This is a genomic window from Streptomyces sp. NPDC026246, assembly GCF_055567995.1.
The window spans coordinates 509734-622206 of the sequence record NZ_JBVHPJ010000002.1; the positions used below are offsets into that span (position 1 = coordinate 509734).

At 72.5% G+C, this 112473-nt stretch carries 104 protein-coding genes, 2 tRNA genes and 1 pseudogene (1 of these 107 only partly in view); 59 read left to right on the forward strand and 48 right to left on the reverse strand.

What is annotated here, in order from left to right; all coding sequences use genetic code 11:
• Window positions 1-309 carry the end of an ABC transporter ATP-binding protein gene (locus tag ACZ4M5_RS06385; RefSeq protein ID WP_467733655.1) on the forward strand. It extends 378 nt beyond the left edge of the window, so 309 of the gene's 687 nt are visible here — the last part of the coding sequence; its start codon lies off the left edge, out of view; its stop codon occupies window positions 307-309.
• Entirely contained in the window at window positions 306-1646 is a 1341-nt protein-coding gene (locus ACZ4M5_RS06390) for an FtsX-like permease family protein (protein WP_467733657.1), read from the forward strand. The genes ACZ4M5_RS06385 and ACZ4M5_RS06390 overlap by 4 nt, the downstream gene beginning before the upstream one ends.
• Before the next feature lie 105 nt (window positions 1647-1751).
• On the opposite strand, the gene ACZ4M5_RS06395 is transcribed toward ACZ4M5_RS06390, so the two are convergent.
• Window positions 1752-2288, reverse strand: a complete 537-nt coding sequence (locus ACZ4M5_RS06395) for an HNH endonuclease (protein WP_369195593.1) — start codon at window positions 2286-2288, stop codon at window positions 1752-1754.
• A gap of 314 nt (window positions 2289-2602) precedes the next feature.
• Here ACZ4M5_RS06395 and ACZ4M5_RS06400 point away from each other — a divergent pair, with 314 nt between their 5' ends.
• The 14 genes from ACZ4M5_RS06400 (at window position 2603) to ACZ4M5_RS06465 (ending at window position 21553) form a co-directional block, all read left to right on the forward strand.
• Window positions 2603-3712: a mechanosensitive ion channel family protein gene (locus tag ACZ4M5_RS06400; protein ID WP_467733660.1), complete on the forward strand. Its 1110-nt coding sequence runs from the start codon at window positions 2603-2605 to the stop codon at window positions 3710-3712.
• 271 nt (window positions 3713-3983) lie between these two features.
• Window positions 3984-5195: an ROK family transcriptional regulator gene (locus ACZ4M5_RS06405; protein WP_467733662.1), complete on the forward strand. Its 1212-nt coding sequence runs from the start codon at window positions 3984-3986 to the stop codon at window positions 5193-5195.
• A gap of 53 nt (window positions 5196-5248) precedes the next feature.
• Window positions 5249-6586, forward strand: a complete 1338-nt coding sequence (locus ACZ4M5_RS06410) for an ABC transporter substrate-binding protein (protein ID WP_467733664.1) — start codon at window positions 5249-5251, stop codon at window positions 6584-6586.
• Between the two features lie 3 nt (window positions 6587-6589).
• Window positions 6590-7534 carry a carbohydrate ABC transporter permease gene (locus tag ACZ4M5_RS06415; protein WP_467733666.1) on the forward strand — a complete coding sequence of 315 codons (945 nt, stop codon included), beginning with the start codon at window positions 6590-6592 and terminating at the stop codon, window positions 7532-7534.
• Entirely contained in the window at window positions 7531-8424 is an 894-nt protein-coding gene (locus ACZ4M5_RS06420) for a carbohydrate ABC transporter permease (RefSeq protein ID WP_467733668.1), read from the forward strand. Before ACZ4M5_RS06415 ends, ACZ4M5_RS06420 begins: the two co-directional genes overlap by 4 nt.
• 2 nt (window positions 8425-8426) lie before the next feature.
• Window positions 8427-9692 (forward strand): 6-phospho-beta-glucosidase, encoded by a 1266-nt coding sequence (locus ACZ4M5_RS06425; RefSeq protein ID WP_467733670.1) that lies wholly within the window; start codon window positions 8427-8429, stop codon window positions 9690-9692.
• On the forward strand, window positions 9683-10654 hold the full coding sequence (locus tag ACZ4M5_RS06430) for an N-acetylglucosamine kinase (protein ID WP_467733672.1): 972 nt from the start codon (window positions 9683-9685) through the stop codon (window positions 10652-10654). Before ACZ4M5_RS06425 ends, ACZ4M5_RS06430 begins: the two co-directional genes overlap by 10 nt.
• Window positions 10655-10834: 180 nt before the next feature.
• Window positions 10835-12307, forward strand: a complete 1473-nt coding sequence (locus ACZ4M5_RS06435; protein ID WP_467733674.1) for a hypothetical protein — start codon at window positions 10835-10837, stop codon at window positions 12305-12307.
• A gap of 83 nt (window positions 12308-12390) precedes the next feature.
• Window positions 12391-13380 carry a glutamate ABC transporter substrate-binding protein gene (locus ACZ4M5_RS06440; protein WP_467734257.1) on the forward strand — a complete coding sequence of 330 codons (990 nt, stop codon included), beginning with the start codon at window positions 12391-12393 and terminating at the stop codon, window positions 13378-13380.
• A gap of 59 nt (window positions 13381-13439) precedes the next feature.
• A complete protein-coding gene (locus tag ACZ4M5_RS06445; protein WP_467733676.1) occupies window positions 13440-14777 on the forward strand; it encodes a coiled-coil domain-containing protein in 1338 nt (445 codons plus the stop codon).
• 17 nt (window positions 14778-14794) lie between these two features.
• Window positions 14795-17350 carry a serine/threonine-protein kinase gene (locus tag ACZ4M5_RS06450; protein ID WP_467734259.1) on the forward strand — a complete coding sequence of 852 codons (2556 nt, stop codon included), beginning with the start codon at window positions 14795-14797 and terminating at the stop codon, window positions 17348-17350.
• A gap of 3 nt (window positions 17351-17353) precedes the next feature.
• Window positions 17354-18670 carry a PP2C family serine/threonine-protein phosphatase gene (locus ACZ4M5_RS06455; RefSeq protein ID WP_467733678.1) on the forward strand — a complete coding sequence of 439 codons (1317 nt, stop codon included), beginning with the start codon at window positions 17354-17356 and terminating at the stop codon, window positions 18668-18670.
• A 100-nt stretch (window positions 18671-18770) separates the two neighbouring features.
• Entirely contained in the window at window positions 18771-20117 is a 1347-nt protein-coding gene (locus ACZ4M5_RS06460) for a vWA domain-containing protein (protein ID WP_467733680.1), read from the forward strand.
• 32 nt (window positions 20118-20149) lie between these two features.
• On the forward strand, window positions 20150-21553 hold the full coding sequence (locus ACZ4M5_RS06465; protein ID WP_467733682.1) for an FHA domain-containing protein: 1404 nt from the start codon (window positions 20150-20152) through the stop codon (window positions 21551-21553).
• Between the two features lie 29 nt (window positions 21554-21582).
• Here the strand turns inward: ACZ4M5_RS06465 and ACZ4M5_RS06470 are convergent, their stop codons facing one another.
• Window positions 21583-22563, reverse strand: coding sequence for a methyltransferase domain-containing protein (locus ACZ4M5_RS06470; protein ID WP_467733684.1), 981 nt, complete (start codon window positions 22561-22563; stop codon window positions 21583-21585).
• A gap of 76 nt (window positions 22564-22639) precedes the next feature.
• On the opposite strand from ACZ4M5_RS06470, the gene ACZ4M5_RS06475 reads away from it, so the two are divergent.
• A complete protein-coding gene (locus tag ACZ4M5_RS06475) occupies window positions 22640-23053 on the forward strand; it encodes a globin (RefSeq protein WP_333933369.1) in 414 nt (137 codons plus the stop codon).
• 20 nt (window positions 23054-23073) lie between these two features.
• On the opposite strand, the gene ACZ4M5_RS06480 is transcribed toward ACZ4M5_RS06475, so the two are convergent.
• The 3 genes from ACZ4M5_RS06480 to ettA are packed head-to-tail and all read right to left on the reverse strand — an operon-like array spanning window position 23074 to window position 25819.
• On the reverse strand, window positions 23074-23742 hold the full coding sequence (locus ACZ4M5_RS06480; protein ID WP_467733686.1) for a DUF8185 domain-containing protein: 669 nt from the start codon (window positions 23740-23742) through the stop codon (window positions 23074-23076).
• Entirely contained in the window at window positions 23739-24152 is a 414-nt protein-coding gene (locus ACZ4M5_RS06485) for an acyl-CoA thioesterase (protein WP_467733688.1), read from the reverse strand. The genes ACZ4M5_RS06480 and ACZ4M5_RS06485 overlap by 4 nt, the downstream gene beginning before the upstream one ends.
• Before the next feature lie 2 nt (window positions 24153-24154).
• On the reverse strand, window positions 24155-25819 hold the full coding sequence (gene ettA / locus ACZ4M5_RS06490; RefSeq protein ID WP_467733690.1) for an energy-dependent translational throttle protein EttA: 1665 nt from the start codon (window positions 25817-25819) through the stop codon (window positions 24155-24157).
• 380 nt (window positions 25820-26199) lie between these two features.
• Between ettA and ACZ4M5_RS06495 the strand changes: the two genes are divergently transcribed.
• Window positions 26200-26610, forward strand: coding sequence for a VOC family protein (locus tag ACZ4M5_RS06495; protein WP_467733692.1), 411 nt, complete (start codon window positions 26200-26202; stop codon window positions 26608-26610).
• Between the two features lie 192 nt (window positions 26611-26802).
• On the opposite strand, the gene rfbC is transcribed toward ACZ4M5_RS06495, so the two are convergent.
• The gene (gene rfbC, locus ACZ4M5_RS06500; protein WP_467733694.1) at window positions 26803-27399 is read right to left on the reverse strand and encodes a dTDP-4-dehydrorhamnose 3,5-epimerase; all 597 of its coding nucleotides are present in this window, start codon (window positions 27397-27399) and stop codon (window positions 26803-26805) included.
• Window positions 27400-27436: 37 nt separating this feature from the next.
• Complete coding sequence (locus ACZ4M5_RS06505) at window positions 27437-29464, reverse strand: glycosyltransferase family 2 protein (RefSeq protein ID WP_467733696.1); 2028 nt, start codon at window positions 29462-29464, stop codon at window positions 27437-27439.
• Window positions 29465-29684: 220 nt separating this feature from the next.
• Between ACZ4M5_RS06505 and ACZ4M5_RS06510 the strand changes: the two genes are divergently transcribed.
• From ACZ4M5_RS06510 to rfbD, 3 genes are read left to right on the forward strand one after another with little or no spacing between them, the layout of a single operon-like run.
• Window positions 29685-30752: a glucose-1-phosphate thymidylyltransferase gene (locus ACZ4M5_RS06510; protein ID WP_467733698.1), complete on the forward strand. Its 1068-nt coding sequence runs from the start codon at window positions 29685-29687 to the stop codon at window positions 30750-30752.
• Window positions 30749-31735 (forward strand): dTDP-glucose 4,6-dehydratase, encoded by a 987-nt coding sequence (gene rfbB / locus ACZ4M5_RS06515; RefSeq protein ID WP_467733700.1) that lies wholly within the window; start codon window positions 30749-30751, stop codon window positions 31733-31735. The genes ACZ4M5_RS06510 and rfbB overlap by 4 nt, the downstream gene beginning before the upstream one ends.
• 32 nt (window positions 31736-31767) lie before the next feature.
• Entirely contained in the window at window positions 31768-32616 is an 849-nt protein-coding gene (rfbD, locus tag ACZ4M5_RS06520; RefSeq protein WP_467734261.1) for a dTDP-4-dehydrorhamnose reductase, read from the forward strand.
• Window positions 32617-32727: 111 nt separating this feature from the next.
• Here rfbD and ACZ4M5_RS06525 read toward each other — a convergent pair whose 3' ends face one another.
• The 9 genes from ACZ4M5_RS06525 to ACZ4M5_RS06565 all read right to left on the reverse strand — a co-directional run bounded on the left by ACZ4M5_RS06525 (window position 32728) and on the right by ACZ4M5_RS06565 (window position 42665).
• Window positions 32728-33081, reverse strand: coding sequence for a MerR family transcriptional regulator (locus ACZ4M5_RS06525; protein ID WP_467733702.1), 354 nt, complete (start codon window positions 33079-33081; stop codon window positions 32728-32730).
• 539 nt (window positions 33082-33620) lie between these two features.
• Window positions 33621-33947 (reverse strand): SCO5918 family protein, encoded by a 327-nt coding sequence (locus ACZ4M5_RS06530; RefSeq protein ID WP_467733704.1) that lies wholly within the window; start codon window positions 33945-33947, stop codon window positions 33621-33623.
• A gap of 55 nt (window positions 33948-34002) precedes the next feature.
• Entirely contained in the window at window positions 34003-34266 is a 264-nt protein-coding gene (locus ACZ4M5_RS06535; RefSeq protein WP_467734264.1) for a CBS domain-containing protein, read from the reverse strand.
• A gap of 148 nt (window positions 34267-34414) precedes the next feature.
• Window positions 34415-35932, reverse strand: coding sequence for a DEAD/DEAH box helicase (locus tag ACZ4M5_RS06540; protein WP_467733706.1), 1518 nt, complete (start codon window positions 35930-35932; stop codon window positions 34415-34417).
• 251 nt (window positions 35933-36183) lie between these two features.
• Window positions 36184-36387, reverse strand: a complete 204-nt coding sequence (locus ACZ4M5_RS06545; RefSeq protein WP_028799214.1) for a cold-shock protein — start codon at window positions 36385-36387, stop codon at window positions 36184-36186.
• A 440-nt stretch (window positions 36388-36827) separates the two neighbouring features.
• Window positions 36828-38234, reverse strand: a complete 1407-nt coding sequence (locus ACZ4M5_RS06550) for a Cys-Gln thioester bond-forming surface protein (RefSeq protein WP_467733708.1) — start codon at window positions 38232-38234, stop codon at window positions 36828-36830.
• Window positions 38235-38507: 273 nt separating this feature from the next.
• The gene (locus ACZ4M5_RS06555) at window positions 38508-38984 is read right to left on the reverse strand and encodes a single-stranded DNA-binding protein (protein WP_467733710.1); all 477 of its coding nucleotides are present in this window, start codon (window positions 38982-38984) and stop codon (window positions 38508-38510) included.
• Between the two features lie 183 nt (window positions 38985-39167).
• Window positions 39168-41054 (reverse strand): YfjP family GTPase, encoded by a 1887-nt coding sequence (locus tag ACZ4M5_RS06560; RefSeq protein WP_467733712.1) that lies wholly within the window; start codon window positions 41052-41054, stop codon window positions 39168-39170.
• 3 nt (window positions 41055-41057) lie between these two features.
• Complete coding sequence (locus ACZ4M5_RS06565) at window positions 41058-42665, reverse strand: dynamin family protein (protein WP_467733714.1); 1608 nt, start codon at window positions 42663-42665, stop codon at window positions 41058-41060.
• Between the two features lie 321 nt (window positions 42666-42986).
• Between ACZ4M5_RS06565 and ACZ4M5_RS06570 the strand changes: the two genes are divergently transcribed.
• Window positions 42987-43059: transfer RNA gene (locus tag ACZ4M5_RS06570), tRNA-Arg, on the forward strand.
• A 180-nt stretch (window positions 43060-43239) separates the two neighbouring features.
• On the opposite strand, the gene ACZ4M5_RS06575 is transcribed toward ACZ4M5_RS06570, so the two are convergent.
• Entirely contained in the window at window positions 43240-43698 is a 459-nt protein-coding gene (locus ACZ4M5_RS06575; protein WP_467733716.1) for a hypothetical protein, read from the reverse strand.
• Between the two features lie 537 nt (window positions 43699-44235).
• Window positions 44236-44739, reverse strand: coding sequence for a GGDEF domain-containing protein (locus tag ACZ4M5_RS06580; RefSeq protein WP_467733718.1), 504 nt, complete (start codon window positions 44737-44739; stop codon window positions 44236-44238).
• A gap of 222 nt (window positions 44740-44961) precedes the next feature.
• Here ACZ4M5_RS06580 and ACZ4M5_RS06585 point away from each other — a divergent pair, with 222 nt between their 5' ends.
• The 3 genes from ACZ4M5_RS06585 (at window position 44962) to ACZ4M5_RS06595 (ending at window position 47356) form a co-directional block, all read left to right on the forward strand.
• Window positions 44962-45663 (forward strand): class I SAM-dependent methyltransferase, encoded by a 702-nt coding sequence (locus ACZ4M5_RS06585; protein WP_467733720.1) that lies wholly within the window; start codon window positions 44962-44964, stop codon window positions 45661-45663.
• A gap of 269 nt (window positions 45664-45932) precedes the next feature.
• Window positions 45933-46259, forward strand: coding sequence for a hypothetical protein (locus ACZ4M5_RS06590; protein ID WP_467733722.1), 327 nt, complete (start codon window positions 45933-45935; stop codon window positions 46257-46259).
• Between the two features lie 719 nt (window positions 46260-46978).
• A complete protein-coding gene (locus tag ACZ4M5_RS06595; RefSeq protein WP_467733724.1) occupies window positions 46979-47356 on the forward strand; it encodes a DUF6083 domain-containing protein in 378 nt (125 codons plus the stop codon).
• Between the two features lie 217 nt (window positions 47357-47573).
• Here the strand turns inward: ACZ4M5_RS06595 and ACZ4M5_RS06600 are convergent, their stop codons facing one another.
• A complete protein-coding gene (locus ACZ4M5_RS06600) occupies window positions 47574-48044 on the reverse strand; it encodes a hypothetical protein (RefSeq protein ID WP_467733726.1) in 471 nt (156 codons plus the stop codon).
• Between the two features lie 386 nt (window positions 48045-48430).
• Between ACZ4M5_RS06600 and ACZ4M5_RS06605 the strand changes: the two genes are divergently transcribed.
• The 7 genes from ACZ4M5_RS06605 to chpF all read left to right on the forward strand — a co-directional run bounded on the left by ACZ4M5_RS06605 (window position 48431) and on the right by chpF (window position 51915).
• Window positions 48431-48856, forward strand: a complete 426-nt coding sequence (locus ACZ4M5_RS06605) for a hypothetical protein (RefSeq protein ID WP_467733728.1) — start codon at window positions 48431-48433, stop codon at window positions 48854-48856.
• 189 nt (window positions 48857-49045) lie between these two features.
• Window positions 49046-49669 (forward strand): hypothetical protein, encoded by a 624-nt coding sequence (locus ACZ4M5_RS06610; protein ID WP_467733730.1) that lies wholly within the window; start codon window positions 49046-49048, stop codon window positions 49667-49669.
• 77 nt (window positions 49670-49746) lie between these two features.
• Window positions 49747-49828 (forward strand) — tRNA-Ala (locus ACZ4M5_RS06615).
• A 52-nt stretch (window positions 49829-49880) separates the two neighbouring features.
• Complete coding sequence (locus ACZ4M5_RS06620) at window positions 49881-50186, forward strand: hypothetical protein (protein ID WP_467733732.1); 306 nt, start codon at window positions 49881-49883, stop codon at window positions 50184-50186.
• A gap of 161 nt (window positions 50187-50347) precedes the next feature.
• The gene (locus ACZ4M5_RS06625) at window positions 50348-50494 is read left to right on the forward strand and encodes a hypothetical protein (RefSeq protein ID WP_467733734.1); all 147 of its coding nucleotides are present in this window, start codon (window positions 50348-50350) and stop codon (window positions 50492-50494) included.
• Between the two features lie 16 nt (window positions 50495-50510).
• Window positions 50511-51470, forward strand: coding sequence for a D-2-hydroxyacid dehydrogenase family protein (locus ACZ4M5_RS06630; RefSeq protein WP_467733736.1), 960 nt, complete (start codon window positions 50511-50513; stop codon window positions 51468-51470).
• Window positions 51471-51633: 163 nt separating this feature from the next.
• Window positions 51634-51915, forward strand: a complete 282-nt coding sequence (gene chpF / locus ACZ4M5_RS06635) for a chaplin ChpF (RefSeq protein WP_467733738.1) — start codon at window positions 51634-51636, stop codon at window positions 51913-51915.
• A gap of 92 nt (window positions 51916-52007) precedes the next feature.
• Here the strand turns inward: chpF and ACZ4M5_RS06640 are convergent, their stop codons facing one another.
• The 6 genes from ACZ4M5_RS06640 to chpG all read right to left on the reverse strand — a co-directional run bounded on the left by ACZ4M5_RS06640 (window position 52008) and on the right by chpG (window position 55729).
• Window positions 52008-52874, reverse strand: coding sequence for a tyrosinase family protein (locus ACZ4M5_RS06640; RefSeq protein ID WP_467733740.1), 867 nt, complete (start codon window positions 52872-52874; stop codon window positions 52008-52010).
• Entirely contained in the window at window positions 52858-53352 is a 495-nt protein-coding gene (locus tag ACZ4M5_RS06645) for a tyrosinase family oxidase copper chaperone (RefSeq protein WP_467733742.1), read from the reverse strand. The genes ACZ4M5_RS06640 and ACZ4M5_RS06645 overlap by 17 nt, the downstream gene beginning before the upstream one ends.
• Window positions 53353-53466: 114 nt before the next feature.
• The gene (locus ACZ4M5_RS06650; protein ID WP_467733744.1) at window positions 53467-53985 is read right to left on the reverse strand and encodes a hypothetical protein; all 519 of its coding nucleotides are present in this window, start codon (window positions 53983-53985) and stop codon (window positions 53467-53469) included.
• Window positions 53986-54158: 173 nt separating this feature from the next.
• On the reverse strand, window positions 54159-54443 hold the full coding sequence (locus ACZ4M5_RS06655; protein WP_467733746.1) for a hypothetical protein: 285 nt from the start codon (window positions 54441-54443) through the stop codon (window positions 54159-54161).
• Between the two features lie 169 nt (window positions 54444-54612).
• Window positions 54613-55242, reverse strand: a complete 630-nt coding sequence (locus ACZ4M5_RS06660) for a hypothetical protein (protein WP_467733748.1) — start codon at window positions 55240-55242, stop codon at window positions 54613-54615.
• A 247-nt stretch (window positions 55243-55489) separates the two neighbouring features.
• On the reverse strand, window positions 55490-55729 hold the full coding sequence (gene chpG, locus ACZ4M5_RS06665) for a chaplin ChpG (RefSeq protein ID WP_030838293.1): 240 nt from the start codon (window positions 55727-55729) through the stop codon (window positions 55490-55492).
• A 473-nt stretch (window positions 55730-56202) separates the two neighbouring features.
• On the opposite strand from chpG, the gene ACZ4M5_RS06670 reads away from it, so the two are divergent.
• From ACZ4M5_RS06670 to ACZ4M5_RS06705, 8 genes are all read left to right on the forward strand, one after another.
• Window positions 56203-57366: a glycosyltransferase family 4 protein gene (locus ACZ4M5_RS06670; RefSeq protein ID WP_467733750.1), complete on the forward strand. Its 1164-nt coding sequence runs from the start codon at window positions 56203-56205 to the stop codon at window positions 57364-57366.
• Window positions 57363-58787 (forward strand): exopolysaccharide biosynthesis polyprenyl glycosylphosphotransferase, encoded by a 1425-nt coding sequence (locus ACZ4M5_RS06675; RefSeq protein WP_467733752.1) that lies wholly within the window; start codon window positions 57363-57365, stop codon window positions 58785-58787. Before ACZ4M5_RS06670 ends, ACZ4M5_RS06675 begins: the two co-directional genes overlap by 4 nt.
• Before the next feature lie 6 nt (window positions 58788-58793).
• A complete protein-coding gene (locus ACZ4M5_RS06680; RefSeq protein WP_467733755.1) occupies window positions 58794-60137 on the forward strand; it encodes an O-antigen ligase family protein in 1344 nt (447 codons plus the stop codon).
• Window positions 60138-60631: 494 nt separating this feature from the next.
• Complete coding sequence (murJ, locus tag ACZ4M5_RS06685; protein WP_467733757.1) at window positions 60632-62320, forward strand: murein biosynthesis integral membrane protein MurJ; 1689 nt, start codon at window positions 60632-60634, stop codon at window positions 62318-62320.
• The gene (locus ACZ4M5_RS06690; RefSeq protein WP_467733759.1) at window positions 62304-63101 is read left to right on the forward strand and encodes a polysaccharide deacetylase family protein; all 798 of its coding nucleotides are present in this window, start codon (window positions 62304-62306) and stop codon (window positions 63099-63101) included. The genes murJ and ACZ4M5_RS06690 overlap by 17 nt, the downstream gene beginning before the upstream one ends.
• Complete coding sequence (locus ACZ4M5_RS06695; RefSeq protein ID WP_467733761.1) at window positions 63098-64249, forward strand: glycosyltransferase; 1152 nt, start codon at window positions 63098-63100, stop codon at window positions 64247-64249. The genes ACZ4M5_RS06690 and ACZ4M5_RS06695 overlap by 4 nt, the downstream gene beginning before the upstream one ends.
• Window positions 64246-64896 carry a YveK family protein gene (locus ACZ4M5_RS06700; RefSeq protein ID WP_467733763.1) on the forward strand — a complete coding sequence of 217 codons (651 nt, stop codon included), beginning with the start codon at window positions 64246-64248 and terminating at the stop codon, window positions 64894-64896. The genes ACZ4M5_RS06695 and ACZ4M5_RS06700 overlap by 4 nt, the downstream gene beginning before the upstream one ends.
• Window positions 64893-65996 carry a GNAT family N-acetyltransferase gene (locus ACZ4M5_RS06705; RefSeq protein ID WP_467733765.1) on the forward strand — a complete coding sequence of 368 codons (1104 nt, stop codon included), beginning with the start codon at window positions 64893-64895 and terminating at the stop codon, window positions 65994-65996. Before ACZ4M5_RS06700 ends, ACZ4M5_RS06705 begins: the two co-directional genes overlap by 4 nt.
• Window positions 65997-66034: 38 nt before the next feature.
• Here the strand turns inward: ACZ4M5_RS06705 and ACZ4M5_RS06710 are convergent, their stop codons facing one another.
• Complete coding sequence (locus ACZ4M5_RS06710; protein WP_467733767.1) at window positions 66035-67330, reverse strand: glycoside hydrolase family 26 protein; 1296 nt, start codon at window positions 67328-67330, stop codon at window positions 66035-66037.
• A gap of 158 nt (window positions 67331-67488) precedes the next feature.
• On the opposite strand from ACZ4M5_RS06710, the gene ACZ4M5_RS06715 reads away from it, so the two are divergent.
• Both ACZ4M5_RS06715 and ACZ4M5_RS06720 read left to right on the forward strand, forming a co-directional pair.
• Complete coding sequence (locus tag ACZ4M5_RS06715) at window positions 67489-68676, forward strand: carboxylate--amine ligase (RefSeq protein ID WP_467733769.1); 1188 nt, start codon at window positions 67489-67491, stop codon at window positions 68674-68676.
• A gap of 29 nt (window positions 68677-68705) precedes the next feature.
• On the forward strand, window positions 68706-68924 hold the full coding sequence (locus tag ACZ4M5_RS06720; protein WP_398110180.1) for a hypothetical protein: 219 nt from the start codon (window positions 68706-68708) through the stop codon (window positions 68922-68924).
• 52 nt (window positions 68925-68976) lie between these two features.
• Here the strand turns inward: ACZ4M5_RS06720 and ACZ4M5_RS06725 are convergent, their stop codons facing one another.
• The 3 genes from ACZ4M5_RS06725 to ACZ4M5_RS06735 form a co-directional block, all read right to left on the reverse strand.
• The gene (locus ACZ4M5_RS06725) at window positions 68977-69714 is read right to left on the reverse strand and encodes a chaplin (RefSeq protein ID WP_467733772.1); all 738 of its coding nucleotides are present in this window, start codon (window positions 69712-69714) and stop codon (window positions 68977-68979) included.
• A 137-nt stretch (window positions 69715-69851) separates the two neighbouring features.
• Complete coding sequence (locus ACZ4M5_RS06730) at window positions 69852-70079, reverse strand: chaplin (protein WP_451878011.1); 228 nt, start codon at window positions 70077-70079, stop codon at window positions 69852-69854.
• A 232-nt stretch (window positions 70080-70311) separates the two neighbouring features.
• Entirely contained in the window at window positions 70312-70707 is a 396-nt protein-coding gene (locus tag ACZ4M5_RS06735; protein ID WP_467733774.1) for a rodlin, read from the reverse strand.
• A 245-nt stretch (window positions 70708-70952) separates the two neighbouring features.
• On the opposite strand from ACZ4M5_RS06735, the gene ACZ4M5_RS06740 reads away from it, so the two are divergent.
• A complete protein-coding gene (locus ACZ4M5_RS06740; RefSeq protein ID WP_266457110.1) occupies window positions 70953-71348 on the forward strand; it encodes a rodlin in 396 nt (131 codons plus the stop codon).
• 77 nt (window positions 71349-71425) lie between these two features.
• Here ACZ4M5_RS06740 and ACZ4M5_RS06745 read toward each other — a convergent pair whose 3' ends face one another.
• The 9 genes and pseudogenes from ACZ4M5_RS06745 to ACZ4M5_RS06785 all read right to left on the reverse strand — a co-directional run bounded on the left by ACZ4M5_RS06745 (window position 71426) and on the right by ACZ4M5_RS06785 (window position 83426).
• Complete coding sequence (locus ACZ4M5_RS06745; protein WP_467733777.1) at window positions 71426-73345, reverse strand: AMP-dependent synthetase/ligase; 1920 nt, start codon at window positions 73343-73345, stop codon at window positions 71426-71428.
• Window positions 73346-73442: 97 nt separating this feature from the next.
• Window positions 73443-74939: a vWA domain-containing protein gene (locus ACZ4M5_RS06750; protein WP_467733779.1), complete on the reverse strand. Its 1497-nt coding sequence runs from the start codon at window positions 74937-74939 to the stop codon at window positions 73443-73445.
• A 147-nt stretch (window positions 74940-75086) separates the two neighbouring features.
• On the reverse strand, window positions 75087-75953 hold the full coding sequence (locus tag ACZ4M5_RS06755; protein ID WP_467733781.1) for an ABC transporter permease: 867 nt from the start codon (window positions 75951-75953) through the stop codon (window positions 75087-75089).
• Window positions 75950-78604: a CocE/NonD family hydrolase gene (locus ACZ4M5_RS06760; RefSeq protein ID WP_467733783.1), complete on the reverse strand. Its 2655-nt coding sequence runs from the start codon at window positions 78602-78604 to the stop codon at window positions 75950-75952. Before ACZ4M5_RS06760 ends, ACZ4M5_RS06755 begins: the two co-directional genes overlap by 4 nt.
• Before the next feature lie 267 nt (window positions 78605-78871).
• Window positions 78872-80260 (reverse strand): APC family permease, encoded by a 1389-nt coding sequence (locus tag ACZ4M5_RS06765; protein WP_467733785.1) that lies wholly within the window; start codon window positions 80258-80260, stop codon window positions 78872-78874.
• A 219-nt stretch (window positions 80261-80479) separates the two neighbouring features.
• Window positions 80480-81982, reverse strand: a complete 1503-nt coding sequence (mmsA, locus tag ACZ4M5_RS06770; protein ID WP_467733787.1) for a CoA-acylating methylmalonate-semialdehyde dehydrogenase — start codon at window positions 81980-81982, stop codon at window positions 80480-80482.
• Window positions 81979-82179, reverse strand: a pseudogene (locus ACZ4M5_RS06775) (hypothetical protein); the annotation flags it as partial. The gene mmsA and the pseudogene ACZ4M5_RS06775, both read right to left, overlap by 4 nt.
• A gap of 339 nt (window positions 82180-82518) precedes the next feature.
• On the reverse strand, window positions 82519-82908 hold the full coding sequence (locus ACZ4M5_RS06780; RefSeq protein WP_467733789.1) for a cupin domain-containing protein: 390 nt from the start codon (window positions 82906-82908) through the stop codon (window positions 82519-82521).
• Between the two features lie 35 nt (window positions 82909-82943).
• Window positions 82944-83426: an alpha/beta hydrolase fold domain-containing protein gene (locus tag ACZ4M5_RS06785; RefSeq protein ID WP_467734266.1), complete on the reverse strand. Its 483-nt coding sequence runs from the start codon at window positions 83424-83426 to the stop codon at window positions 82944-82946.
• Between ACZ4M5_RS06785 and ACZ4M5_RS06790 the strand changes: the two genes are divergently transcribed.
• Window positions 83349-83774, forward strand: a complete 426-nt coding sequence (locus tag ACZ4M5_RS06790; RefSeq protein WP_467733791.1) for a helix-turn-helix domain-containing protein — start codon at window positions 83349-83351, stop codon at window positions 83772-83774. The two genes, ACZ4M5_RS06785 and ACZ4M5_RS06790, sit on opposite strands and share 78 nt — an antisense overlap.
• A gap of 262 nt (window positions 83775-84036) precedes the next feature.
• Entirely contained in the window at window positions 84037-84237 is a 201-nt protein-coding gene (locus ACZ4M5_RS06795; RefSeq protein WP_333933447.1) for a helix-turn-helix transcriptional regulator, read from the forward strand.
• Window positions 84238-84306: 69 nt separating this feature from the next.
• On the opposite strand, the gene ACZ4M5_RS06800 is transcribed toward ACZ4M5_RS06795, so the two are convergent.
• Window positions 84307-85350, reverse strand: a complete 1044-nt coding sequence (locus ACZ4M5_RS06800; RefSeq protein ID WP_467733793.1) for a zinc-dependent alcohol dehydrogenase family protein — start codon at window positions 85348-85350, stop codon at window positions 84307-84309.
• A 211-nt stretch (window positions 85351-85561) separates the two neighbouring features.
• Here ACZ4M5_RS06800 and ACZ4M5_RS06805 point away from each other — a divergent pair, with 211 nt between their 5' ends.
• Together ACZ4M5_RS06805 and ACZ4M5_RS06810 are read left to right on the forward strand one after the other, a co-directional pair.
• Complete coding sequence (locus tag ACZ4M5_RS06805; RefSeq protein ID WP_467733795.1) at window positions 85562-85801, forward strand: heavy-metal-associated domain-containing protein; 240 nt, start codon at window positions 85562-85564, stop codon at window positions 85799-85801.
• A gap of 150 nt (window positions 85802-85951) precedes the next feature.
• Entirely contained in the window at window positions 85952-88192 is a 2241-nt protein-coding gene (locus ACZ4M5_RS06810) for a heavy metal translocating P-type ATPase (RefSeq protein WP_467733797.1), read from the forward strand.
• Window positions 88193-88851: 659 nt separating this feature from the next.
• On the opposite strand, the gene ACZ4M5_RS06815 is transcribed toward ACZ4M5_RS06810, so the two are convergent.
• Window positions 88852-90141 carry a citrate synthase gene (locus tag ACZ4M5_RS06815; protein ID WP_467733799.1) on the reverse strand — a complete coding sequence of 430 codons (1290 nt, stop codon included), beginning with the start codon at window positions 90139-90141 and terminating at the stop codon, window positions 88852-88854.
• Window positions 90142-90319: 178 nt separating this feature from the next.
• Window positions 90320-92599 carry an SF1B family DNA helicase RecD2 gene (gene recD2 / locus ACZ4M5_RS06820; RefSeq protein ID WP_467733801.1) on the reverse strand — a complete coding sequence of 760 codons (2280 nt, stop codon included), beginning with the start codon at window positions 92597-92599 and terminating at the stop codon, window positions 90320-90322.
• A 358-nt stretch (window positions 92600-92957) separates the two neighbouring features.
• Between recD2 and ACZ4M5_RS06825 the strand changes: the two genes are divergently transcribed.
• A complete protein-coding gene (locus tag ACZ4M5_RS06825) occupies window positions 92958-93128 on the forward strand; it encodes a hypothetical protein (RefSeq protein WP_467733803.1) in 171 nt (56 codons plus the stop codon).
• A gap of 80 nt (window positions 93129-93208) precedes the next feature.
• Here the strand turns inward: ACZ4M5_RS06825 and ACZ4M5_RS06830 are convergent, their stop codons facing one another.
• Entirely contained in the window at window positions 93209-94081 is an 873-nt protein-coding gene (locus tag ACZ4M5_RS06830) for an alpha/beta fold hydrolase (RefSeq protein ID WP_467734268.1), read from the reverse strand.
• A gap of 67 nt (window positions 94082-94148) precedes the next feature.
• Between ACZ4M5_RS06830 and ACZ4M5_RS06835 the strand changes: the two genes are divergently transcribed.
• Entirely contained in the window at window positions 94149-94625 is a 477-nt protein-coding gene (locus ACZ4M5_RS06835) for a MarR family winged helix-turn-helix transcriptional regulator (RefSeq protein ID WP_467733805.1), read from the forward strand.
• Between the two features lie 444 nt (window positions 94626-95069).
• Here ACZ4M5_RS06835 and ACZ4M5_RS06840 read toward each other — a convergent pair whose 3' ends face one another.
• The gene (locus ACZ4M5_RS06840) at window positions 95070-95663 is read right to left on the reverse strand and encodes a CGNR zinc finger domain-containing protein (protein WP_467733807.1); all 594 of its coding nucleotides are present in this window, start codon (window positions 95661-95663) and stop codon (window positions 95070-95072) included.
• 86 nt (window positions 95664-95749) lie between these two features.
• On the opposite strand from ACZ4M5_RS06840, the gene ACZ4M5_RS06845 reads away from it, so the two are divergent.
• Entirely contained in the window at window positions 95750-96553 is an 804-nt protein-coding gene (locus ACZ4M5_RS06845; RefSeq protein WP_467733809.1) for an MBL fold metallo-hydrolase, read from the forward strand.
• 29 nt (window positions 96554-96582) lie between these two features.
• On the opposite strand, the gene ACZ4M5_RS06850 is transcribed toward ACZ4M5_RS06845, so the two are convergent.
• Window positions 96583-97230, reverse strand: coding sequence for a dihydrofolate reductase family protein (locus ACZ4M5_RS06850; RefSeq protein WP_467733811.1), 648 nt, complete (start codon window positions 97228-97230; stop codon window positions 96583-96585).
• 310 nt (window positions 97231-97540) lie between these two features.
• Here ACZ4M5_RS06850 and ACZ4M5_RS06855 point away from each other — a divergent pair, with 310 nt between their 5' ends.
• From ACZ4M5_RS06855 to rbsD, 5 genes are all read left to right on the forward strand, one after another.
• Window positions 97541-98560 carry a LacI family DNA-binding transcriptional regulator gene (locus tag ACZ4M5_RS06855; RefSeq protein ID WP_369195525.1) on the forward strand — a complete coding sequence of 340 codons (1020 nt, stop codon included), beginning with the start codon at window positions 97541-97543 and terminating at the stop codon, window positions 98558-98560.
• Complete coding sequence (locus tag ACZ4M5_RS06860) at window positions 98557-100116, forward strand: sugar ABC transporter ATP-binding protein (RefSeq protein ID WP_467733814.1); 1560 nt, start codon at window positions 98557-98559, stop codon at window positions 100114-100116. Before ACZ4M5_RS06855 ends, ACZ4M5_RS06860 begins: the two co-directional genes overlap by 4 nt.
• Complete coding sequence (locus ACZ4M5_RS06865) at window positions 100106-102052, forward strand: ABC transporter permease/substrate-binding protein (protein WP_369195523.1); 1947 nt, start codon at window positions 100106-100108, stop codon at window positions 102050-102052. The genes ACZ4M5_RS06860 and ACZ4M5_RS06865 overlap by 11 nt, the downstream gene beginning before the upstream one ends.
• A 74-nt stretch (window positions 102053-102126) precedes the next feature.
• Complete coding sequence (locus ACZ4M5_RS06870) at window positions 102127-103041, forward strand: ribokinase (RefSeq protein WP_369195522.1); 915 nt, start codon at window positions 102127-102129, stop codon at window positions 103039-103041.
• The gene (gene rbsD / locus ACZ4M5_RS06875) at window positions 103038-103427 is read left to right on the forward strand and encodes a D-ribose pyranase (protein ID WP_369195521.1); all 390 of its coding nucleotides are present in this window, start codon (window positions 103038-103040) and stop codon (window positions 103425-103427) included. Before ACZ4M5_RS06870 ends, rbsD begins: the two co-directional genes overlap by 4 nt.
• 233 nt (window positions 103428-103660) lie before the next feature.
• Here the strand turns inward: rbsD and ACZ4M5_RS06880 are convergent, their stop codons facing one another.
• From ACZ4M5_RS06880 to ACZ4M5_RS06895, 4 genes are all read right to left on the reverse strand, one after another.
• Entirely contained in the window at window positions 103661-104464 is an 804-nt protein-coding gene (locus ACZ4M5_RS06880) for a sugar phosphate isomerase/epimerase family protein (protein ID WP_467733818.1), read from the reverse strand.
• Between the two features lie 146 nt (window positions 104465-104610).
• Window positions 104611-105210, reverse strand: a complete 600-nt coding sequence (locus ACZ4M5_RS06885) for a dihydrofolate reductase family protein (protein ID WP_467734270.1) — start codon at window positions 105208-105210, stop codon at window positions 104611-104613.
• 116 nt (window positions 105211-105326) lie between these two features.
• Window positions 105327-106253: an amidohydrolase family protein gene (locus tag ACZ4M5_RS06890; protein WP_467733820.1), complete on the reverse strand. Its 927-nt coding sequence runs from the start codon at window positions 106251-106253 to the stop codon at window positions 105327-105329.
• A 142-nt stretch (window positions 106254-106395) separates the two neighbouring features.
• Complete coding sequence (locus ACZ4M5_RS06895) at window positions 106396-107445, reverse strand: LacI family DNA-binding transcriptional regulator (RefSeq protein WP_467733822.1); 1050 nt, start codon at window positions 107443-107445, stop codon at window positions 106396-106398.
• A 278-nt stretch (window positions 107446-107723) separates the two neighbouring features.
• Between ACZ4M5_RS06895 and ACZ4M5_RS06900 the strand changes: the two genes are divergently transcribed.
• From ACZ4M5_RS06900 to ACZ4M5_RS06915, 4 genes are all read left to right on the forward strand, one after another.
• Window positions 107724-108875 (forward strand): Gfo/Idh/MocA family protein, encoded by a 1152-nt coding sequence (locus ACZ4M5_RS06900; RefSeq protein ID WP_467733824.1) that lies wholly within the window; start codon window positions 107724-107726, stop codon window positions 108873-108875.
• Complete coding sequence (locus ACZ4M5_RS06905) at window positions 108872-110041, forward strand: dihydrodipicolinate synthase family protein (protein WP_467733826.1); 1170 nt, start codon at window positions 108872-108874, stop codon at window positions 110039-110041. Before ACZ4M5_RS06900 ends, ACZ4M5_RS06905 begins: the two co-directional genes overlap by 4 nt.
• A 32-nt stretch (window positions 110042-110073) precedes the next feature.
• Complete coding sequence (locus ACZ4M5_RS06910) at window positions 110074-110871, forward strand: sugar phosphate isomerase/epimerase family protein (protein WP_467734272.1); 798 nt, start codon at window positions 110074-110076, stop codon at window positions 110869-110871.
• A gap of 329 nt (window positions 110872-111200) precedes the next feature.
• Complete coding sequence (locus ACZ4M5_RS06915; RefSeq protein ID WP_467733828.1) at window positions 111201-112457, forward strand: LPXTG cell wall anchor domain-containing protein; 1257 nt, start codon at window positions 111201-111203, stop codon at window positions 112455-112457.
• Window positions 112458-112473 lie beyond the last annotated feature (16 nt).

Genomic DNA, 112473 nt, shown 5'->3' on the forward strand with positions numbered 1-112473 from the left:
TGGCTGGAGCGCTTCGGCGTGCGCGGGCAGGGCGAGTCCCGCCCGGGCGAGCTGAGCGGCGGTCAGGCACAGCGGGTCGCCCTGGCCCGGGCCCTGGTCACCGGCCCGAGGGTCGTCTTCGCCGACGAGCCGACCGGAGCCCTGGACTCCCTGTCCGCCGAGCAGGTGATGACGGCTCTGGTGCGCACCGCCCGCGCGTCGGGCACGGCGGTGCTGCTGATCACCCACGACGCCCAGGTGGCGGCGTACGCGGACCGTGAGGTCCAGTTGCGCGACGGGGCCGTGGCGGCGCTCGGGGTGACGGCATGAGGTCACTGAACGCGGATCTGCGGCTCGCCTGGCAGCTCACGCGCGGTGCGGACCGCGGGGAGCGGTGGCGGGCCGCCCTCACGGCGGCGGGGGCCGCGCTGGCGACGGCGTTCGCCCTCGCGGCCGCCGCCCTGGCGTCGCTGCGCGGCAGCCGGTCGATCCCGTTCGCCGCGGGGGTCCTGGACCAGCCCGGCACCCGGTCCGGAGTGGTCCTGGGGCTGGTGCTCCTGCTCCTGCCCGTGCTGGGCTTCCTCGGCCAGTGCGCCCGGATCGGGGCCGTGCACCGCGACCGGAGACTCGCCGGCCTGCGGCTCGCCGGGGCCACGCCCTGGCAGGTGCGGCGCATCGCCGCGCTGGAGACCGGGCTCGCCTGCGCGCTCGGCTCGGCGGTGGCCACCGTGCCCTCGGTGCTGCTGCTGCCGCGCCTGTGGGACGCGCCCACCGCGCCGGCCTGGGCCGGCGTCGTCCTGGTCGCGGTCACGGTGCCCGTGCTGGGCGCCACGGCGGGTGCCCTGGCGCTGCGCCGGGTCGTGGCGTCGCCGCTCGGCTCGGTGCGCCGGACCGGGCCGGACGACGGCCGGGGCTCGGGGCTGCTGTTCCTGTGCGGTCTTCTGCTCGCCGCCGTGGCCGCGCTGCTGACCGCCGCCACCGCCTCGGACGCCCCGCACCGGTCGTCCGGGGGGCCGCCGCTGCCGCTGGCGGGGGTGATCCTCGCGGTCGGCGCGGGCGCGGTGTGGCTGTCCGGTGCCACCGCCCGGGTCGTCGGTCGGATCCTGGCCGGCCGGGCCCGCTCCGCGGCCGCCCTGATCGCCGCGGAACGGCTGCGCGAGGACCCCTGGTCGGCCGCCCGCACGCACGCGGCCGTGCTGCTGGTGACGGCCGCCGGGACCGGCTTCCTGGGCATCCGGCAGGTGCTGGCCGACGCCGTGCGCGACCGGCCCGACGCCTCCTACTACCTCGCCGGCCTGAACCTCACCGGCGCCGCCGTCGCGATCGCCCTCGCGATCACCCTGTCCGGCCTCGCCGTCGGCACCGCCGAGTCGCTGGCCACCCGCCGCCGGGGCCTCGCCGCACAGGCCGCCGCGGGCGTGCCGCAGGCGGTGCTCGGCCGCGCCCTGCTGCTGGAGACCGCCCTGCCCCTGACCCCCGCGGTGCTGCTCGCGGGGCTCGGGGGGACCGCCATCGGTGTCCGGTACGCCGCACTCGCCGACGAGGCGGTGCCCTGGGCGTCCGCCCTGTTCCCCGTGGCCGTCCTCGCCGCCTGCCTGCTCGCCGCGGCCACCTCGCTGCCCCTGCTGCGCCGCACGGTGCGCCCCGGGGAGCTGCGGTACGCGTAAGGGCGTGCGAAGGCACCGGGCCCACCCGGAGACGCCGGTCCCGGGGGAACGGGGGTTCCCCGGGACCGGATCCGTGCCGGGGCGCCGACACGAAGACCCGGATCGTCAGGCGGAAATGCCGTCGATCCGGGCCAGGGCGTCGTCCGCTCCGTACGGCTGCAAGTACGGCAGCCAGCGCGGATCCCGATGGCCGGTTCCGATGATGCGCCAGGCCAGGCCCGAGGGCGGGGCGGGTTTGTGGCGCAGCCGCCAGCCGATCTCGACGAGATGGCGGTCGGCCTTGACGTGGTTGCAGCGACGGCAGGACGCGACGACGTTGTCCCAGACGTGCTTGCCCCCGCGGCTGCGCGGGATGACGTGGTCGACGCTGGTTGCGACGCCACCGCAGTACATGCACCGGCCCCCGTCGCGGGCGAACAGCGCCCGGCGGGTCAGAGGAACGGGCCCCCGGTAGGGGACCCGCACGAAACGCTTGAGCCGGACCACGCTGGGTGCGGGGACTGTGACGGTCGCGCTGTGCAGATAGGCGCCGGACTCCTCGAGGCAGACGGCCTTGTTCTCGAGGACGAGGACGAGCGCGCGGCGGAGCGGTACGACGCCGAGCGGCTCGTACGACGCGTTGAGGACCAGGACATGCGGCACGGGTGCCTCCTTGGACGCCGGCGGCGCGTGGCTCGCGCCGGGACGATTCGTAGCCAGTTTCCCCTCATGGCTGGTGGAAGCGCCACCATGTCCCCGTAACGGGCTGGGAGTGTTTTCGACCACATCGGACGCCTGCCCGGGGACGTGGCCTGTTCAAGCCCAGGTGAGCACCGTCTCTCCTTCACACATTCGCCGGGACCACACACAATGCCCCGTTAGTGTGGTGGTTCTGCCCCTTCGGTGACCCAGCCGTGACCTTCGACCCCCCGGAACCGCCGCACCGGGGCAGACCGCTGCACCTGGAGGTACCTGCCGTGTCCTTGTCCGTTGCGGACGCCGTCCTGTGGGCCGCCGGCCCGTCCCCGTCGCCGACCCCCTCGGAGACGGAGTCCCCGAGAGTGCCCTCGCTGGAGGACGCCCAGGAGAGCGCGACGAACGCCGCCGGCTGGGTGGAGCAGAACTGGTCGACGTGGCTCGCGATCGGCCTGCGCGTGCTGCTGATCCTGGTGATAGCGGCGGTGCTGCGGGTAGCGGTGCGCCGGGCGATCACCAAGCTCATCGACCGGATGAGCCGCACCGGGCAGACGGTGGACGGTGCCGGACTGGGCGGCCTGCTGGTCAACGTCGAACGCCGCCGCCAGCGGTCGCAGGCGATCGGCTCGGTGCTGCGCTCGGTGGCCAGCTTCCTGATCATGGGCACCGCGGCCCTGATGATCCTCTCCGCGTTCAACATCAACCTGGCCCCGCTGCTGGCGTCCGCCGGTGTGGCCGGTGTGGCGATCGGTTTCGGCGCCCGCAACCTCGTCACGGACTTCCTGTCCGGCGTCTTCATGATCCTGGAGGACCAGTACGGCGTCGGCGACTCCATCGACGCGGGCGTGGCCTCCGGCGAGGTGATCGAGGTGGGCCTGCGGGTGACCAAGCTGCGCGGCGAGGGCGGCGAGATCTGGTACGTCCGCAACGGCGAGGTCAAGCGCATCGGCAACCTCTCGCAGGGCTGGGCGACGGCCAACGTGGACGTCACCGTGCACGCCGGGGAGGACCTGGACAAGGTCAAGGCCACGCTGGACGAGGTGGCCGAGAAGATGGGCGCCGAGGAACCCTGGAACGAGCTGCTGTGGGGCCCGGTCGAGGTCCTGGGCCTGGACAGCGTGCTGCTGGACTCGATGGTCGTGCGCATCTCCGCCAAGACCATGCCGGGCAAGTCGCTGACCGTGGAGCGCGAGCTGCGCTGGCGCGTCAAGCGGGCCTTCGACGCGGCCGACATCCGGATCGTCGGCGGTGCCACGGCCACGGTCGAGGAGGCCGCGGCCGACCCGACGGCCGCGATGGCGGCCCCCTCGGTCTACGCGAACGCCGCGTCCCCGCAGTCGGCGGCGGCCTCACCGCTCACCCCGCCCGCGCCCACCAGCACCACGAAGTAGCGACCGACCCCTGACGAGGGCGGCACCCGGCGGTCCGGGTGCCGCCCTCCGGCGTGTGGGCGCGCCGGCGCGCCCGCCCTCCATGCCCGCACTCCGGCATGCCCGCACTCCGGCCGACTGACCCTCTTGACGCTCTCCCGGCGACGGGCATACGTTCCTCCCCACCGAATAGGAAACTTTCCTAACAGTGATCAGGGGAGCGGGCCTCCCGATGGACTTCCCCACCGGATCACTGAGAGGCTGAGCAGCCGAAGGGCAGGTGTGGACACGCATGGCAGGAACCGCCGGAACGCCGGGCACCCCGCGCGTCCTGCGCGCCATGAACGACCGGGCCGCCCTGGACCTGCTGCTGGAGCACGGGCCGCTCTCGCGCACCCGGATCGGCAAACTCACCGGCCTGTCGAAGCCGACCGCCTCCCAGCTCCTGGCCCGCCTGGAGGCGGCCGGCCTGGTCCTGGCCACCGGCACCACCGAGGGCCGCCCCGGCCCGAGCGCCCAGCTCTACGAGGTCAACCCCGCGTCCGGCCACGCCGCCGGACTCGACGTCACCCCCCAGCGGATCCTCGCCGCGGTCGCCGACATCACCGGCCGCACGGTCGGCCGCTTCGAACTGCCCACCCCCGGCCGCCGCGCCGCCACCCCGGTCGTCCAGCAGGTCACCGACGCCCTGGACGGCGCGGTGAAGGCGGCGGGCCTGGCCCGGGACGACGTCCACCGCCTGGTCATCGGCACCCCCGGCGCCTTCGACCCCACCACGGGCCGACTGCGCTACGCCTCCCACCTGCCCGGCTGGCACTCCCCCACCCTGCTGGACGAACTCGCCGCCGCCCTGCCGATGCCGTTCGAGTACGAGAACGACGTCAACCTGGTCGCCCTCGCCGAGCAGCGCCTCGGGGCGGCCCGGGGCCACACCGACTTCGTGCTGCTGTGGAACCAGGAGGGCCTGGGCGCCGCCCTGGTGCTCGGCGGCCGGCTGCACCGCGGCTGGACCGGCGGCGCCGGCGAGGTCGGCTTCCTGCCGGTCCCGGGCACGCCCCTGGTCCGCAAGGTCACCAAGGCCAACAGCGGCGGCTACCAGGAGCTGGCCGGCTCCCAGGCCGTCCCCCGCCTGGCCCGGGAGCTCGGCATCGAGGACATCCCGCAGGGCCCCTACGCCGAGGCCGCCGCCCGGCTCGTGACCCGGGCCGCACAGACCGGCGACGGACCGCACCGCGAGCTGCTGCGCGCCTACGCGACCCGGCTGGCCACCGGTCTGGCCTCCCTGGTGTCGGTGCTGGACCCCGAGCTGGTGGTGCTGAGCGGCGCCGCCCTCACCTCGGGCGGCGAGCCGCTGCGCGCCCTGGTCCAGGCCGAACTGGAGGAACTGGCCGCCTCGCGCCCCCGTCTGGTCGTGGGCGACGTCCGTGAACACCCCGTGCTGCGCGGGGCGCTGGAGAGCGCCCTCGCGACCACCCGCGACGAGGTCTTCGACACCTCCCGCTAGCCCCACCCCCCTTCCCGCGTCCCCTCCTCACCCGTGCCCCAGGGAGCTTCGCCATGCCCAGAATGCCCCGGAAAGCGGCCCTCGTGCTCGCCGCGTCCGCCTCCGTCGCCCTCCTCGCCACCGCCTGCACCGGCCAGTCCGACGCCGGCGCGAACGACGACGCGTCCAAGGAGACGACCCTCACCTTCTGGCACGCCTGGAGCGCGCCCTCGGAGGTGAAGGCCGTCGAGAACCTGGTCGCCGGCTTCGAGAAGGCGCACCCGAACATCCACGTCGACGTCGTCGGCAACATGACCGACGACAAGATCAACCAGTCGCTGCGCGCCGGCGGGGCCAAGGCCCCGGACGTGATCTCGTCGTTCACCACGAACAACGTCGGCAAGTTCTGCTCCTCGGGCGCGCTGGTGGACCTCAACCCGTTCTTCGAGAAGTCGGGCGTCGACCCGGAGAAGACCTTCCCGAAGGCCATGAACGAGTACACGCAGTTCGAGGGCAACCGCTGCGCGGTCCCCCTGCTCGGTGACGCCTACGGCCTCTACTACAACAAGACGGCGTTCAAGAAGGCCGGCGTCACCGCCCCGCCGAAGACCTGGTCGGAGTTCGAGCGGGTCGCGAAGAAGCTGACGATCCCCCAGGGCGACTCGTACAAGCAGCTCGGCTTCATGCCGAACTACCACGGCTGGGAGACCACCACCGAGCACTACCTCGGCCAGTTCTCCCCCACGTACTTCGACAAGGACGGCAAGTCGAACGTCGGCAAGGACCCGGCGTTCGCCCGGGCCTTCACCGTCCAGAAGAAGCTCGTCGACACGCTCGGCGGCTACCGCAAGCTGGAGACCTACCGCTCCAAGCTCGGCGACGAATGGGGCCCCAAGCACCCCTTCCACACCGGCCAGGTCGCCATGCAGCTCGACGGCGAGTGGCGCCTGGGCATGGCCCTGGACACCAAGCCCACGTTCGACATCGGCGTGGCCCCGCTGCCCGTCCCCGACGACCAGGCCGACCAGTACGGCAAGGGCTACATCACCGGCACGATCGCCGGCATCGCCGCGACGAGCAAGAAGCAGAACGCGGCCTGGGAGCTGGTGAAGTACATGACCACGGACACGGACGCGGTGGTGGACTTCTCCAACGCCATCCACAACGTGCCCTCGACACTGGCAGCCCTGAAGTCCCCGAAGCTCACGTACGACCCGCGCTTCAAGACGTTCCTGGAGATCGCGGCGAACCCGGACTCCACCACCGCTCCCGCCTCCGTCAACGGCGGCGTCTACCTCACCACCGTCCAGGAGTTCGGCTACGCCTACGAGAGCGGCAAGGCGACCGACCTCAAGGCGGGCCTGAAGAAGGCGGCCGCGCAGATCGACACGGACATCGCGCAGGCGAAGTAGCCCATGAGCACCTCCACACTGCGGGCGAAACACCGCCGCTCGGCCCTGCGCACCCTCGCCTTCCTCTCCCCCTGGCTGATCGGCTTCACGGTCTTCTTCGCCTACCCGCTGATCTCCACCGTCTACTTCTCCTTCATGCGCTACGACGGCTTCAAGCCGCCGGTGTGGGCGGGCACGAAGAACTGGGTCTACGTCTTCGAGCACTACCCCCTGTTCTGGCCCGCCCTGCGCAACACCCTGTGGCTGGTCGTCGTCATGGTCACGCTCCGGGTCGCCTTCGGCCTGGGCGTGGGCCTGCTGATCACCAAGATCAGGACGGCCACGGGTGTCTTCCGCACCCTCTTCTACCTGCCGTACCTGGCCCCGCCCGTGGCGGCCACGATGGCCTTCGCGTTCCTGCTCAACCCCGGCACCGGCCCGGTCAACTCCCTGCTGGAGAGGATCGGGCTGCCCACCCCCGGCTGGTTCAACGACCCCGTCTGGTCCAAGCCGGCCCTCACCCTGCTGGCGCTGTGGGGCATCGGCGACCTGATGGTCATCTTCATGGCCGCCCTGCTCGACGTGCCGAAGGAGCAGTACGAGGCGGCCGAACTGGACGGCGCGGCCCCGTGGCAGCGCTTCCGCTACGTGACGCTGCCGAACATCTCGCCGATCGTCATGTTCGCGGTCGTCACCGGCGTGATCCAGACGATGCAGTACTACACCCAGCCACTGATCGCCGGGAAGGTCGCGTCGGGCGTGATCCAGGGCGCGGGAACGCAGTTCGAGCCCGGCTACCCCGACAAGTCGACCCTCACCCTGCCCCAACTCGTCTACAACCTGGGCTTCCAGCGCTTCGACTACGGCTCGGCCTGTGTGGTCGCCCTGGTCCTCTTCGCCCTCTCCATGGCCTTCACGGCCCTCCTGATGCGCCGCCGGGGCGGCCTGATCCAGGCAGGTGAACGATGACGCAGGTGCTCGACAAGCCCCTGGAGCTGACGACACCCCCGTCGCCGGCCCACCGCACGGCCCACCGCCGGGCCCTGCTGGAGTGGATCGCGATCCACTCCCTCGGCATCGCGGCGGCCCTCTTCTTCACGCTCCCGTTCGTCTTCGTCCTCCTCACCTCCCTCATGAGCGACAGCCAGGCGCTCAGCCGCGACCTGATCCCGCACACCTGGGAGTGGGGCAACTACGCCAAGGTCCTCGACACCCCCGGCTTCCTCACCTGGTGGAAGAACACCCTGATCTACGCGGGCCTGGGCACGGTCCTCACGGTCGTCTCCTCGATCCCCGTGGCCTACGCCCTGGCCAAGTTCCGCTTCCGGGGCCGGAATCTGGCGCTGATGCTGGTCATCTCGATGATGATGCTGCCGCCGCAGGTCGTCGTCATCCCGATGTACCTGTTCTGGGCGAAGCAGCTGGACCTGTCCGGCTCGCTCTGGCCGCTGATCATCCCCATGGCGTTCGGCGACGCGTTCTCGATCTTCCTGCTGCGCCAGTTCCTGACGACGATCCCCGACGAGTACGTGGACGCGGCCAAGGTCGACGGCTGCGGCGATCTGCGCACGCTGCTGAAGGTCGTTCTGCCGATGGCCAAGCCGGGCATTGCCGCGGTGGCCCTCTTCCAGTTCTTCTACGCGTGGAACGACTACTTCGGCCCGCAGATCTACGCCTCGGAGAACCCCGGCGCGTGGACCCTGTCCTACGGCCTGGAGTCGTTCAAGGGCGCCCATCACACCGACTGGAACCTCACCATGGCCGCCACCGTGCTGGTCATGGCCCCCGTGATCCTCGTGTTCTTCTTCGCCCAGAAGGCGTTCGTCGAGGGCGTCACGCTCACCGGAGTAAAGGGTTAGACATGAAACTCACCGTGGTCGGCGGAGGCTCGACCTACACCCCCGAACTCGTGGACGGCTTCGCCCGCCTGAGGGACACCCTGCCCGTCGGGGAGCTGGTCCTGATGGACCCGGACGAGGACCGCCTGGACCTCGTGGGCGGCCTGGCCCGCCGCATCTTCGCCCGCCAGGGCCACCCCGGCCGCATCACCACCACCACCGACCTGGACGCGGCGGTGGACGGCGCGGACACCGTCCTGCTGCAACTGCGCGTGGGCGGCCAGGCCGCCCGCGAACAGGACGAGACCTGGCCCCTGGAGTGCGGGTGCGTGGGCCAGGAGACCACGGGCGCCGGCGGCCTGGCGAAGGCCCTGCGCACGGTCCCGGTGGTGCTGGACATCGCGGACCGCGTCCGCCGCACCAACCCCGGCGCCTGGATCATCGACTTCACCAACCCCGTCGGCATCGTGACCCGCGCCCTGCTCCAGGCCGGTCACCGGGCGATCGGCCTGTGCAACGTGGCGATCGGCCTGCAGCGCAAGTTCGCGGCCCTGCTCTCGCTGGAGCCGTCCGAGCTCCACCTGGACCACGTCGGCCTCAACCACCTGACCTGGGAGACGGCCGTGCGCCGCGGCGGCCCCGAGGGCGAGGACGTCCTGCCGGAGCTGCTGACCCGGCACGGTGACACCGTCGCCGCCGACCTGCGCCTGCCCCGCCCCCTCCTCGACACGCTGGGCGTCGTCCCCTCCTACTACCTGCGCTACTACTACGCACACGACGAGGTCGTGCGGGAACTGGGCGGCAAGCCCTCCCGCGCCGCCGAAGTGGCCGCCATGGAGAAGCAGTTGCTGACGCTGTACGCCGATCCGGCCCTCGACGAGAAGCCGGAGCTGCTGGCGAAGCGGGGCGGTGCCTTCTACTCGGAGGCGGCCGTCGACCTGGCCGCCGCCCTGCTGGGCGGGGCGGGCAGCCCCTACCAGGTGGTGAACACGCACAACAACGGCACGCTGCCCTTCCTGCCGGACGACGCGGTCATCGAGGTGCAGGCCGCGGTGGGCGCCAAGGGCGCCTCCCCGCTGCCGGTCGCGCCGGTGGACCCGCTGTACGCGGGCCTGATGGCGGCCGTCACGGCCTACGAGGACCTGGCCCTGCAGGCGGCCCTGCACGGCGGCCGGGAGCGGGTCTTCCGCGCGCTGCTCGCCCATCCCCTGGTGGGCCAGTACGCGTACGCCGAGCAGCTCACCGACCGGCTGATCGCGCACAACCGGGAGCACCTGGCGTGGGCGTGAGCGCGCACGTCCTCGCCATCGACGCGGGCAACAGCAAGACCGACGTCGCGGTCGTGTCAGCGGACGGGGAGGTGCTGTCCACGGCACGCGGCGGCGGCTTCCGCCCGCCGGCGGTGGGCGTCGGGACGGCCGTGCGCGGGCTCGCCGCGACCGTCGACCGGGCCCTGGCCGAGGCCGGGCTCGCCTCGGTCGGCCACGTCTCGGCCTGCCTGGCCAACGCCGACTTCCCCGTCGAGGAGGAGGAGCTGGCCGAGGCGTTGCGCACGCGCGCGTGGGGCGCGAGCGTGACGGTCCGCAACGACACCTTCGCCATCCTGCGGGCGGGAGTCACCGAACCGCGGGGGGTCGCGGTCGTCTGCGGCGCCGGCATCAACTGCGTCGGCATGCGCCCCGACGGCCGCACGGCCCGCTTCCCCGCGATCGGCAGGATCTCCGGCGACTGGGGCGGCGGCTGGGGGCTGTCCGAGGAGGCCCTGTGGCACGCCGCGCGCGCGGAGGACGGCCGGGGCGGCCCGACCGCCCTGTCCCGCACCCTGCCCGCGCACTTCGGCCTGGCCTCGATGCACGCCCTCATCGAGGCGCTGCACCTGGAGCGCGTGCCCGCCTCCCGGCGCCACGAGCTGGCCCCGGTCCTGTTCGCCACGGCTTCCGAGGGCGATCCCGTGGCCCGGGCGATCGTGGAACGCCAGGCGGAGGAGGTGGTCGCCATGGCGGTGGTGGCCCTGACCCGCCTGGACCTCCTGTCCGAACCCGCCCCGGTCCTGCTGGGCGGCAGCGTCCTGGCGGCCCGGCACCCCCAACTGAACGACCACATCGACCGCTTGCTGGCCGACCGGGCCCCCAAGGCGGTCCCGCAGGTGGTCACCGCCCGCCCGGTCCTCGGCGCGGCCCTGCTGGGCCTGGACCGGCTGGGGGCACCGGAGGGGGCGCAGGAGCGGCTGCGGGCGCACTACGGCGTGTGAGCCGCACGCGCGGGCAGGTGCCGGGCTCGCCGCACGGGAACCGAACCCCTCTTCCGGACGTGTACCTGGGCGAGGGGTGGCGCTCCACGCTGCGATCCGATCAAGATCGGGCAAGGCCGGTGCGGATGTCGGTCCCGGCAGCGATACTTGCCGCGACGGATGACCATGGGGGAGGTCACAGTGACACACACGCCGCGGGGCAGCACACCGCCACCACCGGGTCCGAGCCTGCCCGTCCTGCCGCCCGTTCCGGCGCAGCCGGCCCCGCCGGCCCGGCCCCCCGCCGGTCCCGCCGCGGCCTCCCGTCCGTCCTCCCCGCCCTCCCCGGCCGGCCCTCCCCGCCGCACCGCCTTCGCCGAGGGCGCGGAGCGCCTGCGCGCCGCCGCCACCACGGAACCGGGCCGCCTGCGCATCATCGGGGCGCTCCTCGCCGCCCTCGTCGTCGCCTTCGGCGCCGTCAGCGCCTGGCAGATGACCGGCCGCGCGGCCGCCGCCGACGACGTCCTCACCAGCAGCCAGCCCCTCAGCTCCGACGCGGCCGACATCTACCGGTCCCTCGCGGACGCCAACACCGCCGCCTCCAGCGGCTTCCTGGCCGGCGGGCAGGAGTCGGCGGCCTCCCGCGACCGCTACGAGAAGGACATCCGCACGGCCGCGGAGAAGCTGGTCAACGCGGCCGCCGCGTCGGAGCCGGGCTCACCGTCCGCCCGCACGATCGCCGAACTCAACCGGCTGCTGCCCGAGTACAAGGGCCTGGTCGAACGCGCGCGCACGTACAACCGGCAGGGCTTCCCGGTGGGCGGCGCCTATCTGCGCTACGCCAACGAGAAGATGCAGCAGCGGATGCTCCCGGCCGCGGAGGACCTGTACACGAAGGAGAACCAGCGGCTGCGGGCGGACTACGCGGACGCCACGCCCTACCCCTGGGCGGCGATCGCCCTCGGCGTCCTCGCCCTGGCCGCCCTCGCCTGGGCCCAGCACCGCAGCTACCGGCGCACCAACCGCGTCCTGAACCACGGCCTGGTCGCGGCCACCGCCACCGCGGCGATCGTCCTGCTCTGGCTCGTCGCCGGCCACGGCATCGCCCGCTCCGGCCTGAACGACTCCTACGACCACGGCGTCCGCTCCCTGAACGTCCTGCACGACGCGCGCATCGCCTCCCTGAAGGCCCGGGGCAACGAGAACCTCACCCTGGTGGCCCGCGGCGCGGAGACGAAGAAGGTCGGCGGGAAGACCTACGACGCCTACGACTTCGACTTCGGCGCGGACATCGGAGCGCTGGGCGCCCGTCTGGAGGCGGCGCGGAAGCTCGCCGACGACGTGACGGGCAGGAAGCCCGTCACGACGGCGCTGGGCAACATGGAGGAGTGGAAGAAGCGCCACGCCGCGGCCCGTGAGCAGGACGAGCACGGCAACTACCAGCAGGCGCTGGACCGGGTGATCGGCACCGAGGGCGCGACCGGTGAGTGCTTCGACAGCGTCGACGCGAACCTGCGCACGGCACTCGTGCACGAGGAGAGGGAGTTCGAGCGTGCGGCCGCGGGCGGCCGGGACGCGCTGACCGGGCTGCCGGCCGGGGCCGCCGTCCTCGCCCTCCTCGGCGCCGCGGGAGCGGTCCTGGGCATCGGCCGCAGGCTGTCGGAGTACCGGTGAACGGGCCACGGGCGAAAGGAGGCACGACCGTGCGAGCAGGACGTGTGCGCACCGCTCTCAGAGGCTGGGGCGGAGTGACGGCGATGGCGGTCGTCTGCGCCCTGGTGGCGTTCGTCGCCCTGTGCCTGCCCCGGAAGGCCGTCACGGCGGACGGCACCGGGCCCGCCGGGACCACCGCCACCGCGGACATCGCCCGAGCCGGCGTCGAGGAGGACTGCGAGGCCCCGGAGAAGCAGACGCTCTCCCCCTCCGGCGACGACGGCGACACCATCGCGGCCATCAAGAGCCGTACGGGCGAGAAGCGCAAACTGGTCGTCGGCGTCGACCAGAACAGCTACCGCTGGGGCTACCGCGACCCCAACGGCGGCGAGTCGGGCGAGCTGGAGGGCTTCGACATCGACCTCGTGCACCGCATCGCCGAGGAGATACTCGGCGACCGGGACGCGGTGCAGTTCAAGGCGATCCCCACCGACCAGCGCATCCCGGCGATCCAGGACGGCCGCGTCGACATGGTGGTCCGCACCATGACCATCAACTGCGACCGCATCCGGGACGTCGCCTTCTCCGCGCCGTACTTCAAGACCGGCCAGCAGGTCCTGGCGCCCAAGTCGTCGCCCGTGAAGGGCTACGACGACACGCTCGCGGGCCGCAGGATCTGCACGGCGGCGGGCTCCACGGCGTACGCCAAGCTGGAGGCGGACCGGAAGGACGGCCGGCTCCCCGCCGGCACGGACATCTCCACGACGGTCCCGAACCAGCTCGACTGCCTGGTCAGGTTGCAGCTCGGCGAGGTCGACGCCGTGGTCACCGACGGCGCGCTCGCCGCGAGCCAGGCGGCCCAGGACCCGACGGTCCAGCTCAAGGGTGAGGCCTTCACTGCCGAGTACTACGGCGTGGCCATGAAGAAGGGGGCGGACGACCTGGTACGCCGGGTCAACCGGATCCTGGTGGACTACCGCAAGGACGGCGACGACGGCTGGCAGGCCTCGTACCGCACATGGCTGTCCGCCACACTGGGCAAGGACGCGAAGAAGTCGGAACCCCCGGCACCGGAGTACCTCCGCACGAGCTGACCCGCACCGCGACCTACGACCAGGCCCCCGACCGGCACAACCGCAGCGAGAGGTGATCGATGGGCGTCACGGGACCCGCCGGGCCGGTGATGGACCGGGACGAGGTGGACCGTGCGCTGGCGCGGCTGGGCGCGGAGCACGAGGCGATCGAGACCTCGCTCCTCGCCCTGCAGGACCATGCGGGCCGCAGACTCCTGGAGGGCGCCGGGCTGACCGGTGTCACCCGGGAGCGCTGGGCAGCCACGGATGCGTCGATCACGCTGCTGTGGACCTACTTCGACGCGTACACGGACGCGTTGCGCTCCGCCCGCGACATCCGCGCCCGGCGGCGCTGGTCGAGCCGTGAGGACCTGGTGGAGCTGACCGAGCTGCTGAACGGCGAGTCGGTCACCGTCCCGGGCGGCGCCGCGGCGGCGGCCAACGCGTCGGCCCCGCACGGCGGTTCGACGAAGCTCAGCGAGCGCTACTCGCTCGCCGGGCTGGTGGACCGGATGAACGAGCTGTACGCGACCAGTCTGGACGTGGTCGTCGCCGCGGACGCCGTGTGGTCGGCGCTGCCGGCCCGGATCGACCTGCTGGCCGCCGAACTCCAGCGCACCCGGCGGCTCGCGCACCCGGTCGGCGTGCGGCCCGGCGAGCATCCGGCGGGTGACGACCTGGAGCGCATCACCCGCACCCTGACCAGACTGCGCGAGCAGGTGATCTCCGACCCGCTGGCGTTCTGGGTGCCCGCCGAGGGCAGCTCGGCGCCGGGCGGCGGCCGCCCGGACACCACGGTGTACGACCGCGAGGCGCGGGCCCTGGAGGACGTGCGGCGGGAGATCGACGCGGTTCTGACGGTCCGTCAGGACGCCGAGACCAGAATCGTGAAGCTGCGGGACGTGCTCAGCCGCGCGGACCGCACCCTCGCCGAGGCGCGCACCGCCCGGGGCGAGGTACTGGCGAAGATCGCGGCGACGGAGGTGCCGGTGGTGAGCGGCCCGCCGACCGCACTGCAGGAACAGCTGGCGGCGGCCGCGGAGTACCGCAGGCAGGCCCAGTGGCACCGGCTCTCGCCGCTGCTGGAGGCGCTGGAGGAAAAGGCCGAGGACGAACTGCTGCGCGCCCGCGAGTCGTTGACCGCGGTCACCGCGCCGCTCGCGGTCCGCGCCGAGCTGCGCGGCCGGCTCGACGCGTACCGGGCGAAGGTGGCCCGGCACGGCCTCGCCGAGGACGCGCTGCTGGTGGAGCGGTACGAGAAGGCGCGCCGCATGCTGTGGAGCGCACCCTGCGACCTGCGCGCCGCCGAACAGGCCGTGCTGCGCTACCAGCACGCGGCGGCCGAGCTGCTCGGCGGCCCGCGGGTGCCGGACCACCGGGGCGGGCCCGAGGACGACCGGAGGGGGCCGGACGCATGAGCGACCAGGGGAAGTCGATGAGCCGGGCACCGCACGCGCCGCCCGGCCCGTCCGGGCGCGCCTGCCAGCGCCCCGGCTGCGACGGCGCGTACGAGGACGTGGGCGGCGGCGAACTGTACTGCGACACCTGCGGCCTGGCCCCGGTCGTCGCGGCCGGGGGCTCCTCCGCCGAGGGAGGCATGGTGGGTTCGTCCCCCACCGGTGTCACCGCGGAGGGCAGGAGCGGGTCCGCCGGCAGCCGCAGTGCGCGTACGTCCTCGCAGTCCTCGCGTTCCCGCCGCTCGGTCTCGGGCCGGCTGTCCCGCTCGGTCTCGGGCAGGTCCACGGGCCGCTCGGTGTCCGTGCGCAGCTCCGGGTCGGCCTCCGGCTCCGCCTCCCGGGCCCGGCTGGGCGCCGGGCTGGTGCAGGTGCCGCCGATCCCGCGGCCCGACCCGCGCGCGATGGTGCTGGACGACCCGGAGGTGCCCGAGCGCAAGCGGTTCTGCTCCCGGTCGGACTGCGGGGCCCCGGTGGGCCGTTCGCGCGGCGACCGGCCGGGCCGCACGGAGGGCTTCTGCACCAAGTGCGGACACCCGTACTCGTTCGTGCCGAAGCTGCGCACCGGTGACGTGGTGCACGGCCAGTACGAGGTGGTGGGCTGCCTCGCGCACGGCGGCCTGGGCTGGATCTACCTCGCCGTGGACCGCGCGGTCTCGGACCGCTGGGTGGTCCTCAAGGGCCTGCTGGACACGGGCGACCAGGACGCCATGGCGGCGGCGATCTCCGAGCGGCGCTTCCTCGCGGAGATCGAGCACGCCAACATCGTGCGGATCTACAACTTCGTGGAGCACCTGGACCAGCGCACCGGCTCCCTCGACGGCTACATCGTCATGGAGTACGTGGGCGGCAAGTCGCTCAAGGAGATCGCCAACGCCCGGCGCACCCCGCAGGGCCGCCGTGACCCGCTGCCGGTGGAGCAGGCGTGCGCGTACGGCATCGAGGCGCTGGAGGCGCTGGGGCACCTGCACAGCCGCAACCTGCTCTACTGCGACTTCAAGGTCGACAACGCCATCCAGACCGAGGACGAGCTGAAGCTGATCGACATGGGCGCGGTGCGCAGGATGGACGACGAGGAGTCGGCCATCTACGGCACGGTGGGCTACCAGGCGCCCGAGGTCGCCGAGACCGGTCCGTCCGTGGCGAGCGACCTGTACACGGTCGCCCGTACCCTCGCCGTGCTGACCTTCGACTTCCAGGGCTACACCAACGTCTACGCCGACTCCCTGCCCGACCCGGACCACATCGAGGTCTTCCGGCAGTACGAGTCCTTCTACCGGCTCCTGGTGCGCGCCACCGACCCCGATCCGGCCCGCCGGTTCGCCTCCGCGCAGGAGATGACCGAGCAGCTCACGGGCGTGCTGCGGGAGGTCGTCTCGCTCCAGACGGGCCGGGCCCGGCCCGCTCTGTCCACCCTGTTCGGTCCGGAACTGCGCGTGACGGACCCGGAGTTGTTCCCCCGGCTGGACGGCGAGGTGTCCCGGCTGGGCGCGCGTGCGACGGGGTCGGGACGCGCCCGCGGCGCCGCGCTCCCGGCCCGGCCGGCACCGGCCGTCGCCGCGCCCTCCGGTGGGGCCGGATCCGCCGCCGGGCTCGTCAAGCGGGTCGACACCCGCGCCGCCGCCCTGGCCCTGCCGGTGCCCCGGGTGGACCCGACCGACCCCAACGCCGGTTTCCTGGCGGGCCTGATGACCTCCGCCCCGGCCGAACTGCTCGGTGCCCTGGCGGCCGCGCCGGCCCCGTCGACCGAGACACGGCTGCGGCAGGTGCGGGCGCGGCTGGAGACCGGTGAGCAGGGTGTCGCGCTGGAGTCGCTGGCCGCCCTGGAGGGTGAACGGCCCGACGACTGGCGGGTGGTCTGGTTCCGGGGCCTGACCGCACTGGTCACGGGCGACGACGAGGGCGCCGCGCTGGCCTTCGACGCGATCTACGACGCCTTCCCCGGCGAGATCGCCCCGAAGCTGGCGCTGGGCCTGTGCGCGGAGGTGCTGGGCCAACTGGACAACGCGGCCGAGTACTACCGGCTGGTGTGGTCGACCGACCCGAGCCATGTGAGCGCCGCGTTCGGCCTGGCCCGTGTCCAGCTGGCGACCGGCGACCGGCGCGGTGCCGTGCGGACGCTGGAGTCCGTGCCGGAGTCCTCCATCCACTACACGGCCGCGCGCGTGGCGGCCGTCCGGGCACGGCTGCGCGGGCGCACGGCCACGGCCTCGGACATGCCGTTCCTGGAGGACCTGACGGCCGCCGCGGCCCAGGTGGAGGCGCTCGACGCCTACGGCCTGGATCCGGCGCGACGGGAGCAGTTGTCGGCCGAAGTCCTCGGTTGCGCCCTGGACTGGGTACTCTCCGGGGGCCAGGGTTCCGCCCCTCCCGCCGCCGGGGGACGGACGCTGCTCGGCAGCGGCCTGGACGAGCGGGGTCTGCGTTTCGGACTGGAACGCTCGTACCGCATGCTGGCCCGGCTGGCGCGGGGCGGCGAGGAGAGGATCGACCTGGTGGAACGTGCCAATCGTTACCGCCCCCGGACGTGGGTGTAGTTGATGTCGCAGATGCCCCGGTTGTCCGCCTGCCCGAGCTGCGAGGAACCCCTCGAGTCGGGCGACCGTTTCTGCGGCGCGTGCGGATACGACCTGTCCGCCGTGCCGGCACGGCCCGAGGACAACCCGACCATCGCCCTGAACGGCTCGGTGCCCGCCCAGGGCGCTCCTGCCGCCGCGTACCCCGAGCCCCCGCAGGCCCCGCCCGGCGGCGCGGCCCCGGGCACCGGCGCCCCACCACCCGGGGCGCCCCCGTCCCCGGCGGCGGGGGTGCGGTTCGACCGGCCGCCGCAGCCGGAGGGCTACGCGCCGGAGATCTACCGCACCCAGCCGGACGAGTACCCCCTCCAGGCGCCGGACCCCCGGGTGTCCGCCGAACCGGCGGCCGCGGCCGCCGGTACCGGCGGCAAGGTCTGCGTCGCCTGCCGGGCCGGCCGCGTGGACGACGACGGCTACTGCGAGAACTGCGGCCACGCCCAGCCGCGCGAACGGGACCACATGGAGCAGGAGTCCGGCCCGGTGGCCGCGGTCAGCGACCGCGGCCTGCGCCACCACCGCAACGAGGACGCGTTCGCCCTCGGCACCACCCAGCTGCCCGACGGCTCCCCCGCGCTCGTGGCGATCGTCTGCGACGGCGTCTCCTCCGCGACCCGGCCCGACGACGCCTCGGCGGCCGCGTCGAAGGCCGCGAGCCAGACGCTGCTGGCGGCCCTGCCGCGCGGCACCCACCCGCAGCAGGCCATGCACGAGGCGATCGTCGCCGCCTCCCACGCGGTCAACTCGCTGGGGGAGGAGCCGGCCACGGCCCGCGAGCACGCCCCGCACCAGAACGCCCCGGCGTGCACGATCGTCGGTGCCGTGGTGACCTCGGGACTGCTGATCGTCGGCTGGGTCGGCGACAGCCGCGCCTACTGGGTCCCGGTCGACCGCGGCGCTCCCCCGGCCCGGCTCACCGAGGACGACTCCTGGGCGGCGCAGATGGTCGCCGCGGGCCTGATGAACGAGGCCGAGGCCTACGCCGACGAGCGCGCCCACGCCATCACCGGCTGGCTCGGCGCCGACGCCTACGAACTGGAGCCGCACACCGCCGCGTTCAAGCCGGACCGCCCCGGTGTGGTGGTCGTCTGCACGGACGGCCTGTGGAACTACGCCGAGGCCGCCGAGGAGATGGCCCGCATCCTGCCGCTCGACGCCGCCGGGCAACCGCTGCACGGCGCCCGGGTGCTCGTCGGTCACGCCCTGGACGGCGGGGGCCACGACAACGTAACAGTGGCGCTCGTGCCGTTCCCGGCGGTGTCCCAGGGGGCAGGATCGGCCTGAGGCCACGTTCGGGGGTGGCTCGGCGGACCGGAGGGGACCGGTCCGCCCACCGTCGTGACCCCGTTCTCGGCGGGGGCTCAAAAGGGGGATCTGAACAGGCATGGCCAATTTCTCGAAAGCGAGCGCGCCCCGGTTCTCGGTGGACGTCTATCAGAACGAGTACCTGCCGGAGGGCGCCCGCGAGGTCAACGCCATCGTGACGGTGACGGCGACCGGCGGCGGCACCATCGGCAGCGCGGTAGGCGCACCGCACCTGTACGCACCCGGGCAGGGTCCCTCCGCGGCGGTCGCGATCATGGTCGACTGCTCGGGGTCGATGGACTACCCGCCCGCCAAGATGCGCAACGCCCGCGACGCCACCGCCGCCGCGATCGACACCCTGCGCGACGGCGTCCACTTCGCGGTGATCGGCGGGACGCACGTCGCCAAGGAGGTCTATCCCGGCGGCGGCCGGGTCGCCGTCGCCGACGCCACCACCCGCGCGCAGGCCAAGCAGGCGCTGCGGGCGCTCGGCGCGGGGGGCGGCACGGCCATCGGCACCTGGCTGCGGCTGGCCGACCGCCTGCTGTCCTCCGTGGACGTCGCCATCCGCCACGGCATCCTGCTCACCGACGGCCGCAACGAGCACGAGTCGGCCCGGGATCTGAGGTCCGCGCTCGACGCGTGCGCGGGCCGCTTCACCTGCGACGCACGCGGGGTGGGCACCGACTGGGAAGTGAAAGAAGTCACAGCGATCGCCTCGGCGCTGCTCGGCACCGCCGACATCGTCGCCGATCCGGCCGGCCTGGCCGCCGACTTCACGCGGATGATGGAGACGGCGATGGGCAAGGAGGTCGCGGACGTCTCCCTGCGGCTGTGGACCCCGGTCGACACCACGGTGACGTTCGTCAAACAGGTCGCCCCCGCGGTGGAGGAACTGACCGGCCGGCGCACCGAGGCCGGGCCCCGGGCCGGCGACTACCCCCTGGGTTCCTGGGGCGACGAGTCCCGTGACTACCACCTGTGCGTGCGGGTCCCGGCCGCGCACATCGGGCAGGAGATGCTGGCGGCCCGCATCTCGCTGGTCGTCCCGCAGCCCGACGGCAGCGTCCACAACCTCGGCGCGCAGGGCCTGGTCCGGGCCGTGTGGACGGACGACATGGTCGCCTCCACGTCGATCAACCCCCAGGTCGCCCACTACACCGGGCAGGCCGAACTGGCCCAGGTCATCCAACAGGGGCTCGATCTGCGCAAGTCGGGCGATATCGACGGAGCAACGGCCAAACTGGGCCGGGCCGTTCAGCTCGCGAGTGCCTCGGGGAACGCCGATACTGCGAAACTGCTTGCGAAGGTGGTGGACGTGGTCGACGCCGCGACCGGTACTGTGCGACTGAAGGCGAAGGTCGCGGAGGCGGACGAGATGACGCTCGAAACCCGGTCCACCAAGACTGTTCGCGTCAAGAAGTGACCTGGAAGAGATCGAAGGAGGGACGCGCCGACATGCCGACCTGCCCGAACGGACACCAGTCGGGTTCCGACGACTGGTGCGAGGTCTGCGGTCACCGCATGGCGGGTGCCGTGCCTCCGCCTCCTCCCCCTCCGCCCCCCGGCGGCTACGGTTTCCCGCCCCCGGCCGGCCAGGGCGGCCCCGGCGGCCCCGGTGGGCAGCAGCCCGGCGGACGTCCGCCGCACCTGTCCGCCGAGCCGGAGCTCTGCCCGCAGTGCCGTACGCCGCGCGAGGGCGGCGCCCCGTTCTGCGAGGAGTGCCGGTGGAACTTCCTCACCAACACGGCGACCTCGTACACCCCCGCGGCCCCGCCGCCGCCCGGCCCGGGCGCGCGCTTCCAGCCGCCGCCTGGCCAGGGTGGCCCCGGCGGCCCGGGCGGACCGTCGTACGGCGGCGGTGGTGACGCGTTCGACTACCAGAGCTCCCGCCCGTCGCAGGTGAACCGCCCGGCCGAGCCGATCCCGCCCTTCGGCGGCGATCCGTCCGGCCGTCCCGGCCCCGGTGGTCCGGGTGGTTACGGGGCTCCCGGCGGTCCGGGTGGCCCCGGAGGCCCGGGTGGCCCCGGTGGTCCTTCCGGTCCGCCCGGATTCGGCAACGACCCCTCGCGTCCGGTCCCGCCGCCGCCCGGCCCGGGTGGCCACGGCGGGCAGGGCGGTCCCGGTGGTTACGGGGGCGGCCCCGGCGGGCACGGCGGTGGCCCCGGCGGTCCCGGCGGAGCTCCGCAGGCGTTCCACCAGTCCGGCCCGCCGGCCCCGCCCGCCTTCCCGCAGGAGACGCAGCGGCCCCCGCAGCAGGGCGGTCCGGCCTTCGGCGGCGGTGACGACGACTGGGTGATCTCCCCGCCGTCGCACACCGGCCCCGGCGGACACGGCGGCCCGGGCGGTCCCGGCGGTCCCGGCCAGGGCGGCTACGGCTACCCGCAGCCCGGTGCCACCCAGGCCCCGCCCGGCCCGGGAGGCTTCCCGCAGCAGCACCAGCCGCAGCAGGGACCCGCGACCTGGACCGCGACGATCGGCCCGGACCGCGAGTACTTCATGGCGATGATGCAGCGCTCCGGCCCCGAGGCCGCCGGGCTGAACCTGCCCGCGTACTCCCCCGAGCAGCAGCGCACGCTCACCGGGAACCAGATCACCATCGGCCGCCGCCGGCACTCCACCGGCGACACCCCCGACATCGACCTGTCGGTGCCGCCGGAGGACCCGGGCGTCTCGCACCAGCACGCGGTGCTGGTGCAGCAGCCGGACGGCAGCTGGGCGGTCGTCGACCAGAACTCGACGAACGGCACGACGGTCAACGGCTCGGACGAGCCCATCCAGCCGTTCGTGCCCGTCCCGCTGCAGGACGGCGACCGGGTGCACGTGGGCGCCTGGACGACGATCACGATCCGCCGCGGCTGAGCCCCGCCGCCGGCACCGCGCGACGGCCGTCAGGACGGGAGGGGCCAGGCGTACGGCCCCTCCGGGTCGTCCAGCCAGGCCCACTCCCGGTCGCCGCTGACGGTGATGCCGTAGCGCTCGCGCTGCGGTCTGCCCTCCTGCTCCCACAGCGACAGCGCCTCCTCCGGGTCGAGGCTGCCGCGGGTCAGGGCCAGCAGGAAGCGGAACAGGTCGTCCTCCCTGGCCCGGCGGGGCACCCCGCCCAGCTGGAACGGCTCCGCGGCCCGGCCGGTCCCGCGCAGCGGCACGAAGTAGGCGGGCGTGTGCAGGAAGCGCCCCTCCGCCTGCGAGGCACCGGTCACCGTGAGCGCGAGCAGGCCGGTGGCCAGCGGCAGCAGGATCCGGCCACCCGGCCGGCTCTGGGCGAGCCAGGCCCGCGGTACGGAGGTCAGGGCGCAGGTCGCGATGATCCGGTCGAAGGGCGCGCGCTCCGGCACGCCCCGGGCGCCGTCGCCGGTGACGACGACCGGATGGTACCCGGCCGCGGCCAGGTGCCGGCGGGCCGACTCGGTGATCTCCGGGTCGAGATCGACACTGGTCACCTTGTCGTCGCCGAGCCGGTGGCACAGCAGCGCGGCGTTGTAGCCGGTGCCCGCGCCGATCTCCAGGACCGTGTGCCCCTCGCGGACGTCCAGCACGGTCAGCATGTCCGCCATGAGCGAGGGCTGGCTGCTGGAGGACAGCAGTTCCCCGTCGCGCAGCCGGGTCGCCAGCGGCACGTCCTCGTAGGCACCCCGTATCCACCGCTCCCGCGCCTGCGGGTCGGGGCTCTCACCCCAGCGGCGCTCGTAACCGCCCGCGACGGCCACGTAGTAGTACGGCACGAAGAGGTGGCGCGGGACCGCCGTGAAGGCCTCCCGCCAGGCGGGGTCGGCCGCCCAGGCCCCGCCGGCCTCGATGCGCCGCACCAGCCCCGCCCGCGCGCTGGCGCCGAGGTCCTCGAGTTCCCTGCCGGGTGCGTGCCCGCCCATGTCTCCACAGTAAGCGGCGGGTCCCGGGCAGCGGCCGGTCCTAGGTCTTGAGTCCTATGCCGGGGCGTCTGAGACCATGGAACGCGTGACAGAGATTCGGCGCGGCACGCTTCAGGAGCAGACCTTCTACGAGCAGGTCGGCGGGGAGGAGACCTTCCGCCGGCTCGTCCACCGTTTCTACGAGGGGGTCGCCGGGGACCCCCTGCTGCGGCCCATGTACCCCGAGGAGGACCTCGGCCCGGCCGAGGAGCGCTTCACGCTCTTCCTCATCCAGTACTTCGGCGGCCCGACGACGTACAGCGCCAACCGCGGCCATCCGCGGCTGCGGATGCGCCACGCGCCGTTCCAGGTGGACCGCGCGGCGCACGACGCGTGGCTGAAGCACATGCGGGTGGCGGTCGACGAGCTCGGGCTCTCCGAGGAGCACGAGCACACGCTGTGGAGCTACCTGACGTACGCGGCCGCCTCGATGGTGAACACCCCGGGCTGACGCCTTCCCCCGCCTGCCCGTCAGCGGACGCTGACGTCCAGGGCCCCCAGCCCGGCCCGCCGTACGGCGACCGACCCGTAGGGCGTGCGCAGCCGCAGCCACGCGCCCGAGGAGAGCAGACCCAGGGGGGCGCCGGGCCGCAGGAAGCCGAGCGACTGCGCCGCGTGCACGGCCCGGACCGGCAGCGGGGTGTCCCCGACCGTGCGGGACCAGATGTCCCGGCCGATGCGGTCCAGCTCGCTCCGGGTGCGCCGCTCGTCGGGCAACTCCCCCGTCCGGGCGCGGAACTCGGCCACCGCGGCGGCCACCAGCGACCGCAGGGCGTCGGGCCCGGGCAGTCCCGGTACGGCCTGCCAACCGCTGCGGGGCGGCAGGACTCCGGCCCACGGCGGCCCGGTCACGGCCTGCGGCACGGCGGCCGTGGCGGCCTTCTCGTCCACCGACTCCAGCAGCTCACCGGCGGACACGGTCACGTCCAGCGTGACCTCCAGGCCCTTCTCGTACGGCTTGGCCAGCCGCACCGCGCGGACCGCCAGCACCTCGAAGGACGGCGGCCGGCCGAAGACGGCGAGCGCGGTGCCGGCGCCCTGCAGGCGCACCGCGGCCCCGCGGTCGTAGTGGAGCAGCCGGGAGAGGAAGGCCGCGAGGTCCGCCGCCTCCCCCTCGTCGGCGAGGTGCAGGACCGTCATGCCGCGACGGCCCCCTCCTCCGCGTCGTCCATGTACCCGCGGAGGAACTCCCGCTCGTCCTCGGTGATCCGGCGCGGGCGCTGCGCCTCGAAGTCGAACGGCACGATCACCGTCGACGCCCGCACGTAGACCTGGTCGCCGTCCTTCACCTCGTAGGTGAGGGTGAAGGACGCGGCCCTTATCTCGGTGACCCACAGCTCGATGTCCACCGGGTGGTGGCGGTGCACGAGCTGCCGCTTGTAGTCGATCTCATGGCGTGCCACCACGGACCCCTGCTTGAAGTCCTTCTCCGGGCGGAACAGGAAGTCGATACGGGCCTCCTCCAGGTAGCGGAGGAACACCACGTTGTTGACGTGGCCGTACGCGTCCATGTCCGCCCAGCGCAGCGGGCAGCGGTAGATGTGCCGCAAGATCAGCCCCGGGTCAGCTTCTTGTAGGTGGCGCGGTGCGGACGGGCGGCGTCCGGGCCGAGCCGCTCGACCTTGTTCTTCTCGTACGACTCGAAGTTGCCCTCGAACCAGAACCACTTGGAGTCGCCCTCGTAGGCGAGGATGTGCGTGGCCACACGGTCCAGGAACCACCGGTCGTGGGAGACGACCACGGCGCAGCCGGGGAACTCCAGCAGCGCGTTCTCCAGGCTGGAGAGGGTCTCGACGTCGAGGTCGTTGGTCGGCTCGTCGAGGAGCAGCAGGTTGCCGCCCTGCTTGAGGGTGAGCGCGAGGTTCAGCCGGTTGCGCTCACCGCCGGAGAGCACCCCGGCCGGCTTCTGCTGGTCCGGCCCCTTGAACCCGAAGGCGGAGACGTACGCACGGCTCGGCATCTCGACCTGGCCGACGTTGATGTAGTCCAGCTCGTCGGAGACGACGGCCCACAGCGTCTTCTTGGGGTCGATGTTCTCGCGGCTCTGGTCGACGTAGGAGATCTTGACGGTGTCGCCGACCTTGATGGCGCCGGAGTCCGGCTTCTCGATGCCCTGGATCATCTTGAACAGGGTGGTCTTGCCGGCGCCGTTCGGGCCGATGATGCCCACGATGCCGTTGCGCGGGAGGGTGAAGCTGAGGTCGTCGATGAGCAGCTTCTCGCCGAAGCCCTTGCTGAGGTTGCTGACCTCGACGACGACGTTGCCCAGGCGCGGGCCCGGCGGGATCTGGATCTCCTCGAAGTCCAGCTTCCGCATCTTGTCGGCCTCGGCGGCCATCTCCTCGTAGCGGGCCAGACGCGCCTTGGACTTGGCCTGCCGCCCCTTGGCGTTGGAGCGGACCCACTCCAGCTCGTCCTTGAGGCGCTTCTGCCGCTTGGCGTCCTTCTGGCCCTCGACCTTGAGGCGGGCGGCCTTGGTCTCCAGGTACTTGGAGTAGTTGCCCTCGTAGGGGTAGAGGCGACCGCGGTCGACCTCGCAGATCCACTGGGCGACGTTGTCCAGGAAGTACCGGTCGTGGGTGACCGCGACGACGGTGCCCGGGTACTGGGCCAGGTGCTGCTCCAGCCAGTTCACCGACTCGGCGTCGAGGTGGTTGGTGGGCTCGTCGAGCAGCAGCAGGTCGGGCTGCTCCAGCAGGAGCTTGCACAGCGCGACGCGGCGGCGCTCACCACCGGACAGGTTGGTGACGGGCCAGTCACCGGGCGGGCAGCCCAGGGCGTCCATGGCCTGCTCCAGCTGCGCGTCGAGGTCCCACGCGTTGGCGTGGTCGAGCTGCTCCTGGAGCTTGCCCATCTCGTCCATGAGCTCGTCGGTGTACTCGGTCGCCATCTGCTCGGCGATCTCGTTGAACCGGTCGAGCTTGCCCTTGATCTCGGCGACACCCTCCTGGACGTTCTCCAGGACGGTCTTGTCCTCGGTCAGCGGGGGCTCCTGGAGCAGGATGCCGACCGTGTAACCCGGCGTGAGGAAGGCGTCACCGTTGGACGGCTGCTCGATCCCGGCCATGATCTTGAGGATCGTCGACTTTCCGGCGCCGTTCGGGCCGACGACGCCGATCTTCGCCCCCGGGAGGAAGCTCGTCGTCACGTCGTCGAGGATCACCTTGTCGCCGTGCGCTTTGCGCGCCTTGCGCATGGTGTAAATGAACTCAGCCAAGAGAAACCGTCCGGCAGCTTGAATCTGACAGTGGGCAGATACACCCCATCTTGCCGTACCGCCAGCCCTGGGCGGAAACGCGTATGGCTGCGCCGACCTGACCTGGGTCTTTGTGTGAACGGCTGAGACTCGCCTGTCCCTGCCGGTCGCGGTTGGCCGGCCTGGGGCGCCTTGCCCTCGATCTTGGATCGCGGCTCACGACCCCCGGCTGCGATGTCGGGTGGGCCTCGACATGGAGGGAGGAGGCGAACACATCCGTCGCCCCACGCATCGGACTGCCGAGGCCGCCCGCCGTCGAGCCGTCGTCGGCTTGCGCCGGCACTCCAGGGCGGCGGCCACCACGGCAGCCGTCGGGTGTGAGCCTGTGACAAGATCCCGGGATGCTGAGACTCACCGATTTCATCATCGACTGCCCGGACACGATGAAGTTGGCGGCGTTCTACTCCGCGGTGACAGGCCGTCCGATCAAGGAAGGCGGCTCCGAGGACTGGGCCGGCATCCAGTTCGGCGAGATCGAGTTGGCATTCATCCGGGTGGACGACTACCGCGCTCCGCAGTGGCCCGACAGCGAGCACCCCAAGCAGTTTCACCTCGACTTCGAAGTGGACGAGATCGAGTCCGAGCAGCGCCGCGTCCTCGACCTCGGCGCGACGCTGCGGCAGGACTTCATCGGCCCGAACGGCTACGGCTGGCAGATCTACACCGACCCCTGCGGCCACCCCTTCTGCCTGTGCCGCAACAAGGGCGTCGTCTGGACCGACCAGGGCCCGATCTGGCCCGAACGCGACTGATCAGGGCTGCGCCACCATCGACTTCGAGGGTCGTCCTCACCACGTGAGGGAGGCACCGGTGAACCGCGGCACCACGCGCGCTCGGAACCGCCGCCCCCTCAGGGCCCCGGGTCCGACCTCGAGCCGGGTCCAGGAGAAGGCCGGACCCTCCCGTGTCCGCACGGGAGGGCCCCTTGTGAGACGCAGTGGTTGTCAGTCGCCGCGGAGTGTCCTGCGGAAGGCGACGCAGTCCTCGTACGACGGGAGCAGACCCCGTGCCTCCGCCTCCGCCAGCGTCGGTGCCTGCTCGTCCTTCGGGGACAGCAGCGGTTCGATGCCGGCCGGCCAGTCGATGGCGAGGTCCGGGTCCAGCGGGTGGATGCCGTGTTCCCGCTCGGGGGCGTAGCCCTCGGAACAGAGGTAGACCACGGTCGCGTCGTCCGTCAGCGCGAAGAAGGCGTGTCCGAGGCCCTCGGACAGGTAGACGGCGTGGTGGGTCCGGTCGTCCAGCCGGACCGCTTCCCACTGCCGGTACGTCGGTGAGCCGACACGTATGTCGACGACGACGTCGAGGACCGCGCCGCGGACACACGTGACGTACTTGGCCTGGCTGGGCGGCACGTCCGCGAAGTGGATGCCGCGCAGGGTGCCCTGCCGGGAGATGGAGCAGTTGGCCTGGGCGAGGTGGAGGTCCTGGCCCGTCGCCTCCCGGAACTCCGCGCCGCGGAACCACTCGTGGAAGCTGCCGCGGTCGTCGGGGAACACCTTGGGCTCCAGCACCCAGGCTCCCTCTATACCCAGTGGTCGCATGTCCTGTTCCTTGTTCTTCCTCGTTCGCGGGGTGCGGTCACTTCTTCAGGGTCCGACGGATCTTGCGGACCGCGCGGCGCAGGAACGTCGGCTGCGCCGGCCGGGAGCCGGGACCGCGCCGGGCGGGACCCCTGGCCGCCAGGTCGGCGGCGGCGGCAGCGAGGCGCTTGACCACGGCATCACCGCTCGCCGGCACCTCCAGCGCCAGCGGGAGCTGCACCGGCTTGCCGGTCCCGAGCGACGGCATCGTCAGGTCCATCCGCCAGTGGCCTTCCGCCGGCTCGCCGGACGGGAGATCGGCGCGCAGGTCCGCGTCGCCGGTCGTGCGGCCGGTCAGCGTGGCGGCGACCTCGAACGAGCGCCCGGACGCGACGTCGGTGAGCTTCAGGGTCGCCTCCCACTCGCCCTGGACGTGGAAGGGCAGGACGGCGGTGAGGCGCCCGGGGTTCGTCGTGACGGTCACGTCGCCGGGGGTCAGACCGGCGAACTCGTACGCGAGGCGGTTGGTCTTCTGATCGACGTCGAGCGAGAGGTTGCCGTGCGGGTCCGTCCAGTACGGCAGGACCGGACGGGCCGGGGAGCCGACGACGGCGGCGCGGCGCCCGCGTCCGGCCTCGTCGGTGCGCACGGAACCGAGGCGCGTCTCCTTCGTCCATCCGCAGGAGCTGATGCGGATCAGCACGTCCCAGATGCCCGCGTCGAGCTGGGCGCCGTTCGCCGCCGAGAGCGGGTCGATCAGCGAGGTCGCGTGCAGCACCTGGCGGAAGTGGCCCTCCCGGCCCTCCCGGCCCTCCCGGCCCTCCACGGCGAGCTTCTCGCGAGTGAGCTCCACGGGCTGGAAGAACTCCGCAGCCGTCGCGCGCTCACGCACGACCAGGTCCACCTTGGACTTGTCCAGCGGGGCGGAGGTGTCGGCGCCGAGCAGGGCGATGGCGCTCAGACCGGTCTGCGACAGCGGCGGAACCAGCACGTCCTTCTCCCCGTCGGCACGGAACGTGAGGGGCTCGCCTCCCGACGTGTACTCGGCGGTGAATCCGATCGCCAGCCTGCCGTTCTCCCACCCGAGGCTCTCGAGGGAACCGGAGGGCTTGATCCCCGCCTCCCATTGCGCGAACTCCTCGATTTCGGCCAGCCGATTGGCCGAGATCAGACCGGCGACGATCTGCTGGGTGGGCTGCAGACCCGCAGCGACACCGGGTCCAAAACGCTCGACGACCACCTTGTGGATCTCGTCGAAAAGCTCTTGGCGATAGTCCTCGGGCAGGCTCAGCAGACGCTGTCCGCGCAAACGCTCGACCATCTCGTTGCGCAGCCAGCGACGGAAGAGCCGGTCACGCAGCGGCCCCGGTTCGGTGAGCTCCTCGACGACGTCGAGGGCCTCTCGGAGGTTTTTGAAATAGCCGACCGGGTCGAATCGCTGGAAGCCCGCGTTGGAGGCGTCCTCGCGCTTGACGTGGTAGTAGCAGAGATAGTCGCTGAGAACGGCGACGTTCTCGGCCCGCAGGTAGGCCTCGGTGACGAAGACGTGGTCCTCCAGACGGCGACGCCCCTCCTTGTAGCGGAGGTTGTGCTTGTCCAGGAACTCCTTGCGGAACATCTTGTGCGGGGTGAGGCTGTCGATCAGCGGGGCATTCTCGACGTTCGCGTGCGGCCGGTTCCTGCGGAACAGCTCGAGCGGGACGGGGCGGCCTTTTCCGGCCATCTTTCCGACGATGACGTCGGCGTCGTTCCGCACCCCGTAGTCGTACATGCGCTCAAGGGCCTCGTCGCCCAGCCAGTCGTCGTTGTCCACGAACTGGATGAACTCGCCCTTGGCGGCCTCGATGCCGACGTTGCGCGGCTTGCCCGACCACCCGGATCCCTCCTGGTGGATGACGTGCATGTGCGGGTGCTCGGCGGCCAGTCGGTCGAGGCGCTCGGGTGTCTCGTCGGTGGAGCCGTCGTCGACGAAGATCGCCTCGTACTCGTCGTCCGGCAGGCTCTGGCGCAGAAGAGAGGCGATGCAGTCCTCGATGTACTTGCCCGGGTTGTAGACCGGGATGACCACGCTCACCTTGATGGACATGTCTTCTCTTCCGCCTCAGTTGCTGGGACTCACCACGGCATGACCCGGCGCGCGACGCCGCGCGTCGAAGGCAAGGCTAACGGGTGGTGACCGGGCGGTGGTCACGTCAAACCGACGGTCGCCGACGCTGACAGAGCGCGTAACGCCCGTGAGTTTTCGGCAAACTGCGGCGGAACACAGGACAGGAGCCCGGCACAGCCCCCTGGTTAGGATGCCCTGTATGAAGGCTCTCGTTCTGTCGGGTGGCTCGGGCACTCGCCTGCGTCCGATAACCCACACCTCGGCCAAGCAACTGGTGCCCGTCGCCAATAAGCCCGTGCTCTTCTACGGTCTCGAGGCCATCGCCGATGCCGGCATCACCGATGTCGGCATCATCGTCGGCGACACCGCCGAGGAGATCCGGGAAGCCGTCGGTGACGGCTCCAAGCTCGGTATCGACGTCACGTACATCCCTCAGGACAAGCCGCTCGGCCTGGCGCACGCCGTGCTCATCGCACGCGAATTCCTGGGTGACGACGACTTCGTGATGTACCTCGGCGACAACTTCATCGTCGGCGGCATCACCGCTCTCGTCGACGGATTCCGCACGGAACGCCCCGACGCGCAGATCCTTTTGACCCGGGTGCCCAACCCGACGTCGTTCGGTGTCGCCGAACTCGACGGCAGCGGCCGGGTCAAGGGGCTGGAGGAGAAGCCCGATGAGCCGAAGAGCGATCTCGCGCTGGTGGGGGTGTATCTCTTCACTCCCGTGATCCACGAGGCGGTCCGCGAGATCGAGCCTTCCTGGCGCGGCGAACTGGAGATCACCCACGCCATCCAGTGGCTGATCGACCAGCGCAAGGACGTCCGCTCGACGACCATCTCCGGCTACTGGAAGGACACCGGGAACGTCGCCGACATGCTGGAGGTCAACCGCTCCGTCCTCGAGACGCTGGAGCGCAGCATCGAAGGCAGCGTCGACGAAGCCAGCGAGATCATCGGCCGCGTGCGCATCGAAGCCGGCGCGGAGGTCCGCGGTTCGCGCATCGTGGGTCCCGCCGTCATCGGCCCCGGCACGGTGATCAGCGACTCGTACATCGGCCCCTTCACCTCCATCTCCGAGGAGTGCCGGATCGACGACAGCGAGGTCGAGTACTCCATCGTCCTGCGGGAGTCCTCCATCACCGGTGTACGACGGGTCGAGACCTCGCTCATCGGCCGCAACGTCCAGGTCACTCCCGCGCCCCGCAATCCCGCAGCCCACCGCCTCGTCCTCGGCGACCACAGCAAGGTGCAGATCTCCTCATGACGACCCGCATCCTCGTGACCGGCGGCGCCGGTTTCATCGGCTCCCACTACGTCCGCACCCTGCTCGGCCCCTCGGGCCCGGGCGACGTGGCGATAACCGTCCTGGACAAGCTCACCTACGCGGGCAACCCGGCCAACCTCGACGAGGTGCGCGACCATCCGGGTTTCGCGTTCGTCCGGGGCGACATCTGCGACCCCGAGCTGGTCGGCGAACTGATGGCCTCCCACGACGAGGTGGTGCACTTCGCGGCCGAGTCGCACGTGGACCGGTCGATCGACGGCGGCGCCGAGTTCGTCCGCACCAACGTGGTCGGCACGCACACCCTGGTCGACGCGGCACACCGCGCCGGGATCAAGGTGTTCGTGCACATCTCCACCGACGAGGTCTACGGCTCCATCGACGAGGGCTCCTGGCCGGAGACCCACCCGTTGCAGCCCAACTCGCCCTACTCGTCGGCCAAGGCGTCCAGCGACCTGATCGCGCTGTCGTACCACCGCACCCACGGCCTCGACGTGCGGGTGACCCGCTGCTCCAACAACTACGGGCACCACCACTTCCCCGAGAAGGTCATCCCGCTGTTCATCACGAACCTGCTGGACGGCAAGAAGGTCCCGCTGTACGGCGACGGCGGCAACGTCCGCGACTGGCTGCACATCGACGACCACGTCCAGGGCATCGAGCTGGTCCGCACCAAGGGCCGGGCAGGGGAGATCTACAACATCGGCGGCGGCACCGAACTGTCCAACAAGGAGCTGACCCGGCTCCTGCTGGAGGCGTGCGGCGCCGACTGGGACAAGAGCGTCGAGTACGTCCAGGACCGCAAGGGCCACGACCGCCGCTACTCCGTGGACTGCACCAAGATCCGCACGGAGCTGGGGTACGAACCCCGCAAGGACTTCGCCGGCGGCCTCGCCGAGACCGTCGCCTGGTACCGGGACAACCGCGCCTGGTGGGAGCCCCTGAAGGAGCGCGCGGCGCTGTGACCTCCACCTGGCTGATCACCGGAGCCGGCGGAATGCTCGGCCGGGACCTCACGGCCCGCCTGGCGGCCGACGGCGTGCGGAGCGTGGGCCAGACCCGCGCGGACCTCGACGTCACGGACGCGGAGGCGGTACGTCGGGCCGTGGCGGAGCACCGGCCCGACGTCGTCGTCAACTGTGCCGCCTGGACGGCCGTCGACGACGCGGAGACCCGCGAGGCCGACGCCCTGCGGATCAACGGCGACGGACCCCGGCATCTGGCAGCGGCGTGTGCCGAAACCGGCGCCAGGCTGCTCCAGATCTCCACGGACTACGTCTTCGCGGGCGACAGCGGCTCCCCGTACCCCGAGGACGCCCCTACGGGTCCCCGAAGCGCCTACGGCCGCACCAAACTGGCCGGCGAGCAGGCGGTCCTGGCCGCACTCCCCGACACGGGCTACGTGGTGCGCACGGCGTGGCTGTACGGCGCGGGCGGCGCCAACTTCGTCCGCACGATGATCGGGCTCGAAGGCGTCAGGGACACCCTCGACGTGGTCGACGACCAGCGCGGCCAGCCCACTTGGACCGTCGACCTCGCCGACCGGGTCGTACGCCTCGGGAACTCCGCACTGACCGGCGCCGCTCCGGCCGGGGTCTACCACGGGACCAGCAGCGGCGAGACGACCTGGTTCGGCCTCACCCGGGAGATCTTCCGGCTGCTCGGCGCGAACCCTGAGCGGGTGCGCCCGACCAGCAGCGCCGCCTTCGTCCGTCCGGCTCCCCGGCCCGCCTACAGCGTCCTGGGCCATGACCGTTGGTCCGCCGTCGGCATCGAACCGATCCGCGACTGGCGCGAGGCACTGCACGAGGCGTTCCCGGCACTGCTGGCGGCCGAGCGGCCGTAGACCGGGCAGACGCGCACCGAACGAGAGGGCTCCGTGCCGGATCGGACGGGGTGCGTGCCGGACAGGGCTTGTGCCCGGCGTGTCGTTGTACCGGACGGCTGAGAGTCGCTGTCAGTCGTTCCGGGAGCCCGAGGCGTCGGGTGCCGTGTGACCGGCGCGGCGGCGGTACTCGGCGTTGATGCGCTGCGCCTCCTCCAGCTGGTCCTCGAGGATGACGATGCGGCAGGCGGCCTCGATCGGGGTGCCCCGGTCGACGAGCTCGCGGGCCCGGGCCGCGACCCGCAGCTGGTAGCGGGAGTACCGGCGGTGTCCACCCTCCGAACGCAGCGGAGTGATCAGACGGGCCTCGCCGATGGCCCGGAGGAAGGCGGGAGTGGTGCCGAGCATCTCGGCGGCCCGGCCCATCGTGTAGGCGGGGTAGTCATCGTCGTCCAGACGATCACTGAGGGGTCTGTCTGCCGTCATGTCACCTCGATGTACGAACGCGTCGAGGGGCCCTGGTGCCGTACGGCACCAGGGCCCCGAAGGAAATTGAACACCATCTGCCGGCCCTCATGCGGTGCCGACCTTCTGTGTCCGCTACCGGCCCTGAACAGGGGGGCGCGGGGATCGCGGCTGCGTGACCGGGGACCACCTTCCAATCCGGGGTCTTGCGGTACCCGGCCGCTGCTTCTCCGGCCGGGCGATCCCGATGGCGTCGACTCCTCCGTTCTTCCTCTGTACCTGCTTCTTGCGTCTGTTCCCGGCGCTTCGCCCGCCGGACTCGTTCGACCTTGACTACGAGGAAGAGACTAACCGAGCGAGTAGTGAAAGTCTACTCTCGCCACTGCAGATTTTTGGGCACATGGGAGCGCGGGTTTCTGTCCTGGTCACGGACCGGGTCACGTGTCGTCGGATCCGCTGGACCGACTCCCGCCGCGCCCGGTCCCGGGCAGCGGTGAGGGCCCTGCCGACGCGCGTCGGCAGGGCCCTCACCGGGCTTGCGGGCGGTTTCCCGTCCTCGCTCAGACCTCCTGGGGCGCGTGATCCGCCGGTCCGGGCGAGCCGAGCAGGGCCGACGCCGTCTCGAGCGGCGTGAGGTCGCGTACGGGCGCGGTCCCGGGGATATGGCAGGTGAATCCCAGGCGCGTCAAAGCCCGGACGACCTCGCCGGCGGTGAAGTCACGACGGTCCTGCCGGGTGATCACCTGGCCCACCTGCTTGACGGGGTAGCGGCGACGGCCGATGGCCACGGACTCGGCCGTGACGGGTTCCGGCGTGACACCCTTCATCAGGGCCAGCACGCCGTTCTTGGTCAGGTCGAACGGATAGCGGGCGATGACGCAGCGCATGGTGCTCCTGCGGGGAGAAGGGGCCGGGGTGGCCCGGGAGGGCGGGGAAGACGGTTCAGTGGGCGGAGACGAACACGTCCCGCAGACGCAACCGGTCCGTGTACGAGGGACCGCCGCGGTGTGCGGTGAGTTCGGCCCGGGTCACCGATCCGGTGCACTGGTCGTCCTCGTCGCACAGGAGAAGACGCTCCACACGGGCACCGTCCATGACGGACAGAGCGACCTCGACCGTCATGTCGCCCCGGACCCGGGGGCCACACGCGGCCTCCTCGTGAGACGAGGCGGGGGCGAAGGGGGCCGTCTGTGGCCGCGGTGTCAGGACAGTGGTCAAAAGGTGCCTCCGGGAGACGAGTGGGGAGCGGTCAGCCGTCGTCGGCCGGTCGCCGGCAGGATCGCGAGACCGGTGGCCGGGCCGCCGGGACGACGCCGGGTCGGGCCGCGTGGAACGCCGGGACGATGCCGGAGTTCTAGGCCGTCCGGTCGGCGGCCCGCGGCGTCCCGCGCCACCCGGACCGTCCACCCGTACGCCCCTGGGACGCACGGTCGCCGCGGCCCCGGGAGGAGGGAGCACCGGACGACCCGGACCGGCGGGGGCGGGGCACCGCCGGCGCGGTGATGACGACCGGGACACCGGAGGGCGCCTGGGCGCCCGTGATCCGGCTGAGCTCCGCCGCACCGGAACTCACCGCCGTCACCTGCGGAGTGATCGCGGCCGAGGCCATCAACCGGTGCATGCCGCGGCGCTGGCCGGGTGTCACGAGGGTGACGACGCTGCCGGACTCGCCGGCGCGGGCGGTACGGCCGCCGCGGTGCAGGTAGTCCTTGTGGTCGACCGGCGGATCCACGTTGACGACCAGGTCGAGCTGGTCGACGTGGATGCCGCGGGCCGCCACGTTGGTGGCCACCAGGACCGTCACGTGGCCCGTCTTGAACTGGGCCAGGGTCCGCGTGCGCTGCGGCTGCGACTTGCCGCCGTGCAGCGCCGCGGCGCGGACACCGCTGTGCAGCAGGTGCTCGGTCAGCCGGTCCACGGCGTGCTTGGTGTCCAGGAACATGATCACCCGGCCGTCGCGCGCCGCGATCTCCGTCGTCGTCCGGTGCTTGTCCGCCTCGTGGACGTGGAGCACGTGGTGCTCCATCGTGGTGACGGCGCCCGCCGACGGGTCGACGGAGTGGACCACCGGGTCGGACAGGTACCGGCGCACCAGCAGATCGACGTTGCGGTCGAGGGTCGCCGAGAAGAGCATCCGCTGCCCGCCGGTCCGCACCTGGTCGAGCAGCGCGGTGACCTGGGGCATGAAGCCCATGTCGGCCATCTGGTCGGCCTCGTCGAGGACGGTCACGGTGACGTCGTCCAGCAGGCAGTGCCCGCGGTCGATGAGGTCCTTGAGCCGCCCCGGTGTCGCGACGACGATCTCCGCCCCGCCCCGCAGCGCGTTCGCCTGCCGGCCGATCGACATGCCGCCGACGACGGCCGTGAGCCTCAGCCGCACCGAGCGGGCGTACGGGGTCAGCGCGTCGGTCACCTGCTGGGCCAGTTCACGGGTCGGCACGAGGACCAGGGCGAGCGGCTTGCGCGGCTCAGCCCGCCGGCCCGCCGTGCGGGCCAGTACCGCGAGGCCGAAGGCCAGGGTCTTGCCCGATCCGGTGCGGCCGCGGCCCAGCACGTCCCGTCCGGCGAGGGAGTTCGGCAGGGTCGCGCCCTGGATCGGGAACGGCACGGTCACACCCTCGTGGCCGAGCGCGGCCAGCAAGGGAGCCGGCAGGTCGAGATCGGCGAACGTCTCGACGGCGGGCAGCGCGGGCGTGACCGTGACCGGCGGGGCGAACTCGCCCCCCGGCGCGGACTGCCGGCGCCCGTAGCCGGCGGAACGCCGCGGCGCCCCGGACCGCCGGGCCTCGGAGCCCTTGGAGCGGTCGTAGGGGCGGTCGTAGGAGCGTGCGTTGGAGCGGGTCGATGTGCGGGGGGTGCGTGCGGAGTTCATGCGGAACCTTCCTCGATGTGGCACAGGGGCGCGTAGCGAGGAAATTCCGCAGCAAGACGAACGGCGCAGAGAGTCTCGAGAACGAGCCGAAAGCGAAGCGCGCCGATTCGATGGATCGGCGGATGAGACGGAGTTGGCGCCACCGTTCAGGGGGCCAGTGCATTTCCGTCGTGTGCCCTGAAAATGCAGCGAGCTGGGGCCCGCACCCCAAGGTGCGGGCCCCAGCTGCGAAGTACGCGTTGCCGCGTGGGTCAGGCGGGAACGATGTTCTCGGCCGTCGGGCCCTTCTGGCCCTGCGCGATGTCGAACGACACCTTCTGGCCTTCCAGCAGCTCACGGAAGCCCTGGGTGGCGATGTTCGAGTAGTGGGCGAAGACGTCGGCGCCGCCGCCGTCCTGCTCGATGAAGCCGAAGCCCTTTTCCGCGTTGAACCACTTCACGGTGCCAGTAGCCATGTCATTTCTCCTTCGGAGACGGTGTTCGAAAATCCACCCTGTGTGGATTTCGAGTCGCCGTGTTGATCAACCGTCGGAAAATGAACCTTCTGGCAACCACACCTGCAACTGGAACGACGTTAGCACGGCACTCTCCGGCCTGCGGGTTCATCGTTTTCCGTGCCGATCCGCAAGAGAGGAATACTCGCCGAGTGCCGCAGCTAATTCTGTGCTCACGGCGACAGATATTGCCAGGGCGGAAGCATCGTGTTTCTGTCGGCGGGCTGCAGGCGCAACGCCCTGACCACCGATGATCAACCGCGTGCCGCTCGTGCCGGTACCGATCAGCGCACCAGCGGCGCGGGGTCCCCGGGCACCCTTCCAGCGATGTAGGTCACATCGACCGAATGGCCGCGTGTCCGCCGCGCGGCAGCACACCCGGCCGGTCACCCGCCCGCCGGTCACTCGCCTGCCGTGGTCTCCCTGCGCCGCAGCACGATCAGCGTCGCCCCGCCTATGACGACCAGGCCGATGGCCGTGCCCGCGATCAGGGGCGTGAGGGCCGAGCCGCCGGTCTCGGCGAGGTTGGTGTCGGCGGCCGTACCGCTGAGCGTGGCCGGGGACGGCTCGCTGAGCGTCTGGGTGGCCGTACCGTCCGCGCTGCCCCGGGTCCGGCAGTCCAGCACCCCCGTGAAGCGCTTCTCCAGGCCGCCGGGCCCGTGGACCGTGAAGTCGTAGGACTGGTCCTCCTGGAGGGGGACGGTCACGGTGCGGGTCTCACCGGGGGCGATGGTGTGCTCGAGTCCGGCCAGGTCGAAGGTGAACGGCTCGTCGCCCTTGTTGGACGCGATGACGTCGAGCCCGCCCTCGGCGCAGTTCTTCGCGGCGGACAGCGCGGGGACCGGCCCCTCCTTCGCCCATGTGACCCCGGCCGTCGCCGACACCGTCGACTCGCTCGACCCGGCCAGAATCTGCGTCTGGCTGCGGCTCTCGGAGGCGAAGGCCCGGCCGACCGGGACGGTGGTCGAGGCCTGCACGGTCAGATCCGCCGTACCGGCGTCGGCCTCCTCGGGGACCTCGACGTACACCTGTCCGCCGTCGGTGGTGGCGGTGACGGACTCGCCCTGCCGGTCGACGATGCGGACCCCGCTCGTGGCCGCGTCAGCCGGTGGCGTCACCGTCACGCTGCCGGCGTTCGTCCGCACGGTCAGCGGACCTATCCGCTCGCCGGGCCGGCCGGAGACCGCCGGCGGGTCGAGGGTCAGCGAGGCCCTCGGCTCGGTCATGGCGCGGGCGCTCTTCTGCAGGTAGTCCGCGAGCTGCTCGGCCTGCGGGTCGACGGCGTCGACCTCCGCGTCGTCCGAGTAGCGCCAGATCGCCACCTGGGTGCCGGCCGCCGCGTCCTGCTCGGTGAGCGGGCCCCGCACGCCGGCCTTGCGCGCCAGCGCGGCCAGGTCGTTCACCTGCGGGTAGGAGTGGTGCAGGATCCAGCGGATCTTCCCGGCGTCCGGGTTGGCGCCCAGGGACGTGCCGCTCCACGGCGTCTCGTGGTACTTGGCGTCCCGCTGCGTGGGGTTGTGCAGGTCCACGCAGTACGTCTGCAGCATGCCGCCGCCGTCCACGGACATCTCGAACAGCCCCGCCGAGATCTCCTGGTCGCCGGTGCCGCCGCGTATGACGGCCGCGCCGAAGGTCTTCAGGCCGCCTATCGTCGCGGCGGCTCCGCCCTGTCTCTGCGTCGTCTCGTCGGCGGCGGCCCGGCCGGCGCCCGCCAGCCCGCCCGCGGTGACCATCCCGGACACCAGCGTCGCGGCGACCAGGCGGGTCCCTCGCCTGCGTGCGAACAGCTCAGAGAACGAAGCAAGCACCAAATTCCCCTTCGAGCAGGACCGGTTGTGGGGGGACGGTCCCACCAGCAGAATCAGAAGCCTCGCGGGCCACACCAGCCCCGGAAGCCATGTCCGGCATCCTAGGGATGCGGCGGACCCCGGCCGCCGGTCAGACAGTCGGACGAGTGATCCGACTCGGAATCGTTATCGCCAAAGCCCTTGCGGGCAGGGCTCGTCGACCAAATCGCCCGGGTCGTAGCGGGCGTAGTCACCGATAAGCCGCAGCCCGGACGGAGGCGAGGAGAGCTGACGTCAGGTCAGAGCCGGTGCTGAGCGCGGTTGTTGATGTGAAACCTCCACTGACCCGGGTGAACCATCCTGTGGTGTGTCCCAGTTGGGCTCGGGCTGCACCGCAAGCGCCGACGTGTCCGCCTTGCCGCCGCGCCGGAACGCCGCGGTCCCCCAGGCCAGGTCATGGCCGATCGCCACGGCGTCGATGTCGGCCGACGTCCGGTTCTGCCCCTCGCGCACGTCGGTGCGCACCTTCAGCCGGCCCTGCACGATCACCGGTTCGCCCACGGTCAGGGACGCCGCCGCGTTGGTGGCCAGCTGCCGGTTGGCCCAGACGGTGAAGAAGTTGGTGTGCCCGTCGGCCCAGCTGTTCTTCTCGCGGTCCCAGTAGCGGGCGGTCACCGCCAGCCGGAACCGGGCCGACGGACCGGACGCCATCTCCCGGTACACCGGCTGCGTCGCCACCCTGCCGACCGCGCAGACCATCGTCTCGTTCATCGTGAACCCCTCCCTCGCCCGGCTCACCGCGCCGGGCCGGCATGCGTACGGGCCCGTCCCGTACGGCTGTGTCCCCCAGACTGCCGCCGTCGGGCCGGGCCCGCTGAGCCCTGTGGACGCACCTGTGACCTGTGGACAAGGCCGTCACCCGAGTGAGTGAGAAGCGCTGAAACGGGGGCGGCGTCACCGCCCCGCCCCCACCACCCTCCCGTACTGCTCGCGGACCTCCCGGTACCGCAGCAGCTCCGCCGCCACCGGGTCCAGCACCCGGGCCCTGCCGCACCCGGCCGCGGCCTCCCGCAGCCGGCGTTCCGCCTCCTGCCCGTAACGCCGGGCCGGGCCGCGTGCGGCCATGCGGCAGCTCCACTCGATGAGCGGGCCGCCCACGATGCCGATGACCATCAGCAGGACCGGCACACCGAGGTTCGGCGCCATGACGCCGACGATCTGGCACATCAGCCACAGACCGCCCAGGAACTGCAGGATCGTCATGCACGCCTGTGTCAGCACGGCCACCGGCCACCATCCGGGCCGCGGCGGCCGGCCGGTCGGCACACTCGCGCGCACCGACAGCTCGTCCAGTGCCTCGGGCAGCCCCTGCGCGCCCCGGGCGGCCGCCTCGCGCACCGCCTGGGCCCAGGGGGCGGGCAGTCCGGCGGAGGCCCGGTCGGCCACCGTCCGCACCGCCTGTTCCACCCGCTGGCGGGCGGTGGCCTCCTCGTCGGCCTGCGTGCGGGCGATCCGGCCCGTGGTGGGCTCGCCCCGGTCCTGGTACCAGCGCCACAGCCGCAGCCAGGGGGTGCCGCAGGCGCGGTTGGCGTTGCGCAGCCAAGCCCGTTCGGCGGCCTCGCCGGCCGCCGTGGCGCCGACCGCGTCCGCGAGCCGGTCGGCGAACTCCTCCCGTGCCTGCTCACTGAGCCCCGTGCGCCGTTGCGTGGCGTAGACGGGCCACAGGCGCGCCGCGGCGATGTCCACGTCGGCCGAGATGCGGCGCGTCGGCGCTCCGCGCTCCGAGACGAACTGGCCGAGCGCTTCGCGCAGTTCGCCGACGCCGTCGCCGGTGAGGGCGGACAGCGCGAGCACCGTGGCCCCCGGCTCCCCGTACTCGCCCAGCGCGATGCCGTCCTCGTCCAGGAGGCGCCGCAGGTCGTCGAGGACCTGCTCGGCGGCTTCCCCGGGCAGCCGGTCGACCTGGTTCAGCACCACGAACATGACTTCGGCGTGGGCGGCCATCGGCCGCAGATACCGCTCGTGGAGGACGGCGTCGGCGTACTTCTCCGGGTCGACGACCCAGATGACGGCGTCGACCAGGGCCAGGATGCGGTCCACGTGCTCGCGGTGCTGCACGGCGGCCGAGTCGTGGTCGGGCAGGTCGATGAGCACGAGGCCGCGCAGGGGCGATTCGCCGTCGGCGGCCGGCAGTGGCCTGCGGCGCAGGCGGGGCGGGATGCCGAGCCGTTCGATGAGGCTCGCGGCCCCGTCGCTCCAACTGCACGCGATGGGCGCCGCGGTGGTGGGGCGGCGTACGCCCGTCTCCGAGATGGTCACCCCGGCGAGCGCGTTGAACAGCTGTGACTTGCCGCTGCCGGTGGCGCCCGCGATGGCGACGACGGTGTGCTGTCCCGACAGGCGGCGCCGTGCGGAGGCCTCGTCGAGCACCCGGCCCGCTTCGGACAGGGTGCGGCTGTCGAGACGGGTGCGGGACAGGCCCACGAGTTCGCGCAGCGCCTCCAGACGGGCCCGCAGCGGTCCGTCGTAGACCAGCGGGGTGACGGCCGCCGGGGCGGCGGAGCGGCTGTCCGCCGTGGGATAGCGGGTGCTCTGTGCGGTCTCGTCGACCCGGCGGGCGATCAGCCCGTCGTCCCAGGCGTCGCCCGAGGACTCCGCACGGCCGTCCTCCACGCGCGCGTGCCCTGCTTCCGCGGGGTCGCCCTGCGGGCCCTTGCCGGACGCCTTCCCGCCGGCCTCCTTACCCTCCTTCACCTCCCTCCCCTCCTTCCCCTTCTTCCCCTTCGCGCCGTCCGGCCGGTCGGCGTGCTCGGTGTGGTCCTGGTCAGTGACGGCGGTCACCGGTCACCTCTCCTTCTGCAGTACGGACAGCGCGGCGATGAGTTCGGCCTGGGGCTCGGGGTGGATGTCGAGGGTGTCCAGGGGGGCGAGGCGGCGCTCCCGTTCGGTGTGCAGGACCCGGTCGACGTGCTCGCCGAGCAGCCGTCCGGCCCGGTCGCGCAGGCGCAGCGCGCCGTGGGCGCCGATCCGCTCGGCGAGTGACTCGCCGGCCGTGCGGCCCCGGCGGCCGCCCAGCAGCGAGGTCGCGACCAGAGCGGTGACCAGTTCGGGATCGGGTGCCAGGTTGCGGTCGACCTCGCGGACCTCCTCCTCGGCGAACTCCTCCAGCTCCCGCCGCCAGCGCCGTACGGCCAGCCCGATGCGGTGCCCGGCGCTCTCCGAGGCGGCGTCGGACACGGCCAGCTCCGGGGCGGCCGAGGCGGGTTCACGGCGCCAGGCGTCGTCGACGCGTTCCTCGGCGGCCGTGACGGCGCACAGCAGCAGGGCGCTCAGGCTCTCCACGAGGGCGTCGAGGAGTTCACCCGAGGTGCAGTCCAGTGGAAAGGCGCGCCACCGCTTGAGCGCGTCCCCGGCGAGGACCGCGCCGGACTGCAAACGGCCCCGCACGCGCGCGTGCTCGCCGTCGTACGCCGTTTCGACGGCGGAGGTGAGCCGCAGGGCGGCGGCGTACTGCGCGGCGGAGGCACCGGCCAGTTCTGGCATGCGGGACTTGAGGGAGTCGAGGACGCCGTACGCGGTGCGCGTCAGGACGTGCTGCCGGGCCGCGGGGTCCTGCGCCTGGTGGATGAGCCAGGTGCGCAGCTGGGCGACGGCCGAGGCGGGCAGGAGCCCGCCGCCCCAGGCGGACTCGGGGAGTTCGGGAACGGTGAAGCGGGGCAGCTCGCCGAGGCCGGCCTTGGTGAGCAGGGCGCCGTACTGCCGGGACACCTCGTTGACGACCTGATGGGGCACGCGGTCGAGGACGGTGACCAGGGTGACGTCGTACTCCTTGGCGGTGCGCAGCATGTGCCAGGGGACGGCGTCGGCGTACCGGGCGGCGGTGGTGACCATGACCCAGATGTCGGCGGCGCAGATGAGTTCGGCGGCCAGGACCCGGTTGTCGGCGACCAGGGAGTCGATGTCGGGGGCGTCCAGCAGGGCGAGTCCGGGTGGCAGCGTCTCGGCGGTCTCGACGCGCAGCACGCGCGCCGGGTTCTCGCCCGGGAGCAACAGGTCGTCGGGGGCGTCCTGCTGGGGCATCCATACACGCGTGAGGTCGGGCAGCACTCTCATGCCGCTGAACCAGTGGTGGTCCTCCGGATGGCAGACCAGCACCGGGGTCCGTGTCGTGGGCCGCAGCACCCCGGCCTCGCTGACCCGGCGCCCCACGAGGGAGTTCACGAGCGTGGACTTGCCCGCGCCCGTGGAGCCGCCCACGACGGCCAGAAGCGGCGCTTCGGGGTCGCGCAACCGGGGCACCAGGTAGTCGTCGAGCTGGGCGAGCAGTTCGTCGCGGTTGGCACGCGCGCGTGGGGCCCCCGCCAGGGGCAGCGGGAAGCGTGCGGCGGCGACACGGTCGCGCAGGGCGGAGAGTGCGTCGAGCAGCTGAGGCCGTACGTCCAAGGTCACCACAGGTGCAGAATGCCCAATTTTAGGGGAATTCTGAAGCATATGAGCATGTCTGCGCGCCGATAGAACACAAGGGACGCAAGGGACGAGTGGGACAGAGGCGCACTCCAGGCATAACGAGTGCACAACACCCGATGCCGCAGACGCCAAAAGCGATGCACGATTCGTACCTGCCTGCGATTATCAGGACCGCTTCACCGAACCTCCACATCGAGCCACGGAGGCGAAGCAACAGGGACAAGGACGCGGGAGCCCTATCCTTGTCCCCGGCAACGTCACGGTTCGGCCCACACCCGGGCACCACGACAGAGGCCACCACACCCGGCCCCCGTAGCTCAGTGGATAGAGCAGGCGCCTTCTAAGCGCTTGGCCGCAGGTTCGAGTCCTGCCGGGGGCGCAAGTCTCCGCCCTCCCCTTGGGGAGGGCTTTTTGCTGGTCAGGGTGAGTGCGGGGCGTCGCGGCGAAGCCCCGGAAACCCTCTTGATGATCAAGGGTGGGCTCCGGGGCTGTCCGGCTGTTACCGGGTTTTTGCGGGTGGCCGTGTCGAATACGTGTCGAAGTTCTGAGCTCGGCGGCGTCAGCTGGTGGACGGCTGGTCGGGGAGATCTCCGGCAGCTTCGAGCCGCCTCTTCAGGTCGGGCAGCTGGCCCTCGACGCAGCGGGCGTAGGTCGCCAGGAGCACGGCAACACTGTTTCCGGCCCACTCGGCCACCTGGGCGGGTGGAATCCCGTCGTTCAGCCACTTCGTCAGGCGCGTGTTGCGGTTGTCGTAGACGCGCCGCCCGGTCGGTGATTCGAAGACGTGCGGGGGCAGTACGGCCTTTCGAGCGCTGCGCCACGCTCGACGGATGACGCAACCGGCGAGGATGCCGCCGGACTCGCCTTGGAACAGCAGGTCACCGGGCTTGAGCTGTTCGCCCTCGATGTGCTGCCGCAGGATGCGCGTGAGGGCGGGATGCCCGGGGACAGTGCGCGTCTCGCCCTCCGCACGGCCTTTAAGGTCCCGTTGCTCGTGGATCTCCCCGTGTCGGTCCACTGCTTTCCGACCTCAGGGGTCGCCGTGTGGATCAGCAGCTCACACCACTGGTCGGCGGCTTCGGGATCGGGCAGGGCCACGTCCTCCACTCGCATCGCTACGGCCTCCTCGGGCCGGGGACCGCAGTAGTACAGCGTGGCGAAGAAGGCGTGAAGTCGCTCGCCACCGCGTGGCCGGCGCCGTACCCAATCGAGGATGGCCGCCGCTTGCTCCGGGTTAAGCAGGGACCGTTTGTCCACGGCGTTCGTGGTCTTTACGACGGCCGTCGACTCCTTGCCCTTGGGAAGCGGGTTGGTCCGTAGGATGCGCCGCCGGATCGCGTACTTCATGGCGACGTTGGTGATGGTGCGCAGGTAACCGCGCGGGTTGCGGCCGCCGAGGGTGACAGCGACCGTGGCGAAGCCGTCGCAGGCCGGGCAGATACGTCGTGAGGGTGGGGTGTGCTGGGCCATGATGGTGGTTCCTTTCGATTGCGGTTGGAGGGAACGGCCCCGGGTGGCGGCGTGCTTGGCGGCTTGTGCGCCACCCGGTGGCCGATCAGTGAGAGAGGCGCGAGTCCCGGCGGCCACGGCCCTTGGCCGCGTACATGGCCGCATCGGCGGCGGCGAGCGCATCGGTGAGCAGCGGCACCGGCAGCTCGGCGACGCGGCAGACTCCGACCGACGCGGCCAGCGGCAGCAACCTTCCGGCGTAGTCCAGCGGCCGGTGCAGTGCGGCAGTGAGCGCGCCGAGCTCGGCATCGGTTAGGTCCTGGACGACGGCGACGAACTCGTCCCCGCCCAGGCGTCCGGCGGTGCCGTTGCGGCCGCACCAGGCCCGGAGCCGGTCGGCGGCGGCGACGAGGGCAGCGTCCCCGGCAGCGTGGCCGTGGGTGTCGTTGAGCGTCTTGAAGTGGTCGAGGTCGACCAGGAGCACGGCGGCTGCCGGGTGCCGGCGGACGCAGTGTTCGGCGCGGGCGGTCCATCCAGCGCGGGTGTGCAGACCGATCAGCGGGTCGCGGCGGGCGGAGGCGAGCCGGTGGGCGAGGACGCTCCCGTGCACAGCCCAGCCCACTCGCTGCGCCAGGCCGTGAACCTCTGCAACAGGTACGCCGACCGCACCCCCGACGTAGTAGTTGGCGAACCGGCCGAGGGTGAACCCGCCGATGTCGTGGGCCCGCCCGAAGTCGAAGCCGAACAGCTTCAGGTCGGGGATGGAGGGGATGCCGGTCCGTCGTCCCGTCGGCGGGATAGCGTCGGCAGGTGATCAATAAGTGGGGCGGGTATGACGAACACGGATGAAGGTCTGACGCGGGTTCGTGAGGTGCGCCACCGACTCGCGCAGGAGGGGCCGCCGAGGACCCGAGACCATGAGGGAGACTTCGAGACCGTTACGGTGCCCGAACGCCACTGCGACCAGCTGCGCGACCTGATCGTGTCCGAGGGAGCCGAGAAGGTCGTCGAGGTCGGTCTCGCGTACGCAAGTTCTGCGCTCGCGATCGGTGAGGCCCTGGCGATCGTCAACCGTCCGTTTCCTCGACACATCATCATCGATCCGTTTCAAGAGCGCGAGTACTCCAACGCAGGCTGGGATCTCATGTGCTCTGCGGGGCTGGACTCGATCGCCACGCTGTTGCTTACTCCTTCATCTATCGCGCTCCCGCAGCTCCTCACCGAAGGTTTCATCGCCGACGCAGCATTCGTGGACGGCAGTCACCGGTTTCACGAAGTCTTCGTTGATCTCTACTTCTTGCGCAAGATCGTCCGGCCTGGGGGGCTAGTCGTCATCGACGACGACTGGTGGCCCTCCGTGCACACAGCCGCGCACTACTACGAGCGAAACCTAGGATGGACAGCGATCCCCGACGCCTTCCCTGGCGAGGGGATTGGCGTCGGACCTCAGGGCATACAGGGGGCTCGCTGCAAGGCCTTTCGCTTGCCTGACCCCTCGTTCGAGCCTTCCTTCGAAGACTTCAGTGCGTTTTGACCCAGACCGAGTACAGCTGGGAGTCCTTACTGGCTGTAGTCATTCTGAGGTCCGCCTCAGGGCCTGCAAGGGCGCGGATGGGGGAAACCCTTGTCAAGACCGCGTGCAACGGCTGACACCAGCGCTGACACCAACAAGCACGAACAGCAGCGGTCGACGAAGGCGCAGAGTGGACGATTGGCCGAGGCGCAGGGGCGGTTGGTCGACGTTGGCGGACCCCGACGATCGACCTGATAAAGATAAGGCCACATCTCAAACAAGGGGGCGGCATGACCTTATTGCGATGCGAAGCCACTCGCTGGGTACACGAGTACGACGACGGTTCCTATCCTGGGTTTGTCGAGGTGCACCTCACCGACGCCCATGGCCGACAATGGACCTTCGTCGACAAGGTGCCAATCTTCGATGACGGGGATGCACTGAGCCCCCAAGCGGCGTACCCCGTCGCCGTGGCGATGTACTGCGTGATCTTGAGTCGCACCTCAGATCCGGACGGCAACGAGGTCGTCACGATCTCTACGGGCGGGCGGCCTGAAGCGACAGAAGGCGACCGGACCGAGTTCGACGTTCGACCCGATCAGCTAGTGGAGCCCTGACCCAGCAAAGGGTGGCCTGGGGCGACCTTCGGTCGTGCCACTCTCCTGCCAGAACGGGCGGGGACTTACGGGGAACCAGGGTTCGTCAGGGCAGCGCAGACAGCCAACGCTCAAGGCAGAGAATCCCCAGGCCACGCACGTGATCGCCCAACCTCGCTCCTTAAAGCGGTGGCTGTTCGCTCGCTACTCCTGGACGGGGAGATCAGGATGGTTGGCCAGAAAGATCATGTAGGTGATCGCCGCTGCCGCCCCCAGGAGGGACAACCCGGCCCCCACCACAGCTCGCGTCGTACTACCTCGCCCCGACTTTGATGCGTGGTACTCGACACAGGCCCGCCCAAGGCCGACGAATGCCAGGGGCAGCGAGACGAAGCTGACCAGTATCCAGAACGGGAAGCAGAGCCAGCACGCCAAGGAGGCCCCGCCGAACCAGACCGCAAGCTCTGCTTTCTCTCGTATCTCGTCCGGTCCGCCAACAGGAATCATGGACTGATCCAAGCAGAGCCTTCTGGCCGTACAGCAGCGCGGTACAGCAACCGTCGCGCCCCGAGCCAACCGCCAGCAGTCGCGTGCGACCGGCCGCCCAGCTGATCCGACCAGAGTGACCGGCGTGCCCATAGTTCGCATCGAGAAGCGGCACCCGGGGCCCCGGCGCAAGTCGGGGTCCTTCGTCATTCTTAAGGGCCAAACACCTATGCCCGCTGAAATAGGCCGATCTCATGGCAGTGTTCTGCCAGGCATGCTGGAACGTCTTCGCCAACGAGATGGCCCTGACAGATGGAGCCACCGCTCCCCCGAGGCCTGAACCGGATCCCGACGAGGTGTCATGGATCGAGCCTCCGACTTGCCCCAAGTGCGGCACGTTTGTGCGGATCTACCCGACGACGTACGACCGTTGGGTCAGCCTCGCCACCGTGGAGATGCCCGCCAAGGACGCCCCAGAGCCCTTCCGCTGGCGTCTGATGAGGCTGCCGGGGCAATCCCGCATCACGACCGATATCGTGACCGTCCGGGTCCGTGGAATCGATCCGCTGCCCGGCGAGCCTGTTGTGCCGGCTCACCGCATGACGTGCGTCCCCGAGCCGGACGACCGGTAGCTCACTGCGGAGAGCAACCCGTGCCCCCAACGTGCCCGATCGAGCGGCACCCCGCGGGGAACAACGGGGAACCTCGGCAAGCGCCCCGAGAACCGGCAGGTCAACGTCTCGCCCGCTCAGGCGCCATCCGCATACGCGATCTTCCAAACTCCAGGCGCCGCGCGCCGGCACTTGGGCCCGGGCCATTGAGACTCCACTGACCTCACGCGGGCAGGTGTCAGACAGCAGCGCTATCGCTGTCTGACACGCCAGAACGATTAGCAATCGGTCCTATGCGTCGTCCTCGAGCATCACGCTCCGCTTTGACAAAAGCGTCAGGAAAGGAGATCAGACCAACGGCAGCAAACGGGACGGCGATGACAAGACCTGACCACCACCACCCACCGTTGCTGATGGCCATCCATGTGAGGAAAGCTGCGCCAATGCACATGACCATGGACGCAGTCACGCCAGCCCAGTCCCTGGCGCGGCTCTCCGGCGTATTGCCAGCGATGTACCGCCTCAGCGAGTCCTCGACCCGGCTCTGAAGCGGCGCCCGGAGCTGGCTGCCCTCCGGTAGCGACGCAAGGATGTCTAGCTCCCGCTTGATCTCCTCTGCTGCATGCACGTTGGGACTGCGGGTCTGGAAATAGAGGCCAACTAGACCAGATGCAGCCACGACTGCGGCGGCAAGAGGTTCGTAATCCATGGCCGGATGATCGCAGGGGACGACCCGATGTGTCTGGGGATACCCAGGATCGACAACAATCAGTGCTAGATCAACATGGCGAGTTAGTTGCTGACGCATGGATCACGGCTCATAGAAGGGACCTCTCCGGGGTCCCTGGGCCGTCCGAGACTCCCCGACGCCAACCACCGACGACCGACAGTGACAGACGAGCCACAGCCGCCAGCAGCGAACCCCCAGGTCAGAGCCCCCTGCCGTACCCGATTCCCCCAGGGGTGGCGGTCGGGCAAGATGGGGTGTTTCTCGCCGTGACCTGGAGCTGCGGTGACTAGCCCATCGAGCGATTGTGGGCACTGCGCCGGCACTGTACGTTCCGCTCACGGATCTATGTAGCTCAGGGGGCGGGGATGTCTGGATACGGCCGCGCGGACAGTGAATGGGACGAGCTGGCACATGCCGGTCGTGGCTTCCTCATGGAGCGAGCGAAGCTGGGCAAGCTCACCTCGTACACGGAGCTCAACGTGACTCTGGCCAGGCGAACCGGCTGCCGTCCCTTCGACTTCGAGCGTGCTGACGAACGGGCCGCGATGGGGCATCTGCTCGGACTGATCGTGGAACGAGACCAGGAGATGGCCCCCTCAGACCCGCCTGTCATGCTCTCGGCCCTGGTGAACTACCTGGGTGCCAACGACGCTGGCTCTGGCTTCTATCAGTTGGCCAAGGAGCTTCAGCTTCTGCCCATGAGCGCGTCGGCCGATGAGAAGTTCGGCTTCTGGGTCAAGCAAGTGAAACAGCTCTACGAACGCCATGGAGTTGGTCCAGCAGGGGCCTAAGATCAAGCACCTTGAGTGTCTAACTGCGTGACAACGCCGACAGGCCGCGGCGGACAACCGCGCACACCTGCGGTCCATCGCAGCATGTGAGAGGCACACCGCCCCATGGTCAGGCGCCCACCCAAGTTGCTTCGGGACGAAGCGGTTGAACTTCAACCTGGCAGGGTCGAGCTGCGGTTAGATGGCCGCGTGGCAGTAGCTGAACTGATCCTCAAATACGTTGAGGCACTTGTCTGGCCCGTAGTGACATTGGTGCTTGCCTGGGCGTGCAGGCATCACCTCAAGCGAGCCTTCGCTCGTATGACGCGGCTGGAGACCCCTGCTGGGGCGATCGACTTCGCTGAAGAAGCACGACGCACGTTCGACGGCACCCGGGAGCAGACCTCGTCGTCACCTCCAGGAGAGTCCGGACGGCCGGCCAGGTCCCTGCCCTCACAGGCGGGCAGTGTTGTTCGCCCTCACTTGCGCGCACGCTCCACTCAACACGAAGCTCTCGACCAGGCGCTGGACCTGGTCGGTAGTTCTCCTGATAGTGCCGTGATGCTTGCCTGGCGGGCTGTCGAGGTCGCATACCGCGATCTGCTCGGCGGTACACGGTCCGTGCAGGAGGCCGCACGGCAGCTTGAAGCGAGGGGTCTGCCGCACTCAGTCGCTGAGACGATGGTCCGTCTTGCGCGACTGCGAGCTCGGGTCTCCCACGGTGATCACACCGTCTTCCCGGACGCGGCCTTCGACTTTGTCGCCAGCTGCGAAGTCGTGCTTGACCATCTGGAAGCCATCGGTCGACCCAGCGTCGAACTCTCAGAGCGCTGATGCGAAGCACGTCAGTGCCCTGGCCTGTCGAATGCGTGTCGAAGTAATCACCCGTTCAAGCTTGGCAGGCGAAGACGGCCAGGTGAGAGGTGGTCACCGACTGATCTGCCCCAGCGCCTTGCAAGCGCTTGGCCGCAGGTTCGAGTCCTGCCGGGGGCGCAAGTCTCCGCCCTCCCTTCGGGAGGGCTTTTTGCTGGTGGAAGGGGGCGTCGTGAGATCGCTGACGAAGCTCTTCGCGACGCTCCGGAACACGCACGAGGCACCGGGCGACGAGACGTTCGCCGGGGAGAGGCCGTGCGCGTGCTCGCCCGCGTGGCCGGCGCTCGAGACGACCGCGAACGGCTACGTGATGCGCGCGCTGCCGTCGTCGCACTACAGCATCATGACGAACCCCGAGACCGGGACGTTCGTCGCCCGGTGCGCGGGATGTCACGCCAGGTACCACAGCCCCTGGGTGCTGGACACGAACGAGCCGATGCCCTACGCCTGGGCGCGGCACTCCGACGAGCCGCGCTGATCCCGGCAGCAGGAGCACGCCCCTGACCCACCCCTGCGCCTTCCCGCGTGCTCGGCCGCAGGTTCGATTCCTGCCGGGGGGACCCCTATATGCTCCACAACATGTCGGACGAAAGACCGCGGACCTGCCCCCAGTGCGGTGGAGGCCTCACCATCGGTGCCATGGTCCTCTCCAGGCGCGAGGAGGACGACCGGCGTGTCTGCCGCGAGGTCTCGGCCTGCGACAGTCAGCACATCTGGTGGATGTGGTCGGACGGGCTCTACGGCGGTCTGCAACCGTGCCCGTACCCGAAGTTGCTCACAGGCTGACCGAAAGGGGCGAGGCGTGCGCCTGCGTTGTGCCGTGCTCGACGACTTCCAGGGCGTGGCGGGCGAGTCCGCCGACTGGTCTGCGGTCGCGGACGAGGTCGAGATCGTGTCGTTCGGCCGGCACCTCGACGGTGAGGACGCCCTCGCCGAAGCCCTGGCCGACGTCGACATCGTGGTGACGCTGCGCGAACGCGTCCCCTTCCCCGGCTCGCTGATCGCGCGCCTGCCCAGGCTGAAACTGATCGTCGCCTCCGGGATGCGCAACGCGGTCATCGACTACGCGGCCGCCGAGGCGCACGGCGTCACGGTGTGCGGCACGGCCAGTTCCTCCACCCCGCCCGTCGAACTGACCTGGGCGCTGCTGCTCGGCCTCGCCCGCGGCATCGTCGAGGAGAACAACGCCCTGCGCTCCGACGGCCCCTGGCAGAGCACGGTCGGCGCCGACCTGTACGGCCGCCGGCTCGGCCTCCTCGGCCTGGGGAAGATCGGCGCCCGGGTGGCACAGGTCGGTCTCGCCTTCGGTATGCGGGTGAGCGCCTGGAGCCGGAACCTCACCCGCGAGCGCGCCGACGAGGTGGGAGTCGAACTCGCCGCGTCGAAGGAGGAACTGCTCGCGGACAGCGACTTCGTCTCCGTCCACCTCGCCCTCGGCGAGCGCACCCGCGGTCTGCTGGGCGCCGCCGAACTCGCCCTGCTCAAGCCGACCGCCTACCTGGTCAACACCTCGCGCGCGGCGATCGTCGACCAGGACGCCCTGCTCGACGTGCTGCGGGCGGGCCGGATCGCCGGCGCGGGGGTCGACGTCTTCGACGTCGAGCCGCTGCCCGCGGACCACCCCATGCGCACCGCACCGCGCCTGCTGGCCACCCCGCACCTGGGGTACGTCTCCCGCGCCAACTACGCCACCTACTACGGCCAAGCCGTCGAGGACATCCGCGCCTTCCTCGACGGCTCCCCCGTGCGGCGACTCCCCTGAGACGCCCCCCGAGTCGCCATGAGCACGGCACCTTCGGGGCCCGTCCGCCTTCAGGACGGGTGATCCGGCCATGATCGCCGTGACCCTCCGTCAGCGGGCGCGTTGAACGGGAAGCACGGTGGCGCCACCTGCCCCCGTGCTCACCGATCAGAAGGAGTACGTGATGTCTCGCATCGCGAAGGCGGCCGGCGTCGCACTCGGCACGGGTGCCGTGGTACTGAGCGGGGCCGGGCTGGCCATGGCCGACGCGGGTGCCCAGGCCGCGGCCGTCGGGTCGCCGGGCGTCCTCTCGGGCAACATCCTCCAGGTGCCGGTCCACATCCCGGTCAACGTCTGCGGCAACACCATCGACGTCATCGGGCTGCTCAACCCGGCGTTCGGCAACCAGTGCGAGAACAAGGACGACGACAAGCACCACTCCGGTGGCTACGGGTACGGCAACTGATCCGCACGCCCCCGTGCACAGCCTGTGCACAACGAGGAGCCCCGGCACCTGACGCGCCGGGGCTCCTCTCACGTGTGATGCGGCCGGCCGCGTCACGCGTACCGGTAGATCCGCCCGTGGTCCTCCAGCTGGTCCGGTGTCAGGTCCCAGGGCGGGAGCCGCTCGTGCCGCGCCACGACCCGCCGGTACTGCGCGCTGCCCCGCGCGGGCGGCTTCGCCGGGAGGTAGCGGTGCTCGCGGTGACGCTGCTGCCAGCGGGACCACACCAGGTCGACGAAGGCGTGGTGCAGCCAGAAGACCGGGTCGTTGACGGAGGCCCCGCCGACCATGGCCCCGCCGACCCAGCGGTGCACGCGGTTGTGGTTGAGCCAGGAGGCGCTGCCCCGCCCGCTCCCCCACCCCTCCAGCTTGTTGCGGAAGCCCTTGCGGACCGTGGAGTCCCAGGGCGAGACGTCGTAGACCGGGTCCTTGAGGGCCTGCTCCAGCTCGCTCTTCGTCGGCAGCTGGATCGGGTCGCGGGCACGGCCGAGGTCCCGGGTGAGGAACTCCTCGTCCGTCACGCCCTCCTTGATGGTCCAGTTGCCCTGCGCGTAGGCGAACGGCCCGGTCATCACCCGGCGGTCGGAGCGCCGGCCGGTTCCGCCGAGGAGGTCGTCCGTCCAGGGCGTGGACGTGGCCGAGCGGTTGCGCGTCCAGTCCCAGTACGGCACCGACACCGACGCGTCGACCCGCCGCAGGGCCGTCTCCAGCTGCAGCAGGAACTGCCGGTGCCAGGGCAGGAAGGAGGGCGCCATGTGGGCCGTGCGCAGACCGTCCTCGCCGTCGGATGCGTAGTACTCGATGTGGGTTCGCACGAACTCGTCGTACTCGCCGCGCCGCTTCACCTCCAGCAGCGCGTTGACGAACCGGCGCTTCTCGCTGCCGGTGAGCGTGCTGACGTCCTTACGCGTGTACGCCATGTGCTCCCCCGTCCCACTGCCCCGGTCCGTGGCCGGGCAGGTCGCGCAGGCGCTGCCCGGGGCCGAGTTCGTCGACGGCCGCCCGGGTCGCCGCCAGGGGGGTGGGGTAGGAGCGGTAGTGGTCGACCATGCTCAGCCAGGTGCCGTCGGCCCGGCGCATCAGGTGCAGCGGTCGGCCGTCCACGGTGACGTGCCACTGCTCGTCCCCGGAGGCCTGCTCGGGGACGAGCGGCACGCCCTGGATGCGGCGGCCCCGGTAGGTCTCCTCGAACCCGCCCTCGCCGGTCCACAGGTCCGGGTTCCCGCCGTCCGCGGCCTCGGGCTCCCCGAACCGGGTGGCCGCGACGACGGGCACGGCCGCGGCGCCCAGCGCCACGGCCAGCAACCCCCGCACGAGACCCCGCCGGGTCCGCGGGGCCGGACCCCCCGCCGCTTCACGCTCGGCTCCCACCGGTACTCCGCCGGCCGCTGTGACCATCCTGTGCTCCTCGTGCTCGGTGCCCGTCGTCGGTGTCCGTAGCGCTAACAGCCCGAAGGCCCCCGCGGTCACCGCCGCGGGGGCCACACGAGAACTCCCGGCACGGGCGTGCCGCTACAGCCCGGGGCCGATACCCAGGTCCGCCGTCGGCACGGTCTGCACCAGCGGGGCGAGCAGGCCCACCTGCGGCAGCTGCGCCTGCGGCAGGCCGAAGCCGGCCGGGTTGGGCGCGCCGACCGGGGCGTCGACCGACAGGCCCGGGGCGAGGGTGTCCAGGTCGGAGGCGGGGGCGTCGACACCCAGGTGGTCGAAGCCGGCACCGAGGACGTGCGGCAGGGGCGCCCGTACGTCGGCGCCGGGCAGCCCGCCGTGGACGGGCAGCTGCGGCACGGTCCGGTCGGGCAGGAGCCGGCCCTCGACGTAGCGGGGACCGTCGGGCGAGCCCGGCACGGGCAGGGGGAGGTGTCCGGTGGCCTCGGGCAGCTCCATGTCGAGCGCCTTCTCGGCGCCGCCCAGCGGCAGCGGGACGGGGACCGTGCCGACCGCGGCGGCGGGGGTCGCGGCGGCGGCGCCGGCCGCGGCCGCCACACACGTCAGCACTGCGGCGAGGGTTCCTCGGGTGGTCGACTTCATCTGGGGTGCGGTCCCTTTCCTGGGTCGGGGGCTCGGCGTGCGTACCGAGTAACGAGCCGGGGAACCGCACGAGGGCACAATTCCCCCGACTGCCGCAGTAATACGACGGACGCCCCGGTCCGGCGAACGCCCTCCGGCGTCCGCCGAGTGTGCCGCGGGTCGCGCCGGCGGGGTCACTTCGGCAGCGGAAGACCGCCGAGCAGGCCGCCCTTGGAGTTCAGCTTCGTCGTCGCGTGCTTCACGGTGCTGAGCACGGAGTCCTCGTTCTCGGTGTCGAGGGCGTTCGACTGGTGCTTGAGCGGCATCGGGTCGATGGGCTCCCGGGTGAGCGCGTTGACGGCGCCGTTGAGGCTGGTGGGCGTGACGTCGGCCGGGTCGTAGGCGGCGTGCGCAGGGGTGGCGGCGGCTGCGGCGGCGAGGGAACCGACGAGGACGGCGGCGGCCTTCAGGGGCTTCATCGGGGTCCTTCCTGGGCGACTGTTGTCACCGTGTGGGGTGAATGTCCGACGCCGTGCCTAACGAGGGCCGTGCGGCGCGGAAACCCCGTGACCAGAACCTCATATGAGTCGCTGAAACAGAAAGTCGTGCCGGTCGGGGGCGGCCGGCACGACGTTCGGGGGCGTGGCGTCAGGGAGCCTTCGGCAGGGCGGACAGGCCCGCCAGGTCCGGGGCGGGCAGTTCGCTGCCGACCAGGGTGGCGGCGACGGTGTTGACGAGCCCGGTGACGACCTGGTCGACCGCCGGGGTGACCTTGGCGGTGTCGCCGGAGGTCACGGCCGTGACCAGGACGTCGGTGGCCTTCTGCAGGGCGGCCAGCGCCTCGGCCGCCAGGTCCTCCGGCAGCTCGGCCCGTCCCTCGACCGGGGCGGGCAGGGTGCTGGCCTGGGGCAGCGGGCTGCTCGGGGTGGCGGTGCCGGTCGCACCGGCGCTCTGCCCGGACACCGCGGTGGCCTGGGCGATGGCGTCCTTCACCCCGGTGCTCAGCTCGGCGGCCTGCGAGGGCGGCAGCTGACCGCCCTCCGCCTGGAGCACGGCGGTCAGCAGATCGGCGACCGGCGTGAGCACACCGCCCAGGTCGCCGAGTGCCTCGACCTGCTCCAGCGTCGCGTCCGCGTCGGGGACGGGGGCCCGGGTGGCCGTGTGGGCGCGCTCCCGGTCCGGGGCGGAGTCGGCGGCCACGGCGGCGGGCCCGGCGATCCCGAGCAGCAGCGTGGCGCAGAGCGCGGGGGTCGCGATTCGCCGTGCGGGCAGACGCATGGGGGTTCCTTTCGGTGGTGCGTCGGATCTTGTGCCCACCGTGCGAGGGGTGGCCGACCTCCGCAACCGAGCGAACGCACCAGGTCAGCGGCGTCCGGGCGAGCCGGCGGTGTCCCCCCTGGTGAGGCGGCGTGCGCCTGATCCGCCCACCGGTGACCCGCCCGCCCCCGTTCGGGGCAACGCGAAACCGGCCGCCCTCCCGCGTGGGTCCCACGGGAGGGCGGCCGGCCAGGTTTCCGGAACGACGTCAGTCGTTCTCGCACTCGTTGCCGAACGCCGGGTTCAGCAGGCCGATGATGTCGACCGTGTTGCCGCAGACGTTGACCGGGATGTGCAGCGGAACCTGGACGACGTTGCCGGACAGCACGCCCGGGGAGTGGGCGGCCGCGGCCTGCGCGCCGGAGTCGGCGGCGGCGATGCCGGTGCTGCCCGCGACAGCGGCAGCGGCAGCGGAGGTCAGGACCAGGCCCTTCGCGATACGCGACATGGAGAGGTGCTCCTTGGGGGTTGACACAAACATCCGGGCGGGTGCCCGGCGCTGTGTCAACGCGTGGCGTGCACGCGAGTTGTGCCGCCAAAGGAGTGATGTCGCCGCGAACGCCGCTTCACCGGCGACGACACCCGCGCCCGGTTTCTCCGGGATCGTACGGATGGCTACTACAGTGGCGCACCTTCCCGCACACCCCTGCCGCGCGCAGTTCTGACGGTCCCTCGCCATCTTCGTGAAAGGCCTCGCCGGTCATGCGCACCTCGCATGTGCCTCGCTCGCTCTTTCGATCGGCCACCCAGGGGGGAGCACGTTCCGCGACGCCCTGCCGTGCGGTGGTGACCGCCGGGCGTCCGGCTCGTTGGCCAGCGGGACGCGGTGTGCGCCGGCGCGCTCCGCGGCGCCGTCGGCACCCGGCAGCCAGGCGCGTTCCCGCCGAACCGAGCGCCGTCCGTGAGCGAGGAAAACCGCGCATGCACCTGTCACCGACCGACCCTCCGCCACGGGTCCTGCACGTCACCCAGCCCGTGGACGGCGGCGTCGCCCGCGTCGTGACGGACCTGGTGGGTGCCCAGCTCGCCGACGGCCTGCGCGTCACCGTCGCCTGCCCCCGCAGCCCTCTCGCGGTCCGGCTGGGGGAACTCGGCGCGGACGTACGGCACTGGGCGGCCACGCGCGCGCCGGGAGCCTCCACCGCCGCCGAGACGCGCCGGCTGGCCCGGATCGTCGCGCAGGTGCGGCCCGACCTGGTGCACGCGCACAGTGCGAAGGCCGGCCTGGCCGGGCGGCTCGCCCTGCGCCGTCGCGTCCCGACGGTGTTCCAGCCGCACGCCTGGTCGTTCGAGGCGGTCGGCGGCACGGCCGCGGCCCTCGCGCGCGGCTGGGAGCGGTGGGGTGCCCGCTGGGCCGCCCGGGTGGTGTGCGTCAGCGAGGCGGAGCGCCGGCTCGGTGAGGCGGCCGGGGTCCACGGGCGGTGGAGCGTGGTGCCCAACGGGATCGACGTCGAGCGCTTCCGCCCGGCCGGCGCCGAGGCCGTACGGGCGGACCTGCTGCCGGAGGCCGAACGCCGGGGGCCGCTCGTGGTGTGCGTGGGGCGGCTGTGCCGGCAGAAGGGCCAGGACGTCCTGCTGACGGCGTGGGAGTCGGTTTTGCGGCGCGTGCCCGGGGCGCGGCTGGTGCTGGTCGGCGACGGCCCCGACCAGGGCCGGCTGCGGGCCCTGGCGCCCTCCTCCGTGCGGTTCGCGGGGGACGTCGCCGACGTCGTGCCCTGGTACCAGGCGGCGGACCTGGTCGTGCTGCCCTCGCGCTGGGAGGGCATGGCCCTGGCGCCGCTGGAGGCCATGGCGTGCGGGCGGCCGGTGGTGGTGACGGACGTGGGCGGGGCCCGGGAGAGCCTGCCGCCCGGGCTCGTGCCGCACTGTCTGGTGCCCGCCCTCGCCCCGGCGGCCCTGGCCGGGGCCGTGGCCGAGCTGCTTCTGGATGCGCCGCTGCGCCGGTCCCTGGGCGACCAGGGGCACCGGCATGTCCTGTCCACGCACGACGTGCGCCGCACGGCCCGGGCGGTCGCGGACGTGTACCGCGAACTGCTGGGCGCGCGCGCCGAGTCCACCGAGCGCAGGGAGTCAGTCGCCTCGTGACCGCGGAAAGCACCGTCCCCCCTCCCACCGGGCAGCCCCGCCGGCTCGCACGCCCGCCCGTGTCGCTGCTGCCGCCGCGCGGCACCGCGGCCGGCTTCCGCGTCCCCGAGCGGCGCCCCCCGGTCCGGACCGTGTCACCGGTGCCGCTGCTCGCCGCCGACGGGACGGCCGCCGTACTGGGCGCACTGGCGCTGTCCGGCACCCAGCGGCACCCGCTGCTGCTGGCGGTGCTGGTGACCGTGTCGCTGCTGCTGCACTCCCACCGGCCCGCCCGGCTGCCCGCGCTGCTCGACGAACTGCCCGCCGTCAGCGGGCGGATCGCGGTGGCCTGGCTGGCGCTCGGGGCGTTCACGGCGGCCTGCGTGCCGCAGCACACGCTCTCCCTGGGGACCCTGGCCACCGGGATGCTGCTGCAGACGGTGGTCTGCTGCGCCGGGCGGGCCGCCGTGCACGCCTACCGGCGGGCCGAACTGCTGCACCGGCCGCAGGCCGCGCTGGTGGTCGGACCGGCGGCGACCGCGCAGCGCGTGGCCGCCGCCGTCCTGCGCCACCCCCGTTACGGGGTGCGGCCCGTGGGGGTCGTCACCGACGAGCCCGACGGCAGCGCGGGACTGCCCGTGCTGACCACGGGCGAGGAAGTGCAGCGGGCGGTCGTCCAGAACGGGGTGCGCGAGGTGCTGGCCGTGCGGACCTCGGCCCGGGCCTCGCACGGGCCGCTGCTGCGGGCGCTGGCCGAGTCGGGCTGCACGGTGTGGGAGATCGACCCGGACGTGCCCTCCAGCCGGTCGGAGGACCGGCTCGCCGGGTTCCCCTGTCGTCGCCTCGACCTCGGGGCGCGGCTGCGCGGCAGCATCGTGAAGCGGGCCCTGGACGTCGTAGTGTCCGGGACGCTGCTCGTGCTGGTCAGCCCGCTGTTGCTGGTGTGCGCGACGGTGCTGCGGCTGACGGGCGGCCGGGGGGTCGTCTTCCGGCAGGAGCGCATCGGCAAGGACGGCCGGCCCTTCACGTTGCTGAAGTTCCGCACCCACCGCCCGGTCGACGAGCACGAGTCGGCGACCCGGTGGAGCGTGGCGAACGACCGCCAGATGCCCTGGTTCTGCCGGTTCCTGCGCCGCACCTCCCTCGACGAGCTGCTCCAGCTGTGGAACGTCCTGCGCGGCGACATGAGCCTGGTCGGCCCGCGACCCGAACGCCCCTACTTCGTCGCCCAGTTCGGCCAGACCTACCCGGGTTACGCCGCCCGGCACCGGGTCCGGGTCGGCGTCACGGGCCTGTCGCAGGTGCACGGGCTGCGCGGCGACACCTCGATCGAGGACCGTGCCCGGTTCGACAACGCGTACATCGACGACTGGTCGCTGTGGCGGGACGTCTGCATCCTGCTGCGCACGGCGGCGGCGCTCGTGCGTCCGACGGGGAGCTGACCGCGCATGACCCGGGTCGGGGCGCACGCGCCCGTACTTCCCCTGCTGGCCGTCGTCGTCCTGCTCGCCCTGCCGCTGGGGCCGGGCGGCGAGGGCGGGGCCGGTCCGGCGGACACGGTGTCCGCGCTGGTCGTGCTGTACTGCGCGGTCCGTCTCGTCCGCGACCGGCGGCGGCCCCTGTCCCCCACGGCTGCCGTGGTGCTGGGACTGCCGGTGCTGGGGGTCGCCGTCGCCTCGGCCGGGGCGGTGTCGCCGGGCGAGGGGCTCGTCGGCCTCGGCCGTTATCTCCAGGTGTTCGTGCTGGTGCCGCTGGCCGTGCTGCTGCTCCTGCGGGACCGGGCCGACTTCCGGCTGCTGGCCTGGTCGTTCGTGGGACTGGCGGTGTGGCAGGGGGCCGTCGGCGTGCACCAGTACGCCACCGCGACCGGTGCCTCGTACCAGGGCCGGCCGGTGCGGGCCGTGGGCACGTTCGGGGCGCAGGACGTGATGGGCATGGCCACGGTGGTCTCCCTCGGGCTGGTCTGCGCGGTGGGTCTCGCGCTGGGCAGTGCGCCGGTGCGGCAGCGGGTGATCGCCCTGGCGTGCGCGCTGTTGCTGCTGCCGCCGCTGGCGGTGTCCTTCAGCCGCGGGGCGTGGATCGCGACGGCGGTGACGTGCCTGGCTCAACTGCTGCTGTCCGGGCTGCGGCGGGCGCTGTCGGCCGGGGCCGTGGTGGCCGCGGCGAGCGTGATCCTGGTCGGCGGCTTCGGCGTCGGCACGGCGATGCTGCAGGAGCGGATCAGCAGCATCACGCGGGTCGCCGACGCGCCCGACCAGTCGGTGACCGACCGGTACACCATGTGGGCGGCGGCGACGGGCATGTGGGGCGAGCACCCGCTGGCCGGTGTGGGCCTGAAGGGCTTCCCCGAACACCGCGACGGGCACTCCTCGCTGGCCCTGTCGGCGGGCAGCGACACGGAGGGGGCGGGGGCGGCCTTCCGCAAGCAGCCGCTGCTGTCCCCGCACAACATGTACCTGCTGGTCCTGGCCGAGCAGGGGCTGGTCGGTCTGCTGGCCCTGGCGGGCAGCTGGCTGGCGCTGCTGCTGTGCGCGGTACGCGCCCTGTGGCGCACCCGCCGCGCGGCGGGCCCCGGCCTGGACTGCGGGCTGGTCGCCTCCGGCCTCCTGGTGTGGCAGCTGACCGACTTCGCCTACGCGGACATCGGCGGCCCGTCGACGGTCCTGACGGCGATGTGCTTCGGCCTGGCGGCGTGGTGGGGTCTGTCGGACCGGACGGGTCTCGCCGCGGCCGGACCTTCCGTCACCGCGCCGGACGCCCGGGGTGCGGCACAGGAGGCGCCGGCACGATGACGGTGACGCCAGCACAGACGGGCGCGGGCGGCGGAACGGGGTTCCCCGGCCCGGCGCCGGCGACCTGGGGCCGCTCGGCGATCCCCCGCATCCCCGCGGCCGCCCGCCCACGCGAAGCCACCGCAGCCGAACCGACCCCGCCCACCGGTCCGACTTCGCCTGCCGGGCCTGCTCCGACCACCGAACCGGCGACTCGGGGCCCTTCGGCAGGCCCCCGCATCCCGACCGCCGGACGCCCACGCGAAGCCACCCCCGCCGACCCGACCCCGCCCACCGGGCCGACTTCGCCCGCCGGGCCTGCTCGGGCCACCGGACCGACTCCGCCCGCCGGGCCTGCTCCGACCACCGAACCGGCGACTCGGGGCCCTTCGGCAGGCCCCCGCATCCCGACGGCCGGACGCCCACGCGAAGCCACCCCCGCCGACCCGGCTCCAGCCCCGGCCACCGGGCCTGCCCCGGCCAGCGGAAATGTGCCGCTTCCCGCAAGGCCGGGCATGCCCGCCCCGGCGAACGGGCCCCGCACATCCCCGGCCGCAGGCCCGCCGGTTCGGGATCCGGCCTCCGCCGGCGCCACACCTCCCGACCCCGGCCCCGACCCTGGCTCCACGGACGCGCCCGTCACGCGTGGGTTCCTCGCCCGGGCCGCCGCGCTCACCGCCGTGCTGTCGGCGGCGGGGGCCCTGCTCGGGCTGGTACGGGACCAGACTCTGGCGCGGATGTTCGGGGCCGGGAGCGCGACGGACGCGTTCCTCGTGGCGTGGACCGTGCCGGAGTTCGCCGCCACCCTGCTCATCGAGGACGGGCTGGCGATCGCCCTCATCCCGGCGTTCAGCATGGCCCTGGCCCGGCGTGCCGGGGGTGTCGCCGGGGACCCCGTCCGCTCGCTGGTCGCGCACACTCTGCCCCGGCTGGCCCTGGCCTTCGCCGCCGTGGCCGCGCTCCTGGCCGTCCTCGCACCCCAGCTGGTCGCCGTCCTGGCGCCCGGTCTGCCCGACCCCGGGCTCGCGGTCGACTGCACCCGGCTCACCGCCACCTGCGTGCTGACGTTCGGGCTCGCCGGCTACTGCAGCGCGGCCCTGCGCGCCCACCGCCGGTTCCTCGCCCCGGCGGCGATCTACGTCGCCTACAACGCGGGCATCATCACCGCCGTGCTCGTGCTGGGCGCGCGGTGGGGCGTGCGGGCGGCGGCGGCCGGCGTGGCCGTCGGCGGCTGCCTCATGGTGCTGGCGCAGGTGCCGGTGCTGTGGCGGGAGTTGCGCCACAAGGGCGTACCGCTCACGCAGCCGCACGCCGGGGCGGGCGACGGGCGGGCGATGGGTGTCGCGCTGCTGGCCGCGGTCCTGCTGTTCGCCCTGTGCCGCCAGTCCCAGGTGCTGATCGAGCGGTTCCTCGGCTCCACGCTGCCCGCCGGTGCCATCTCGCACCTCAACTACGCGCAGAAGATCACTCAGATCCCGATGACCCTGTCGCTGATGCTGTGCACGGTCACCTTCCCGGTGGTCGCCCGGGCCCTCGCCGACGGGGACACGGAACGGGCCCGCTCCCGGGTCGAGCGCGACCTCGCACTGGCCGCCTCGATGGTGCTGGCCGGCGGGGCGGTGGTGGTGGCCTGCGCCCCGCAGATCGTCGAACTGCTGCTCCAGCGCGGCGCGTTCACCGCCCGGGACACCGCGGCGACGGTCGAGGTGATGCGCGTCTACGCCCTCGGCCTCCTCGCGCACACCCTGGTCGGCGCCCTGATCCGCTCCTACTTCTCGGCCGGGCGTGTCACCTGGTTCCCGCTCGGCGCGATGGCCACGGGCCTCGCCGTCACCGCCGTGGCGGGCGTCTGGACGGTGGGGCCGTGGGGCGTACGCGGGATCGCCGCCGCCAACGCGGCCGGCATCACCGTCACGGCCGTGCTGCTGCTCGCCGGGCTGGCCACGCGCGGCGTCCCGGTCCGCACCCGGCGGGTCTGGGCCGAACTCGCCCGGTCGGTGGGCGCGGCGCTGCCCGCGGCCCTCGCCGGTGCCTGGGCGGCGGGCCGGTCCGGCTCCCCCGTGCTCGGCCTCGCCGCCGGTGCCGTCACCGTCGCCGTGGTCTTCCTCCCGCTCGGTCGCGCCCTGGGCGACCAGGGCTGCGTCACCGCGCTGCAGTCCCTCCGTTCCGTCTCACGAAGGTTTCCTCATGGCCGCACCCGTTGACTCCTCCGGCGCCGGGACCGGCGCCCCAGCCGACGCCGCACCCGATCCCGGAACCGGCGCCGCATCCGGCCCGGCCCTGTTCGTGGCGATGTACCACTCCGTCGGCGACCCCACGGACGACCCGTACCGCGTGACGGTCTCGCCCGAGCGGCTCGACCGGCAGCTGCACTGGCTGCGGCGGCGCGGTCTGCGCGGGGTGTCCATGGCGGACCTGCTGGCCGCCCGGGCCCGGGGCGCCGGCCACGGCCTGGTCGGGCTCACCTTCGACGACGGGTACGCCGACTTCGTCACCGAGGCCCTGCCCGTGCTGCGCCGGCACGGCTGCGGAGCCACCCTGTTCGTGCTGCCGGGCCGGCTCGGCGGCGACAACGCCTGGGACCCGCTGGGCCCGCGCAAGCGGCTGCTGACCGCGGAGGGCGTCCGGCAGGCCGCGGCCGAGGGCGTCGAGATCGGCTCGCACGGCCTGACCCACGTCGACCTGACCGAGGCCGACGACCTCACGCTGACATCGGAGACCGAGGGCAGCAGGACCGTGCTCGCGGAGCTGACGGGCACCGCGCCCGCCGGCTTCTGCTACCCGTACGGCACGCTCGACGCCCGGGCCGTGGAGGCCGTGCGGGCGGCGGGTTACACCTACGGCTGCGCCATCGACCCCGGCCCGCTCGGCGGTCCGCACGCCCTGCCCCGGGTGCACATCGGCCAGAACGACACCGGCGTACGGCTGTTCCTGAAGTACCGGCTGCACCGGCTGCGCCGCCGAGCCGTCCAGGAGCCGCGGTGAAGGCCCTGCACATCATCACCGGCCTCGGCGTGGGCGGTGCGGAACAGCAACTGCGGCTGCTGCTGCGGCACCTGCCCGTCGACTGCGACGTGGTGACGCTGACCAACCCGGGCGCGGTCGCGGCCGGGCTCGCCGCCGACGGGGTGCGGGTGCACCACCTCGGCATGGCGGGCAACCGCGACCTGGCCGCCCTGCCCCGGCTGGTGCGCCTCATCCGCCGCGGCGGCTACCAGCTCGTGCACACCCACCTGTACCGCGCGTGCCTGTACGGCCGGATCGCCGCGCGCCTCGCGGGGGTCAGGGCCGTCGTCGCCACCGAGCACTCCCTGGGCGACTCGCAGATGGAGGGCCGGCCCCTGAACGCCGGGGTACGTGCCCTGTACCTGGCGGGTGAGCGGCTCGGCCGCACCACGGTCGCCGTGTCCCCCACGGTCGCCGAGCGCCTGGAGCGCTGGGGCGTGCCCGGTCCGCGCATCGAGGTCGTGCCCAACGGCATCGACGTGGCCCGCTTCCGCCACGACCCGGCCCGCCGCGCCGAGACCCGCCGCCGGCTGGGCCTGCCGGACGACGCGTACGTCGTCGGCGCGGTCGGCCGCCTCACCCCCGGCAAGCGTTTCGGGACGCTGATCCGGGCGCTGGCCCACCTGCCCGCCGACCACCGGCTGCTGCTGGTCGGCGCCGGCCCCGAGGAGGACGTGCTGCGCCGCACCGCCCGGGCGGCCGGGGTCGCCGACCGTGTGCTGTTCACCGGCGAACGCCCCTATGTCCCCGACGGCACGCCCGGGCCCGACCTGCCGTCGCTGACCTCCGCGATGGACGTCCTGGCCTCGCCGTCCGCGGAGGAGGCGTTCGGCCTGGCCGTCGTGGAGGCACTGGCGGCCGGACTGCCGGTGCTCTACGCCTCCTGCCCGGCCCTGCAGGACCTGCCCGCGTCGGCCGCGCCCACCGCCCGGCACGTCACCGGCGGGCCGGACGTGTACGCCCGGGCCCTGGCGGACGTCCGCCGGCAGGGGCCCGGGCCGCGCTCGGTGCCCGAGGCCGCCCGCCACTACTGCATCACCCGCAGCGCCGCCCGGCTCATGGACGTCTACGCCGCCGCGGTCGCCCGTCCCCTGCCCGCCCCGTCCCAGGAAGCCCGCACCTCATGACCGACACCCCCGCACGGCAGCACCGCCAGGCCTCCGCCCTCACCCGGTCCCTGCCCCCCTGGTCCCTGCTCGCGGCCGGGGCCGTGGCAGGCGGTCTGCTCGGGGGTGCGTACGGACTGGTCCGGACACCCGAGTACACGGCGACCAGCTATGTCGTGGCCGTGCCGACGGCGAAGTCCGACACCTCCACCGCCCTCGGCTTCGCCCAGGCCTACGGCCGGGTCGCCACCCAGCTCGCGGTGCTCGGGGACGCGCAGGTGTGGGCGGGCGTCCCCGTGGAGACCCTGCGGGGCGGTGTCCGGACCGCGACCTCGCCGGACGCGCCGATGGTGGCGGTCACGGCGACCTCGGAGCGCCCGGAGCAGGCCGCCGACATGGCCAACGCCGTGGCCCGGGCGCTGACCCGGCACGCCGAGGACGCCGAGCCGTCCACCCACGTCGAGCTGCGGCAGTTCGCCCGCGCGGTGAGCCCGGACGAACCGTCCTCGGCGTCCGCCGGGGTGACCGGCCTGGTCGGGACGAGCGCGGGCGGGCTGCTGGGCGGGCTGGCGCTGCTGGTCCGGCCGCGGCGGGCCACCGGCAGCCCCGGCCGCCCGGCCTCCGTGCCCGGCCCGGCCTTCGCCGCCGACGCGCAGCGGCAACTGTGACGTACCGCGCCGAACTGGTCACCGGAGAGCGGGACTTCGCGCGGCTGGCCGACGACTGGAACCGGCTGCACCGGCACTGCGCCTGCGCCACTCCGTTCCAGAGCCACGCCTGGCTGCACTCGTGGTGGCGGTCCTACGGGCAGCACGCCCGGCTGCGGCTGGTGCTGGTGCGCGCCGCGGACGGCGAACTGGTCGCGGCGGCCCCGCTGATGCGCGTACGGCGTCCGCTGCCCGCGCTGGTGCCGCTCGGCGGGGCGGTCTCCGACTACGGGGACGTGCTGCTGGCCGACGAGCACGGCGACGAGCCGCTGGCGGTGCTGTCCGGCGCGCTGTCGGACGTGGCCCGCGGGGCGCTGATCGACCTGCGCGAGGTACGGCCGGGTGGCGTGGCCGAGCGGCTCTACGAGCAGTGGCCCGGCCCCCGGCGGCGGGTGGACGACTCGGTGTGCCTGGAACTGCCGGCCGCGCCCATGAGCGAGCTGATCGCCCGGCTGCCGTCGAAGACCCAGCAGCGGCTGCGCGCCAAGCTGCGCAAGCTGGACGCGCTCGGCGTCCAGCGCCATGTCGTCGCCCCCGGCGGGGTCGAGGCCGCGCTGGTGCGGCTGCTGGAGCTGCACCGGCTGCAGTGGCAGGGGCGGAAGGTGACGTCGGAGCATCTGCGGCCCAGGTTCCGCGAGCACCTGGTGCGTGCGGTCGGCGCGATGGTGTGCTCCGGTGACGCGGTGGTGACCGAGTTCCGGCTCGACGACGAGGTCGTGGCGGTCGACGTGACCCTGCTCTCGCCCCGCCTCGCGGGCGGTTACCTGTACGGCGCGCACCCGGTGCTGCGCGAGCGCAAGGCGGACGTGGCGGCGATGCTGCTGGACTCGACGGCCACCCACGTCAAGGACGGTGTGCCGGGCACGCTCAGCCTGCTGCGCGGCAACGAGCCCTACAAGCACCACTGGCGTCCCCGGCCGGTGGTCAACCAGCGGCTGCTGCTGGCGCGCCGGCACGCGGCGCCGCTGCTGGCCGCCGCGCTGTGCGACGCGACGGCACGCCGGCACGGCAGGGAACTGCTGCGCGGACCGCGCGCACGCGACCGCGGCGGCCGGCCCTGACCGGGCCCGCCGCCGCGGCACGCACGTGCCCTGCGGGGCTAGCGCGTGGTGCGCGACCACCAGTCGAGGCGCACGCAGAGCTTCCCGCCGATCCAGTACTCCACCCAGTCGCCGAGGTTCAGCGGCGAGCAGTCCTGCGGCCGCGGATGACTCGGCTGGGGGGTGGGCGTCGGGGTCGGGGTCGGGGTCGGAGCCGGGGTCTGGGCCGGTGCGGTGGGCGTGGTGGGCGTGGAGGGTGCGGTGGGCGTGGAGGGGGCCGGCTCCGGGTCCTTGCGGCCGAAGAGGAACGACCGGTAGACCTCCGACGCCCGGGGGTTGGACCCGCACTGCCACACGCCGTGCGGGCAGTAGTCCGTCAGCGTCTGGTAGAGCGGCTTGTGCTCGTCCATCCACGCGAGCATGCGCTGCATGTACTCGGGGTTGTCGCCGTTGCGGAACAGTCCCCACTCGGGGAACGAGATGGCCTTGCCGTGCGCCTTGGCGAAGTCCACGTGGTGCTGCAGCCCGTACGGCTCCGACACCTGCTCCTCGAAGGCCATGCCCCGCGGCTGGTCGTAGGCGTCCAGGCCGATGATGTCGACGGTGTCGTCGCCCGGGTAGCACTCCGTCCAGGGCACCGCGTCGCGGCCGCGGCTCGGGGTGAAGTCGAACCGGAACTTCTGGCCCGGCACCGCGCGCATGGTGGTGACGATCCGGTTCCAGTACTGCTTCCAGGCTTCGGGGTCGGGCCCGCAGCGGTGGGTGTAGGTGATGCCGTTCATCTCCCAGCCCAGGACCAGGACGGTGTCCGGTACGCCCAGCTCGACCAGCCGCTCGCCGAGTGCGCGGAAGTGGTGGTCGAACCGGCCGGCCGCGGCCTCGCCCAGCAGCCGGCGCACCTCGCGGTCGGGCACGCCCTCCTCGTTGCGCTCCATCATCGGCACGTTGAGGACGAGCAGCCGATCCGCCCTCTCGCGGCGCCAGTTGGCCCACACGTCGAGGAAGCCGGGGCGGCCCTCGATGTTGCTCCAGCGGTCGCCGGGCAGGTAGGTGTGCCCGACGCGCAGGTCGGCGCCGCCGAGCCAGGTGCTCAGCTGCGCCATCCGGGCCACGCCGCGGGGGCCGTAGTCGAGGTAGGCGCCGATGGCCGGGGTGGTGCGCGCCGGTGGGGCGGACGTGGTGGGCGTGGGGGCCGCCGGGGTGGCCGTCACCGATGGCGGTGCCGGTTCGTCGGACCGTGCCGTTCCCGCGCCCGCCGCGGTGGTCTGGCCGGACGCCAGGACCGCTGTCGCGGCCACCGCCGCCGCGACGATTGCCAGCCGCCGGGACCGTGCGCGTCGCTGCCGTGTGGCCATGGGCGCCCCTTTCGCTCGTCTCCGCTTAGTGACACCCAGTCATATGAAAGACATTCACGCCACCGCCGCTGAGGCTTTCGAGTGGCCCCCTCGCCCGCACCGGTGACCCTGTTCGAAGGAATGAGTTCGGGTCGCTGCTCGATGTTCGCGTCCCCGCGGTGGTGCTGCGGATCGACCGGAACCCCTTTCACCACGGCACGCTCGGCGCGGTCCGGTCCCTGGGCAGGGCCGGGGTGGACGTGCACGTGGTCGCCGACGGCGCGGGCAGTCCGGTGCGCCGCTCCTGCTTCGTCCGGGGGGTGCACACGCCCCCGCCGCCCGGGGCGGACCCGGCGGAGGTCGCGCGGGTGCTGTGGGGGGTGGCGGCCCGGGTCGGGCGTCCGGCGGTGCTCGTGCCGATGGACGACGCGAGCGCCCTCGCGGTGGGCCGGACGCGCGAGGAACTGGGGTCCGGCTACCTGCTGCCGTCCCTGCCGGGCACGCTCTGCGAGCGCGTGGCCGACAAGGCGGAACTGGCCCGGACCTGCGCCGCTCTGGACGTGGCGCACCCGGAGACGATCGCCCCGGACAGCCCCGCCGAGGCCGTCACGGCCGTCGCGCGCCTGGGGCTGCCGGTGGTGGCGAAGTGGAGCCGGCCCTGGCTGCTGCCGCCGGGGGCCGGGCTGCGCAGCACGGTGCTGGCGCACTCCTCCCGGCAGGCACGGGAGCTGTACGCGCGTTCGCCGGAGGCGGGCAACCGGCTGCTGCTGCAGGCGTTCCTGCCGCCGGGCCGGGACCGGGACTGGTTCGTCCACGGGTACGCCGACCGTTCCGGGGCCGTGCGGGCCGGCGGCACCGGCCGCAAGCAGCGGGCTCGGCCGCGCGGGGCGGGCCTGACGTCGGTGGGCCGCTGGACGGCCAACCCGGAGGTGGGGGCCCTCGCCGAGCGGATCACGCGGGCCCTGGGTTACCGCGGCATCCTCGACCTGGACTTCCGCCGCTGCGGCACGACGGGCCGCTACCACCTGCTCGACTTCAACCCGCGCCCCGGGGCGCAGTTCCGCCTGTTCACCGATTCGGCGGGCCTGGACGTCGTCCGGGCGCTGCACCTGGACCTGACGCACCGTCCGCTGCCGGAGGGGGCGCCGCGGCCGGGGCGGGCGTTCGTGGTGGAGAACTACGCGCCGTGGAGCGCGCTGCGTCCGGCGCCGGCGGGGCGCGAACTGGCCTGGCACGCACCGGACGACCGGGCGCCGGGGCGGGCCATGTGGCGTCTGTGGACCCGGCACGCGGCGGGCCGGGTGCTGCGGCGTCCGAGCCCTGCGTCTCCGGGGGCCTCACCCGGCTGGCTCGGTAGAAGTACGTGACTTTCTACTTAAATGTCTAACTTGTGCTCATGACTCACATGAAGCGCACCGCCACGGTGCTCACCAGCCTCGCCCTGAGCGTCTCCGTCCTCGGCGGCACGGCGTCCGCCGCCGACGCGGACTTCCTGCCACGACTCGACTCCGCGTCGAGCTCGTCCGACTCCCGTGAGTGCAACGAGCACGACAGCCTGGGTCTGCTCCTGCTGGGCATCCCGCTGCTCGGCTTCTTCTACCCGGCCGACTGCTGATCCCACGGACGACGAACGGGTGCCGGGCGCTTTGCGTCCGGCACCCGTCGTGTCAGCGGTGGGAGGCGGCCCGGCCGCGGCGGTAGAGCACGACGCCGCCCGCGATCATCACGGCACCGGCAGCGGCCGCTCCGTAGACGGCCTCGGCGCCGGTCTCGGGAAGGCTGGGCGGCTGCCCGGGCCCGCCGGGAGGCGTCTGCTGACCGCCCGGGGGTGTCGCCGGGGGCGTCGACTCGTGGCCGCCCGGCGGGGGCGTGTGCGGGGGCGTGGTCGGCGGAGGGGTGTGCGGGGGCGTGACCGGGGGTGTCTGCGGGGGCTTGGTGGGAGGGGTGTCGCCGTAGCCGTACCCGCCGTCGTCGTCCCCGTATCCGCCGTCGTCGTGCTCGTCGTCGCCGTATCCGCCGTCGCCGTCCCCGTACCCGTCGTCGCCGTACCCGCCGCCGGACGGCGCGTCACCGGCGTGACCGCGGGACGTGTCGTCGTCCTCGTGCGCCGCGGTGCTGGAGGAGTCGTGCCGCTCGTCCGCGTGGCGGCTCTCACCCTTGTCCGGGCCGGTGGCGCAGGAGTTGCCGAAGGCGGGGTTGAGCGCGGCGGCCACGTCGACGGTGTTGCCGCAGGCGTTCACAGGCACCTCGACCGGGACCTGGACGTTGTTGCCGGACACGGCGCCCGGCGAGCCCTTGGTCATTCCGTCGGCCGACGTGTCGGCGAGCGCGGCGCCGCCGCACAGGGACAGGATGCCCGTCGCAGCCGCCGCCGCGACCATTCCCCTGCTCAGGGTCTGTCGCAATCTCGTTGTCCTTCCGCTCGTGAAAGCCCGTGAAAGCTCGTGGGAGCTCGGGGAAGTGGGAAAAGCCGGCCCCGGAACGGAAGGTGATGTCCCGGGGCCGGCCAGGTCGCAGCCGGTGCTGCAGGTGCGTTACCGCGTCAGTCGTTCACGCACGCGTTGCCGAACGCCGGGTTCAGCAGGGCGATGATGTTCACGGTGTTGCCGCACAGGTTGATCGGGATGTGCACGGGGACCTGGATCACGTTGCCGGACAGGACACCGGGGGAACCGACGGCGGCACCCTGGGCGCCCGCGTCCGCCATGGCCGGGGTGGCCATGCCCAGCGCCATGATGGCGCCCGCGACGACAGCAGCGCTCTTCTTCATGAGACTTCCCTTCTCTGCGGTCATGCCCCTTTGACGGCCGAAACCGAGCGAGCACAGCTTGTACGGCTCGCACCATGACCTGCAGCCTGCAAACGAGGAATTGACGGCCGGGGAAACTGAGCAACGTATCGCACCGGGTAATTCACTCGATTGCCGCAGGAAAAGATGCGGATATGGCCGGGCGGCCCCCCGGATTTCCGGTGGGCCGCCCAAGCTCGCGTGCGGTACTTGCTCACTCGCCGTTCGCCGAGAGGACCGACAGGTCCTCCAGGATGTGGTTGAGCGCACCGTCCCGCTTGCTGTTCGTGGAGTTGTCCGCGCACTGCTGCTGGACGTGGTCCGACAGGATCGGGATGTCCTGGACAACCACGCCGATGAGAAGTGCGACGCCGACGTCGAGGTCCTGAACAGCGACACAGGGCTTGTTGAGCGTCCCGTCGACCAGCGAGAGCTGGGGGCTCATGTCGCCCTTGGTCGCCGAGTTGCCGAACGACGACGACGCGCCGTTGCCGTTGGCGACGGACGGTCCGGAGTCGTCCCCGACGGCAAGAGCCTGGGGAGCTGCCGCCACCGACATTCCGATGACACTGGCGGCGGCCGCCGCGGCGACCATTGCCTTCTTGAGCACTTCGCGTTCCTTTCCTCGTAGCGACGCATGTCCTACGGCCTCATCAACACGGCTCCGGATGATTGGTTGCGGGTGTTCACCCGGTTGGCCCGCAGCGCCCGAAACTGCTGATAATCAGCCGGGGACGAAGAACACACAAACTGTCCTGGCGTGGGCCGACAGGGTGACGAGGAGAAACCATGCACCGCTCGCGCAGTTGACCAGAACGCTCCGTAGGACGGGGTTTCCTCAGAAAGGACTGGTCAGTGATCAAGAAGGTTATTGCCACCGCGGCGATCGCCGCTTCCGTCATGGGAGCCTCCGCCGCCGCGGCCCCGCAGGCCCTGGCGATCGGCGACGACAGCGGTCCCACGGCCGTGAACGGCAACGGGGCGATGCAGAGCTTCGGCAACTCCTCGACGTACGGCAACATGAGCCCCCAGATGGCGCTGATCCAGGGCTCGTTCAACAAGCCGTGCATCGCGGTGAACGACCTGCCCATCGGGGTCGGCGCGCTCATCGGCATCCCGATCCAGGACATCCCGATCCTGTCGGACCACCAGCAGCAGCAGTGTGCCGAGAACAGCACCAACGCCAAGCGCGACGGTGCGCTGGCGCACCTGCTGGAGGACGTGTCGATCCTGTCGGCCAACGGCGAGTGACGTACCGGCTCCGCTGAGGCGGGCCGTCGGGCTGCTGCCCGGCGGCCCGCCTTCTTGTGTGCCGGTGCCCCGGTGCGTCAGGCCCGGCGCGCGTACAGCGCCTCGATCTGCTCCGCGTACGCGGCCGTCGCCGCTCGGCGCTTGACCTTCAGGGACGGGGTGAGCAGCCCGTTCTCCTCGGTGAACTCGCCCTCGACCAGGGCGAAGGAGCGGATCGACTCGGCACGGGAGACGGCCTCGTTGGCGTGGTCGACGGCCTTCTGGACGTCGGCGCGCAGCCGTTCGTCGTGGATCAGCCGGGACAGCGGGGTGTCCGCGGGGAGTTTGCGCACCGCGAGCCAGTGCGCGAGCGCCTCGGGGTCGAGCGTGATCAGGGCGGCGACGTAGGGGCGCCCGTCACCGACGACGAGGCACTGGCCGACGGGCGGGCGGCTGCGCAGGCGGTCCTCCAGGACGGCCGGGGAGACGTTCTTGCCGCCGGTGGTGACGAGGATGTCCTTCTTGCGGCCGGTGATGGTGAGGTAGCCGTCGTCGTCGAGGGAGCCGAGGTCGCCGGTGGCGAACCAGCCGTCGTCCAGCACCTCGGCGGTCGCGCCGGGGTTGTTCCAGTAGGCGCCGAAGACGATGCCGCCCTTGATGAGGACCTCGCCGTCGCCGGCGATGCGGACGGCGGTGCCGGGGACCGGCAGGCCGACCGTGCCGGGGCGGGGGTCCAGGGGTGGGACGACGGTGGCGGCGGCGGTGGTCTCGGTGAGACCGTAGCCCTCGTAGATCAGGATGCCGGCCGCGTAGAAGAACAGGTTGAGTTCGCGGTCCAGGGGGCTGCCGCCGCTGATGGCGTAGCGCATGCGGCCGCCGAGCTCTTTCCGCATACGGCGGTAGACCAGCAGGTCGTACAGGGCGTGGGCGGCGCGCAGACCGGGGCCGGGGCCCTTGCCGCGACCCAGGAACCTGTTCATGTGGGCCTCGCCGAAGCGGACGGCGATGCGGTGCGCGCGGTCGAAGGAGGCGCCGCGGCCGAGTTTCTCGGCGGTGGCGCGGCCGGTGTCGTGGATCTTCTCGAAGAGGTAGGGCACGCCGACCAGGAAGGTCGGGCGGAACGACTTGAGGGCCGGGCGCAGTTCGTCGGGCTTGATGCCGGGGCAGTGACCGGTCTCGATGCGGGCCATCAGGCACGCGATCTGCAGGGTGCGGCCCAGGATGTGCGCGAGGGGCAGGAACAGCAGGGTCGAGGCGGTCTCGCCGGTGACCGCCTTGAACAGCGGGTGCAGCAGCTCGACGGTGTTGGCGGCCTCCGCGTGCAGATTGGCGTGGGTGAGGACGCAGCCCTTGGGGCGTCCGGTGGTCCCGGAGGTGTAGCAGAGGGTCGCCGTGGTGCCGGGGGTGAGGGCGGTGCGGCGCTTGGTGACCTCCTCGTCGGGGACGTCCCGGCCGAGGGCGGTGAGGTCGTCCAGGGCGCCGCCGTCCACCTGCCAGACGCGGGGCGGCTCGGCGTGGGCGGCGGTGCCCGCGCGGACCGTCTCGGCATTCGCTGCCGTCTCCGCGACGACGTACCGGGCCCCCGAGTCGCGGACGATCCACTCGACCTGGTCCGCGGAGGAGGTGGCGTAGACGGGCACGCTCTGGCCGCCGGCGGACCAGACGGCGAAGTCCAGGACCGTCCACTCGTAGCGGGTGCGGGACATGATCGCGACGCGGTCGCCCGGTTCGAGACCGGCCGCGATCAGGCCCTTGGCCACGGCGGTGACCTCGCGGGCGAAGGCCGCCGCCGTGACGGGCTGCCAATCGCCGTGCCGTTCGCGGCGCAGCACGACGGCGTCGGGGTCCTCGGCCGCGTGGGTGAAGGGGATGTCCGCGGTGCTGCCCGTCGTCGGGCGGGGCGCGAGGGGGGCCGTGCGGGCCTCACGGACGACGCCCCGCTCGTCCCGGACGGTCTCGGCCCTGACCGCCAGGTCGGTGCGGTGCTTGGCCCGTTGCAGATCCTTGCGTACGCCCATGACGGCTCCCGGTCGCGGATGAGGCTGACGTGCTGCCGTACTTACTTACTCCGGAGTCAACTTACTCATGCGTAGCCAGGGGTCAATGGGGCGGGGGTCACATCAGGCGATGGGCGGCGGTGCGGATCGCCTCGGCCAGGCGGCGGAGCTCGGCGTCCTCGGTGCGGTCCGCCAAGTCGTCGGCTCGGCTCACGAGTTGTGCGAGTCGCGGGGCGCCGGGTACGGCGTGCCCGCCGTGACGCAGGGCGTCGGCGAAGTAGGCGGCCGTGGCGGTGGTCCGCAGGCCGCGGCCGGCGCTCCAGACGGAGTCGCCGAGGGCGTCGGTCTCCAACTCGCCCGTCTCCTCGTGCGGGTCGCGGGTGCCGGGGTCGAGCCAGCGGACGGTGGCGGTGGCGAGGTGCCCGTGGGCGCCGGGCCGGGTACGCACGGCGTACAGGGCGGTGACGGTGTGACCGGGGCCCACCTCGCCGCCGTCGACGCGGTCGTCGCGGAAGTCCTCGTCGGCGACGCGGCGGTTGTCGTAGCCGATCAGCCGGAACTCCTCGACGGTGGCCGGGTCGAAGGCGACCTGTGCCTTGGCGTCGCGCGCGGTGAGCTCGACGTTGCGCGGGAGTTGCTCGCCGAACACCTTGCGGGCCCCGGCCTCGTCGGAGACGTAGGCGGTGTGGCCGTCGCCCTTGTCGGCGAGGCGTTCCATGAGGGCGTCGCCGTAGTCGCTGCCGACGCCGACGCCGAAGAGGGTGATGCCGTGCTCGCGGCGTTCCCCGGCGATCTTCTCCAGGATCGAGTCGGCGTCGGTGTCGCCGGTGTTGGCCAGGGCGTCGGAGACCAGGACGACCCGGTTGGTGGCGCCCCGGCGCAGGCCCTCCACGGCGGTCTCGTAGCCCTGCTCGACGCCGGCGCCGAGGTTGGTGGAGTCCTGGATGTCCAGCTCGCCTATGGCGTCGAGGATCCGGTCGCGGTTGCCGTCCAGGCGGGTCATGGGCAGGACGGTCTCGGCCTCGTCGCTGAAGGTGACCAGGGCGACGGAGTCCTCGTCGCGCAGCCGGTCGGTCATCACGGCGAGGGACTTGCGCGCGAGGTCCAGGCGGCCCGGCTCGGCCATGGAACCGGAGACGTCGATGACGAAGGTGAGGGCGGCGGGCGGACGGGCGCCGGTGTGCCCGGCCGAGCGGGTGGCGAGGCCGACGCGGACGAGGGACCAGTCCTCGTCCCCGGTGCGGGCGCCGTCGACGGTCACCGAGAAGCCGTCGCCGTCGGGGCGTTCGTAGTCCTGGCGGAAGCTGTTGACGAACTCCTCGGGGCGGACCGTCGAGGGGTCGGGCAGCAGGCCGTCGGCCAGGACGCGGCGGGCGTGGTCGTAGGAGGCGGTGTCGACGTCGAGGGCGAAGGTGGAGAGGTGGCCGGGGTTCTCCCGGCGGTCCTCGTACTGGTCGGCGTCCCGGCTGCGGGCGGGTGCGGGCAGGCCGGAGAGGTCACGGTCGCCGCTCTTGCCGCCGTGGCTGCTGTCACCTCCCCCGCCGCACGCGGTGAGCAGCAGTCCGCCCGCCGCCGTCAGGGCGAGCAGCAGTGTGCGTGTCCGGTACCGCTTCATCGTCCGTACCCCCTGGGTCCGTTGCTTCGGCTTCTTGCGACTGTGACGGCGTCGGGGGGCGGAACGTGCGGTACGGGGCGTTGCGGAAGCGTCTCGAAGCGGCCACGGGAGGGGTCCGCCGAGACCGGTGGGTGATCCTCCGTTGACCTAGGAGACGACGTCCTTGCGGGCGAAACCGCGGAAGGCCAGGGCGAACAGCACGAGCGCGTAGGTCACGGAGATCGACGAGCCCTGGATCATGTCCGACCACTCCAGCCGGGGCCGGACCGCGTCGAGCCAGGCGTACTGCCAGTGCGCGGGCAGGAAGTGGCGCCAGTCGCCGAGGGCGGTCACCTCGTCCAGGACGCTGCCGATGATGGTGAGGAACACCGCGCCGCCGACCGCGCCGAGCGGGGCGTCCGTCCGGGTCGACAGCCAGAACGCCAGAGCGGCGGTGACCAGTTGGGACACCATGAGGTAGGCGACGACGATCAGCAGCCGCTGGGCCGCCGTGCCGGTGGGCAGCGCGCCGCCGGTGGGCAGCTGGAGCGGGCCCCAGCCGTACGCGGCCGTGCCGGCGATCAGGGCGACCACCGGAAGCAGCACGAGGGCCGCGAGGCTCAGGGTGAGTCCGACGGCGAGCTTGGACCACAGCAGCCGGGCCCGGGGCACGGGCGCGGCGAGCAGGTAGCGCAGGGAGGACCAGCTCGCCTCGGAGGCCACGGTGTCGCCGCAGAACAGGGCGACGGGGATGACGAGCAGGAACCCGGCGGCGGCGAACAGGTTGACGGCCGCGAAGTTGGCGCCGGAGGCGGTGGCCGTGTCCATGAGGTTGACGCGGTCGTTGGTGCCGCCGGGGTCGCCGCCGACCTGGAAGGCGATGAGCAGGATGACCGGCAGGGCGAACAGGACACCGCCCATGACCATCGTGCGGCGCCGCTTCAGCTGCCGGACCAGCTCCACGCGGAAGGGCAGGGTGCGGCCCGCGCGGTAGCCGTCGGCGACCTCGACGGGCGGCTCGGCGAGCTGGCTCATGCTTCGGCTCCGATCAGGGTGAGGAAGGCGTCCTCCAGGCGGCGGTGCGGGCCGACCGAGGTGACCGGCACGTCCAGCCGCACCAGGTCGGCGACCAGGCGCTGCGGGCTCCCTTCGGGGCCGAGCCGGACCAGCAGTCCTTCGTCGGTGCGCACGGCCGAGGCGACTCCGGGCAGGGCGGTGACCTTCTCCCGCAGCGGCTCGTCCACGGGCGTGGCCGTGCCGACCAGGAGCGTGTCGCCGGAGCCGGTGATGTCCGCGACCGGGCCCGCCTGGACCAGCTGCCCGTGGTCCATCACGACCAGGTGGGTGCAGGTCTGCTCGACCTCCGCGAGCAGGTGGCTGGAGACGATGACCGTGCGGCCGGCGGCGGCGTAGCGGATCATCACCTCGCGCATCTCGCGGATCTGGGGCGGGTCGAGGCCGTTGGTGGGCTCGTCGAGGATGAGCAGGTCCGGCAGCCCCAGCATGGCCTGGGCGATGGCCAGGCGCTGGCGCATGCCCTGGGAGTAGGTGCGCACCGCCCGGGCGAGGGCGTCGCCCAGACCCGCGATCTCCAGGGCCTCCTCCAGGTGCGCGTCCCCGGTGGGGCGGCCGGTGGCGCGCCAGTACAGCTCCAGGTTCTCGCGGCCGGACAGGTGCGGCAGGAAGCCCGCCCCTTCGACGAAGGCGCCGACCCGGGAGAGGACCGGGGCGCCCGGGGCGATGGCGTGGCCGAAGACGCGGATCTCGCCGCCGTCGGGCTTGATCAGGCCCATCAGCATGCGCAGGGTGGTGGTCTTCCCGGCGCCGTTGGGGCCGAGGAGGCCGAGGACCTGGCCCTTCTCCACGCGGAAGGAGAGGTCCCTGACGGCGTACCGGTCGGAGGACCTGGCGTAGCGCTTGGTCAGGCCGGTGATCTGGAGGGGTACCTCGGCGAGGGCGGGGTCCGGCGGGGCGGGGGCGGCCGTGCGGCGGCGGCCCGTGACGATCAGGGCCAGCGCGATCGCGGCGCCGGCCAGCGGCAGCCACCACACCCAGGCGGGCAGCCCGGCCCCCGAGTCGCGCTGTCCGAGCGCCGACGGCACGTCCAGCCCGCCCTTGAGGGAGACGGTGTAGGTCGCCGGGGCGCTCGGGGAGGCGTAGCCGAGGTCGGTGGAGGCGAGAACCAGCCGCAGGCGGTGGCCGTCGTCGATCTCGTGGTCGATCGCCGGGAGGGTGATGCGGACGTCCTTGCCCTCCTTGGCTCCCTCGACCCGGACGGGCGTGACGAGCTGGGACGGCAGGACGGGCTGGGTGCGGCCCGGGCCGACGTCGTAGAGCTTGGCGAAGAGCACGGCGTCGTCGCTGGTGGACTTCACATGGACGGTCACCGTGGGCGAGCCGGTGATCTGCAGGTCCTCGCGCTGCGGCGCGGACTCGAACGCGGCGAACTGGCCGGGGAAGTCCAGGGAGACACCGATGCCGAGCGTGGAGAGCCGGCTCAGACCGCCCGCTCCCCCGAGTCCGGGCAGGGCGGAGACGCCGGGCGGGCTCGCGCCGGGCGGGTTGGCGAAGCTCTGCTCGCGCCCGGCCAGGGCGACGGAACGCCGTCCGCTCTCCAGTCCGGGGTAGCGCTCGGAGGTCACCCCGGCCAGGCGGGGTTCGCCGTCGCCGGAGCCGGTGCCGAGGGTGCGGGTGACACGGAAGGCGGGGCCGGTGGCGGCGGCCTGGTCGCCCTTCAGGTGGTGGTCGAACCAGGAGGCCACGCGGCCTTGGACCCGGCCGGTCTCCATGTCGCCGCCGTCGTGGCCGCCGGCGATCCAGTCGACGTCGACGGGGGCGCCGTTGGCGCGGATCGTCCTCGCGGCCTCGTCGGCCTGGCCGAGCGGGAAGAGGGAGTCGGACTGGCCCTGGATCAGCAGCGTCGGCACCTGGATGTCCGTGCCGACGGCGGACGGGGAGCGCTCGTCGAGCAGCTTGCGCGCCTGCGCGTCGGGCGTGCCCGACTCGGCGACCCGCTCGTACATCCGGCACAGCTCGGGTTCGAACTTCGCGCAGCCCCCGCCCGAGTTGACGAAGATGCCCGCCCACAGCTTCTTGAACACGCCGTTCGGGAAGAGGGCGTCGGCCAGGTTCCAGTAGGTGATGGCCGGGGCGATGGCGTCCACGCGGTCGTCGTGGCCCGCGGCGAGCAGGGCGATCGCACCGCCGTAGGAGGCGCCGGCCATGCCGACCCTCGGGTCGCCCTTCGCGTCGAGCTCCACCTGGGGCTGCTTCGCGAGCCAGTCGATGAGCCGCGAGACGTCGGCGACCTCGCCCTGCGGGTCGTTCAGGCCGATCTTCCCGGTCGACGTGCCGAAGCCGCGGGCCGACCAGGTCAGGACCGCGTAGCCGTCCCGGGCGAGGTCCTCGGCCTGCTGCCGGACGTCGTTCTTGCTGCCGCCGAAACCGTGGCCGAGGAGGACGGCGGGGCGGCGGCCCTCCCCGGGGGCGGTGAAGTAGGAGGTGTCGATGCGGATGCCGGCACCGGTGGCCAGGGTCCGGTCTTCGCGGTGGACGGAGGGCTTCTCGTCGTTCCCGACGGCCGTCCACGTGCCCGCGCCCGCGAGGACGACGACGGCGGCCCCGGCGGCGAGCAGCCTTCGGGGCCGCCGGAGCAGCCCGCGCAGGTCGGGCAGTCGAAGATCCATGCGTCAACGGTACGGGGTGAAACTGTCGGTCGGTTGTCGACCGGAGGCCGAAGTGCGGGGCCTTCCAGGGGTGTACACGGAGTTTGCGGCGTACTGCGGGTGGTGTACGGCGTGGAGCTCGGGGAGGTGCTGTTGTCTGCCGGGTGGTGTACGGCTCGGAGCTCGGGAGTTGCTGTCGTCTGCCGGGTGCGGGTGCTTCGGGGTTGCTCGCGCAGTTCCCCGCGCCCCTGAGGGCATGCAGCTCCCGGCGCTGCCGAAGAACCGTCCTCACTCCTCCGGTACCGACACCAGCCAGCGGGTCTCTCTGCGCGGGCGCAGGTACAGCGCCCAGTACAGGGTCGCCGCCGCCGTGATGCCGCCGGTCCAGAGCAGGTACGTCGGGTCCTGCTGGACCAGGACGTAGACCAGGACCACGATCAGCAGGAGCGGGGCCGCCGGCCACAGGGGCATGCGCCAGGCCGGGGTGTGCCGGTGGGTGCCGCGGCGGGACAGCAGCGCGGCGACGGCCACCAGGAGGTACATGCCGGTCACCGAGACGCCGGTGACGCCGTAGAGGGTGTCCAGGTCGACGAAACACAGGGCGGCGCCGGGGACTCCGACGGCGAGCGTGGAGACCCAGGGCGAGCCGAAGCGGCCGAGGCGGGAGAAGAGGGCGTTGACCGGGGAGGGCCACGCCTTGTCGCGGGCCGAGGCGAACAGGACGCGCGAGTTCTGGATGACCATCACGATCCCGGCGTTGATGATCGCCAGGGCCACGCAGAGGCTGACGAACGTGCCGACGGCCGAGTTGGACCAGGCGGTGACCATGGTGCCGATGTCGCCGCCCGTCAGCGCGGCGAGGTCCGGGGCGCCCACGGTGATGGCGGCCACGGGGACGAGGATGATCACGGCCGAGATGGCCAGGGTGGCCAGGACCGTGCGGGCGACCGAGCGGCGGGGGTTCTCCAGTTCCTCGGAGAGGTAGACCGCGGTGGAGAAGCCCTGGGTGACGAACAGGGCGATGGCGAGGCCGGAGACGACGAGCAGGGCCGTCACCGTGTCCGGGGCGCCGCTGGGCCCGGCCACCTCCATCGAGGTCAGGGCACCGGGCCCGCGCTCGGCGTGGGCGAAGCCGAGGACGGCCACCACCGCCGCCGCGATGACCTCCAGGACCAGGAAGATCCCGGTGATCCAGGCGTTGGCCCGCAGGTCGAGCAGGCCTGCCAACGTCGCCAGGAGCATCACCGAGGCGCCCGTCAAGGAAGGGTCGAGGTGGACGAGCGGGGCGAGGTAGTCGGCCGTGCCCATGGCGATGACCGGAGGGACGATCATCACGACGAGCAGGGAGAGCACGAAGACCAGCCAGCCCGCGAGGCGGCCGGCCAGCGTCGACACCATCGCGTACTCCCCGCCGGCGCTGGGGATGAGGGTGCCCAGCTCGGAGTAGCAGAACGCCACCGCGACGCAGAGCAGCGAACCGATGGCGATGGTGAGGGCGGTGGCGGTGCCGAGCGTGCCGAACAGGTCGGGGACCACCACGAACAGGGTGGAGGCCGGGGTCACGCAGGACAGCGTGAGCAGGGTGCCGCCGACCACGCCGATGGAGCGCTTCAGCTTCTTGGGGCCGCCCGGCGCCTGCGCGACGGTGGCCTCGACAGGGGGGAGGGTGTCGGTCACGTGAGGGATGCAACATCGACGGAAACCATCACGTCAATGCCTCTTTGCCTACGGATTCCGCAGCCGTAGGCGCGTCTTTCACGCGTTAACGTTGCGTTAACGCTTCTGCGCCACGGATTCGGCGCGTGCGGGAACCGCAGGACGGACGAGCAAAAAAGTGGGGCCGTCCGCGATGCGGACGGCCCCGGTGCCCGGTGCCGGTGGTCCCGGCGTCCGGTGTCAGTGGTTGCGCGGGAAGCCCAGGTCGACGCCCGCCGGGGCGTCGGCCGGGTCCGGCCAGCGGGTGGTGACGACCTTGCCGCGGGTGTAGAAGTGCGTGCCGTCGTTGCCGTAGATGTGGTGGTCGCCGAAGAGCGAGTCCTTCCAGCCGCCGAAGCTGTGGTAGCCGACGGGGACCGGGATCGGGACGTTCACGCCGACCATGCCCGCCTCGACCTCCAGCTGGAAGCGGCGGGCCGCGCCGCCGTCCCGGGTGAAGATCGCGGTGCCGTTGCCGAACGGCGAGGCGTTGATCAGGTCCAGGGCCTCCTCGTAGGTCTCGGTGCGCAGCACGCACAGGACCGGGCCGAAGATCTCGTCCTGGTAGGCCTTGGCGGACGTGGGGACCTTGTCGAGCAGCGAGATGCCGATCCAGTGGCCGTCCTCGAAGCCCTCCACCGTGTGGCCGGTGCCGTTCAGGACGACCTCGCAGCCCTCGGCCGCCGCGCCCTCGACGTAGGAGGCCACCTTGTCGCGGTGGACCTTGGTGATGAGCGGGCCCATCTCGGAGGCCGGGTCGTTGCCGGGGCCGATCGTGATCTTCTCGGCGCGCTCGCGGATCTTCTGCACGAGTTCGTCGCCGATGGCGCCGACCGCGACGACGGCCGAGATGGCCATGCAGCGCTCGCCGGCGGAGCCGTAGGCGGCCGAGACGGCGGCGTCGGCGGCCGCGTCGAGGTCGGCGTCCGGGAGGACGAGCATGTGGTTCTTGGCACCGCCCAGGGCCTGGACGCGCTTGCCGTTGGCGGAAGCGGTGGTGTGGATGTAGCGGGCGATGGGAGTCGAGCCGACGAAGGAGACGGCCTTGACGTCCGGGTGCTCCAGCAGGCGGTCGACGGCCACCTTGTCGCCGTGGACGACGTTGAAGACACCGTCGGGCAGGCCCGCCTCGGCGAGCAGCTCGGCGAGCCTGACGGACGCGGAGGGGTCCTTCTCGGAGGGCTTGAGCACGAACGTGTTGCCGCACGCGATGGCGACGGGGAACATCCACATCGGCACCATGGCCGGGAAGTTGAACGGCGTGATGCCGGCGACGACGCCGAGCGGCTGGCGGATGGAGGAGACGTCGACGCGGCTCGCCACCTGCGTGGACAGCTCACCCTTCAGCTGCACGTTGATGCCGCAGGCCAGGTCGACGATCTCCAGGCCGCGGGCGACCTCGCCGAGGGCGTCGGAGTGCACCTTGCCGTGCTCGGCGGTGATCAGCTCGGCGATCTCGTCGCGGTGCGCGTCGAGCAGCGCCCGGAACCGGAACAGGATCGAGGTGCGCTGGGCCAGGGAGGACTGGCCCCAGGTGGCGAAGGCCTCCTTGGCGGCGGCCACCGCCGCGTCCACCTCGTCGACCGAGGCGAACGCGACCTTCGTCGTCACCGCGCCGGTCGCCGGGTCGGTCACCGGCCCGTACGTGCCCGAGGCGCCTTCGGCGGTCTTGCCGCCGATCCAGTGGTTGACGATCTTCGTCATGGCCGGGAACTCCTTCGCAGATGGCGGCGTCGGGTGCAGACGTGCCGTTCGTACAGCTCATGTGCCTCGACCGCGGACAGCACTGTCGCGGTCTCGGCCACGGATCCATCCCACCAGTCCCGGGCGGCGGGCGCGCCCGACACTGTGTCTGCCGTTCGGGTCTCCGAGTGGACACATGTGGGAGTGCCGGCGGACCGGCGGCACCGGTGGACGGGGACCTCCGGCGCGGGGCCGTAGCGGGCGGGGAGTTGTCGCTCGCACTTCGCTCCTGCCAAAGCAAAGCGGCCTGCCGCGCCGGAGGCGATCTGGACCCGGGCGCCGCCGGGCGCGTCCGGGTGGCGGGGCCCTCCGACGGCCGGAGGGCGGGTGCGGGTCACGCGACGGCCCGGATCCACTCCCCTGTGCCTCACGGTGCTCAGGTCGTACGCCATCGCGGTCCCCTCGTGCTCGGCTCTCCCCGGCTTTCTAGCCCCCTTCCTGAAGCCATGTCAATGTTTTGTCCGGACATTCGGACCAGATCGTGGCAGTACTCGTCGCTACCCTTCGCGGACCCGCTCCAGCCGGCTCCCGCAGGGCAGGGTGACGGACATGATGTCGCTGGGCGCGTCCAGGGCGATGCGGTGCCAGCGGCCGCGTGGCACGACGACCGCGGCACCCGGGCCCAGGGCGGTGACCTCCTCCCGCTCCCCCGGCCGCTCGGCGCGCAGGTGCAGCCGGATGCCGCCGGTGAGGCAGGAGACCACCTCGTCCGCCTCGGTGTGGATCTCCCAGTGGTCGGCGTGGACGTCCTCGTCGGTCTCCACGTGGAAGGTCATCAACTGCCAGCTGTCCTGCTCGGGGTCGAACGCGGGCTCCTCGGCACGCACCCGGCCGTCGTCGCCGAGGCGGACGAAGGAGGTGAACAGGCCGAACGGGGCGAGAGTCATGCCGGTGTGTCCTTTCGGTGGGTGATCCGGGTGGTTCAGCCGGCCAGGGCGCGGCTCAGGGCCCCGGCGAGTTCGGCGATCTGCCGCTGCGAGACGTCGGCGGAGAGGATGGCCTGGGAGCCGTGGAAGGTGCCGGGCCACTGGTGCAGTTCGACCTGCACACCGGACCGCAGCAGGCGCAGGGCGTAGGCGATGCCCTCGTCCCGGTTGGGGCACAGCTCCGCGGTGGCCAGGTAGGCGGGCGGCAGGCCGGTGAGGTCGGCGGCCCTGGCCGGGGCCGCGTGGGGAGTGGCGGCGGCGGCGCCGAGGTAGTGCCGCCACGAGGCCGCGACCTTGTCGCGGGTCATCCAGGGCGTGTCGGTGAAGGTCCGCTGCGACCACGTCTCCTGCCGGTCGTCCAGGCCGGGCTGGCCGACACCGGCGTCATCCTGGCCTCGGCGGTGGACCGGGCGCGGCTGCCCTCCGGCGTGCGCGCCGGCATCGGCGCCGCCGGCAGGCCCGACCTCTCCTGGCGGCAGGCCCGCACGGCGCTGCGGTTCACCACCGAACGCCGGCCGGTCGTGGCGCACGCCGAACTGGGCGCACTGGCGCTGCTCGCCGAGGTCCCGGCCGAGACGGTGCGGGCCAACGCCGACGTACGGACGATCGCCCGGCTCGCCGAGGTGCCGCAGGACCTGCGCACCCTGGAGGCGTACTGCGCGACGGGCTCGCTGCGCCGGGCCGCCGATCTGCTCCACCTGCACCACAGCAGCGTGGCCCGCCGGCTCGAACTGATCGGCCGGGCCCTGGGTTTCGACCTCACCGACCCGGCGGGCCTGTCGCGTGCCGCCCTGGCCCTCACGGCCTGGCGGCTGCCCGACGGCTGACGGGACACGCCCGGGCCCCCGTCAAGGCGCCCCGCCGCCGACGGGGCGCGCGGCTTTGCCCCGGGTCTGTCACAAACACCTCCTCCGTGTCACACATGTCGCGCGTACGCGGGTCTTGCGTCACACCCGTCCCACAGGCCCTGTCCGGTCCCCCCGGATGTCGTTGACCGGACACAGGCTTGTTGATCGCCAGCGCAGCACCCGGCTCCCCCGCACGGCCGCCCCCGGCCGCCGCCGCGGTGCGCGCGGGGAGGTGCACGTCATGACCGACCGAAGGCTCTGGTCGTACAAGGAGATCGCGGCGCACATCCGGGTGCAGCCGGACACCGTGCGGTCCTACCGCAAACATGGGCTGCTGCCGCCACCCGACCACGTGGAGGGCGGCAAACCCTTCTGGTACGCCGACACCGTCCGGGCCTGGGTGGCCGCCCGGCCCGGCAACCGGGGCCGGAGAGCGGACTGACCGCCGTACCGCCCGAGTCCACCGTGCCGTGCCCCGCCTCCGGGCGGGGCACGGTCGTTCCCGGCGGTGTCAGCGCCAGGGTTCGGCGACCGTCACCCCCGCCCCGGGCGCCGTTCCCATCGCCGCCAGCGCGGCCGGCACCTCCTCCAGCCCGATCACCGACGTCACCAGCAGGTCCGGGCGCAGCACGCCGTCGCGGACCAGTTCCAGCATCGGCGGGTAGGCGTGGGCGGCCATGCCGTGGCTGCCGAGCAGTTCCAGCTCCAGGGCGATCGCACGGGCCATCGGCACGGGCGTCGTGCCGTCCGGCGAGGGCAGCAGGCCGACCTGGACGTGGCGGCCGCGGCGGCGCAGCCCGTCGACGGAGGCGGCGCAGGTGACGGGAGAGCCGAGGGCGTCGAGGGAGAGGTGGGCGCCGCCGCCGGTGAGGTCGCGCACGGCCGACGCGGTGTCCGGCACGGCCGACGCGTCCAGGCAGTGCGCCGCGCCGAACCTCCGGGCCAGTTCCAGGGCCCCGGCCGACACGTCCACCGCCACAACCCGGGCGCCCGAGGCCGCAGCGATCATCACCGCCGACAGCCCGACCCCGCCACATCCGTGCACGGCGACCCACTCCCCCGCCGCGACCCTGCCCTGCTGCACCACCGCCCGCCAGGCCGTGGCGAACCGGCAGCCCAGCGAGGCCGCCGTCGCGTACGACAGCTCCGCGGGCAGCGCCACGAGGTTGACGTCGGCGTGGTCCAGCGCCACGTACTGCGCGAAGGAGCCCCAGTGGGTGAACCCGGGCTGGGTCTGGCGTTCGCACACCTGGTGGTCGCCGGCCGCGCAGGAGGGGCAGGTGCCGCAGGCGCAGACGAACGGCACGGTGACGCGGTCGCCCGGTCGCCGGCGGGTCACCCGGGCGCCCACCGACTCGACGACACCGGCCAGTTCGTGCCCGGGCACGTGCGGCAGGGTGATGTCCGGGTCGTGGCCCTGCCAGCCGTGCCAGTCGCTGCGGCACAGACCGGTGGCCTCGACCCGCACGACGGCCCCGTGCTCCGCGGGCCGTGGATCGGCCACCTCCCGCACCTCGGCCGCTTCCCCGTACCGCTCGAACACCACGGCCCGCATGCCCCGCCCGCCTTCCGTCCCCGGCCCGCCCGGCTGCGCGGGAGGCCCCCGCGGCCGGGCCGTCGGCCCCTGCGGGGGAACGCTAGCCGCCGGGGTGACGGCGGGCCGGTGGGGCGTCGGGGACTGATACCCCCTAGGGGTACAGTGGAAGGGAGTGGGAGACCCCTCACGGGTCCCCGCGGCCCCACACGCCTCGACGAGGAGTAACGACATGACCGCCCAGACCGACACCACGGGCCCCGTCACCACCGTCTTCAAGGTGAGCGGCATGAGCTGCGGACACTGCGAAGGCGCCGTCTCCGGTGAGATCGGGCAGCTCCCCGGCGTCAGCGAGGTGACGGCCGTCGCCTCCACCGGTGAGGTCACCGTCGTCTCCACGGCCCCGCTCGACGACGAGACCGTGCGCGCGGCCGTCGACGAGGCCGGCTTCGAACTGTCCGGCCGCGCCTGACCCACCGCCGCCGGACCCCGGCGCCCGCACCGAGGTGTCGAGGGGCCCGGCCCCGGCACTCGTACCCCGGGTACGGGCCGCACGCAGCCGTTCCCGGCCCATGCGGCCCGTACCGTCCGGCGGGCACACCGCGTCTCCTGGAGCGACGACATGACCAGCACCACCGGCCGGGCGCCGGCCGGCCACGAGCCGGCGGCCGCCGAGACCGAACTGCTCATCGGCGGCATGACCTGCGCCGCGTGCGCCGCACGCGTGGAGAAGAAGCTCAACCGCATGGACGGCGTGAGCGCCACGGTGAACTACGCGACGGAGAAGGCCCGGGTCACCCACCCCGCCGGCGTCGGGGTCGACGAGCTGATCGCCACCGTGGTGAAGACCGGGTACACGGCCGAGGAGCCGGCGCCGCCCGCCGAGGAGACGCCCGCGGCCGAGGAGGCGGATCCCGCGCTGTCGGCCCTGCGCCGGCGCCTCGTGGTCTCCGCCGGCCTCGCCCTGCCGGTCGTGCTGCTCGCGATGGTCCCGGCCCTGCAGTTCGACAACTGGCAGTGGCTCTCGCTCACCCTCGCCGCACCGGTCGTGGTGTGGGGCGGGCTGCCCTTCCACAGGGCGGCCTGGACGAACGCCCGGCACGGCGCAGCCACCATGGACACCCTGGTCTCCCTGGGCACGCTGGCGGCGTTCGGCTGGTCCCTGTGGGCGCTGTTCCTGGGCGACGCGGGCATGCCGGGCATGCGCCACCCCTTCGAGCTGACGGTCGCCCGCGGCGACGGCGCCTCCACGATCTACCTGGAAGTGGCCTCCGGCGTCACCGCCTTCCTCCTGCTGGGACGCTGGCTGGAGGCCCGCTCCCGGCGCCGCGCGGGAGCGGCCCTGAGGGCGCTGATGGAACTGGGCGCCAAGGACGTGACCGTGTTGCGCGACGGGCGCGAGGTGCGGATCCCGGCCCAGCGGCTGGCCGTGGGCGACCGGTTCGTCGTCCGGCCCGGCGAGAAGATCGCCACCGACGGCACGGTCGTGGAGGGCGCCTCCGCGGTGGACGTGTCGATGCTGACCGGCGAGTCGGTGCCGGTGGACGTCGCGGCCGGGGACGCCGTCACCGGTGCCACGGTGAACGCGGGCGGCCGGCTGGTCGTCGAGGCCACCCGGGTCGGCGCCGGGACACGGCTGGCCCGCATGGCCCGGCTGGTGGAGGACGCGCAGAACGGCAAGGCGGAGGTGCAGCGGCTGGCCGACCGGGTCGCCGGGGTGTTCGTCCCGGTGGTGCTGTCCATCGCCGTCGCCACGGCCGGGGCCTGGCTCGGGCTGACCGGGGACGGCGTCGCCGCGTTCACGGCCGCCGTGGCCGTCCTGATCATCGCCTGCCCCTGTGCCCTGGGGCTGGCCACCCCGACCGCGCTGATGGTCGGCACCGGCCGCGGCGCCCAGCTCGGCATCCTCATCAAGGGCCCGGAGGTGCTGGAGTCCACCCGCCGGATCGACACGGTCGTGCTGGACAAGACCGGCACCGTCACCACCGGCCGCATGACGCTGCAGGAGGTCCACGCCGCCGAGGGGACCGACGAGAAGGAGGTGCTGCGGCTGGCCGGCGCCGTCGAGCACGCCTCCGAGCACCCCGTCGGCCGGGCGATCGCCCTGGGCGCCGCCGACAGGGCCGGGGACCTGCCCGGGGTCGAGGACTTCCGCAGTGTGCCCGGCCGGGGCGTGCGTGGCCGGGTGGAGGGCCGCGAGGTCGCCGTGGGGCGGCTCTTCGACGCGGTGCCGCCGGACCTCGCCCGGGTGCGGGACGAGGCCGAGCGCGCGGGACGGACGGCCGTCCTGGCCGGCTGGGACGGGACGGCGCGGGCCGTGCTGTCCGTGGCGGACACGGTTCGCGAGACCAGCGCCGAGGCCGTGCGGGAGCTGCGCGCGCTGGGACTGGCGCCGGTGCTGCTGACCGGTGACCACCGCACGGTGGCCGAGGCGGTCGCCGAAGCCGTGGGGATCGAGCGGGTGGTCGCCGAGGTCCTGCCCGAGGACAAGGTCGACGCCGTGCGGCGGCTGCAGGCCGAGGGGCGGGTCGTCGCCATGGTGGGCGACGGCGTCAACGACGCGGCCGCGCTCGCCACCGCCGATCTGGGCCTCGCCATGGGCACGGGCACGGACGCGGCGATCGAGGCGGGCGACCTGACCCTGGTCCGCGGCGATCTGCGGGCGGCCGCGGACGCGATCCGGCTCTCCCGCCGCACCCTGGCGACGATCAAGGGCAATCTCGTCTGGGCCTTCGGCTACAACGTGGCCGCACTCCCCCTGGCGGCCGCGGGGCTTCTGAACCCCATGATCGCGGGGGCCGCGATGGCCTTTTCGTCGGTCTTCGTGGTCAGCAACAGCCTGCGACTGCGGACATTCAAGTGAAGTCGCCCGAATTCGCCCTAAATTCACGGCGAACGTGATTTGAACCCCTCTGGAGTCCCGGGCCGGGCTCACATAAGCTCTTCACAAGGCTCGCGCATCTTCCTTACGCTGGGACCTCCCGGACGGCACATCCGGGCTCTTGCCCACCTATAGGACATATGCAAGAGACGCAGATCACAGTGATGTGAACGTAACCATCCGAGGGGTTCGAAGGTCTAAGTTGACGATGTCAGGAAGCGTCTTGGGGGGCGCGACCCGACATCTGGGGATGTCTTGGGGGACTTCCCCGGAGATGCGTTGCCGGGGCACGTACACCGGGAAGCTTTGAGCGGCCCTCCCGGGCGTGCGCTGTCCCGGCAGATCGCACCTCGTACCAGGAGTGCGGCGAGTTCCGCTCGTCGCGCTCGCACAGCGATTCAGGCGCTGTCCTCACAGACGCCCGGCCGGATCCCGTGGGGGGAATCCGTACCGGGACTGGGAAGGCGCCCTGGACGTCGGCCCGTGGGGGGACCGACGCCGGGGCGCCTTCTTCATTGCGTAAGAAATCCCGTGAGAGATCACCCCGGGCCCGCGCCCGGCACGCCCGAGCCCCCGTCGTCCGGCGGCCGGACGACGGGGGCTCGGGTGGAAGCGCGGCCCAGGACTGCCGGGCGGCTGCCTCAGCGCTCCTCGACGGGGACGAAGTCGCGCTCGACGACGCCCGTGTAGATCTGCCGCGGACGGCCGATGCGGGAGCCCGGCTCCTTGATCATCTCGTGCCACTGGGCGATCCAGCCCGGCAGCCGGCCGAGGGCGAACAGGACCGTGAACATCTCGGTCGGGAAGCCCATGGCCCGGTAGATCAGGCCGGTGTAGAAGTCGACGTTCGGGTAGAGGCTGCGCTGGACGAAGTAGTCGTCGGAGAGCGCGTGCTCCTCCAGCTTCAGCGCGATGTCCAGCAGCTCGTCGGACTTGCCGAGGGCGGACAGCACATCGTGCGCGGCGGCCTTGATGATCTTGGCGCGGGGGTCGAAGTTCTTGTAGACCCGGTGGCCGAAGCCCATCAGGCGGACGCCGTCCTCCTTGTTCTTCACCTTGCGGATGAAGGAGTCGACGTCGCCGCCGGAGTCGCGGATGCCCTCCAGCATCTCCAGCACGGACTGGTTGGCGCCGCCGTGCAGCGGGCCCCACAGCGCGTTGATGCCGGCGGAGATCGAGGCGAACATGTTCGCCTGCGAGGAGCCGACCAGGCGGACCGTGGAGGTCGAGCAGTTCTGCTCGTGGTCCGCGTGCAGGATCAGCAGCTTGTCGAGCGCGGAGACCACGGTCGGGTCCAGCTCGTACTCCTGCGCGGGGACCGAGAAGGTCATGCGGAGGAAGTTCTCGACGTAGCCCAGGTCGTTGCGCGGGTAGACGAACGGGTGACCGATCGACTTCTTGTACGCGTACGCCGCGATCGTCGGGAGCTTGGCGAGCAGGCGGATCGTCGAGAGGTTGCGCTGGCGCTCGTCGAACGGGTTGTGGCTGTCCTGGTAGAACGTGGACAGCGCCGAGACGACCGAGGACAGCATGGCCATCGGGTGGGCGTCGCGCGGGAAGCCCTTGTAGAAGTTCTTGACGTCCTCGTGCAGCAGGGTGTGCTGCGTGATCTCGTTCTTGAACGCGGAGAGCTCGTCGACGGTCGGCAGCTCGCCGTTGATCAGCAGGTAGGCGACCTCCAGGAAGGTGGAGCGCTCGGCCAGCTGTTCGATCGGGTACCCGCGGTAGCGCAGGATGCCCGCCTCGCCGTCCAGGTAGGTAATGGCGGATTTGTACGCGGCGGTGTTGCCGTAACCGCTGTCCAGCGTCACCAGACCGGTCTGGGCGCGGAGCTTTCCGATGTCGAAGCCCTTGTCACCGACGGTGCTGTCGATCACCGGGTAGGTGTACTCGCCGTCGCCGTACCGCAGTACTACAGAGTTGTCGCTCACGTCTTCCCTCACCGACGTTGTGCCTCATCTTCGAGGTGCCCTGACTGTCTCTACCATCCCCCACTTGGCTCAGGAGAGTGCACTCGGGGTCGACCATCGGGCCTACTGACGGCACTGAGTGCCGCCAACTTGCCCATCCTGCCCCCTGTGATCCCCTTCCGGAAGTGGCTTGTGACCTTCACGACTCATTTGATCGATCATTTTTTGCCGAGCCGAGCCGGAAGTCGAGTGCCGTGCACCGCCGACCCGCCGACACCGTGCGCACCGCCTGGCCGATCGCCTTGCGCGAACCGACGAGGACGACCAGCCGCTTGGCGCGCGTGACCGCCGTGTAGAGCAGGTTGCGCTGGAGCATCATCCAGGCCCCCGTGGTGACGGGGATGACGACCGCCGGGTACTCGCTGCCCTGGGAGCGGTGGATCGTCACGGCGTAGGCGTGGGCCAGCTCGTCGAGCTCGTCGAACTCGTAGGCGACCTCCTCGTCCTCGTCCGTGAGCACCGTCAGGCGCTGGTCGACCGGGTCGAGCGAGGTCACCACGCCCACGGTGCCGTTGAAGACACCGTTGGTGCCCTTCTCGTAATTGTTGCGAATCTGGGTGACCTTGTCGCCGACGCGGAACACCCGGCCGCCGAACCTCTTCTCGGGCACGTCCGGGCGGCCCGGGGTGACGGCCTGCTGGAGCAGGCCGTTGAGCGTGCCGGCGCCGGCCGGGCCGCGGTGCATGGGCGCCAGGACCTGCACGTCCCGGCGCGGATCCAGCCCGAATCGGGCCGGGATGCGGCGCGCGGCCACGTCCACGGTGAGCCGGCCGGTCTCCTCCGTGTCGTCCTCGACGAAGAGGAAGAAGTCCTTCATGCCGTCGGTGACCGGGTGCTGCCCGGCGTTGATGCGGTGGGCGTTGGTCACCACGCCGGACTGCTGCGCCTGGCGGAAGACCCGGGTCAGGCGGACGGCGGGGATCGGGCTGCCGTCCGCCAGCAGGTCCCGCAGCACCTCCCCCGCGCCGACGCTGGGCAGCTGGTCCACGTCCCCGACGAACAGCAGGTGCGCCCCGGGCGGGACGGCCTTCACCAGCTTGTTGGCCAGGAGCAGGTCGAGCATGGACGCCTCGTCGACCACCACCAGGTCGGCGTCGAGCGGGCGGTCGCGGTCGTAGGCCGCGTCACCGCCGGGCTTGAGCTCCAGCAGGCGGTGGACCGTGGAGGCCTCGGCACCGGTGAGCTCGGACAGGCGCTTCGCGGCCCGGCCGGTCGGCGCGGCGAGCACGACCTTGGCCTTCTTGGCGCGGGCCAGTTCCACGATCGAGCGGACCGTGAAGGACTTGCCGCAGCCCGGGCCGCCGGTCAGGACCGCGACCTTCTCGGTGAGCGCCAGCCGCACGGCGGCCTCCTGCTCGGGCGCGAGATCGGTGCCCGTACGCCCTTTCAGCCAGGTGAGCGCCTTGTCCCAGGCGACGGAGGCGAAGCCGGGCATGCGGTCCTCGCCGGTGCGCAGCAGGCGCAGCAGCTGGGCGGAGAGGGAGAGTTCGGCGCGGTGGAAGGGGACGAGGTAGATGGCGGTGACGGGCTCGCCGCCGTCGGGGCCCGGCACCTTCTCCCGTACGACGCCGGGTTCCTCGCCGTCCTCGCGCGGCTCGGCCAGCTCGGCCAGGCACTCGATGACCAGGCCGGTGTCGACCTGGAGGAGCTTGACCGCGTCCTTGATCAGCTGCTCCTCCGGCAGGTAGCAGTGGCCCTGGTCGGTGGACTGCGACAACGCGTACTGCAGGCCCGCCTTGACGCGCTCGGGGCTGTCGTGCGGGATGCCGACGGACCGGGCGATCTTGTCGGCGGTGAGGAAGCCGATGCCCCACACGTCGGACGCGAGCCGGTAGGGCTGGTTCTTCACCACGGAGATGGAGGCGTCGCCGTACTTCTTGTAGATGCGCACGGCGATGGAGGTGGAGACCTCCACGGTCTGGAGGAAGAGCATGACCTCCTTGATGGCCTTCTGTTCCTCCCAGGCGTCGGCGATCTTCTTCGTGCGCTTGGGGCCCAGGCCGGGGACCTCGATGAGCCGCTTGGGCTCCTCCTCGATGATCTTCAGGGTGTCCATGCCGAAGTGCTGGGTGATGCGGTCGGCGAAGACCGGGCCGATGCCCTTGACCAGGCCCGAGCCGAGGTAGCGGCGGATGCCCTGCACGGTGGCCGGCAGGACCGTCGTGTAGTTCTCCACGTGGAACTGCTTGCCGTACTGGGGGTGGGAGCCCCAGCGGCCCTCCATGCGCAGGGACTCGCCGACCTGGGCGCCGAGCAGCGCCCCCACGACCGTGAGCAGGTCGCCGCCGCCCCTGCCGGTGTCGACCCGGGCGACCGTGTAGCCGTTCTCCTCGTTGGCGTACGTGATGCGCTCCAGCACGCCCTCCAGCGTGGCCGGTCGCCGCTCGCCCGCATGGGCGGCCCCCGCCTGATCGGTCATGATCCGACGGTACCGCCCGGGTACGACAGCGAGCCGCCCCCGGTCGGCCGCTTCGCGCCGAGAGCCGTTCCCGCCCACGCCCGCCGCCGTTGCGACGAGGGGCCTTCCGGGATCTCTCCGCATGGAAGAATGCGGGGCGTTCGCCGAAAAGTCGCCCGGGTGCCTCCCGGCGTCGCACGCCGCGGGGCGGTCCGCTCGTCGGGCCGTGCAGGACGGGCGGTTCGGCCCGGCCGGCCGGTCCGGCGCTCGGCCCCGAAGCGCACCCCGGCCCGGAAGAGCACCGCTTTCCGGCTCCGGTGCGGGGGCGATCCGGCTCCGCCCGGTGCGTGCTCCCCGGCCCCGAACGCGACGAGGAACGATGTCACCCCAGGCCCAGAGCGTCGCCCTGTGGATACTCGCCCTGGCCGTCAACGTCATGGCGGCGTGCGCGGGGATCGCATGGGGGTGGGACGCCTTCGCCCTCTTCCTGGCCCCGGCGTTCGGCTCGGTCGTCGGGGCGTCGCTGGTGAGCTACAGCCTGCGGCGGTGAGGACGGCCGCGGGGCCGTGGAGAGGTCACCGGAGGTGCCGGCGGCAGGGGCTGCACGGCGCTCCAAGTCGACGGACGGGCTCAGGTGTTGGGGCGGGTGAGGAAGCCGGTGACGCGCCGGCCGCAGACGGCCGGGTCGGCGAGGGGCAGCGCGTGGTGGGACACGTCCGGCAGGGTGGATGTCGTGACCCGCGGCAGCAGTGCCTCGGCCCGGGCGGTGACCGCGGCGGGGTCGTGGGTGCGGCCGGCGCCCGCGAGCAGCAGCAGGACCGGCAGCTCCAGGGCGCGCAGGGCGGCCGGCGCCGGGCGGGGTCCGGTGACCGGACGCTGGGCGGGGAAACCGGCGGCCGCCTCCTGCAGGGCCAGCCAGTCGGGGTCCAGGCCGGCGCCGCCGCTCTCCCACTCCAGGAAGGCGCGCGCCCGGCGGGGCGTGGGCCGCAGCAGCGTCGGCAGCGCGTGCCACAGGTAGGCGGGCCGGAAGCCGGCGAAGCAGTTCGTCGGGTCCAGGAGCACCAGCCGGCGCACCCGGTCCGGGGCGCGCAGGGCGTGGTGCAGCGCGATCCACGCGCCGTACGAGTGACCGGCCAGGTCGGTCCCTGACAGGCACAGCTCCGTGAGCAGGGCGTCCAGCCAGGCCGACAGGTCGGCGGCCGTCCGGGGGCGGCGCTCGGGATCGGCGGCGCTGCGTCCCGGCGCGCCGATCAGGTCGACGGCGTACAGCCGGTGCACACGGGAGAGTTCGGCGGCCTGCCGGTACCAGGTCGCCGAGGTGGCGCCGCCCCCGCCCGGGAGCAGCAGCAGGGGAGGTCCCTCGGCGGGGCCGCACACCGTCACGTGCGTCGCGCCGAAGGGCGTGGGGACCGTCAGGGCTTCGCGGGTGGCCGGCCACTTGGCCATGACCTTGTCGTAGGCGGCGAGGAAAGCGTCCATGTCGTACGGATCGCGAGCGTTCATGAGCCGGGACCCCCTATTATCTCGCTCGACGAGATACTTGTTGAGCGAGATGGTAACGGAGGCTGGCATGTCCGGCGAGCAGATCGAGCAGTCGGCCGGGCCCGGGGCCGGGATGGAGGTCGTCCATCTACTGCGTGCCGTCGCCGTCGAACTGGGCAGGCACAGCGCCCGGTTCGCGCAGCGCCATGGCCTGCATCCGACGGACGTGCGGGCGTTGATCGCCCTGATGGACGCGTCCCGCGCCGGCGAGGAGACCACGGCCGGCCGCCTCGGTGCCGCGCTCGGCCTGAACTCGGCGGGGACCACGGCACTCGTGGACCGGCTGGAACGGGCCGGGCACGTGCGGCGGGTGCGGGGCGCCGGCGACCGGCGGAAGGTCGTGGTGGAGGTGGAGGAGCGGGCGGTCGCCCTCGGCCAAGAGCACTTCGGCCCGCTGATCGACCACGCCGTGACCCTGCTGCGCTCCTACGACGAGCGCGAACTGGCCGCGATCCGCACGTTCCTGACGGGCGTACGGGATGCGGCTGCCGGGGAGGGCGCGTAGGGGCGGGGTCCCGGGCGCGTTGGGGCGGGGTCCCGGGCGCGTAGGGGCGGGGTCCCGGGCGGGAAGGCGGGCGGCGGGTGGCCCGCACGGGGTGGGCGGACAGCGGCGCGGTCCGCCCGGGGGGAGGCCAAGCAGGGGCGGGGGCCCGCACGCGGGGGGCGAGCGCGGCCCGCCGGGGGCGGGCAGCAGGGCCGGGGGCCCGCACGGGGGGGGACAGCAGCACGGCCCGCCGGGGAGGCCGGGCAGTTGCACGGCTCGCGCGGGAGAGCGGACAGCACGGCGCCCGCGGAAGAGGCGGGCAAGACGGCGACCCGCCCGGGAGGGCAAGCAGAGGCCGGCGGCCCATCGGGACGCCGAAGCACCGCGCCCCAGCGGGAGTGCGGACAGCGAGCTCGATCGGCTCCGCCCACCCCGGCGGTGAGGGGCCCGGGGCCGTCGCCCGGGTCAGGCCTCGGCCGTTCTGCGGGCGTACGCCCGGGCCGCGCGAGCGCGGTCGCCGCAGCGGGTGGAGCACCACTGGCGGCGGCCGTGACGGAGCAGGAAACGGTTGCAGGGCGGGGAGCCGCAGGCGGTGAGGCGCTGCGCCGCCGGGGACGTGAGCAGGTCGGCCGCGTCGGCGGCGAGTGTCGCGACGGCGAGGTCGACGATCGCCGTCGTGGGGTGCGGTGCGGTGCGGTACGGCCCGGTCCTGTCGTCCCACCGCAGCAGGGGGGCCGTGGGTACGCGGGTCATCGCGTCGTTGACCGCGTCGACCGCCGCGGGCAGGGCGGGCAGACCCTCGGCCCGGGCGGCGAACAGCGATCTGATCTGTTCGCGCAGCGAGCGCAGTTGCGCCGCGCACATCTCCCGCATCCCGGCGTCGGCCGGCGCGAGGCCGCGCTCGGTGAGCCAGTGGTTGGCCTGCGCGGGCGAGCCCAGGAGATCGATCGTGTGCCCGCCGGGCAGGGCCATCGCGCTGTTGGCGAGGGCGAGGGACGGGTGCTCCTCCTCGCCCTGGGCGGGCGGGGGGACGGGCTGCTCGGACACGGGCTCCTCCATGGTTCTCATGGTAAGGCTTGCCGCCATCCGTGAGAAAGGGCTACGGTCTTCTCACGGTTCCACCACGCCTATCCGTGAGGTGCTGCATGTCCTCCACGTCCGTGCCCACCGGCGACCTCGTCGTGCGCGTCTTCGGCGGCCCCACCGCCCTCTTCGAGTACGGCGGGCTGCGCTTCCTGACCGACCCGACCTTCGACGCCCCCGGCGACTACCCCCGGGGCGAGGCCAGGTTCCTGACCAAGACGGCACCTTCCGCCGCCTCCCCCGACGATCTCGGGCGCGTCGACGTGGTGCTCCTCTCCCACGACGAGCACCCCGACAACCTCGACGTCTCCGGCCGCGCCCTGCTCGCCGGCGTCCCGCTGACCCTGACCACGCCCGGCGGCGGCAAGCGCCTGGGCGAGACCCTGGGCGAGCGGGCCCGGGGCCTGGCCGACTGGGAGTCCGTCGAGCTGGACCGGCCCGGGGGCGGCACCGTGACCGTCACCGGCGTCCCGGCGCTGCACGGGCCCGGCACCCGCGAGGAGGTCGAGGCGGTCACCGGGCAGGTCGTCGGCTTCGTGCTGACCGGCGAGGGCCTGCCCACCGTCTACGTCAGCGGCGACAATGCCTCCCTCGACGCGGTCCGCGAGATCGCCGAGCGCTTCGGCCCCGTCGACACCGCCGTCCTCTTCGCCGGGGCGCCCCGCTTCCCCGTCCTCTTCGACAACCGGGTCATCGTGCTGGACAGCGCCATGGCCGCGGAGGCCACGCGCGTCCTCGGCGCCCGCCGCGTCGTGCCCGTCCACTACGACAGCTGGGCCCACTTCACCGAGGGCCGCGACCACCTGGAAGCCGCCTTCGCCGCCGCCGGGCTGGCCGACCGCCTGGACTGGGGCAAGACGGTCTGACCGGGGCGGCGAGGGCACCCGCGCGGCCGTCACCTGCGCCAGAACAGGTGATGCACGACCCCGCTGGGACTCGGCACCACATCGCGGTGGAAGCGGTCGAGCAACTCCTCCGGGGACTCCCACAGCCGTGAGCCGGACCCGAGGACGATGTCCGGGGAGACCGTCACGTGCAGGGTGTCCACCAGGTCGGCGTCCAGGAACTCCCGGACGACGGTCGCCCCGCCGCCGAGCCGGACGTCCTTGCCGCCGGCCGCCTCGCGCGCCTGCCGGAGGACCTCGGCGGGTTCGCCCGAGACGAAGTGGAACGTGGTGTCGGAGAGCGTGAACGAGGGGCGCTCGTGGTGGGTCATGACGAACACCGGGGTGTGGAAGGGTGGTTCGTCGCCCCACCAGCCCTGCCACTCGTGGTCCTGCCACGGGCCGCGGTGCGGGCTGAACTTGTTGCGGCCCATGATCTCGGCGCCGATGTTGTTCTTGAAATCGCGGACGAGGTAGTCGTCGAGGCCGCGACTGCCGCCCGGCTCGGTGCGGTTCGGCCAGTTGGCCGTGGCCAGGGCCCAGGCGAACATCTTCCCCGGGTCGGCGTGGCCGAAGGGCCGCTCCAGGCTCTGGTTCTCCCCGGCGCCGAAGCCGTCGCTCGAGACGTTGAAGTTCTGCACGCGCAGCAACTGGGACACAGCGTTCCTCCTGTGGTCGACGAGACATGGACCGCCCGGGCCGCCGGAACTCATCGGCGGCCCGGACGCCGGTTCCGGCGCCCGCCGCCGCCCCCGCCCCACCGCTGCTCCACGAGCCCTCCCCGCGGGCCCCACGCACCTCCACCCTCACCCGCCCCGGCCGGCTCCGCGACATCACGATCCGGTCAAGAGGGACCGAGGGGTCTTGCCTCCCCGCCGTGTAATCGATTCCATGCACCCGTCGATGTAATCGATTCCACGAGTGCCGCGAGGTGCTCACCCGACTGATCCACAAGGAGGTGGAGCGGCGGTGGCCAGCATCAAGGACGTCGCTGCCGAGGCCGGCGTCTCCGTCGCCACGGTCTCGCGCGTCCTGAACGACCACCCGTCGGTCAGCGCCGAGGCACGCGCCCGCGTGCTGGCGGCCGTCGAGGCCCTGGGCTACCGCCCGAACGCCGTCGCCCGGTCGCTGCGCACCGACCAGACCCGCACCCTCGGCCTGGTCATCAGCGACGTGCTGAACCCGTACTTCACCGAGCTGGCCCGCTCCGTCGAGGAGGAGGCCCGCGCGCTCGGCTACAGCGTGATCATCGGAAACGCCGACGAGCGCCCCGACCTCCAGGACCACCACGTCCGCACCCTGCTGGACCGGCGGATCGACGGCCTGCTGGTCTCGCCCACCGACGGCGGCTCCCCGCTGATGCTGGACGCCGCGCGGGCCGGGACGCCCATGGTGTTCGTCGACCGGTGGATCCCGGGCGTGGACGTGCCGGTCGTCCGGGCCGACGGGCGCGGCGCCGTACGGGATCTCGTGGCGCATCTGCACGGGCTCGGCCACCGGCGGCTGGCGATCATCGCGGGCCCGGCGGCGACCACGACCGGGCAGGAGCGGGTGGCCGCCTTCCGGGAGGCGCTCGCCGCCTTCGGACTCGACCTGCCCGGCACCCACATAGGGCAGGGCGACTTCCAGGCCGAGAGCGGACGGCGGGTCACCGAGGGCTTCCTCGACCTGGCCGAGCCGCCGGAGGTCGTGTTCGCGGCCGACAACCTGATGGCGCTGGGCGCGCTGGACGCCGTACGCGCGCGTGGTCTGCGCGTGCCGGACGACCTCGCGCTGGCCGCCTTCGACGACATCCCGTGGTTCGTGCACACCGATCCGCCGATCACGGCGATCGCCCAGCCGACGGGCGAGCTGGGCCGGGCCGCCGTACGGGCCCTGGTCGACCGCATCGAGGGGCGGGCCGGGGAGTCCGTCACTCTTCCCGCCCGTCTCGTCGTGCGCCGCTCGTGCGGCGAGAACCCCACCCCAGTGCAAAGGAGCACGTCGTGAGCAACGCGGACGAGTTGCTGCGCATCGAGGGCATACGCAAGACCTTCCCGGGCGTGGTGGCGCTGGACGGCGTCGACTTCGACCTGCGCCGGGGCGAGGTGCACGTGCTGCTCGGTGAGAACGGCGCCGGCAAGAGCACCCTCATCAAGATGCTCTCCGGTGCCTACACGCCCGACGCCGGGCGGATCCTGGTCGGCGGCGAGGAGACACGCATCCAGGGTGCGCAGGACTCCGAGCGGCTCGGGATCGCCACCATCTACCAGGAGTTCAACCTGGTTCCGGACCTCACCGTCGCCGAGAACATCTTCCTGGGCCGCCAGCCGCGCCGCCTCGGCATGATCGACCGCAAGCGGATGGAGGCCGACGCCGAGGTCCTGCTGAAGCGGGTCGGCGTGGACGTCTCGCCGCGCGCCCGGGTCCGCGAACTCGGCATCGCGCGTCTGCAGATGGTCGAGATCGCCAAGGCACTCAGCCTGGACACGCGCGTGCTCATCATGGACGAGCCGACGGCGGTGCTCACCTCCGAGGAGGTCGACAGGCTCTTCGCGATCGTGCGCTCGCTGCGCGAGGACGGCGTCGGGATCGTCTTCATCACGCACCACCTGGAGGAGATCGCCGCGCTCGGCGACCGGGTCACCGTGATCCGGGACGGCAGGAGCGTCGGCCAGGTGCCCGCCTCCACGCCCGAGGACGAACTCGTCCGGCTCATGGTGGGGCGTTCCATCGAGCAGCAGTACCCGCGCGAGCGGGCCGGTCGCGGCCCCGCGCTGCTGACCGTCGAGGGGCTCACCCGCGACGGCGTCTTCCACGACGTCGGCTTCGAGGTGCACGCCGGTGAGGTCGTCGGCATCGCCGGTCTGGTCGGCGCCGGACGCACCGAGGTCGTCCGGGCGGTCTTCGGGGCCGACTCGTACGACAAGGGCAGCGTGAAGGTGTCCGGGGCGCCGGTGGCCAAGCACGACGTGAACGCGGCGATGACCGCCGGCATCGGGCTCGTGCCCGAGGACCGCAAGGGCCAGGGCCTGGTGCTGGACGCCTCCGTGGAGGAGAACCTCGGCCTGGTGACGTTGCGGTCGGCCACGCGTGGCGGACTCGTCGACCTCAAGGGGCAGCGCGCGGCCGCCGAGCGGATCGCCGGACAGCTGGGCGTGCGGATGGCGGGCCTCGGCCAGCAGGTGCGCACGCTGTCCGGCGGCAACCAGCAGAAGGTCGTCATCGGCAAGTGGCTGCTCGCCGAGACCAAGGTGCTGATCCTCGACGAGCCGACGCGCGGCATCGACGTCGGCGCCAAGGTCGAGATCTACCAGCTCGTCAACGAACTCACCGCCGCCGGCGCGGCCGTCCTGATGATCTCCAGCGACCTGCCCGAGGTGCTCGGCATGAGCGACCGGGTGCTGGTGATGGCCCAGGGCCGGATCGCCGGTGAACTCGCCGCCGACGAGGCGACCCAGGACGCCGTGATGGCCCTCGCCGTCAGCACCCCCACGGCGACCCCGTCCACGACAACGTCCACGTCCACGACAACGACCGGAACGGAGGCCTCCGGTGGCCACTGACACGCTCAAGAGCACGACGGGCGCGGGTGGCGCCCCCGGCGGCCTGCGCCGTCTCCTGCTCGACAACGGCGCACTCACCGCGCTCATCGTCCTCGTCATCGCGATGTCGGCGCTGTCCGGCGACTTCCTGACGGCGGACAACCTGCTCAACGTCGGCGTCCAGGCGGCCGTGACGGCCGTCCTCGCCTTCGGTGTGACGTTCGTGATCGTCTCGGCGGGCATCGACCTGTCGGTCGGCTCGGTCGCCGCGCTGTCCGCGACGGTCCTCGCCTGGAGTGCCACCTCGGCGGGGGTCCCGGTCTTCCTCGCCGTGCTGCTCGCGATAGCGACGGGCATCGTCTGCGGCCTGGTCAACGGCATCCTGATCTCCTACGGCAAGCTGCCGCCGTTCATCGCCACCCTGGCCATGCTGTCCGTGGCGCGCGGTCTGTCCCTGGTCATCTCCGAGGGCTCCCCGATCGCCTTCCCCGACTCGGTCTCCCACCTAGGCGACACGCTCGGCGGCTGGCTGCCGGTGCCGGTCCTGGTGATGATCGTGATGGGCCTGATCGCCGCGTTCGTGCTCGGCCGGACCTACATCGGCCGCTCCATGTACGCCATCGGCGGCAACGAGGAGGCCGCGCGGCTGTCGGGGCTGCGCGTGAAGCGGCAGAAGCTCGCCATCTACGCCTTCTCGGGTGTCTTCGCGGCCGTCGCCGGCGTCGTCCTGGCCGCCCGCCTCTCCTCCGCGCAGCCCCAGGCCGCCGACGGCTACGAGCTGGACGCCATCGCCGCGGTCGTCATCGGCGGCGCCTCACTGGCGGGCGGTACGGGCAAGGCCTCCGGGACGCTCGTCGGCGCGCTGATCCTGGCCGTGCTGCGCAACGGGCTGAACCTGCTGAACGTCTCGGCGTTCTGGCAGCAGGTCGTCATCGGCGTCGTCATCGCGCTGGCGGTGCTGTTCGACACGCTGCGGCGCAAGGCGGGGGCGACCCCGGTGGCGGCCGGGGCCGGCGGCCCCAAGGGCAGGCAGGCGGCGACGTACGCGCTGGCGGCCGTCGTCACGGTCGCGATCGTCGGCGCCACCTCGTTCCTGCACAACGGCTCCTCCTCGGACAAGCCGAAGATGGGCCTGTCGCTGTCCACGCTCAACAACCCGTTCTTCGTGCAGATCCGGGCGGGCGCCCAGGCCGAGGCGAAGAAGCGCGGCGTCGACCTGACCGTCACCGACGCCCAGAACGACGCCTCCCAGCAGGCCAACCAGCTGCAGAACTTCACCAGCTCCAAGCTGGACGCGATCATCGTCAACCCGGTGGACTCCGACGCGGCGAGCAACTCCGTGAAGGCCGCCGGCAAGGCGGACATCCCGGTCGTCGCCGTGGACCGCACCGTCAACGACGCGGCGGTGGACACCCTGGTCGCCTCCGACAACGTCGCCGGCGGCGAACTCGCCGCGAAGACCATCGCGGACAAGCTGGGCGGCAAGGGCAAGATCGTGATCCTCCAGGGCCAGGCGGGCACCTCCGCGGCCCGCGAGCGCGCCCAGGGCTTCGCGAACGGCCTCAAGTCCTTCCCCGGCATCCAGGTCGTCGCCCAGCAGCCCGCCGACTTCGACCGCACCAAGGGCCTCGACGTGATGTCGAACCTGCTGCAGGCCCACCCGGACGTGCGGGGCGTCATCGCCGCGAACGACGAGATGGCCCTGGGCGCGATCAAGGCGCTGGGGTCCAAGGCCGGCAGGTCGGTCTCGGTGGTGGGCTTCGACGGCACGCCTGACGGGCTGAAGGCGGTCGAGGGCGGCACGCTGTACGCGTCGGTGGCGCAGCAGCCCTCCCAGCTCGGGAAGATCGCCGTCGACAACGCCCTGAAGGCGCTCCGGGACAAGAAGGTCGAGCAGACGGTGAAGGTGCCGGTGAAGGTGGTCACGAAGGAGAACGTGGCGGGCTTCAGCGGCTGACGGCGGGGAACGGCGGGCGGTCGCACACGGCGTGCGAACCGCCCGCCCATGTCACTCACATGGGGAGACGACACATGTACGACTACGACCTGCTGGTCGTGGGGTCGGCCAACGCCGACCTGGTGATCGGAGTGGAGCGCCGGCCCGGCGCGGGCGAGACCGTGCTCGGCTCCGACCTGGCCGTCCACCCGGGCGGCAAGGGCGCGAACCAGGCGGTCGCCGCCGCCCGGCTCGGCGCCCGCACGGCCCTGCTGGCCCGGGTCGGCGACGACGCGCACGGCCGGCTGCTGCTGGACTCGCAGCGGGAGGCCGGGGTCGACACGGTGGGGGTCCTGGTGGGCGGCGCGCCGACCGGGGTCGCGCTGATCACGGTCGACCCGTCCGGGGACAACAGCATCGTCGTCTCCCCGGGCGCGAACGGCCGTCTCACCCCCGGGGACGTGCGGGCCGCCGGGTGCCTGTTCCAGGGTTCCCGGGTGGTCTCGGCGCAGCTGGAGATTCCGCTGGAGTCGGTGGTGGAGGTCGTGCGGAACCTGGCGCCGGGGAGCCGTTTCGTCCTCAACCCCTCGCCGCCGCGGCCCCTCCCCCAGGAGGTGCTGGCGGCCTGCGACCCGCTGATCGTCAACGAGCACGAGGCGAAGGTGATCCTGGGTGGTGCGGCCGTAGGGGACGCCCCCGAGGACTGGGCGCGGATCCTGCTGGCGAAGGGCCCGAGGTCGGTGGTGGTGACGCTCGGAGCCGAGGGCGCGCTGGTGGCATCGGCGCAGGGGGTCGCGCGGGTCCCGTCCGTGCAGGTGGAGGCCGTGGACACGACCGGCGCCGGGGACGCCTTCACGGCCGCCCTGGCCTGCCGGCTGGGTGCGGGCGAGTCCCTCGCGGACGCGGCGGCCTACGCGGCGCGGGTCGGGGCGGCGACGGTACTGAAGGAGGGCGCGCAGGCGTCCTTCCCGACGGCGGCGGAGATCGCGTCGCGGGGCGGGTCCGCGTGAAGAGGAGCGGGATACTCAACCGCCACCTCGCGGGCGCGCTGGCCGCTCTGGGCCACGGCGACGGGGTGCTGGTGTGCGACGCGGGCATGCCCATCCCCGACGGCCCGCGCGTGGTGGACCTGGCGTTCCGGGCCGGGGTGCCGGCGTTCGCGGAGGTGCTGGAAGGACTGCTCGCGGAGCTGGTGGTCGAGGGGGCGACGGCCGCGGAGGAGATCCGGGGGGCGAACCCGCGGGCGGCGGCGCTGCTGGAGCGGCACTTCCCCGCGCTGGACCTCGTCCCGCACGAGCGTCTCAAGGAACTGTCGTCCCGGTCCCGGCTGATCGTCCGCACGGGCGAGGCGCGGCCGTACGCGAACGTGCTGCTGCGCTGCGGCGTCTTCTTCTGAGGTCCTGCGCGCCCCTGAGCCCCGGATACGTTTCGAGGGGACCCGGTCCGTCGACCGGGTCCCCTCGGCGTTTCCCCTCCCGTCAGGAACTCCCTCGATCCCCCCCCCCGGAATCCCCCCAGAGGTCCTGACACCGGGTACGACCCGCGGAGGCGGCGAAGGGTTGCACGCCGGAACGAGAATTTTTCCTCGCGCCTGTGCGGCGGCACCCCCGCCGGGCGCCGCCGGGTGCGTCAGGCCGAGTCGTTCAGCAGGCGGTTGAGGTGGTCGCGGCCCGCTTCCAGCAGGTCGGGCAGCGGTGCCGCGTCCTCGTGCCAGCGCTTCTCGTACTCCCAGCACAGCCAGCCGTCCCAGCCGTGGCGGGAGAGGACCTCCACGCAGTCGGCCAGCGGGAGGACGCCCCGGCCGAGGGGCAGGGGCGTGGTGTCCTCGGCCGAGGCGATGTCCTTGACCTGGACGTAGCCGAGGTGCGGGGCGAGGGCCATGTAGGACTCGGAGGGCTGCTCGCCGCCGAGCCAGGTGTGCATGACGTCCCACAGGGCGCCGACCTGCCGGTGGCCGACCAGGCCGAGGACGCGCATCGCGTCGGCGCCGGTGCGGTGGGTGTCGTGGGTCTCCAGCAGGATGCGCACGCCGAGGTCGGTGGCGTACTCGGCGGCGGTGCCCAGGCGGCGGGCGGCCGTCGCGTCGGCCTCCTCGGGCGTCTGGGCCTGCGGGTCGCCCCCGGGGAGGACCCGTACGTACGGGGCGCCGAGGTCGCGGGCCAGGTCGAGCAGGGCCCTGACCTCGGCCAGGACGGGGCCGTCGTCGCCGGGCGCGGCGACGCCCACGTAGCCGGCCAGTCCGAGGAGCTCCACACCCGCACCCTTGAACTCGGCCGCCACCTCGGCCCGCCGGTCCGGGTCGAGGCCGAGGTGCACCGGCTCCTCGGGATGGGTGCGCAGCTCCACTCCGTGGTAGCCGTGGGTGGTCGCGAGCCGCAGGACGTCGGGCAGCGGCAGGCCGGGGACACCGAGGGTGGAGAACGCGAGCTTCATGTGGACGGACACTACCCGCGATCCCCGCACGCGATTCCCCTTCACGCCCCGGGTGTTGCGGATGGATCCGCCGCCGGTCCTGGCCGGTCAGGCCGCGGATGGGCGGGCCGGGCCCCGTGACGCCGGGATGATCCGAACGGCGGGCTCTAGCCCTCGGTGGCGGCCGGGCGGTAGACGCAGAGCTGGACGCCGGTCTTGCCGGTGACCGTGGAGACGAGCTCCATCGGGTGCTTGGCGCCGTCCGTGGGGAAGATCGTCTTGCCGCCGCCGAGGAGGACCGGCATGACGGCCAGCTGCAGCTCGTCGACCAGGCCCTCGGACAGCAGGGTCCGGACCAGGGTGGGGCTGCCCATCATGGCGATCTCGCCGCCCTCGGCGGCGCGCAGCTCCCGGATGCGGTCGACGGCCCGGTCGCCGGGGATCAGCGAGGAGTTGTTCCAGGTCAGGTCGGACTGCTCCAGGGTGCTGGAGACGACGTACTTCTTGAGGGAGTTCATCCGGTCGGCGAAGGGGTCGCCGGCCCGCTCGGGCCACGCCGCCGCCATCGTCAGATAGGTGCGCCGCCCGAAGAGCAGGGCCTGCGCTCTGCCCAGGCCGGCGTCGAAGGCGCCGCCGAGCACCTCCGCGTCGAAGTACGGGTGCGACCAGCCGCCGTGGGTGAAGCCCCCGTCGGTGTCCTCCTGCGGGCCGCCCGGGGCCTGCACGACGCCGTCGAGGCTGATGAACTCGGTGATGACGATACGCATGGGACTCACTTTCGCTTCCTCGGAAGGATCCGGTCACGGGTGACGACGGGAGTGCAGACCGGCGCGCCAGGCGAAACTCATCGCCGCGGCGCGCAGGACGCAGAAGCCGGCCGCCGTCACGACCCCGCCCGCCCGCCGTCCAGCCCGAAGAGCTCCGCCGCGTTGTCGTGGCACACCGCGCGCAGCCACCGCGTACCGAGCCCGAGCCGTTCCAGGGCGTGCAGTTGGTGCAGGTACGGATAGGGAATGTTGGGGAAGTCGGAGCCGAGCAGGACACGGTCGCCGAGTGCGGCGAGCCGGGGCAGGGCCCGGCGCGGGAACGGCGCGAGCCGCTCGGAGAAGTCCGTGAACGACATGGTGGTGTCCAGCCGGACCTCGGCGTACCGCTCGGCGAGGTCCAGGAAGTCCTCGTACTCGGGCATGCCCATGTGCGCGACGATCAGCCGCAGCCGCGGGTGCCGGGCGAGCACCCGGGCGACCGGCTCGGGGCCGGTGTGCTTGCCGGGTGCGGGGCCGGAGCCGCAGTGCATCACCACGGGGATCCGGGCCTCGGCGAGCAGTCCCCACGCCCGCTCCAGCCGCTCGTCGGCCGGATCGTAGGCACCGACCTGCACATGTGCCTTGAACACCCGCGCGCCCGCCTCGACGGCCTCGCGGACGTAACGCTCGACGTCCGGGTCGGGGTAGAGGGTGGCGGTGTGCAGGCAGTCGGGCGTGTCCCGGGCGAACCGAGCGGCCCAGCCGTTCAGCCACCGGGCCATGCCGGGTTTGTGCGGGTAGAGCATCGCGGTGAACGCCCGGACACCGAACTCCCGCAGCAGCGCGGTCCGTTCGGCTTCCTCGTGCCGGTAGGTGATCGGCCACTCCAGGCCGCCGACCAGGGGACCGTTGGCGGCGAAGTAGTCCCAGACCTTGCGCAGGACGCGCTCGGGCATGAAGTGGGTGTGCACGTCGACGAGCCCGGGCAGGCCGAGCCGCTCCCAGAATGCCCGCACTTCCAGGGCCTCTTCCGGGCCGGCGCTCCCGGCACGCTCTTCCGCCATGCCCTCACGATCACCCCTGGCCGGGGAGAAGGGCGATCCCCCGGGCGGGGAAGCGTCTGAGGTGTGCGTCACACAGCAGCCCGCCGACGGCCGGGGATGCCGCCTTCGGGAGCCGTTGCGAGGGCCCGGGGGCGGCATCCCCTCACGACGTGCGCGGCACTGCGGAGGAACCCCGGACCATCAACTCGCCCCGCACCGAGGCGATCCCCCCGGGCGGCGCCTCCTCCCGGCCCATCGCCACACGTCCGGCCCGGGCACCCGCTTCCGCCAGCGGCAGCCGGACCGTCGTCAGCGAGGGCACCGCGTCGATGCTGAAGGGCAGGTCGTCGAAGCCGGCCACCGACACGTCCTCGGGGATGCGCAGCCCCGAGTCGCGCAGCGCGGCGCACGCCCCCAGTGCGACGGAGTCGTTCGCCGCGACGACCGCCGTCAGCGACGGGTCGCGCCGCAGCAGCTCCAGCGTCGCCTCGTACCCGGAGCGCCGGTCGTAGCGCCCGTGCACGGTCCAGCGGGGGTCCTCCTCGATGCCGTGCGCGGCGAGCGCGGCCCGGTGGCCCTCCAGACGGTGGCGGGTCGTCGTCCGTTCCTGCGGTCCCGCGATGTACCCCAGCCGCCGGTGGCCGAGCCCGATCAGGTGCTCGGTGAGCTCCTGTCCGCCCCCGCGGTTGTCGAAGGTCAGCGCGATCGCCCCGGTGTCCGGCGCCGGCGGGCGCCCGCACAGCACCACCCGGGTCCCGGCCTCGATCAGCTTGCGCACCTTCGCGTCCATGGCCGCCTGGTGGACCGGGTCCTCGATGGCGCCGCCGGTCAGCACCACGGCCGCCGCCCGCTGCCGCTGCAGCAGCGTCAGATAGGTCAGCTCGCGCTCCGGGGAGCCACCGGTGTTGCAGACCACCGCCAGCCGCTCCCCGCCCGCGCGGCCGCCCGGCCCGCCGATCTCGGCCTGGATGGCGCTCGCCATGATGCCGAAGAAGGGGTCGGCGATGTCGTTGACCAGGATGCCGACCAGGTCGGAGGTGGCGGCGGCCAGGGCGCTGGCGGGCCCGTTGAGCACGTAGTCCAGCTCGTCGACGGCCTTGAGCACCCGCTCCCTGGTGGAGGCGGCCACGGGATAGTTCCCGTTCAGCACGCGCGACACCGTCGCGGGCGAGACCTGCGCGCGGGCCGCCACGTCCGCCAGGGTCACCGTCATCTCGTCGTCCTCCGGTCGCGCATCTCGTGTCCGCCCTCGTCCACGCCCACACCCGTGGCCGCGGTTCCGACCAGACCTTAAGCCCCCGGCCCCGGGTTGTTCGCCCCCTCGAACAACTCGTGATGGTCACGGTCTTGTCGGGACCGCCGCCAGAGGCTAGTTTCTGTGTGCATAGAAAGCGCTTGCTGCAACGTTCACCAGTTCCGGACGCCTCCCCGGGGGTCGCCGGTGACGGGTGGGGCGCACGCGGCGCGGCGTCCGCGTACGAAGGGAACGACGTGACACGCAAGACGGTGCGAATCGCCATGAACGGCGTGACCGGGCGCATGGGCTACCGCCAGCACCTGGTGCGCTCCCTCCTCGCCCTGCGCGAGCAGGGCGGACTCGACCTCGGCGACGGCACCGTGCTGTGGCCCGAGCCGGTCCTGGTCGGCCGCCGCGAGCACGCGCTGCGGGCACTGGCCGAGCGGCACGGCCTGGAGCACTGGTCGACGGACGTGGACGCGGTCCTGGCCGACCCCTCGGTGGAGGTCTACTTCGACGCCCAGGTCACCTCCGCCCGCGAGGAGGCCCTGACGAAGGCCATCGCCGCCGGCAAGCACGTCTACACCGAGAAGCCGACCGCGACGGGCCTCACCGGCGCCCTGGACCTCGCCCGGCTCGCGACGGAGGCCGGCGTCAAGCACGGCGTGGTCCAGGACAAGCTCTTCCTGCCGGGCCTGCTGAAGCTGAAGCGCCTGATCGACGGCGGCTTCTTCGGCCGGATCCTGTCCGTGCGCGGCGAGTTCGGCTACTGGGTCTTCGAGGGCGACTGGCAGGCGGCGCAGCGGCCGTCGTGGAACTACCGGGCGCAGGACGGCGGCGGCATCGTCGTCGACATGTTCCCGCACTGGGAGTACGTGCTGCACGAGCTGTTCGGCCGGGTGAGGTCGGTGCAGGCCCTCACCGCCACGCACATCCCGCAGCGCTGGGACGAGAACGGCAAGCCCTACGACGCCACCGCCGACGACGCCGCCTACGGCATCTTCGAGCTGGAGGGCGGGGCGATCGCGCAGATCAACTCCTCCTGGGCCGTGCGCGTCCACCGCGACGAGCTGGTGGAGTTCCAGGTCGACGGCACCGAGGGCTCGGCGGTGGCCGGGCTGCGCACCTGCCGGGCCCAGCACCGCAGCGCCACCCCGAAGCCGGTGTGGAACCCGGACGTCCCGGCCACGGAGGTCTTCCGCGACCAGTGGCAGGAGGTCCCGGACAACGGTGAGTTCGACAACGGCTTCAAGGCCCAGTGGGAACTGTTCCTCAAGCACGTCTACGCGGACGCTCCCTACCACTGGGACCTGCTGGCCGGCGCGCGCGGTGTCCAGCTCGCCGAGCTGGGCCTGCGCTCCTCGGCCGAGGGCCGCCGTCTCGACGTACCGGAGATCTCGCTGTGACGATCCGGCTCCCGGGCCCCGGCGGGGCGTCGCGCGCCTACGAGCCCCGCTCCGAGCCGCTGACCACGGCTCCCGGCACGCCCTTCACCTCCCGTACGGTCTTCTCGGCCGCGCACGTCGTCGCCGATCCGTACGCCGACGTCTCGCCGGGCTCGCCCGCCGCCGTCGACTGGGACGCCACCCTCGCCTTCCGCCGCCACCTGTGGTCGCACGGGCTGGGCGTGGCCGAGGCGATGGACACCGCGCAGCGCGGGATGGGCCTGGACTGGGCGGCCGCGGCGGAGCTGATCCGCCGGTCGGCGGCCGAGGCGAAGGCAGCCGGCGGTCTGATCGCCTGCGGTGTGGGCACCGACCAGCTGCCGGTCACCGACTCCGGCCGGCCGTACGGCCTGGCCGGGATCCGGGCCGCGTACGAGGAACAGCTCGCCGTCGTGGAGGAGTCCGGCGCGCAGGCCATTGTGATGGCCTCCCGGGCGCTGGCCGCGGTCGCCCGGGGCCCGGAGGACTACCTGGAGGTCTACGGGCATCTGCTGCGCCAGGCGTCGGAGCCGGTGATCCTGCACTGGCTCGGCCCCATGTTCGACCCCGCGCTGGAGGGTTACTGGGGCGCGACGGACCTGGACGCGGCCACGCACACCTTCCTGGACGTCATCGCCGCCCACCCCGACAAGGTCGACGGCGTCAAGGTCTCCCTGCTGGACGCCCAGCGCGAGATCGACCTCCGCCGGCGCCTGCCGCGGGGCGTGCGCTGTTACACGGGCGACGACTTCCACTATCCGGAGCTGATCGCGGGGGACGAACAGGGCTTCAGCCACGCCCTGCTGGGCATCTTCGACCCGCTGGGCCCACTGGCGGCCGAGGCCGTCCGGGTCCTGGACACCGGTGACACCCGGGGCTTCCGGGACCTCCTCGACCCCACGGTCGGGCTCTCCCGGCACCTGTTCCGGGCCCCCACCCGCTTCTACAAGACGGGCGTGGTGTTCCTGGCGTGGCTGGCGGGCCACCAGGCGCACTTCACGATGGTCGGCGGTCTGCAGTCGGCCCGCTCGCTGCCGCACCTGGCGCGGGCCTACGAACTCGCCGACGGACTCGGCCTGTTCCCCGATCCGAAGCTCGCGGAGGAGCGCATGAGGGCACTGCTGGGCGTGTACGGGGTGGAACAGTGAGCGCGTCGCTGGAGCGCCTCTCCGTCAACCAGATGACGGTGAAGCAGCTGTCGCTGCCGGAACTCGTCGACGGCTGCGCCCGGTTGGGCATCGGGCACGTCGGCCTGTGGCGGGAGCCGGTGCGCGCGCACGGGCTGGAGGCCACGGCGAAGCTGGTGCGGGACGCCGGCCTGTCGGTGACGACGCTGTGCCGGGGCGGCTTCCTCACGGCGATCGACCCGCGGGAGCGGGCGCGGGCGCTGGCCGACAACCGCCGGGCGGTCGACGAGGCGGCGGCCCTGGGCACGGACACGCTGGTGCTGGTCTCGGGCGGTCTCCCCGCCGGCTCCAAGGACCTGCGCGGGGCGCGGGAGCGCATCGCGCAGGCCCTGGCGGAACTGGGCCCGTACGCCGAGCGGCACGGGGTGCGCCTGGCGATCGAGCCGCTGCACCCCATGTTCGCCTCCGACCGCTGCGTGGTGTCGACACTGGCCCAGGCCCTGGACCTCGCCGAACGCTTCCCGGCGCGGCAGGTCGGCGTCACGGTCGACACGTACCACGTCTGGTGGGACGACACCGCTCCCGGGCAGATCGCCCGGGCCGGGGCGGGCGGCCGTATCCACACCTTCCAGCTCGCCGACTGGACGACCCCGCTGCCCGAGGGCGTCCTCAACGGCCGCGGGCAGATCGGCGACGGAGCGATCGACATGCGCGAGTGGCAGGGCCACGTGGAGGCGGCGGGGTACGCGGGACCGATCGAAGTGGAGCTGTTCAACGACGGGTTGTGGGCCCGGGACGGGTTCGAGGTCCTGGCGGAGACGGCGGCGAGGTTCACCGAGCACACCGAGTGACTCCACCTGACGGCTGCCCGGGGTGACCGGGCGGCACGCGTTCCCGGGGCGGCGGAACCGTCCCCGGTGATGACATGGATCACAGAGAAAGGGGGCTTCCGCGGGCAACTGTCCCTTAAGCAGCCTTTGTTCCGCCGTCGGGGAGGCTGGCTGCGCAGAGCGGCGGAAAACCGCCTGTGACCTTGATCGTGCAGGTCATACGATCACCCGGGCGGCGCACCGCGTGAGCACTCCGCAGGAGCGACGCCCAGCGCACTTCTCCCACCACTGCGACCAGGGGTCCCCTTTTGAAGATTCGCCGTGTTCTCGCGACCGCAGTCGCCGCAGCCGTGACCGCTCCGGTCGTCCTCCTCTCGGCCGCGCCCGCCCTCGCCGACGAGAAGCCGGCCACGCGGACGCAGGAGTCGGAGCCGACGCTCGAAGAGCTCAGGCAGGCCGTCGAACTGGCCCAGAAGGAGTACGACACCGCTGTCGTAGCGGTGCGCGGGGCCATCACGTTCCTCGAAGAGGGCCTGGAAGCGGAGACGTACCCGACGAAGGCCGCGGTCATCGAGACCAAGAAGGCCGCCGAGGCCGCCGCCAAGGCCAAGACCGAGGCGGACCAGGCGGTCGTGGACGCCCGGGCCGAGCTGGACGCCGCCACCACCGACGAGGAGAAGGCCACGGCGCAGACCGCGCTGGACGAGGCCGAGAAGACCGCCCGGGAGGCCGCGGAGGCCAAGACGGCCGCCGACACCAAGGCCGCCGAGGCCCGCACCGCCCACGACGACGCCCGCGTCGCCCAGGTCCGCAAGATCGGACTCCTCCAGAAGGCGCGGGACGAGGCCAAGACGAAGCTGGACGACGCGAAGAAGGCGCTGGCGGACGCCAAGGACGAGGAGGAGCCGGACGCCGGCTGCGTGCCCGAGCCCCGGCTCACCGCCGTCGTCACCGGGCTGCCGGACAAGGTCGTCGGCGGGACCACGCACAAGTTCACCCTGCACCTCACCAACGGCACGGGCGAGGCGATGGACGAGGTGTACCCGTACGCGGCCGTCCACGCCTTCGACGACAAGGGCCTCGACAAGCTCGACTCCCACCTCGAGCTGGAGTGGTCCACGGCCGCGGATCCCACGTGGCGCGACATGGACCTGCTGGACGCGACGCCCGTCGGCGCCCTGAAGCCGAAGGCATCGCTCGACGTCAAGCTGCGGCTGAAGGTCGACGCGGACGTCCCGGCCGGGCAGGGTGCCGTCTACACGTCGGCCCAGTACGCCAACGAGGACGGCACCTGCGGCGGTTACCCCGACCTCGACCAGCACGACTTCCGCATCGCCGCCAAGGCCGGCGCCCCGGGCGGGACCGACGGCACCGGCACGACCGGCGGCACCAAGGACACCCCGGGCGGGACCGGCGGCACGACCCAGCAGGGCGGCTCCTCCACCACCCCGGTGACCGGAACCAGCGGCAACACCACCGGATCGCTCGCCGCGACCGGTTCGAGCGACGCCCTGCCCACGGTCGCCCTCGGGGCCGGCGCGGCGCTCGTGCTCGGCGCCGGCGCGGTGTTCGCCGTGCGCCGCCGCACGGCGGACCCGGACGCCTGACCGCCACCTCGACACA

Excerpts from the sequence above, each read along its gene's own strand:
- ACZ4M5_RS06410 (WP_467733664.1), top strand. The coding sequence starts at position 5,249 with ATGCCCAGAATGCCCCGGAAAGCGGCCCTCGTGCTCGCCGCGTCCGCC.
- chpF (WP_467733738.1), top strand. The coding sequence starts at position 51,634 with ATGTCTCGCATCGCGAAGGCGGCCGGCGTCGCACTCGGCACGGGTGCC.
- ACZ4M5_RS06640 (WP_467733740.1), bottom strand. The coding sequence starts at position 52,874 with ATGGCGTACACGCGTAAGGACGTCAGCACGCTCACCGGCAGCGAGAAG.
- ACZ4M5_RS06440 (WP_467734257.1), top strand. The coding sequence starts at position 12,391 with ATGGCGGTCGTCTGCGCCCTGGTGGCGTTCGTCGCCCTGTGCCTGCCC.
- ACZ4M5_RS06445 (WP_467733676.1), top strand. The coding sequence starts at position 13,440 with ATGGGCGTCACGGGACCCGCCGGGCCGGTGATGGACCGGGACGAGGTG.
- ACZ4M5_RS06450 (WP_467734259.1), top strand. The coding sequence starts at position 14,795 with ATGAGCCGGGCACCGCACGCGCCGCCCGGCCCGTCCGGGCGCGCCTGC.
- ACZ4M5_RS06835 (WP_467733805.1), top strand. The coding sequence starts at position 94,149 with ATGTCCGGCGAGCAGATCGAGCAGTCGGCCGGGCCCGGGGCCGGGATG.
- ACZ4M5_RS06720 (WP_398110180.1), top strand. The coding sequence starts at position 68,706 with ATGACTCACATGAAGCGCACCGCCACGGTGCTCACCAGCCTCGCCCTG.
- ACZ4M5_RS06895 (WP_467733822.1), bottom strand. The coding sequence starts at position 107,445 with ATGACGGTGACCCTGGCGGACGTGGCGGCCCGCGCGCAGGTCTCGCCC.
- ACZ4M5_RS06660 (WP_467733748.1), bottom strand. The coding sequence starts at position 55,242 with ATGCGTCTGCCCGCACGGCGAATCGCGACCCCCGCGCTCTGCGCCACG.
- ACZ4M5_RS06460 (WP_467733680.1), top strand. The coding sequence starts at position 18,771 with ATGGCCAATTTCTCGAAAGCGAGCGCGCCCCGGTTCTCGGTGGACGTC.
- ACZ4M5_RS06405 (WP_467733662.1), top strand. The coding sequence starts at position 3,984 with ATGGCAGGAACCGCCGGAACGCCGGGCACCCCGCGCGTCCTGCGCGCC.
- ACZ4M5_RS06480 (WP_467733686.1), bottom strand. The coding sequence starts at position 23,742 with ATGACGGTCCTGCACCTCGCCGACGAGGGGGAGGCGGCGGACCTCGCG.
- ACZ4M5_RS06545 (WP_028799214.1), bottom strand. The coding sequence starts at position 36,387 with ATGGCTACTGGCACCGTGAAGTGGTTCAACGCGGAAAAGGGCTTCGGC.
- ACZ4M5_RS06700 (WP_467733763.1), top strand. The coding sequence starts at position 64,246 with ATGACCGACACCCCCGCACGGCAGCACCGCCAGGCCTCCGCCCTCACC.
- ACZ4M5_RS06830 (WP_467734268.1), bottom strand. The coding sequence starts at position 94,081 with ATGAACGCTCGCGATCCGTACGACATGGACGCTTTCCTCGCCGCCTAC.
- ACZ4M5_RS06420 (WP_467733668.1), top strand. The coding sequence starts at position 7,531 with ATGACGCAGGTGCTCGACAAGCCCCTGGAGCTGACGACACCCCCGTCG.
- ACZ4M5_RS06530 (WP_467733704.1), bottom strand. The coding sequence starts at position 33,947 with ATGCGCTGCGTCATCGCCCGCTATCCGTTCGACCTGACCAAGAACGGC.
- chpG (WP_030838293.1), bottom strand. The coding sequence starts at position 55,729 with ATGTCGCGTATCGCGAAGGGCCTGGTCCTGACCTCCGCTGCCGCTGCC.
- ACZ4M5_RS06885 (WP_467734270.1), bottom strand. The coding sequence starts at position 105,210 with ATGCGTATCGTCATCACCGAGTTCATCAGCCTCGACGGCGTCGTGCAG.
- ACZ4M5_RS06605 (WP_467733728.1), top strand. The coding sequence starts at position 48,431 with ATGTCTGGATACGGCCGCGCGGACAGTGAATGGGACGAGCTGGCACAT.
- ACZ4M5_RS06510 (WP_467733698.1), top strand. The coding sequence starts at position 29,685 with ATGAAGGCTCTCGTTCTGTCGGGTGGCTCGGGCACTCGCCTGCGTCCG.
- ACZ4M5_RS06795 (WP_333933447.1), top strand. The coding sequence starts at position 84,037 with ATGACCGACCGAAGGCTCTGGTCGTACAAGGAGATCGCGGCGCACATC.
- ACZ4M5_RS06650 (WP_467733744.1), bottom strand. The coding sequence starts at position 53,985 with ATGAAGTCGACCACCCGAGGAACCCTCGCCGCAGTGCTGACGTGTGTG.
- ACZ4M5_RS06655 (WP_467733746.1), bottom strand. The coding sequence starts at position 54,443 with ATGAAGCCCCTGAAGGCCGCCGCCGTCCTCGTCGGTTCCCTCGCCGCC.
- ACZ4M5_RS06750 (WP_467733779.1), bottom strand. The coding sequence starts at position 74,939 with ATGAAGCGGTACCGGACACGCACACTGCTGCTCGCCCTGACGGCGGCG.
- ACZ4M5_RS06755 (WP_467733781.1), bottom strand. The coding sequence starts at position 75,953 with ATGAGCCAGCTCGCCGAGCCGCCCGTCGAGGTCGCCGACGGCTACCGC.
- rfbC (WP_467733694.1), bottom strand. The coding sequence starts at position 27,399 with ATGCGACCACTGGGTATAGAGGGAGCCTGGGTGCTGGAGCCCAAGGTG.
- ACZ4M5_RS06745 (WP_467733777.1), bottom strand. The coding sequence starts at position 73,345 with ATGGGCGTACGCAAGGATCTGCAACGGGCCAAGCACCGCACCGACCTG.
- ACZ4M5_RS06845 (WP_467733809.1), top strand. The coding sequence starts at position 95,750 with ATGTCCTCCACGTCCGTGCCCACCGGCGACCTCGTCGTGCGCGTCTTC.
- ACZ4M5_RS06470 (WP_467733684.1), bottom strand. The coding sequence starts at position 22,563 with ATGGGCGGGCACGCACCCGGCAGGGAACTCGAGGACCTCGGCGCCAGC.
- ACZ4M5_RS06690 (WP_467733759.1), top strand. The coding sequence starts at position 62,304 with ATGGCCGCACCCGTTGACTCCTCCGGCGCCGGGACCGGCGCCCCAGCC.
- ACZ4M5_RS06670 (WP_467733750.1), top strand. The coding sequence starts at position 56,203 with ATGCACCTGTCACCGACCGACCCTCCGCCACGGGTCCTGCACGTCACC.
- ACZ4M5_RS06540 (WP_467733706.1), bottom strand. The coding sequence starts at position 35,932 with ATGAACTCCGCACGCACCCCCCGCACATCGACCCGCTCCAACGCACGC.
- rfbD (WP_467734261.1), top strand. The coding sequence starts at position 31,768 with ATGCTCGGCCGGGACCTCACGGCCCGCCTGGCGGCCGACGGCGTGCGG.
- ACZ4M5_RS06555 (WP_467733710.1), bottom strand. The coding sequence starts at position 38,984 with ATGAACGAGACGATGGTCTGCGCGGTCGGCAGGGTGGCGACGCAGCCG.
- ACZ4M5_RS06710 (WP_467733767.1), bottom strand. The coding sequence starts at position 67,330 with ATGGCCACACGGCAGCGACGCGCACGGTCCCGGCGGCTGGCAATCGTC.
- ACZ4M5_RS06825 (WP_467733803.1), top strand. The coding sequence starts at position 92,958 with ATGTCACCCCAGGCCCAGAGCGTCGCCCTGTGGATACTCGCCCTGGCC.
- ACZ4M5_RS06880 (WP_467733818.1), bottom strand. The coding sequence starts at position 104,464 with ATGAAGCTCGCGTTCTCCACCCTCGGTGTCCCCGGCCTGCCGCTGCCC.
- ACZ4M5_RS06495 (WP_467733692.1), top strand. The coding sequence starts at position 26,200 with ATGCTGAGACTCACCGATTTCATCATCGACTGCCCGGACACGATGAAG.
- ACZ4M5_RS06455 (WP_467733678.1), top strand. The coding sequence starts at position 17,354 with ATGTCGCAGATGCCCCGGTTGTCCGCCTGCCCGAGCTGCGAGGAACCC.
- ACZ4M5_RS06800 (WP_467733793.1), bottom strand. The coding sequence starts at position 85,350 with ATGCGGGCCGTGGTGTTCGAGCGGTACGGGGAAGCGGCCGAGGTGCGG.
- ACZ4M5_RS06390 (WP_467733657.1), top strand. The coding sequence starts at position 306 with ATGAGGTCACTGAACGCGGATCTGCGGCTCGCCTGGCAGCTCACGCGC.
- ACZ4M5_RS06600 (WP_467733726.1), bottom strand. The coding sequence starts at position 48,044 with ATGGATTACGAACCTCTTGCCGCCGCAGTCGTGGCTGCATCTGGTCTA.
- ACZ4M5_RS06780 (WP_467733789.1), bottom strand. The coding sequence starts at position 82,908 with ATGACTCTCGCCCCGTTCGGCCTGTTCACCTCCTTCGTCCGCCTCGGC.
- ACZ4M5_RS06465 (WP_467733682.1), top strand. The coding sequence starts at position 20,150 with ATGCCGACCTGCCCGAACGGACACCAGTCGGGTTCCGACGACTGGTGC.
- ACZ4M5_RS06680 (WP_467733755.1), top strand. The coding sequence starts at position 58,794 with ATGACCCGGGTCGGGGCGCACGCGCCCGTACTTCCCCTGCTGGCCGTC.
- ACZ4M5_RS06625 (WP_467733734.1), top strand. The coding sequence starts at position 50,348 with ATGGTCCTCTCCAGGCGCGAGGAGGACGACCGGCGTGTCTGCCGCGAG.
- ACZ4M5_RS06840 (WP_467733807.1), bottom strand. The coding sequence starts at position 95,663 with ATGGAGGAGCCCGTGTCCGAGCAGCCCGTCCCCCCGCCCGCCCAGGGC.
- ACZ4M5_RS06805 (WP_467733795.1), top strand. The coding sequence starts at position 85,562 with ATGACCGCCCAGACCGACACCACGGGCCCCGTCACCACCGTCTTCAAG.
- ACZ4M5_RS06475 (WP_333933369.1), top strand. The coding sequence starts at position 22,640 with ATGGAACGCGTGACAGAGATTCGGCGCGGCACGCTTCAGGAGCAGACC.
- ACZ4M5_RS06595 (WP_467733724.1), top strand. The coding sequence starts at position 46,979 with ATGGCAGTGTTCTGCCAGGCATGCTGGAACGTCTTCGCCAACGAGATG.
- ACZ4M5_RS06760 (WP_467733783.1), bottom strand. The coding sequence starts at position 78,604 with ATGGATCTTCGACTGCCCGACCTGCGCGGGCTGCTCCGGCGGCCCCGA.
- ACZ4M5_RS06415 (WP_467733666.1), top strand. The coding sequence starts at position 6,590 with ATGAGCACCTCCACACTGCGGGCGAAACACCGCCGCTCGGCCCTGCGC.
- ACZ4M5_RS06590 (WP_467733722.1), top strand. The coding sequence starts at position 45,933 with ATGACCTTATTGCGATGCGAAGCCACTCGCTGGGTACACGAGTACGAC.
- ACZ4M5_RS06730 (WP_451878011.1), bottom strand. The coding sequence starts at position 70,079 with ATGAAGAAGAGCGCTGCTGTCGTCGCGGGCGCCATCATGGCGCTGGGC.
- ACZ4M5_RS06645 (WP_467733742.1), bottom strand. The coding sequence starts at position 53,352 with ATGGTCACAGCGGCCGGCGGAGTACCGGTGGGAGCCGAGCGTGAAGCG.
- ACZ4M5_RS06525 (WP_467733702.1), bottom strand. The coding sequence starts at position 33,081 with ATGACGGCAGACAGACCCCTCAGTGATCGTCTGGACGACGATGACTAC.
- murJ (WP_467733757.1), top strand. The coding sequence starts at position 60,632 with ATGCCCGCCCCGGCGAACGGGCCCCGCACATCCCCGGCCGCAGGCCCG.
- ACZ4M5_RS06910 (WP_467734272.1), top strand. The coding sequence starts at position 110,074 with ATGACGGTGAAGCAGCTGTCGCTGCCGGAACTCGTCGACGGCTGCGCC.
- ACZ4M5_RS06810 (WP_467733797.1), top strand. The coding sequence starts at position 85,952 with ATGACCAGCACCACCGGCCGGGCGCCGGCCGGCCACGAGCCGGCGGCC.
- ACZ4M5_RS06585 (WP_467733720.1), top strand. The coding sequence starts at position 44,962 with ATGACGAACACGGATGAAGGTCTGACGCGGGTTCGTGAGGTGCGCCAC.
- ACZ4M5_RS06890 (WP_467733820.1), bottom strand. The coding sequence starts at position 106,253 with ATGGCGGAAGAGCGTGCCGGGAGCGCCGGCCCGGAAGAGGCCCTGGAA.
- recD2 (WP_467733801.1), bottom strand. The coding sequence starts at position 92,599 with ATGACCGATCAGGCGGGGGCCGCCCATGCGGGCGAGCGGCGACCGGCC.
- ACZ4M5_RS06425 (WP_467733670.1), top strand. The coding sequence starts at position 8,427 with ATGAAACTCACCGTGGTCGGCGGAGGCTCGACCTACACCCCCGAACTC.
- ACZ4M5_RS06870 (WP_369195522.1), top strand. The coding sequence starts at position 102,127 with ATGTACGACTACGACCTGCTGGTCGTGGGGTCGGCCAACGCCGACCTG.
- ACZ4M5_RS06505 (WP_467733696.1), bottom strand. The coding sequence starts at position 29,464 with ATGTCCATCAAGGTGAGCGTGGTCATCCCGGTCTACAACCCGGGCAAG.
- rfbB (WP_467733700.1), top strand. The coding sequence starts at position 30,749 with ATGACGACCCGCATCCTCGTGACCGGCGGCGCCGGTTTCATCGGCTCC.
- mmsA (WP_467733787.1), bottom strand. The coding sequence starts at position 81,982 with ATGACGAAGATCGTCAACCACTGGATCGGCGGCAAGACCGCCGAAGGC.